60 protein-coding genes (2 of these 60 only partly in view) are annotated in these 115,343 nt (G+C 36.8%); 28 read left to right on the forward strand and 32 right to left on the reverse strand.

Features of this window, described 5'->3' with window-relative positions:
• The 10 genes from IPM56_13930 to IPM56_13975 form a co-directional block, all read right to left on the reverse strand.
• Nucleotides 1–7,582: the 5' portion of a hypothetical protein gene (locus tag IPM56_13930; GenBank protein QQS35336.1), read on the reverse strand. The gene continues 929 nt to the left of window position 1, outside the view; 7,582 of the gene's 8,511 nt are visible here — the first part of the coding sequence; its start codon is at nucleotides 7,580–7,582; the stop codon falls past the left edge of the window.
• A 1,137-nt stretch (nucleotides 7,583–8,719) separates the two neighbouring features.
• Nucleotides 8,720–13,549, reverse strand: coding sequence for a T9SS type A sorting domain-containing protein (locus IPM56_13935; GenBank protein QQS35337.1), 4,830 nt, complete (start codon nucleotides 13,547–13,549; stop codon nucleotides 8,720–8,722).
• A gap of 685 nt (nucleotides 13,550–14,234) precedes the next feature.
• Complete coding sequence (locus IPM56_13940) at nucleotides 14,235–15,734, reverse strand: glycosyltransferase family 39 protein (protein QQS35338.1); 1,500 nt, start codon at nucleotides 15,732–15,734, stop codon at nucleotides 14,235–14,237.
• 143 nt (nucleotides 15,735–15,877) lie between these two features.
• Entirely contained in the window at nucleotides 15,878–18,448 is a 2,571-nt protein-coding gene (locus IPM56_13945) for an amino acid adenylation domain-containing protein (GenBank protein ID QQS35339.1), read from the reverse strand.
• A gap of 20 nt (nucleotides 18,449–18,468) precedes the next feature.
• Nucleotides 18,469–29,313, reverse strand: coding sequence for an aminotransferase class III-fold pyridoxal phosphate-dependent enzyme (locus tag IPM56_13950; protein QQS35340.1), 10,845 nt, complete (start codon nucleotides 29,311–29,313; stop codon nucleotides 18,469–18,471).
• A gap of 29 nt (nucleotides 29,314–29,342) precedes the next feature.
• Nucleotides 29,343–30,971, reverse strand: coding sequence for an amino acid adenylation domain-containing protein (locus tag IPM56_13955; GenBank protein QQS35341.1), 1,629 nt, complete (start codon nucleotides 30,969–30,971; stop codon nucleotides 29,343–29,345).
• A 28-nt stretch (nucleotides 30,972–30,999) separates the two neighbouring features.
• Entirely contained in the window at nucleotides 31,000–32,163 is a 1,164-nt protein-coding gene (locus tag IPM56_13960) for an acyl-CoA dehydrogenase family protein (protein ID QQS35342.1), read from the reverse strand.
• A 16-nt stretch (nucleotides 32,164–32,179) separates the two neighbouring features.
• Nucleotides 32,180–32,434, reverse strand: coding sequence for an acyl carrier protein (locus IPM56_13965; protein ID QQS35343.1), 255 nt, complete (start codon nucleotides 32,432–32,434; stop codon nucleotides 32,180–32,182).
• A 34-nt stretch (nucleotides 32,435–32,468) separates the two neighbouring features.
• A complete protein-coding gene (locus tag IPM56_13970) occupies nucleotides 32,469–33,329 on the reverse strand; it encodes a 3-hydroxyacyl-CoA dehydrogenase family protein (protein ID QQS35344.1) in 861 nt (286 codons plus the stop codon).
• Between the two features lie 221 nt (nucleotides 33,330–33,550).
• Nucleotides 33,551–37,543, reverse strand: a complete 3,993-nt coding sequence (locus tag IPM56_13975; protein QQS35345.1) for an FkbM family methyltransferase — start codon at nucleotides 37,541–37,543, stop codon at nucleotides 33,551–33,553.
• Between the two features lie 614 nt (nucleotides 37,544–38,157).
• Here IPM56_13975 and IPM56_13980 point away from each other — a divergent pair.
• The 5 genes from IPM56_13980 (at nucleotide 38,158) to IPM56_14000 (ending at nucleotide 44,915) form a co-directional block, all read left to right on the forward strand.
• Nucleotides 38,158–41,418, forward strand: coding sequence for a glycosyl hydrolase (locus IPM56_13980; GenBank protein ID QQS35346.1), 3,261 nt, complete (start codon nucleotides 38,158–38,160; stop codon nucleotides 41,416–41,418).
• A 745-nt stretch (nucleotides 41,419–42,163) separates the two neighbouring features.
• Complete coding sequence (locus IPM56_13985) at nucleotides 42,164–43,444, forward strand: thermonuclease family protein (protein QQS38316.1); 1,281 nt, start codon at nucleotides 42,164–42,166, stop codon at nucleotides 43,442–43,444.
• Nucleotides 43,413–43,712, forward strand: coding sequence for a hypothetical protein (locus IPM56_13990; protein ID QQS35347.1), 300 nt, complete (start codon nucleotides 43,413–43,415; stop codon nucleotides 43,710–43,712). Before IPM56_13985 ends, IPM56_13990 begins: the two co-directional genes overlap by 32 nt.
• A gap of 1 nt (nucleotide 43,713) precedes the next feature.
• Nucleotides 43,714–44,349, forward strand: a complete 636-nt coding sequence (locus tag IPM56_13995; GenBank protein ID QQS38317.1) for an MjaI family restriction endonuclease — start codon at nucleotides 43,714–43,716, stop codon at nucleotides 44,347–44,349.
• 56 nt (nucleotides 44,350–44,405) lie between these two features.
• On the forward strand, nucleotides 44,406–44,915 hold the full coding sequence (locus IPM56_14000; protein QQS35348.1) for a hypothetical protein: 510 nt from the start codon (nucleotides 44,406–44,408) through the stop codon (nucleotides 44,913–44,915).
• Between the two features lie 188 nt (nucleotides 44,916–45,103).
• Here the strand turns inward: IPM56_14000 and IPM56_14005 are convergent, their stop codons facing one another.
• Both IPM56_14005 and IPM56_14010 read right to left on the reverse strand, forming a co-directional pair.
• Entirely contained in the window at nucleotides 45,104–45,358 is a 255-nt protein-coding gene (locus IPM56_14005) for a septation protein SpoVG family protein (protein QQS35349.1), read from the reverse strand.
• Between the two features lie 129 nt (nucleotides 45,359–45,487).
• On the reverse strand, nucleotides 45,488–46,402 hold the full coding sequence (locus IPM56_14010; GenBank protein ID QQS35350.1) for a metallophosphoesterase: 915 nt from the start codon (nucleotides 46,400–46,402) through the stop codon (nucleotides 45,488–45,490).
• A gap of 332 nt (nucleotides 46,403–46,734) precedes the next feature.
• Here IPM56_14010 and IPM56_14015 point away from each other — a divergent pair, with 332 nt between their 5' ends.
• From IPM56_14015 to IPM56_14025, 3 genes are all read left to right on the forward strand, one after another.
• The gene (locus IPM56_14015) at nucleotides 46,735–49,866 is read left to right on the forward strand and encodes a CotH kinase family protein (GenBank protein QQS35351.1); all 3,132 of its coding nucleotides are present in this window, start codon (nucleotides 46,735–46,737) and stop codon (nucleotides 49,864–49,866) included.
• 235 nt (nucleotides 49,867–50,101) lie between these two features.
• Nucleotides 50,102–52,915, forward strand: a complete 2,814-nt coding sequence (locus tag IPM56_14020) for a glycosyltransferase (GenBank protein QQS35352.1) — start codon at nucleotides 50,102–50,104, stop codon at nucleotides 52,913–52,915.
• 6 nt (nucleotides 52,916–52,921) lie between these two features.
• A complete protein-coding gene (locus tag IPM56_14025) occupies nucleotides 52,922–56,491 on the forward strand; it encodes a glycosyltransferase (GenBank protein ID QQS35353.1) in 3,570 nt (1,189 codons plus the stop codon).
• 8 nt (nucleotides 56,492–56,499) lie between these two features.
• Here IPM56_14025 and IPM56_14030 read toward each other — a convergent pair whose 3' ends face one another.
• Nucleotides 56,500–58,140 carry a hypothetical protein gene (locus IPM56_14030; protein ID QQS35354.1) on the reverse strand — a complete coding sequence of 547 codons (1,641 nt, stop codon included), beginning with the start codon at nucleotides 58,138–58,140 and terminating at the stop codon, nucleotides 56,500–56,502.
• Nucleotides 58,141–58,205: 65 nt separating this feature from the next.
• Complete coding sequence (locus tag IPM56_14035; protein QQS35355.1) at nucleotides 58,206–59,528, reverse strand: T9SS type A sorting domain-containing protein; 1,323 nt, start codon at nucleotides 59,526–59,528, stop codon at nucleotides 58,206–58,208.
• 205 nt (nucleotides 59,529–59,733) lie between these two features.
• Here IPM56_14035 and IPM56_14040 point away from each other — a divergent pair, with 205 nt between their 5' ends.
• The 15 genes from IPM56_14040 (at nucleotide 59,734) to IPM56_14110 (ending at nucleotide 83,821) form a co-directional block, all read left to right on the forward strand.
• Nucleotides 59,734–60,285 carry a hypothetical protein gene (locus IPM56_14040; GenBank protein ID QQS35356.1) on the forward strand — a complete coding sequence of 184 codons (552 nt, stop codon included), beginning with the start codon at nucleotides 59,734–59,736 and terminating at the stop codon, nucleotides 60,283–60,285.
• Between the two features lie 97 nt (nucleotides 60,286–60,382).
• Complete coding sequence (locus tag IPM56_14045) at nucleotides 60,383–62,521, forward strand: TonB-dependent receptor (protein QQS35357.1); 2,139 nt, start codon at nucleotides 60,383–60,385, stop codon at nucleotides 62,519–62,521.
• A gap of 127 nt (nucleotides 62,522–62,648) precedes the next feature.
• Entirely contained in the window at nucleotides 62,649–64,763 is a 2,115-nt protein-coding gene (locus IPM56_14050; GenBank protein QQS35358.1) for a TonB-dependent receptor, read from the forward strand.
• Between the two features lie 1,254 nt (nucleotides 64,764–66,017).
• Entirely contained in the window at nucleotides 66,018–66,395 is a 378-nt protein-coding gene (locus tag IPM56_14055) for a T9SS type A sorting domain-containing protein (protein ID QQS38318.1), read from the forward strand.
• A 149-nt stretch (nucleotides 66,396–66,544) separates the two neighbouring features.
• On the forward strand, nucleotides 66,545–67,114 hold the full coding sequence (locus tag IPM56_14060; GenBank protein QQS35359.1) for a hypothetical protein: 570 nt from the start codon (nucleotides 66,545–66,547) through the stop codon (nucleotides 67,112–67,114).
• Nucleotides 67,115–67,202: 88 nt separating this feature from the next.
• A complete protein-coding gene (locus tag IPM56_14065) occupies nucleotides 67,203–69,356 on the forward strand; it encodes a TonB-dependent receptor (GenBank protein ID QQS35360.1) in 2,154 nt (717 codons plus the stop codon).
• 1,225 nt (nucleotides 69,357–70,581) lie between these two features.
• Nucleotides 70,582–71,028 (forward strand): T9SS type A sorting domain-containing protein, encoded by a 447-nt coding sequence (locus tag IPM56_14070; GenBank protein ID QQS38319.1) that lies wholly within the window; start codon nucleotides 70,582–70,584, stop codon nucleotides 71,026–71,028.
• A gap of 453 nt (nucleotides 71,029–71,481) precedes the next feature.
• Nucleotides 71,482–74,292, forward strand: a complete 2,811-nt coding sequence (locus tag IPM56_14075) for an FAD-binding oxidoreductase (GenBank protein ID QQS35361.1) — start codon at nucleotides 71,482–71,484, stop codon at nucleotides 74,290–74,292.
• A gap of 164 nt (nucleotides 74,293–74,456) precedes the next feature.
• The gene (locus IPM56_14080; protein ID QQS35362.1) at nucleotides 74,457–75,503 is read left to right on the forward strand and encodes an AraC family transcriptional regulator; all 1,047 of its coding nucleotides are present in this window, start codon (nucleotides 74,457–74,459) and stop codon (nucleotides 75,501–75,503) included.
• Between the two features lie 178 nt (nucleotides 75,504–75,681).
• Complete coding sequence (locus IPM56_14085) at nucleotides 75,682–76,275, forward strand: hypothetical protein (GenBank protein QQS35363.1); 594 nt, start codon at nucleotides 75,682–75,684, stop codon at nucleotides 76,273–76,275.
• A 2-nt stretch (nucleotides 76,276–76,277) separates the two neighbouring features.
• Entirely contained in the window at nucleotides 76,278–77,156 is an 879-nt protein-coding gene (locus IPM56_14090) for an SDR family oxidoreductase (GenBank protein ID QQS35364.1), read from the forward strand.
• The gene (locus IPM56_14095; GenBank protein QQS35365.1) at nucleotides 77,156–78,598 is read left to right on the forward strand and encodes a TolC family protein; all 1,443 of its coding nucleotides are present in this window, start codon (nucleotides 77,156–77,158) and stop codon (nucleotides 78,596–78,598) included. The genes IPM56_14090 and IPM56_14095 overlap by 1 nt, the downstream gene beginning before the upstream one ends.
• The gene (locus IPM56_14100; protein QQS35366.1) at nucleotides 78,598–79,689 is read left to right on the forward strand and encodes an efflux RND transporter periplasmic adaptor subunit; all 1,092 of its coding nucleotides are present in this window, start codon (nucleotides 78,598–78,600) and stop codon (nucleotides 79,687–79,689) included. The genes IPM56_14095 and IPM56_14100 overlap by 1 nt, the downstream gene beginning before the upstream one ends.
• Before the next feature lie 14 nt (nucleotides 79,690–79,703).
• Entirely contained in the window at nucleotides 79,704–82,799 is a 3,096-nt protein-coding gene (locus IPM56_14105) for an efflux RND transporter permease subunit (GenBank protein QQS35367.1), read from the forward strand.
• A 317-nt stretch (nucleotides 82,800–83,116) separates the two neighbouring features.
• A complete protein-coding gene (locus IPM56_14110; protein QQS35368.1) occupies nucleotides 83,117–83,821 on the forward strand; it encodes a GNAT family N-acetyltransferase in 705 nt (234 codons plus the stop codon).
• A gap of 11 nt (nucleotides 83,822–83,832) precedes the next feature.
• Here the strand turns inward: IPM56_14110 and IPM56_14115 are convergent, their stop codons facing one another.
• The 5 genes from IPM56_14115 to IPM56_14135 are packed head-to-tail and all read right to left on the reverse strand — an operon-like array spanning nucleotide 83,833 to nucleotide 89,791.
• A complete protein-coding gene (locus IPM56_14115; protein ID QQS35369.1) occupies nucleotides 83,833–85,341 on the reverse strand; it encodes an ABC transporter permease subunit in 1,509 nt (502 codons plus the stop codon).
• A complete protein-coding gene (locus tag IPM56_14120) occupies nucleotides 85,331–86,743 on the reverse strand; it encodes an ABC transporter permease subunit (protein QQS35370.1) in 1,413 nt (470 codons plus the stop codon). Before IPM56_14120 ends, IPM56_14115 begins: the two co-directional genes overlap by 11 nt.
• A gap of 30 nt (nucleotides 86,744–86,773) precedes the next feature.
• A complete protein-coding gene (locus IPM56_14125) occupies nucleotides 86,774–87,526 on the reverse strand; it encodes an ABC transporter ATP-binding protein (GenBank protein QQS35371.1) in 753 nt (250 codons plus the stop codon).
• Nucleotides 87,527–87,549: 23 nt separating this feature from the next.
• On the reverse strand, nucleotides 87,550–89,055 hold the full coding sequence (locus IPM56_14130; GenBank protein QQS35372.1) for a hypothetical protein: 1,506 nt from the start codon (nucleotides 89,053–89,055) through the stop codon (nucleotides 87,550–87,552).
• Between the two features lie 4 nt (nucleotides 89,056–89,059).
• Nucleotides 89,060–89,791: a hypothetical protein gene (locus tag IPM56_14135; protein ID QQS35373.1), complete on the reverse strand. Its 732-nt coding sequence runs from the start codon at nucleotides 89,789–89,791 to the stop codon at nucleotides 89,060–89,062.
• Between the two features lie 141 nt (nucleotides 89,792–89,932).
• Here IPM56_14135 and IPM56_14140 point away from each other — a divergent pair, with 141 nt between their 5' ends.
• The 5 genes from IPM56_14140 to IPM56_14160 all read left to right on the forward strand — a co-directional run bounded on the left by IPM56_14140 (nucleotide 89,933) and on the right by IPM56_14160 (nucleotide 97,452).
• Entirely contained in the window at nucleotides 89,933–91,615 is a 1,683-nt protein-coding gene (locus IPM56_14140; protein ID QQS35374.1) for a HAMP domain-containing histidine kinase, read from the forward strand.
• Nucleotides 91,605–92,300 carry a response regulator transcription factor gene (locus IPM56_14145; GenBank protein QQS35375.1) on the forward strand — a complete coding sequence of 232 codons (696 nt, stop codon included), beginning with the start codon at nucleotides 91,605–91,607 and terminating at the stop codon, nucleotides 92,298–92,300. The genes IPM56_14140 and IPM56_14145 overlap by 11 nt, the downstream gene beginning before the upstream one ends.
• Nucleotides 92,301–92,384: 84 nt before the next feature.
• A complete protein-coding gene (locus IPM56_14150; protein ID QQS35376.1) occupies nucleotides 92,385–93,812 on the forward strand; it encodes a glycoside hydrolase family 125 protein in 1,428 nt (475 codons plus the stop codon).
• A gap of 12 nt (nucleotides 93,813–93,824) precedes the next feature.
• A complete protein-coding gene (locus IPM56_14155) occupies nucleotides 93,825–96,062 on the forward strand; it encodes a GH92 family glycosyl hydrolase (protein ID QQS35377.1) in 2,238 nt (745 codons plus the stop codon).
• 10 nt (nucleotides 96,063–96,072) lie between these two features.
• On the forward strand, nucleotides 96,073–97,452 hold the full coding sequence (locus IPM56_14160) for a glycoside hydrolase family 47 protein (GenBank protein ID QQS35378.1): 1,380 nt from the start codon (nucleotides 96,073–96,075) through the stop codon (nucleotides 97,450–97,452).
• Nucleotides 97,453–97,551: 99 nt separating this feature from the next.
• On the opposite strand, the gene IPM56_14165 is transcribed toward IPM56_14160, so the two are convergent.
• The 13 genes from IPM56_14165 to IPM56_14225 form a co-directional block, all read right to left on the reverse strand.
• Entirely contained in the window at nucleotides 97,552–99,468 is a 1,917-nt protein-coding gene (locus IPM56_14165; GenBank protein ID QQS35379.1) for a DUF2207 domain-containing protein, read from the reverse strand.
• A complete protein-coding gene (locus IPM56_14170) occupies nucleotides 99,465–100,013 on the reverse strand; it encodes a LemA family protein (protein ID QQS35380.1) in 549 nt (182 codons plus the stop codon). Before IPM56_14170 ends, IPM56_14165 begins: the two co-directional genes overlap by 4 nt.
• Nucleotides 100,014–100,049: 36 nt before the next feature.
• Nucleotides 100,050–101,456 carry a M28 family peptidase gene (locus tag IPM56_14175; protein QQS35381.1) on the reverse strand — a complete coding sequence of 469 codons (1,407 nt, stop codon included), beginning with the start codon at nucleotides 101,454–101,456 and terminating at the stop codon, nucleotides 100,050–100,052.
• Nucleotides 101,457–101,479: 23 nt separating this feature from the next.
• A complete protein-coding gene (locus tag IPM56_14180) occupies nucleotides 101,480–101,824 on the reverse strand; it encodes a diguanylate cyclase (protein ID QQS35382.1) in 345 nt (114 codons plus the stop codon).
• A gap of 45 nt (nucleotides 101,825–101,869) precedes the next feature.
• Nucleotides 101,870–103,609 (reverse strand): CotH kinase family protein, encoded by a 1,740-nt coding sequence (locus IPM56_14185; GenBank protein ID QQS35383.1) that lies wholly within the window; start codon nucleotides 103,607–103,609, stop codon nucleotides 101,870–101,872.
• A 30-nt stretch (nucleotides 103,610–103,639) separates the two neighbouring features.
• Nucleotides 103,640–107,191: a CotH kinase family protein gene (locus IPM56_14190; GenBank protein QQS35384.1), complete on the reverse strand. Its 3,552-nt coding sequence runs from the start codon at nucleotides 107,189–107,191 to the stop codon at nucleotides 103,640–103,642.
• A 12-nt stretch (nucleotides 107,192–107,203) separates the two neighbouring features.
• Nucleotides 107,204–107,881 (reverse strand): DUF4956 domain-containing protein, encoded by a 678-nt coding sequence (locus IPM56_14195; GenBank protein ID QQS35385.1) that lies wholly within the window; start codon nucleotides 107,879–107,881, stop codon nucleotides 107,204–107,206.
• The gene (locus IPM56_14200) at nucleotides 107,871–108,689 is read right to left on the reverse strand and encodes a polyphosphate polymerase domain-containing protein (protein ID QQS35386.1); all 819 of its coding nucleotides are present in this window, start codon (nucleotides 108,687–108,689) and stop codon (nucleotides 107,871–107,873) included. The genes IPM56_14195 and IPM56_14200 overlap by 11 nt, the downstream gene beginning before the upstream one ends.
• A gap of 1 nt (nucleotide 108,690) precedes the next feature.
• On the reverse strand, nucleotides 108,691–109,764 hold the full coding sequence (locus IPM56_14205) for a hypothetical protein (GenBank protein ID QQS35387.1): 1,074 nt from the start codon (nucleotides 109,762–109,764) through the stop codon (nucleotides 108,691–108,693).
• A gap of 264 nt (nucleotides 109,765–110,028) precedes the next feature.
• Complete coding sequence (locus IPM56_14210; protein QQS35388.1) at nucleotides 110,029–112,278, reverse strand: glycoside hydrolase family 3 C-terminal domain-containing protein; 2,250 nt, start codon at nucleotides 112,276–112,278, stop codon at nucleotides 110,029–110,031.
• 32 nt (nucleotides 112,279–112,310) lie between these two features.
• Nucleotides 112,311–114,116 (reverse strand): family 16 glycosylhydrolase, encoded by a 1,806-nt coding sequence (locus IPM56_14215; protein QQS35389.1) that lies wholly within the window; start codon nucleotides 114,114–114,116, stop codon nucleotides 112,311–112,313.
• Between the two features lie 111 nt (nucleotides 114,117–114,227).
• Entirely contained in the window at nucleotides 114,228–115,256 is a 1,029-nt protein-coding gene (locus IPM56_14220; GenBank protein QQS35390.1) for a PorV/PorQ family protein, read from the reverse strand.
• Between the two features lie 11 nt (nucleotides 115,257–115,267).
• Nucleotides 115,268–115,343 carry the 3' portion of a hypothetical protein gene (locus tag IPM56_14225; GenBank protein QQS35391.1) on the reverse strand. Its footprint extends 3,044 nt past the window's final position, so only the last 76 of its 3,120 coding nucleotides appear in the window; its start codon lies beyond the right edge, outside the window — the gene reads right to left on this strand; its stop codon occupies nucleotides 115,268–115,270.

Consider the following 115,343-nt stretch of genomic DNA (forward strand, 5'->3'; position numbering starts at 1 on the left):
CACCGGTATGAAGCATCCAGTAACCTTCGCCAGGATCGGTTGTGGCTACTGCAGAATAAGAGCCATTCCATTTATAAACATCTGCTAATGGATTTCTGTTCGGCCACCAGGTACTTACATTCTGATTTGTTGGATGTAAGCCAGGGGCTGAGGTCATGTTCCAACCATCCGTGACATTAACTGAAAGCTGGAATGTTTGAGGACCAGTTGGAAGATTAACTGAACGCATTATCCATGCAAATTCATCAGGTGTGATTACCAATGGACTCCACAATGTTGTATCTGTGCTTCCTTCAAAAAAGCTTCTTCCAGGTACAAAACCTGTGGCATGGGCACCACCTGGATATAATATTCCAATTGGCATCTTAATAGTGATCCAATAATCTGAACCAGCTGCAATAGTAGGTGCATCGTTACCGAACGGGAAGTGAATATAATCTCCACCCTCACCGGCAGCTAAGTATGCATCACCATTATATATTTGTGTATAAAGAACAGCACCGGGTGCAAGTGTATCTGTACCAGCTGCTCTAACCTGAATAATTATATCGCCTGATGTAACAGTTTCTGTTCTGCAAATGAAATCAACACCACCCAACTTAGATTCTGTTGCATTCGTAAAACGAACACCTGCTTTAAATTGTGTGGTTGCTGATCCCCATCCGATATACGTGTCAACTAAATTATCTCCACGATCATACAGAATCCTGCTGTATGTATCAGGATAAACTCGCATACGGAATTGTTTTGCATTATTTCCCGGGATTTCATCATTAACTACCGTAATAGTACCTGAAGTAACAAATGTACCACGATCTGATGGTACGAAAGTTAAATTGGCAGTATGATTACTTCCTGAGTTTACTGTAGGACCTGAATAAGGTGTCTGTGATACTCCACTAACATCCCAATTCAAGTTATATGATGCAGCATTTGCACCAAGGTTTGTTATCAATGCCTGCAGATCAACATTAGCAAGCAGATCTGTAAGTGATGGAGTTACACCCGGAACTATCACTGTATTATTTGCATTCGAAGAGCTAACTCCAACTGATGACGGATTTAATTCAAGATTATATTTTTTACCATTAACGAGTGTCTGCTTGTTCATGGAAACATTATAATCGCTGAAGTTCTGTCCGAATCGTGGTGTTGGTAAACCGGAAGTTTGTGTGAAGCTTGTAAAAGCAAGATCAACATCCGGCTGTTCGATGATCGTGATCTCATCAACATTCAAGTACCATTCATCTGCGTCAGAATAGCAGTTGAAGCCGAAATAATATGTTCCTGTAGCAGGAGCTATATACTCTGCAATTCTTAATTCATAAGCTGCGTTTGTAAGCGAGGTTCCGCCTGCATTATCCCAAATCGTTGTGGTTTGCCCAGCAACATTTGGTGCAGTACCTACCGTAACTTTTAATTTTTCAGGATATGAACCTGAAGTATTCTGGTAGAACGAAACGTAATACTTTTTACCACTTTCAAGTGCAAAGCCTGGAGTTATCATCCATGCATTAGCTGCATTTGTAGAGTTATAAGTATATCTCATATTACCCAACCCGGCATAAGGAGCCGATGTAGATCTTTGCCAATCATTTCCTGTCCCGGCATTTATTCTCGTCCAGCAAGTTGGCGGGAATAATGTACCGTCAAATGTTTCAGCAAATGGTAATGGAGAAAGACCACAAACTGTAGTAGCGTTTGCATCAAGTCCGGTTGAATAATCAGTACCGTTGTATGAGAACGCTCTGTAATAATATGTAGTTGAAGCTGTTAAGCCTGTATGGTTAACAGGAGAAGTAATACCGTTTGATAGAAGTGTACCACCTGCGAAAGGCTGACCAACTGCTGGCGGAGTTCCGCTAGGTCCGGTAAACGTACCGGTATTGTTCCATACTATAACTACATTGTTGTTGCTCGGGTTTGTTGTGAATGCAAGATCAATCTGTGTAGTACTGAAAGCACTTGCGCTGAATGAACCCGGATTAGCAACTGAAGGAGAACCAAGATAAACGTTATCGATATCAACATAATAATCACCATTAGCCCAAACACAATTAAACCTGATGTAAATTGCATTACCGCTGTAAGCACCAAGGTTAACTTGTTTATTTACAAAAGCCAATGAAGTAACATGATTTGTGCTGTTGATACTTTGAACTGTCGTCCAGTTAACGTTATCGGTTGATACCTGAACATTGATAGAATCGCCGACACCATAAACTGTTGGTGTGGTTGGATAACCTGACCAATCAACGATTCTGTAATCATATTCTAACTGAGTATTAGCTGCTGCTGGTCCAACAAATGGTGCTCGTCCAATCGCTGAAGTTACAGAACTGTAAAGATTTCTTGATAAACCATTTGACCCTGCTGTACCATGATTTGCAATTACTGACATTGTACCAGTCCAACCAGATGGTAATGTAGTGCCAGCATTGAAGTTCTGGAAGTAAGGCAGGCTGAATAGAGTTGTTGCATTAGTAGTAACACCTGATGAATAATAATTAGTGGCTACTTCTGCAGAGAACACTTTGTAATAATAAGTTGTACCAGAAGTTAACGATGTATGGTTGAATCCGCTGGCTGAACCATTGTAAACAACTGTTCCACCGCCGGTAACAGGATCGTTAACTGCATAAGCTGTTCCGTTAACAGGAACACCAAATGTGTTAACTGAATTTGTTACAACCATTACATTATCATTATTTGCATTTTTAATCCACGCAAGATTGATTTGGGTACCACTTACCGTTGTTGCGGTTACTCCTGATGGGTTAACAACTGATGTGGTTGCATTAGCGGTTACACCAGGAGAATAGTTTATACCTGAATTTGAAAATACCTTATAATAATATGTTGAGCCTAAAGTTAATCCTGTATGATTTGCAGGTGAGGTTAGTCCAACATATAATACTGTACCTCCAGCAAATGGCTGACCAACTGCCGGTGGTGTACCTGATGGAGCAGTAAATGTTCCTGTACTATTCCATACTATTACGACATTATTATTCGCTAAGTTTGGTGTAAACTGAACATTTATGTTCAATGCACCTGGAATTGCGGCAACATCTGTTGGATCATCAACTGATGGTGGAGTATAGGTGTATTCATCTGCACCCATATCAGGAGTTGTTAAGCTTCTGGTTTGTCCGTCAAAATCAGTTGTTACTGCTGCAAGCGGAGTTCCGTTATTGCTTACTATGTCAAATAAAGGATCTATATGTAAATCTGTATTGGCAACAAATTTAGGATCAGCAGAAATACTGTTAGCATCCTGTAAACTAGCTGCTTGCCAGGTTGCCAAATCCGCATATCCAACGGCTGCAATCTGACCAACTAACTTAACCCCAGTACCAGTTGGGTTAACATATAAATCATTGTAATTACTAGCTTCAAGCTGAGTATTTGCAGTCTGAAGATAAACGCCAACTGAACCGTAACCGGTTGCACCAAGCAATCCAAGGTTGTTTACAATAATATTATTCTTTAAATCAGCAGTGCTTCCTGTTCCAAGTGTTAAACCAAATGAAGCAGCACTTGATTGATTTAATGTATTACCATAAAGATGAATTGAATTATTGTAAACCTTCACACCTGTTTGGGTGCCGAAAATATATAAACCATGAGTGTTATCACCCAATACTGAAGTATAACTCCATCCGTCACCGGAAAGATTATAAATCATATTATTTTTGATTAATATATTTGCATTGGTAACACCTGTGGATATAGCTGCACCATAACAACCATAACCACCAGTACCTGTATATTTTAATGTGTGAATCAAATTCGCATCTATTGTACTGTTTGTTGTACCTGTAGCAAACCAGATTCCTCTGTCATCTTCACTAGTAGCACCATCAAAATTTGCAATCGTGTTATTTCTAACAACTGCGCCATCGGCACCCTGAACATAAATACCTACATAGCGTACTGAATTTGCACCGCTTGTAGAAAGGTCGTTACCTGCTATCAATAAACCACTGCCGTTACCTGCTGCAACAAATGCATTGCAGTAAATACCGATATATGCTTTTTGAACGCTGTTGTTCTGGATGGTAATATTGTTAAAATATCCTGCTGTACCTGCAAGATCAGTAATTACTAAAGCAGAACTTGTATTAACACCGTTGATCAATGTACAGTTTTTAATTCCGCCGCCAACTAATGGTGTTGTGCCGCTTGAATTAAAACTTACAACCTGTGGAGTTGTTGTACTTGTATTTTCAATGGTGAGGCTTCTGTCTGTACCGCCAGAATTTGAACCATCAATAGTTACATAACTGTTTCTGATTCTGAATACCTGTGCACTTGCTGATGCGCCGGAAATACTTGCAGTTACACTTGTGTTAGGTCTTATTGTAACTGTATTTACTGCTGTTGGTAAACTTGCACTGATGATATTAACAACGATTGGTAAAGTTTCCGTTGTATATGTAGCATCAGTGAGTAAGAAAGTTGTTGCACCGCCAACACCGCGTAAGTTAAGATCATTAACTGCGGCTGTTATGGTTGCGTAAACTCCTTCTGTACCTGCAGGGAAATTAATTTCAGGATTTGTTGCTTTCTTTACATACAAATCACCTGTGTAAGGTTTACCATTTTCCATTGGTATGAAACTTATTTCTTCAACTTCTCTCATTTCATATCTTCCGGCAGGTTTGTCTGAAGATTGAGTAAGAGAATTTTGTTTTTCTGTAACAGGTGTTTCAACCCAAACTTCTTTCATTACAGTTTGAACTCTTCTTTCAAATGTAATATTACGTCCGGTTAAACTGTTAAACAGAGCACTTCCAACTGTGTAGGGACCTGATAAAGGAGCGTCAACTATTAAATAGCTACTTGGCGTAGTTGGTGGAGTTGATGCAGCCGGCGGGTTAGCTGTAAAACCACCTGCGCCCGCTGATGGGAATGCACCAACATTAGGTATTGTAGCACCGTCTTGAGCGACAACGTAGTATTCTACTAAATCACCCACGACAACACCGGCACCGAAACTGAATGTATAATCACTGCCGGCAACACCTGTTGGAGTTGAAGCATTCCATGAACCTGCATTAATTCTCCAGTAAAGATATGGCCAACCAGGAGCTGTTGTAGGTACACCACTTGGATCCACAACATTCACAACCAATGTTCTGGCTGAAGTAGAGTTCGTGGGACCTAAAGCTGTATAACTGATTGATGGTGCGCTCAGATCCAACGGAGGGAAATTACCTTCATCTGCACCAACATCAGGTGTTGTTGCATTTCTTAAGTTACCGTCAAAGTCATCTGTAATACCGGCAACGGGAATTCCACCACTTTCAATCTGGGTTGCAACTCCGGTGCTAATGTGCAGGAAGTTTGCGTTTGAACCAGTTGTGCTTAAGAAAGTCGGATTCTCTGTAAATGAATTTACATCTCTTGGAGCGACTCTTGTTTTAAATTCAGCAATTGTCTGATCTGAATTTGTCGCATCATAAAATATCAGATTATTAACCCCTGGTGTTCCAGCATAGAACAAGTTATTATTTGATGTGTTAGCATATGTAGTCAATGTTGTTGTTGTTCTTCTGTATGCTGTACTAAAACCAGTTGCACCAACTGGAGTAGAATTATTAACGAATATATTATCGATCAAATTCACAGTTGGGGTTGAGGATGCATAAAGTGCTGAACTTCCGAATAAAGCTCCTGTACTTGATGCGTTCAAATAGACTGTATTATAATAAGCATTGGTTGTTGTACCACCTGATATATACAAACCAGCAAGTGGTATTGCTGCATTAGCAGCAGGTGTTCTCAAATCACCTACTAAATTATTATAAACCGTGTTTGTTGTACCGCCGCCGATTTGAATACCATATAAAGCCGGGTTGGTACTGTTAGTTGAAATATCATATACTTTGTTTTTATAAACATTGTTTGTTGTACCACCTGAGATATAAATACCAACCAAGGTTCCACCCGTACCACCAGTTGTTCCAGTGCTGTTTAAAGCATAAACAACATTATTGCTGATATCTATATTACCTGTAGAACAATAAATTCCATACATTGATTCCCCACCGGCACCACCAGTATATGTGGAGAAATTATAAACCTGGTTGTTCTGAATAATTTTTGTTCCGGAAACACCAAATTCCCTGATACCATAAAGTGCACCGGTAGTTGGTGTCGAAAAATTTCTGAAGATATTATTTGTAACAGTAACGTTTACTGCGCTCGATAATCCGTAAAATCCATATACAGTACCTGTCGAAGCAGTATTTGTATAATTAATACCATCAACAGTGTTGCCGTTTGCTGTAAGATTTGTCGGGCTGGTGATCTTCAATCCATACGTAGTCCCACTCGCGCCTGTTCGAGTAATAGTAGTAATGTTATTACCATTCATATTTCCTGTAACAGGTGAACCCATCTCGATCATGTATGTACTAGTACCAGTTCCGGCCATAGTAATATTATTAACTGTGTTGTTATTAATATTTACTGTTGCTGCGGTTCCACTATTCAAAATTGCATAGAAATTTCCGGTAGAGAATCCTGAGAAATCACAATTCTGAAAAATATTATTGTTAATATTTATGGTATTTGATGCAGCTGTACTTCCCATTGCATTGTTAATACCATAAATGGTACTTGTAAAAGTACCAGTAGTCAAAGATAACGAAATAGTATTTCCAGCAACATCAGCACTTGATGAAGTACCAGTTGATAAAAATATACCATAAACTGTAGTTGTAGATCCGTTTACAGTTGAGCTAATATTATTGTTATTAACTTTTAAGCCATTTTGATAAATACTATAAATAGCTCTGGCAGAAACTGTTCCTCCACCAAAATTTGTTATAGTATTTGCACCGCCAACACCAACTTCATTGTTTTGATCATATAACGTGTATGGTGATGAAGCTGCAAAACCGCTAATTGAAATTGCGGAATAACAATTTGTGATAGTGTTACTGAAAAATTTGTTGTTGCTGTTAGCATCCGCCGGATCAGTTATAGTTAAAGATGTTGTAGCAGTTGCTATATGATTACCAGTATAAATACCAACAGAATTTGTATTGGCTTTGTTCAGAGTAATCACACAATTCTTTATGGTAACAAACTGACAACCGTTGAATGGAGCTGTTGAACTTGCTTTAACTAGAGCATAACCCCAGTCAGTATAAATTGTAGTATTTGCAGCATTCTCCTGCAGATCAATGCCGTCAAATGTAATATAATCACCGCCGGCAATTTTAATCATACCGTCGTATGCAGAAGCAACTGTCCATGCATAAGCAGTAATCAATGGATTAGCACCCACACCAGATTTTTGAAATATAATCTGATCCGTGAGTGTACCTGTAGCTGTGATTGTACCAGCAGTTTCTGATGTAAGAGTCTCTGTATAACCGGCAGCAACATTAAATGTTACACCCCCGGTTCCTACACCTTGCGTATTCAGATCTGTGATTGCTGCAGCTATTGTTGCATAATCACCGGGAATTGTTTTAGTTCCTGTTAACTGAGCATAAGCTGTTTGCGGGAATAAAAACATCGCAAGGAGAAAGACAACAGAAAGTAGTCCTAGAAATTTTTGTCGCATAGCACTCTCCTTAAATGAAATAAAAGATTGCTTAATTAATTAAAAAAATAATGACACTCGAAAACAACATTGATCATAGATGCTTGTTAAGCAGCTAAGGATCAAAGTTAAAACAAGAACCCAAACTCATAACTTTCCCTCACTGTTGTTAATGAATGATTGATTATAATAGAGTGGTATTAAGGTGTGACCCGATACGTTATGATCTGATTTAGTAAACTGAGAATCCCAAAAAAGCATATGAGTGAATGCCTGAAAATGAATAGTGAATAAAAAGAATTACGAATTATTCAGATCCTTAACAGTACTATTAACCAACAAACTTAATCTTTAGAATGACAACACAAGCATAGCATTGCAAACGAACGCAAGGACAAGTGAGTAACACGAACGATTTAGAACAAACGAATTTGTTAATGAATGAACACAAGCATAGCATCGCAAACGGAACTAGAAACAAATGGGCTGAGGAACGATTTATAACGAATATGTTAACTTAAGCATGACAACACCAGTATAACATCGCAAACAACATAGGCACAAGTGAGCAACACGAACTTATCGAACACCCGGACAAAAAATATTTTTCCCCTCTAATTGTATTGAACGGGGCACAATTATAATTTTTTGACATTTTAAAGTCAAAAGAAAAATCACTTTTGAAGATTAATTTTTATTTTTTATTGAAAAAAATTTTATGCCAGTACACATATTTTCCCGAGAATTGGTTGAAGGGTTTTAGCCTAACTTTTTTAGATTAAATAAGTAAGCACTGATCATTGAAAATCTTTTGCTAATTATAAAATGATTATGGCTTTAAAATTGTACTGCCTTATTTATTTTCCTCGAATCGTAAAAGTTGTTTCCTGTGAGTGATTCACCATTCCCGCAAGATTCTCTGAAATAATTTTTACTTTCCCTTCATTGCCTATCATAAAGATGGACATCGTTTCAATATTTTAATGTGAAATAAAATACTAAGTGTTTTCTTTTTCTTCATGATCTTAACGCACACTCACTGTGCATATAGTTTTTTGAATTCTGGAATTGAGAGTTTAAATAATCAAAAATATTTTAGAGGGGTATTGAATAAATAAACCCCGGCTTAAACCGGGGTTTATAACTTACCGGATTCTATTATCTGAGCAGCAGCATTTTTTTAACTGATGAATAATTAGCTGTTCTCAGTTCATAAATGTACAGACCACTTGCTGCATTACCGGAATCCCATTTGTATTTATAGCTGCCTGCTTCGAGTTTTGAATTTACAAGTTCTATCACCTTCTGACCTAATGCATCGTAAATTGTAAGTTTAACATTCTCAACATCTTCAGGTAATGAAAATTCAATATTAGTACTCGGGTTGAACGGGTTTGGATAATTTTGTTCAAGCGAGTAACTGGCTGGTATTATATCAGCAGCAACAATCAGTTTATTAAGCAGATTATTTTCAACAAGAATTTCTTCTCCTGCACTGATTGTTGTATTAAGTATTTTACCAGTCTGATCTTTTATTTTAATACTTAGATTTTCAGTACGGACAGTTACAGGATAAACAACACCTGTCATCTCGATAGTCTGTTCTGAACCATTCAGATCTTCCGCAACTCTCTGACTGCTGAACCTTATATCAAATGAACCGGAAGGAGGTAAAGGAGGAAGTTGGTAGCTATTAAGGTCAATACCTGATCCGCTATTTCCTGATTTATCCGGAATGGTATATAACGTATAACTTCTCTGAGCAGCATCCGTGACTATAATTTTTCCCCAGCTGCTTCTGTCTTCCTGTTTTGCTACTGTTCCTCCGTCCAAAACTGTCGGAACATTTATAACTCCATTACCATTAACAAGTACCCAATACCCGTAACCGGGAACAAGGTTTGTAGGATTAAAATATGATCCGTTCCAACCATAGATCGTGTTAGGAACAATTAATCCGGAAGGAGTTGTTGTTAAACTTCCAACAGGAACCAGTTGATCGTAAGCACCAATCATATTCCAGCCTGTGCTTATAGCAATAGGATCGTGAGTAACAATCTGAATCCCTCCGGCCGGCCATTCATCACCGGTGTTATAAGTATTAGCCCCGGTGTGAAGCATCCAGTAACCTTGGGTCGGAGTTGTTAAAGTAACCGGAGAATATGAACCCGACCAGCGATAAACATCTGCGAGCAGATTTCTGTTTGGCCACCATGTATTCACGTTCTGATTAGTTGGATGCACCCCGGGAACGGAAACCATGTTCCATCCGTCTGTAACATTAACAGATAATTGGAAAGTTGTAGGAGCTGCACTCAAATTATCTGTCCATATTTGGGTTGCATTCTCATCCGTTCCTAAACCTGATGCAATGATAAGCTTCCATGTGTTACCGTCATTAACAGATCCTATTGATGAACCTAAAACAGGAGAAGGAACTTCACCTTGTTTTATCCATGTATCTGTAGCTGGTTTGTAAATGTAAGTTGGATTTGGATTCGCCGGTGACCACGCCGATGATGGACTTCCTCCTGTAACTATAACTCCATCAGTTCCCCATGTTGCACCGTCAAACCTGTACATCGATCCGGGAGGATATACAGCTTCTAAAATCCCTGCACTGAAATTTTTTCCTTTCGTATCACTCAGCATCTGAGCAAAGAGATTAAGCTGGTTTGATGACTCCGACTCTTTATTTAATCCGGGATAATCACTGGCTGTAATCCAGGTTATTGCCACTGGATTTCCAGCATCGATTGCACCGACATACACATCATCAGAAATCACGGTTTCATTTGCACCAGCTACATAAACAAGCTTATTTCCTGTTACAGAAAAAGCTCCACCGAATTTTGGTCCCGGCATTGAAGTACCTGCAGTCCAAGTATTTGCAGATACATCGTACACATAAACATCAGGGAGTATTGTGCTTGCAGAATTAACGCCTCCTGCGAAATAAATCCTGTTGTTATAACCTACAGCCTTTCCCCAACCAACTGCGATTGGCAATGGCGCAACTGTTGTCCACGAATCCAATGCAATATCATATCTATAAACTGTCGATTGATAAACACTTGACATATCAGAACCGCCGATTACATAAATGAAATCACCTACAAGTGCTGATGCGACAACTCTTCGACCAGATGGTAATAAAGCAATCGGAGTCCAGGTGTTAGTGGCTGCATTATATTTATAACATTCTGTACCGAGAGCTGAAGCCGTATTTCCACCGAATGAATACAGAAATCCTGTTGCTTCGGTAGTTGAAGTATAACCAACTCCTGTTCCGAGATAAGTAGTTGTTGGAAAGTCTGTTCCAGTAGTGAATGAACCGGTATAAACGCCGATTGATTTTGACATACAATCGTTAGTTACATCCTGATCAGTGCCTAATTGTGTACAGACATCAACACTATACTGACCAAGTGCGGCATTCCAGTTATCAAACGTAACAAGTTGTGTAGCATCGGCAGCTAAGTTTGAAACAGTTTTTGTGGAGGAATAACCGCCTGATATTGTCATCTGAACGTTGAATGAATTTGTTGATGTTCCATAATTTTTAACCGTTGCGGTTGGTACTACTGTTCCGGGATTCTGATTAGCTCCAACATCAACAGAAAGTAATCCAACATCATTTGCAAATACCTGGTAAACTTTAATGTTATCAATAAACAGATTATTACCAAAGGCACTGGTTGCTGTGAATTTTATCATATTCGTCCCTGGCGGCAAACTAAGATTTTGCGATGCCCACTGTGCAGCAGTTGGAACAAAGGAAGCGGTGGTGGCGCCGGCAGTGTTAAGTATACCCGATGTACCGCCTGGCATTGAAAGTAACAATGAATATGTAGATCCGTTATTGGTTGAATAGTAAATATCGAGTTGATCAACTTCATTTACATATGTTGCATAAGCATAATCGAATTTTAGCAGAGGCGCTGTAAATGCACTTATATCGAATTGAAGTGTAATCAGATCAAAAGTGGTAGCAGCCGGAATATCATAGAAGTTAGCAATGGCAGAAGCGAGTCCGTTACCATAACCGCTGGCTGCAGTGGTCCTGAACCATGTGTTTGCACCCGTTACTGACCAGCAGGCAGGAGGGAAAGTTGTTCCTTCAAATCCTTCTGTGAATGGCGCAGTTGTTACTTCACAAGGTGTACTTGCAACTGCTGTTAATCCCGGAGAATAATTTCCGAAACCATCATACGAAAATGCTCTGTAATAATATGTTGTTGAAGCTGTTAGTCCGGTATGGTTTCTTGGAGAAACTAAACCGTTGTATAACAAAGTGCCTCCCGCAAAGGGTTGACCAACCGCTGGCGGTACGCCGGCTGGTAAATCAAATACACCGGTATTGTTCCATACTATTACAACATTATGATTACTTGCGTTAGGTGCAAATGTTAAATCAATCTGAGTAGTACTGAATGGGGTTGCAGTAAAGGATGCCGGATTTGATACTCCTGCAAATGCAATTACTTGTGCTTCTATTCCATAACGCGCATCAATATCATCAATATCCGGTGTTCCTCCCGCTATACCAAAAGTATAAAAAGTATTTCCTCTCTGCGGAGTTTCATTAAACAAACCAAGAGGATAGTATTGAGCAGTACCTGCTGTTTGTGCTAATCCCACATAAAAAATTTCATTATTAAAATAAGCCGGAGTTGTGAAAACAAAATTTTTATTTGTTCCTAGATCGCCAGCCTGAATCACATAGTTTGCAGATTGAGCAACTATAGTTCCCGCACTGTTTAGTGCTACTGCATAAACAGTATTACCCGGGTTGGTTGCATAGTTATAAATAAATACGTTTGCCCCGGTTATTAATCCTTGTCCGTTCATATTATATTTGGCTGAAAAGATACCGGTGTTGGGATAAGTAAATCCATAGCCCCCGGGGCTTGTCAGACTATAACAATATGAGTATAAGTTATTGTTGACATTTGCCTGAATGGTTTTTGTGTTATTAACCGTCCAGTTTTCACCGGCAATGGCAGATGTCGTAACTACTATATTAACATCCTCTAATATCGTTGGAGAGTACCCTGTAAAATTAACTACGGTGCTTGTGTTGGCTGCTAAATTAGTGACAGACTGAGTCGAAGTAAAACGCACTACTGCAGTTTCAGCATCTCTGACTGTAACAGTTAAATTGAATGTTGTAACTACGGCAGATACGTTTGAAACTCTTACATCAATTGGTGTTGGAGTACCAAATGGAGTAGGCACTCTTTCCAAAGTATAAATGTTATCAACACTGACAATATCATTATAGTCATTAGTACCAAAACGGGTTGCTGGTCTCCAGTTTGAAGCAACAAGAGTAGTAGGTAATGCTGTTGTACTGCGCTGACCATAAAGTCCACCCGTTAAGGTTGTATTACAATAATGTACAACACCTGTTGAACCAATTGCAGAAGCAGAACTAAATTCCCAGGCTACATATACCCCACCACCAGAATAATTAAAAGTTGAACCGCCAGTGAATGGGATATCATAGTATCCAGCAGTAATTGGCACACTGAAACTGGCATTTGTACTTACCTGGGTAAATCCTGTTGTCGTCCAGGAAGTTCCGAGTGAATAAGTGACATCTGTAGTATTCATAAGATAGATATTTAAAGTTCCTGTCAGGTTTCCCACACCTGCGGTTGCAATCAAAAATCCTATGGAGTTTATTGCTGCACCATTAGGAAAACCACTTGCACTCATTTCAGTGGCTGTAATCAAATACTCGGTTCTTTGGTATCCCCAAAAATTGCTTGGAGCCCGGCTAAAACCGGAAGTTGACTGGTTTGTTGGTAACGCCCATACGGTTAATGCATCTGTTTCATTTAAAGAAACATATTCAGACGAAGTTGTTGATTCATATGTTCTGAATCCGTTGTTACCTTCAGTTTCAATAATTTGACCATAAGCAACAGCGGATAATATTAATATGAAAATTAAAAGTGAAAATAATTTTGAAGTTTTGTTCATCTCAATGACCTCTCAAGAATTGGTTATTAAATTAAGGCTTTGAACAAATCGTAAGGGAAAAGCTTTACAGAGTTCTACATAAAAATTTCTGTAAAGCTCTTAATTAAGAAAGACGGTTTGAGTAAAAATACTCATACTGAACCTCCTTTAGAGAGAATAGAATTAAGTTGATGAATAGAATTGTAAAGGAAAGCAAACTTTGAGACTGAGAATGAAAACTGTTTCAGAGACAGGATACAAAAACAGAAGACCACAATATCTCCACAGAAAAAAGGTATGCTAATTAAATAATTTTATTAACGTTAATTAAGTTTCCTTATTCACTCGGAATATTCACATCTCGGTCACGATCAAATTATAAAAACAATCCGATGCTTTTAACTAATTAAAAATTCTAAAAGGGAATGGATGACAACCCCAATGGAAAAACTAAGGGCGAGAATAATAATTTTTTACTGATGGAAAGTCAAATTAATAGTTGCGCAAAAAATTTATTTCCCAGATGAGATATTAAACTTTTTTTTATCAAACGATAGGCGGAAATGTATTTCAAAGAGATAGGTAGATTTTAAATTAAAGATAAAAATAAAAGTATCTTTTGGGCGGGAAAAAATCTAAAATACTTATAAAGCTATAACTTTCGAAATAAAATTAGTGTTACGATAAACTTAAGAATCTTTCTTAATTAAAAATTACTAAGCCTGAATATTCTTCCATAATCTGATTCAAAAATTAATTCAGCATTTTTATCAAGCCAGTCATACAACGTTTCATCATCATACCTGTTGAATGGCTCAGCGAAATAATCGGCTCCAAGCTCAATGTACTTTTTTATTCTTTCAAATCCTTTTGAATCATTGGGCAGCGACCAGCCTTTAACATTAGCAAGGTAAAAAATCCGCGGGTCTTCAAAATTATTAATACGATTTCCCCATTCACTTTGTTCTCTTTCATCAGCAACACTTCTGGCAATTATGAGATCTCCTGGTTTAACTATCTCTTTCAATTTGTTACCTATTTTAACTACTTCAGGTTCATAGTGAAATGATTGAGGATTTATTCTCAAATACATATGACCAAGATAAAAGACAAGAATCATTACTGCTGCAAATGATGGAAGAATTTTTTTAACCCGTCCCTCTTTCTCATTTAAAACCATATAAGCTTTACCTACAAGCCAGGCGCCAAAAAAAGCTGTAAACACATAGTAGTGAGAAGCCCCTCTATCAACAGTATATCTCATCGGAATAAAAATCGCTGCAAGGTTTCCGATAATTAATGCCCATTCAATCACACTTACTCTGCGTTTGATAACTAAATAAATGAATCCAAGTGTACCCAAAACTCCAAGCCCCCAGACAACTGATAAATAAATTATCTTTGCATATTGCACAGGCTGCATCAATCCTTTTAAAGTCGGGAATTTACTATCACCCGATAACACGCCGAAAGTATTTCCATACTGCTGATAAAGACTATTTGAAAATAATAAGTAAACTGTTGTAACTGCAACGATACTCAACCAGCTTAACCAAAGTTTTGGGGATTTTAATAACTGCCGGTAACCAAACAGAACAATGAAGAATTGAATTATTCCAAGATTAAGCGCCATAGGTTTTATTAAAGCTGATAGAATGCTGAACAAAACAAACAGTAACATACTTGAGTTTGATTTGTCATCTAAAAATTTTACAAAGAAATAAAATCCGATTACATAAAATAGTATACACATAGCATCAGGCATTACAGCAGTTGATAAGTGCATACCCAGATTGCTTGTAAGAAAAACTACTGATCCGGCTAAGGCTGCGCTTTCATTTTTTAATTTATATTTTACCAGTAAGAAGATTGTGATTGCGGTTAAAGCAATTACTAAAATGTTTAAAAGCTGACCCGGCAATTCTGTTTCACCTGTCACATACATTAATAAGGAAGCAGAATATGTATATAATTGAAATTCGCATTCAAGGTAACCGGGACCGTTACCGCCCCAATTAATCTGCGGATAAAAAATATTTTCTCCGGAATTGAAAAAGTTCCTTGCGATTGTTTGTGTATCTGCCTGACGCCAGCCAGCCCAATCCTCAACTACTGAATCAGGAATAGCAAAGATAATCTGAAGTGCTGACCAAAGTATTATAATTAAAAATAATACGTTTTTAATTTTGCCTGATGAATTAGTCATAGTTAGTGTTTAAAATTTATTGATGATTCATTTGTGAATATGAAGAATGAAAATAATTCTGCACATATTGAAGTATAATCTTATTCAGCAATAAAACGATTTCCGAATAGATTGACTTAGAACTGATTTAAACCAAATTTTTTTTATTTAGTCCCCGTTATTTCGCGGGAAATAATTGCAGCGGTTTGAGCAACGTATGGTTCAACAAGCATACCGCGTGGGGCAAGATCTAAATTATAAACCTTCAGCTCTCCTTTAACAACATCGCCCCAGCCGAATTTTGGATCGGGTTCATTGGAATAGCTAATAACAGGTCTTAACAGTATTGTTTTACCTTTATATTCGTTTGGAATATAATTCATCTGTGCTATATCATTGGCGTGTCTAACCCTGGAAGTCTTTGAAGAGTTTTCAGGAAGTACTTCAATATTTATTCCCACTTTACATGATATTGCATTTAATCTGGCTTTGGTTCTTCTTGTTGTTGTTTCAATCTTTTGTTTCAAAAAAACTTTTTTATCGGAACCTTTTAATGAAACCAAATTGTCAAAATGAAATTTTACATTTTCCAGTCTCTCCCTTGTTCTGTCAAGAAATGTATTTGTAATATTTCCGAATGCGGCATTATAAGTTTCGATCAGGAATAAATTATTTACCGCCTCTCCTTCACCAATCAAACGTTGAGCAACTTCAAATGCAATAGTACCGCCCATACAATATCCACCGATATTATAAGGTCCATGGGATTGAATACTTTTGATCGATTTAATGTAATCAACTGCCATCTCTTCAACTGATGCAGGAATACTTTCCGTACCGTTTAACCCTCTCGATTGCAAACCATATAAAGGTTGATCCTGGTCAAGGTGGTTTGCCAGTTCACGATATAATAAAACATTTCCTTCCGCACCGTGAATCACAAACAACGGAGTTTTATTATTTCCTTTTTTTATTAAAACGAGTGGTGACCATTTTTCAACGAAATTATCCTGTTTAACCAGCTTGGCTAATTCACTTATTGTCTGGTGTTCAAACAAAGTTACCAACGGCAATCTTATACCGGTCAATTTCTCGAGCTCATTAAACATTTGAGCAGCCAGAATTGAGTGCCCGCCTATTTCAAAAAAATTATCGTTTATACTGACCTGATTAATTTCCAGTACCTGTTTCCAAATTTCAGCAAGCTGCATTTCAAGTGTGTTGCGCGGTGAAACAAATTCATCCTCTTTATCAGCCTTCTCATTTTCGGGTAAAGGCAAAGCCTTCCTGTCAATCTTTGCGTTCGGTGTCAATGGGAACTTTTCCAATTGAACAAAGAACGACGGAATCATATAATCTGGAAGTTTTTCGCTTATAAAATTTCTTAAATCAGATTGATTTATTTCTACACCTGAACCGGAAATAAAATATGCTGCAAGTCTTTTATCAATCTTACCGTTCTGGTACGCGGTGACAACTGCTTCTTTTACGTGAGGATGTTGTGTGATAACATTTTCAATTTCACCGAGTTCAATTCTGAATCCGCGAATTTTAACCTGGTGATCTATTCGTCCTAAAAATTCAAGTTTTTTATCTACAGTGAGTTTGACAAGATCACCGGTTCTGTAAACCAATGAATTTTGATTTTTATCAAACGGATTGTTTATGAATTTTTCCTTTGTAAGATCATCTCGGTTTAAATACCCGATTGACAAACCATCCCCACCTATTAATAATTCCCCCGGCACTCCCGGTGCACAGAAGTGATTATTTTTATCAGCGATATAAAATTTTGTATTTGCAATAGGACGACCCAGATGCAAATTTTCTTTTCCCGGTTCAACTTTAGCACAGGATGACCATATAGTTGTTTCCGTAGGCCCGTACATATTCCATAGCGAATCAACTCTTTCGAGCAGTTTATCAGCCAGTTCTCGGGTTAAGGCTTCACCACCGCATAATGCTTTAAGATTTAATTTTTCATTCCACCCTGATTCAATTAATAATCTCCAGGTCGAGGGTGTTGCCTGCATTACAGTGATATTTTTTTTGAGCAGACTCAATAACATTCTGCCATCCAAAGCTTCAGCTTTTGATGCTATTACAAGTTGAGCTCCGGTAATAAGCGGCAGAAATAATTCTAAACCGGATATGTCAAATGATAGAGTGGTTATCGCAAGTAATGAATCATCTTTCGTAAGGCCGGGAACATTCTGCATTGACTGTAAAAAATTTACCAGGCTTTTATGAATGATTTGTACGCCTTTAGGATTACCTGTCGAACCGGATGTATAAAGTATGTAAACTACGCTGTCTTCAGATACAGGTTCATCTTTAAATTCAAACGCTTCTACTTTCTTATAATTTTCAAGATTTATAAGCGTACCATTGTAATAATCATATAGTGATCTTGTTGAGTTTTCAATAACAAGATGACTGCATTTTGAATCTTCAACTATAAATCTTAATCTATTCTGCGGGAAACCAGGATCGAGAGGAATATATGTAGCTCCCATTCTCATCAGACTTAAAAGTACAACAACCATCTCCGCCGAACGATTTACAGAGACGCCGACTCTATCGCCTTTTTTTATACCTTCATTTTTAAAGAGCGTACTCATTTTATCAATTTCAACTGACAATTGACTATAAGAAATTGCTGTGCTTCCGAAAATGATAGCGGCAGCTCCCGGAGATTTTTTTATTTGCTCTTTAACCAGATCGTAGGTTGTCATACAGAATCAGATTCCCATTATTAAAAATTCATTATGTCTGCAATTTCAGAAGGAGATAAAATTTTTATATCCTTCAAAGTAATATCAATATCTTCAGTTACCTGTTCCAAAATGTAATTATAATATCTGATATAATTTTCAACAGTCTTCTTAGAAAATAAGTCCGGATTATAATCACATTCAATAGAGCATTCGTCCTGAGAATTTACAAGATTGAAACCAAATTCAAACTGGTAGCCCGAAATCGGGTTTGCTAGAAATTCTGCTTCAAGTCCTGAAAATTTTAATCCCATTATCGCAGGATCAATATTAAACATTGTAGAAATCAGCGGAGCTTTGTTCGCACTTCGTTTTAATTTAAGCTTACCAATCAGATCTCCGTATGTAACCTGCTGATTGTCATAAGCGTCAAGCACTAATCCTTTTGAGTGTTTTAGATATTCACTGAATTTCATTTCAGGATTAATTTTAAATCTGATCGGAAGCAGGTTTGTACAATGCCCGACAAGATCATCGGCTCCAAGTACCTGTTGACCTGCTGCCGGTATTCCTGTGACAATATCTTCTTCCTGCGCGAGTTTATTTAATAGTAATGAGAATCCTGAAATTAAAGTGACAAACAAAGTGCTTCCTGATTTGGCACTTAGTTCTCTGACTTTCTTAAATAAATTTTTCTCTATTTCACCATTGATCCTTGCACCATTAAAAGTACGTACTTCAGGTCTGCTGAAATCTGTAGGCAGTTCACATTCAGCAATAGGTAAAGCAAGCTGTTTAAGCCAATAATTTTCCTGTTCTTTATACTCATTGGTTTTTTGAGATTCTTCGAGAAACGAAACAAATTCTCTCATCTGCATCGGTTGTGCCGGCGTGGTTGGTTTATGTTCCTCTTCTTCAGAATAAATTCTGCTTAAATCTTTTACCATAACATCATAGGACCACCCGTCACATATTATATGATGAGCAGTAATTATAAGCCTGTGATCAAGTTCGTTCAACCGGATAAGTTCTGCTCTTATCAAAGGACCATTTATAAGATCAAAAACTTTTGATGATTCTGAATTTATTTTTTCAGTGACTATACTGTCTCTTTGTTGATTATTTGTGAGATCAGTAAACACCAACTTAAATCGTGATTGTGAATTTACTATCTGATACTTTCCGTCCTGAGAGAAAGTTGTCCGAAGTGCCTCATGCCTTTCAATAATCTTTTCAAAAGCTTTTTCAAGATTTTCTTTATTTAATTTTCCTTTAAGTACAAGGTGCGATGATTCATTGAATGTACATGATGCTTTATCATTCATTAATGAGGCAACCCAAAGTTCTTTTTGAGCTTCTGTAAGAGGTATCTTATTTGTTCCTGATGAATGATCAACTAATGCAGACTGTTTGCTAATTTCCTGTGAACCAAGCGGTGCCGGAAAGAAACCATTATCCTGCAGTTCTATTATACTCTGCTTAATTACATCTATAATAAAATCAACATCAGCATCGGTATGTGCTTCTGAAAGAAATACCGGGAATCCTTCAAGTATATGCAATCCTTTATTTCTTAGAACATAGAATAGTAAACTAAAATATGTTAAGTCTTTTGGATATGAATAATAAAAGATAGAACTGAAGTTGATGATTTTAAGAGGCATATTCCTTGAGACTAAAAATTCATTCAGTTCTTTTGCAAGTCTTGCGGTTTTTTCACCTAACTGTTTTTGAACCTGACCGTTTTTTGCTTTAAGATAATTTAACGCTGTATATGCACCTGTGAGTGACAACGGGTGTCTTGCAAATGTTCCGGCAAAGAAGGTGACACCTGCTTCAGGGATTGAATCATCGCCATACTGCCACCAGCCGCCATCAAAAGCATCCATATATAATTTTTTGCCTGCGATAATTCCTATCGGAAATCCACCGCCGATTACCTTTCCATAAGTTGCAATGTCTGCTTTTATTCCATAATACTCCTGCGCTCCTCCGGGACCAACTCTGAATCCAGTTACTACTTCATCAAAAATAAGTGGAACGTTTGCTGCTTCAGTTATTTGACGAAGTTTGACCAGAAAATCTTTAGGTTGAAAATCAGGTCGTCTTGCCTGCACAGGCTCTACCATCACAGCAGCAATTTCAGGAAGTAATTTTTCAATTGTCTTGAGTGATTCTTCAGTACCAAATTCCAATACAATTGAGTTTTGAACATTCTCTCTCGGAATTCCGGGAGCTATCGGCATTGTTTTCAACTGATCATTAACAGCATTGGTCTTAACAAGAACTTCATCAATAATACCATGGTAATCTGCAGCAAAGAAAATAATTTTATCTCTTCCAGTTACAGTACGAGCCGCACGTATTGCACCAAGTACAGCTTCGGAGCCGGTGACACAAAATGCTGCTCTGTCCAGACCGGTAAATTCGCATATCAATTTTGCAACTTCACCCGCGATTGGAGACTGAGGTCCAATTTCGAAGCCACGGTTCATCTGTTCAACAATTGCGTCTTTAATAAACTTAGGATTATGACCGAACAAATACTGACCAAATCCCATTAACACATCGACATATTCATTGCCGTCTATATCCCATACTCTTGAACCTTGTGATCTTTCGGTCACAACCTGATATGTCATTTCCTTCCATATAGGTAAAAAGCCTGCAACTGTTCTTGGATCAGCGTAATGGCTTCTGTGCTGTTGTGTTAGGTTTTTTGATTTTATTGTTTTCCGGTTATAATCTTTAATAAGTTTATCAAGATACTTTTGCTGCTGATCTGTTAACGCCGCACCTTTTTTTGTTTCAATAGGTTTGTATGGTCCGAATCTTTCAAAGACTTTCTTTTCGGCTGTATCAGTTTTTTGCTGCGGCAGAACTTCAGGTTTGGCAATGGTTTTATCTACAGGTTTTTGTTCCGGATGTTTAGCAACTGGTTGAGGTATTGTCCGCATGACTTTGCCGCTGAGCATTTCGAGTTGTTTTTTCATTAGTTCAAGTTGTTCATAGACAAGTTTCTCAACTGAACCTTGTCCGACTATACTTCCAATTCCTGAAGATAAATCATCGTTCATAGCAGGGTCAATATATTCCTCAACTAATTCTTCAACGGGTTCTTCAATGACTACTTCCTGTTTGGGCGGTTCAAATTGTCCTGATGGTAATTTACCATCAATGAAATCAGCTATAGCTAAAATAGTTGGTGTGCTTTCCAGTAATTGTCTTAAAGTTATTTTAACATCAAACTTCTTTTGAAAAGCAAGGCTGACCTGCGTCATGAACAGACTATCAAAACCGAGTTCAAGAAAACTTTTGGATTCTACCAGATCAGTTTTTTTCATTCCTGAAAGATCAACGAGTATATCTTTCAGAATATCGATTATATATTCTTTTCTTTTCATACTGTTCGCCTGTATAACTTTTTTAATTGCAGGTCTTTTTACAACCTTTGTAACAGAATTCGAAATCTGTTTTGAATAATTATTTTTATCCTTTGCTTTTCCGTTTTTCGGAGGCTCAATCCAATAACTTTTCCTGTCGAACTGATAAGTTGGTAAATGTAATCTTCTCCTTTTCTGACCAGGATAAAAATTATTCCACGCAATTTTCATTCCAGCCAGCCATAATTTACCTATTGAGGATAAAATATTTGATTTATCATCATTAACTTCATCTGGCTGAGTCAGGGTTGTTATTGCAACTTGTTTCACATTATCATTTCGATGCTGACTTGCCATTGTTGACAACGCTCTGCCAGGGCCCAGCTCAAGTAGAACAAGATTATTTTTTTTCTGTAATTCTTTTATCCCATTAGAGAATCTTACAGGATTACTTAATTGTAAAACCCAGAATTGTTTATCAACAGCCTGTTCATTTGTTATCCAGGTTCCGGTCATACTTGATAGGAATGGCGCACTTGGATTGTTCAGCGTTATTTTATCAAACTCAATTGCAAAGGGCTTAAGTGCCGGTTCCATCATACTTGAGTGATATGCATGAGAAGTGAATAACAACCTGTTCTCGATTTTTGATTCAGTCAACTCTGATGAAAGTTGTTTTAACTTTTCTGTCTGTCCGGATACCACAACAAGATTTGGTGAATTTATAGCAGCAAGAGAAATATTTTCGTTTAAATATTTTTTGATTTGTTCTTCACCAAGCCTTACCGAAAGCATGCTTCCAGGTTTTTGCTTCTGCATTAAAGTGGCGCGTTTGGCAATGATATATAATGCATCGTCAAGACTAAAAACACTTGCAAGACACGCTGAAACATAATCACCCACACTGTGCCCAATCATTGCCTGCGGGTTTATTCCATAACTGATTATCAGTCGTGCGAGTGCGTATTCAATAATAAAAAGAGCCGGTTGTGTGTAAACTGTCTGTTCAAGTTTTTTAGCTGTTTCTTCGTGGTTTTCTTTCGGGAACAGCAGATCGCGTATATCCAGATCAAGTAATGGTATTAAATATTCAGCACAGTAATCAACTGTTTCTGCAAATATTTTTTCTGAACTATATAATCCCTTTCCCATATTAACGTACTGGGCACCCTGACCGGGAAACATAAACACAAGAAAAGGATTATCATTCAGGTTTACCTGACTTCTGTTCATTCCTGTTGAGAGAAGGTTCGTGAGTTCGCTTGCAGCATTATTTATTGATCCAGCCACAACAAATTGTCTCCATTCAAATTCCTTCCGTCCTGTCTGAAGTGTATAAGCTATATCGTTTATACCTTCTCCTGGTGAACTTTCAAAATATTTTTGTATTGAAAGAATATTATTCGTCAAAGCATTTTCAGTTTTAGCTGAAAACGGAATAATATATTTATCACTTCGCTCTTCGCAAGAAAAAGTTATTGAAGGGAACTCTTCAAGTATTGCATGTGCATTTGTTCCGCCAACACCAAAGGCGCTGACTGCTGCTCTCAGCGGTCTTTGTTCCTTACTAAGATCAGTAAGCTTATCCACCACATAGAATGGTGACTTTTCAAAATCAATTCGCGGGTTTGGTTTATTATAATGAAGCGTAGGAGGAATAACTTTATTATATAAAGAAAGTGCTGTTTTGATTAATCCTGTAACACCCGCGGCAGTATCCGTATGACCAAGATTACTTTTTACAGATCCGATTCCGCAGAACTGTTTTTCGACGGTTGTTTCGCGGAATGCTTTTTCAAGACTTGCGACTTCAATCGGATCGCCAACCGGTGTTCCGGTGCCGTGCGCTTCTATATATTTAATTGTAGAGGCATCAATGCCAGCCATCAACTGTGCTTTCCTTATTACTTCTGACTGACCTTCAACACTTGGAGTCATGTACCCGGCTTTATCTGCACCATCATTATTCGTTGCAACAGATTTAATAACTGCATAAACGGAATCTCCGTCTTTAATTGCATCTTTTAATCTTTTTAAAACAACAATTCCCGCTGCTGAACTGAATACCGTTCCTGTGGCTTCGGCATCAAAAGTTTTGCAATGACCATCAACAGATCCAATACTTCCCTCAACAAAAAAGTAACCTCGTTTCTGCGGGAAAGTTATCGAAACACCACCGGCAAGTGCCATGTCGCATTCACCTGACAGAAGATTTTGATACGCCTGACCAATCGCAACAAGAGAAGTTGAACAAGCTGTTTGTATATTGACTGCAGGTCCGCGCAAACCAAGTTTGTACGCAACTTTTGTGGTGAGGAATGAATTATCATTACCCGTAACTGTGGAATAATCTGATATCTGGTAGGAGTTAACAATTTCTTCCTGCTTCTCACGATCAGATAAAACATTATACATCAAGTAGGTACTTAAACTCGACCCGGCAAAAACTCCGACGGCACCTTTAATGTTGTCAGCGTTGTATCCGGCATCTTCAAGAGCTTCCCATGCAACTTCAAGAAATACTCTGTGCTGTGGATCCATTAAAGCGGCTTCTCTTGGATTGTATCCAAAAAATTCTGCATCAAATTTATCCGCATCCTCAAGCACCCCGCGTGCTTTCACAAATTTTAGTTCTGAACCGGTGCTACCTTTAGGAGTATATTCAAGCTCATCATCACTAAAGAAAGAAACTACTTCAACTCCATCAACAAGATTTTTCCAAAACTCCTTGAGGTTTAAAGATTTGGGATACCTTCCCGCCATTCCAATTATAGCGATATCGGTGTCACGATCTTTTTTGGTAATTAAAGTTTTGGAAATATTTTCTTCGTTACTACTTCCTTTTTTATTAGTAATAAACTTAGCAAGGGTTTTTATAGTAGGATATTGATACAGATCAACCAGAGAAAGATCTTCATTAAACACTTCATTAATTTTTATCTGAAGTCTTCCCATCAATAATGAGTGCCCGCCAAGATCAAAAAAGTTATCATCTTTTTGGACATTGTCATAACCAAGTATATTCTGCCATAGTATTACAAGTTTATTCTCTACTGCTTCTGTTGTTCCTGAATCCGAAGAATCAATCACTACCGCATCCTGGTATGTTCGGGTTTTGCTTCTGGGTTGAGTTACATTCACATCGAATTCAAAAAACTGTGAACTGTGTAATTCGTCCTCTGAATCAAAAAGTGGTTCTGGACTCACAATAACCTGATGCAAACCACTGCTTAGAGAATTTAAAAATGCCTTAAGTCCGTCTTCAGGAGCAATTGCACTTTCAAGCGCTTTCTCTTTCCATTTTTCAGTGCCCTTAAGCGGAACCAGATTTTTCAACTGACCAATATCCTTCCAGCCGGGCCAATTGATACAGAGTGTATGGAATTTGTGATTTGAAACTGAGTAATCGGTGTAAGAATCCAAAAATGCATTTGCGGAACTATAATCAACTTCTGCGAAAGGAGTAATTACCGATGTGACTGATGAAAACAATACAAGAAATTCAATCGGAATATTTTCCAGGATTTCATTCAGAATAATTGTTCCGCGTACTTTTGGATCGAGAACTTCATCAGCAGTTTCTTTTGTCTTCGCTAGCGCTATACCTGCTTTAACTATTCCTGCAGCATGGATTACTCCGTCTATTCTTCCATATCTTTTCAGCGTTTCATCAAAAACATTTTTCATTGCAGGTTTATCACAAACATCCGCAGTAAAAACTGAAACTTCAGCACCTGCTTTTTCCATTTCCAAAAGTCTGCTGATCTTCTGGTAAAGTAAACCAGATTCAGGGGAATTCTGCTCAAGCCAGTTTGTCCATTGTGATTTCAACGGCATCTCTGACTTTTGTGTGAAAATTATTTTTGCCTGATAATTTTCAGCAAGATATTTTGATATTGTTAAACCTATGCCGCCGGTTCCGCCAGTTATAACATAAACTCCATTTTTCCTGAGGAGATTTTTCTTATTTGAATCTGCATCAGTACCTGAAGTAATATTAATCGGTTTATATTCTTTTACGTATCTGATTTTATTTCGATAAGCAATAAATGGTTTTGAATGTGTAGTATTAAACTCATTCACAAATTGATTTAATAAATCCTGAGAATACGAGGATTGAATTTCTTCTAAGATAAAGTCGAGATTGAAGCTGGAAATGTTTGAAAATTCTTTCGGGAATACTCCGACCGGTCCCGTGATTAATGCATTGGCTGGGTATATTTCATCAGTGCTAACCACCTTATGTGTGTTTGTTGAATACACACCAATATTTATCCTTTGTGAAAAGTGATACTTAGTTAAAGATTGCGCTATATAGACAAGACTATAAAAACCAATATCATTAATTTGATCATCATCGGGATTCATCAAACCGGATTTATACTCCGAAATACACCAGCAATGAAGGATATTAATTTTAGAAAATTTTAATCCCGATAGTTCACTAAATAATTTTGAGTAATCTTCATTCTTGTGAGGATTGATTGTAAAACTTGAACCTGTTTTCTTATGGTAAACTTCACCTTTTTCAACCAGAACAATATTCTGTGAACGGTTTTGAATTTCATTTTTTAAACTTTCAGCAAATCCTGATTCGTCCATAAACAAAATCCAGAGAGCATCATCCGCTGCAATCTTATCTTCATTATTGCTGTCATTGCTCTCAACCCACTCAGGTACACTAAACCAATCGTTAAATTCTTTACGCTTTGATGGAGCGGGTTTATTAAAACTAATATTCTCTTTTATGGTATATAAATCATCTACCCAATAATTCTCCCTCTGAAACGGATATGTAGGAAGTGGTATCCTGCAGTGCTTTTCACCAACCTTGTATATATTTTCCCAATCAATGCTGACTCCTTTTAACCAGAGCTTACCGAGACAGCTTAATAAAAATCCATTATCAGATTGACTATCATAAGAGGCACGAAGTGTTGTAATAGTTACAGGGTTTTCAGCTTTCATCCTTTGGGGATGCTGCATAGCTAAAACGCTTAAAGTGTTTCCGGGCCCGATCTCAAGAAGAATACTATTTTTTATTTCCCATGCTTTTTCCAGCGCGTCACTAAATCTGGCGGTGCTATTGGCATGTTTACTCCAGTATCCTGGTTTTCGTATTTCATCTTCGGTTACCCAATCGCCAGTCAGGTTTGAAGTAAATGGAATGACGGGCTTATTTGCTTTTATATTTTTAAACTCCTTTTCAAAATCCTTCAGTATTGGATTTAAAGACTTTGAATGGAAAGCATGTGCGTTCTGGATATATCTGAATAGAACTTTTTTACTTTTTAATTCTTCCTCAAGAATTTTGATCTCATCTTCAGCTCCTGCAACGACACAAAGATTGGGCAGGTTGATTAATGAGATCGATAAGTTTTCAGATAGCAGCGGCAATATTTCTTTTTCTGGCAGATTAACCGCAAGCATCGAACTTTGAGGCAAAGAATTCACAAGTCTTGCTCTGGAAGCAATTAATTTTAATGAGTCCTCAAGACTAAAAACACCCGAAAGACAGGCGGCAACATATTCACCCATACTATGACCTATAATAGCATCTGGTGTAACACCGTAATGCATCAAGAGTTTAGCAAGCGAGTATTCAATTGTAAATAGTGCGGGCTGAGCAAAAAGGGTCTGATTTAATTTTTGCGTGTTAGTATCAGCTGATTTATCCACCCTGCTTGCAAGCATTTTTTTGAAATCTATCCCTTTGGAAGAATCAGAACTTTCGCGTTTAAAGTCTTTCGGATAGATGATCTCTCTTATGTCGATGTCAAGATATTTCTTTAGAATGTCAGCACATTTATCGACTTCGGATTTAAATATTTCAGAATTATGGTATAGGTCAAAACCCATACCTACATAGTGATCACCTATACCGGGGAACATGAATACTATAGGTCTCTTTGCTGAACTTTGAACTTTATCTGAAAAAACCTGCTTTGATTTTTCATCACTTAAAATATTGAGAAGTTCTTCTTTATTTTTTCCGATAAAAAATCTTCGATGATTAAAATTCTTCCTTCCGATCTGCAATGTATATGCAGTATCATCCAGATTAATTTCAGGGTGATTCAGATATGATTTGATGCTTGAAGTATAATCATTCAATGCAGCGTCAGACTTTGCTGATAGCAGAAATATTTTTGGAGACTCGGAGGAATCTTTCTTTATCTGTTGGGGCGCTTCTTCAATAATAACATGTGCATTTGTTCCTCCCATACCGGTTGACATTATTCCGGCTCTCAGAACGGATTCACTTTTCCACTCCGATAATTTTGTACTTACAAAAAACGGACTGTCTTCAAAATCTATTTCCGGATTTGGTTCTTCATAGTTAAGGCTTGGAGGAATTTTTTTATTCTTTAGAGCAAGTACAGTTTTGATAAGTCCTGCAATACCGGCGGCGACATCGAGATGTCCCACATTTGTTTTTACAGATCCGATAGCGCAGAAGTTTTTCTTATTCGTAAAATTTCTAAATGCTTTTGTCAGTGCAGCAACTTCTATCGGATCACCAATCGGTGTACCTGAACCATGAGCTTCAATATATGAGATCGATTCTGGATTAATATCGGCAACTGAAAGAGCTTCGGTGATGGCTTCTGCCTGGCTGGTTACACTTGGAGCTGTATATCCGGCCTTTTGAGAACCGTCATTATTAATAGCTGTCGACTTGATTACCGCATGAATTGTATCCCCGTCATTTATAGCATCAGATAATCTTTTTAACAGAACTAATCCAGCACCACTACCGAATACTGTTCCATTAGCTTTCGCATCAAACGCACGGACATGTGCATCCGGTGAAACAACTCCGCCGCCATCATAAATATATCCCGATACGTGAGGTACTTTGACTGAGACAGCACCTGCGAGAACTAAATCAGATTCCTGGTTGATAAGACTTTGACATGCCAGATGAACCGCAACTAGAGACGTTGAGCAGGCAGTCTGCACATTTACACTTGGTCCCTTTAAATTTAACTTATAGGATATTTGTGTACTGAGGAAATCTTTATCGTTGGCAATCAGAGTCGGTATATAATCTTCAATGAACATCGTTCTGAAAAAATCATTCATAAAGTATGTGTTCATTGCTGATCCGGTAAACACACCTATCCTTCCATTGTAACGTAAAGGATCATATCCGGCTTGCTCTAAAGTTTGCTGAGCGCATTCAAGAAGAATTCTATGCTGCGGATCCATCATCCTTGCTTCATTTGGAGTGAATCCAAAAAAGCGTGCATCGAATAAACCCGGATCTTTAAGAACCGGGGACGCTTTCACGTACTTCGGATTATTGATGAGTGATTCAGGTATGCCTGCATTCTTTAACTCGGCATCAGAAAAATGTCTTATCGACTCAACACCATTTGAAAGGTTATTCCAGAATTCATGTATATCACCTGCACCGGGAAATCTGCATGCCATTCCCACGATTGCTATGTCAAAAGGATTTTCAGAAAACCCGGCAGATGTATTTTCATTCTTTGTCATTTGTTCGGCATCAATGATTAAAAAAACTTTTACCTGTTTAGTGTGATTACAGGTTCAGGCAATGACTTACGATCCGCTTTTCCATTAGGAAGTACGGGTATATGATCGAGTTCAATAAAATTATTTGGGATCATATAGTCGGGAAGATATTTTTTTAAATAATTTTTCAATTCATCTGAATTAAAATCTTTTTTAGGAACAATGTAACCAACTATAAGAATAATATTTTCCGAATACTGTTTTACGATTACAACACAGTCTTTGATTTCAGGATATTCTCTAATGATTGATTCAATCTCTCCAAGTTCAATACGTAAGCCTCTAATTTTAACCTGATGATCTTCTCTTCCCAGATATTCAACATTCCCATCGGGGAGCCATCTGGCGATATCACCGGTACGATACATTTTTTCGCCAGGTAAAAATGGGTTAAGCACAAACCTTTCATTAGTTAGCATCTCATTATTAATATAACCTCTAGCCAGGCATACACCTGAAATGCAGAGTTCTCCGGATTCACCTGCAGGCATTAATTTATTTTCATTAATTATAAAGAACTGAGTATTATCAATCGGTTTTCCAATCGGTATTTTTTCAAATTTTTCATCAACCGGACAGTTATAATAACTCACATCAACTGTTGCTTCAGTAGGTCCATAAAGATTTATTAAAACTGCGCCCGTCTGTTTTCCCAATACACGATTAAATTTTTTTACATGACCCGGAGAAAGTGCTTCCCCGCTTGCGAAAACTTTTTTTAGTGACTTAAGTTTTTGCATATAAACTTCATCTTTACCATCAAGATATTCAAGAAAAACATTCAGCATAGAGGGGACAAAATGCATCGTGCTTATGTTATGCTTCTTTATTGTCTCTACAATAGCTAAAGGAATTTTTTCACCGCCCGGCATCAGAAAACAAAGTTTTGTTCCTGTTATCATCCACCAGAACAATTCCCACACAGAAACATCAAAATAAAAAGGGGTCTTTTGAAGTATTACATCATCACTATTAATAGTATATGTCTTCTGCATCCATGTTATTCTATTAATAAGTGATCTATGTTCAATCATCACTCCCTTTGGTCTTCCGGTTGATCCGGATGTATATATTACATATGCCAGGTCACCAGGCTTATTTATAACGGTTAACTTTTTTGAATCTTCATTATAAAAATTTGTGTTGCTAAGATTAATTAACGTTCCTGCAAAAGAAAATTTATTTTTTGTTTTATCCTGCACTAACAGTATTTGAGCATTACTGTCACTCAGCATATAGTTTATTCTTTCTTCAGGCAATTCAGGAGAAAGCGGCAGGTAGGCTGAGCCCGATTTCAATATGCCAAGTATTCCAACTATCATGTCGAAGGATCGCTCCACACAAATTCCGATTACTTTATCGCGACCGGCACCATTATTCCTAAGACTTCTTGCCAGTTGATTCGATAAAATATCAAGCTCTCCGAAACTCATTGTATTCTTTTCGAAAAGTGATTTTGAATGATCACAGATCACAGCGGTGTGATCATAATTAACCGCGGCATATTCTTCAAACAATTCATTGATAGTTATATCATCCCTGAACGGGCATATTGTATCATTGAATTTTTTCAAATTTTCCAATTCAGGATATTCAAGTATTAAATTTTGTTCGGACATATTCATTTTTTCAATAACAACATTTGGATCAGGTTCTTTTCTTTGCTTTTAAAATTTTTGCTGCTTTTTCAACGAATGTCTTTCCAAGCATGCGTTCGTGGATTTGTGTTGTGCCTTCAATGATTTCCATAATTTTTGAGTCACGATAGTACCGTGATACAGGTGAAGAAATATGACAACCATTCGCACCCTGAATTTGTACCGCGTCTGATGCAGCTTTTACTGCAGCGCGGGAAGTAAAATACTTTGCCATCTGAACTTTCTCATAAACATCAGGAGTTTTTTCGTCCTCCGCACGGCAGGCTGAATAACACAATAATGAAGCAGCCTGAAGATCAGTACCCATTCTTGCAATCAAAGTTCTTATCATTCCTTCATCGCCGACATTCTTACTCCCGATTTTTCTCTGGGATGCGTAAACAACACTTTCTTCAAAACAGGCTCTCAATAAACCCAGGGCAGAACATGAAGTACTTATTCTTCCATAATGTAATCCAATAGAAGCTACATGTGAAAGTGCAAAACCGGGTTTACCGACAATATCGGTCTCCGGTATTTCAACGTTGTTAAAATTAAGTTGAGCCATATGTGCAGCTCTGAAACCCATCATATTCTTAATCGGGTGTATGGTTAGTCCCGGTGTATCTTTAGTTAAAAGACAAGCAACGGATTTATCTTCGTCCTTTCCAAATACAAGGAAGAGATCAGCTTTCTCTCCATAGGATGTCCAGCGTTTAAATCCATTCAGTACGTATTTATCACCGCGTTTATTAATTGTTGTTTCGAGTGATTGAATCGCACTCCCTACATTGGGTTCCGTAAGTGAAAATGCCCCAATGATATTTCCCTTCGCGAGCGGTTCAAGCCATCTGGATTTTTGTGCTTGAGTTCCCCATTTAAGCAGCGTCATAGAAACCATCGCCTGAATTGTCAGTAAATCTGTGAGAGATGATATTCCTTTGCCGACTGCTTCGTTAAGAAGTCCGAATGTGACAAAGTCCCAGCCTTTACCGCCGTATTCAACCGGTATATTGCTGCCGAGGTAACCTGTGCTTGCAAGCAGTGAAATGAAATCATCAGGCATTTCTTCATCCTGATCCCATTTCGATGCTGATAATTCTACATTGATTTTTATGAATTCCTGAAATTCAATGTAGCGTAATCTCTGATCTTCTGTAAGTAAACTGATCATTACTCTTCTTTTAAGTTTAATTATTCTGTTTGCGTTCTACGAAAGCTGTAGTTGCGTTGATTGATTCAAAATTTTCCATCATAAGGTCATCCATTGTGACTTCAATGCTAAATGACTTTTCAAGAAATGTCATCAACTGTACAGCAAAGAGTGAATTAACTATTCCTGACTCAAATAAATTTACATCATCATTCAGATCTGAAACATTTATTGAATCAAAAATAAAATTACGGATCGTGTCTTTGATCGATTGTGTTGTTTCTATGTTCATAGTTCTTTTCGATTATTATAAAAAAAATACTTACTTATCCGTTGGGATAGTTATAAAAACCTTTTCCTGTTTTGCGCCCTAATTGTCCGGCATATACCATTTTCCTTAAAAGAGGACAGCATCTAAATTTGGGATCTTTGTAACTTTCATACAAAACATCGAGAGAATGCATTACAGTATCCAACCCGATAAGATCTGCTGTTTCAAGAGGTCCCATTGTATGTCCGAAACATTTTTTGAAAATATCATCTATGTCTTTTGCGGATGCAACCTGATCCTGGAATACGAAAGCGGCTTCATTCATAAACAGGTGAGATATCCTGTTGGAAACAAAACCGGGAAGATCATTTACTATGATTGAATTCTTTTTTAGTTGTACAAAAAGATCACTCAACTTTGAAAGAGTTTCTTCTGAAGTATGATATCCTTTTATAACCTCAACGGTTGGTTTTAAATGAACCGGATTCATTAAATGTATTCCGACAATTTTATCAGGGCGGTTTGTTACGCTTCCTACCCTGGTGATAGAAATGCAGGAAGTGTTACAACCAATACAAATATCTTGTGGTAAAAGCTTATCAAGTTCGCGATATACTTTTTCTTTAATACCCCAATCCTCGGTTACATTCTCAATGATAAATTCACAGCCATTCAGTGAGTTTATTTCAGTTGAAAATGTAATCTTTGCCAATGCTTCCTGCGGTGAGATTTTAGGAGAACCCTTTAACAGCAGCGGTGCAAATCTTATGTTCTTTAAAATTTCAGATTCAGCTTTTTTTAATTGTCCGGCTGAATTATCTACAACTACCGCATGTATATCGTGAATAACTAAATCAGTTACTGCGCCGATTCCGATATTCCCGGCACCAATAACCCCAACTTTATTAAACTTCATTGCTGTGACTTCTTATACTTTATGGATTTTTATTTAATCTTGTCAAGAATTGCGCCATATACGAGACGCGGGAGAATTTAATTTCAATTGAAAAAGGCTGCATCAAAATGCAAAGAATGTATGGTGGTTGCAAGTGGTTCTCATCTTTGGACAATATAATGTTACATCGTAACTATATGAAACAAAAATCCGATACAACTATTAATAAACTAATTCACCCGTTAACCTTTTCTTGGAATTCTTATATTCCTTCGCCTTGCCCCTCTGTCACTTCCATTTGTAATTGCATTATCTGTATGATTTTCTTCGTTAGTATTTTCATCCAATTTTTTTACAAGCAATTGAATCGTGGGGCATTCAAATATGGTGACGATTGATATATTCTTTTTAAGTTCTTTTTTAATCGATGCAACCAGTTGAACTGCTTTAAGTGATGTTCCGCCTAATTCAAAAAAGTTATCATCCATACTCAGATTTTTGCAGCTAAGCACTCGTTCCCATATTTCGATAACTTTTATTTCCAGTTCGGTTGAAGGTAGAAGTATTTTTGATTTCTTGTTTGAAAGATTTTCAGTTTTTAAGGTTTCAACTTTTTCAAAAATGTTTTTCGGATCAGTTAATTGGTCTGCAAGGAATTGAAATTTTCCTGAATAACCTTGCAACTTGTTGTTTGATTTTTCGATTCCAGCTTTAATCTTTGATGGTTCTTTCGTTTTTGATTCACTGAATTCTTTTTCAAGGTATTGCTGATACTGTAAATCAACCAGGTAACCCGTCGGGAAATTATACCTGGCTCCGTCCGGAATTTCGGTTCTAAACCGAGAAGCAATTTTGTTTATAAAGTCCAGGGCAGGTTTGTTCTTGGCTGTTGGATGGTAAGTAATTTCAATTTCTTCCAATCCTTTTTGCTGCGCTTTTCGTCCGAGTTCAGCAAGCATATTATATTCAACACCTCTGCCGAGTACTCTGCAGCTTAATAAAAATGTATCTGCAACAATTTTATTATGTTGATAGCTGTACAATAAAAGTCCGACCAATCCATAATCTCCAAAACGATCACTAACCTCAGCTTTTATAACTCCATTGTTTTCAGATTTCATGAATTCAGTGATCTCAGTTTCACTTCTTCTGATTGTTGTAAAGTTAAACTGATTTGTCCGATATGTAAGCTGAGAAACTCTCGGAATATGTTTCTCCTCCGGACTACTGATCTTAACATTTAATTCCAAGCCGTCAAGAAAATCTTTTAGTGTTAAAGAATTTGTTAAGTGCTTTTCTCTTGCGGAATTTTCCTTGTACATTTTAGTACGTTTTTTGTCTTCATCTGTAATTTTATGATGATCAAACGCCCATATATTATTTACAAATGGAATAATAAATTCCTCCTGTTGGGGTAATTGCAGTGTCAGCACTTCGGGATACGCTGACATTACTTCTGCACACTCAATTGGATTATCATCAATGAAGATAAAACTATCCAGGCCTAAACTGAGTTCATCAGCAAGTGATTTCAAGTTTGCGGATTTATTTTCCCAGTTAATTCTTGATGCAACAATATGTTCGCTCTTAAGTAACATATCTGTCCGGGAATTAAAAACATTCCATACATCATCTTCGATATTTTTACTGTTAATGCATAACAGCATCCCGCTCCGTACCTGCTCGACTAATTTCTTCTGCAGAAATTTGTGTGCTTCTGTTATTATAATTCCGTCGGCACCATCCTCTGCGCAAACACCTTTCCATAAAGTGTTATCGCAATCAACAACAATCACCTTATGAGCGGAGGAACGCTGCGTAAAAATATTTCTGAATAAAATAGTCCCGAGTGAAGTAAAATATTGCTGGGTGTAGGGAATATGACCGAGCTCATCACCGTGTGGGTCATAATAATTTTCCACTGGATATGCTGACTCAAGAAATTCCGAAGTTAGTATTTCCGCATCGGAAAATTCTTTTACTTTGCCTAAAAGTTTTTCTTCATGCTTTTTGTAGATACTGTTCAGCTTAATATCAGATTTGACATGATTAGAGAACGGAACTATCCCGATCAAAAGTGGTGTATTGTTTCTTAGAGAGAATGATTGAAGAGCCTTACAGAATTGGTCAATATTTTCGCTTAATTTTTTTTCAAATTCATATTCATACTTAGTATGAGATTGTTCACCGTTAATTGAACTTCTTTTTGCAAATACATTAAACAAACCTGAATTGTGAAGCAGTTGTTCTTCTTCCACTTCTATTGTATATCCGTTTGTCTTAAGAACTCTCTCAATTTCTTCAAGTATTTTTCTTGACTTATCGTGAATCTCAATTACAATTTGTTTTATTTTTTCCCAGTGTTCCGGTTTAATTCCATTTATAATATCCAGCTCACTTTTTTCAGCATCAATTTTAAGTAAATCAATTTTATCAATTTTGTTTTGCTCGATTATATCTGAAACGGACAGAAGGTTGCACTCATAATGCTTACTTTCGAGTCTGCTGCTTGTGATTTCTTCAACGTATTGATCAAGTTCATTTTTATCACTATCTGAAACTTCACGCAGCATATTTTTAACTACCGCCTGTATAGCTTCTTTGTCCTGATTTTCATCGGCATTGAAACTTGAGAACACAGATGAATTTTCATAAAACGTAAATGTTGCCGTTTTCTGTTTATCCGAAACCCCATAGTTAAATGGTTTTACATTCTTTCCATAGACTTTACTGTTCGCTTCCAACAATTGAAAGACTACGGGTGAAGGTTCAAATGAATATACAACAGGTTCTTTGCAATGTTGATTAACAAACAACGTGAACAAACCGATATTGGCACCGATATCAATTATAGTATCATAATCATTTATTGTAATCCCATGTTTTAAATAACATTTATCAAGAAATATTTCTTTATAGACATATTCCGTTTCATATTTATTTAAGTGAACTATTTCAACATGATTCGGGAGGGTAAATCTTTTTTTATCTTCGAAAAGTTTATCGACTTGTTCTTTTTCTAGATGTGATGTAAGTATATTTTCTTTCCGGCTCCAGTCTTCAAGACCAAGAAGGATTACGTTTTGACCGTTATCATTCGTCGACAACATGCTTTGAGGATGCAGCAATTCCTGGAACACCTGGTTATATGGAGCAAATTTTACTTTGTACTCTGTATTAAAGTATGAATTCCAGAATTTTATTGAATCTTCAACCGGGTCTGCAGTAAAGGTTGAGGATATTACAATATTATATTCATCACCCTTTATTTGTGAAGTTGAATCTGCTGACCGTTCAAGATATTTAAATTTTAAACCGGTTAATTTTATTAATGATTTGCCGGTCTCATCATAGACACTTAGCTCACCGCAGAATTCATTTTGATTAGCAGATTGATTAAGATCAAGCTTTGCCAAACAGTAAAATTCCGCAGGCAGTTCAAAATTGAAAACGTGAATCTCATCAACCGAGGTGAGAATAAATGTTCTTCCGCCAGAATCACTAAGTGATGAAAGCAGTTGTGCAACAGAATCAAGTTTGACCGGGTTGAGAATAAAATCATTTTCAGTCGGCGAGACTAGCCGGCTGAAATCAAGGTGTCCGAGAGCTATATTATCTTTAAACCAAATCTGACTAATATTGCGAAAGTCCTGCCCATATTGATTTCCGCTTTCATGGAGCTTTGAATAAAATTCTTTTGAGTCAATAACTTTATCAGCATTCTTTTTGAAAGCAGAGATATCAGGAACGGTTGCTTCGTGTAAAATATCTGAATCTATAATTTCTTCAAGCTCAACGGAAGTAGTTCGGCTATTTTCAATTTCTGAAGAAATACTTTTTTCATGAAACTCAACCCTGGCGGCTCCCTGCCCGGAAGATGATATATTAAAGTTTAATACTACATCCTCTTCTGACAGGATAATAAGATTTCCAAAGCTTATATTTTTCAGCCTGACTGGTCTCCACCCAAACCTTGTCTGATATATTACCAATGCGAGTTCTACAAAAACAGAGCCGGGAAGAACCACCATATCGCCAAAAATATGATCACGGCAATATTCGAGTGTGGAAAGGTTAAATGTGACTGAACCCGAATCACAATCTCTGGTTTTCAGAAAATTGCTGTCCAGAAGATTTGATGAAATAAACTGTTTAACCGAAAGGTCAGAAAACTTTGTTAATGCTTTAAGTTCTCCAATGGTATCATGGGGCAGAATTTTTTTATTGTTGTTCATTGATGGCGCAAGTATTTAGTACAGATATTATTCTTGTTTTAGCAATTGTCCTATTTCAAATATTGTTCCTGAAAATTTCAGAAGAACACAAGCGACTTGATTTAAAGATCATCGGTTTAGTAGTTAATTGTATTTTCAAGCTGACTCAGGAATTGAAAAATTCACTGTAAAACTTACGCACACCAGTAGGAGAAAATGTGCTTTTTCCCTTGATGTTATACCATGCGGTTTTGGTTATGAGTTGAATTCAACAGAAACTACTAAACTCAAGATCCAGTTACCGTTATAATTTACAATAAACATACCAGAATGTAAATTTTTGAGATTCTATTAAGAGCATCGATTCTTTAAGAATTTTATCCGCTTGAAAATCAATTTACGGTAATTCTTATTTTCGTTTTATCAGTTTGTATCTCTTTATGACACACTATTCCATTTTAGTGAGATTTAAATTCCGATTTGTCAAAACGTTTCTCAAAACTCTAAAAACCACCTATCATATTATATAATTGACTGATTGGAATTAAATATTCATTGGACTAATTTGAATTAACAATATTCGAAGTCCATTTTGATTTCTCAACTAAATATCACATCCATATCAGGGTTTATACATGATTAAAATACTACTGTCAATCGTTTTTATCCTTCTATTGAATAATGAGTCAATTCCTCAATCTTCGACTGAGCCCGATTCACTAAAAAATATTTCACTTTCAGGATTAAAATTCAGAAGCATTGGTCCCGCAATAACCGGGGGAAGAGTAATTGATATTGCTGTTAATCCTTCTAACCTTAGTGAATATTATGTCGCATCTGGGCACGGTTCATTGTGGAAAACTTCAAACAGGGGAATAACATTTTCTCCTGTGTTTGATGGAAACAAGTCATATTCAATCGGTTCAGTTGAGATCGATCCAACCAACACCAACATCGTTTGGGTTGGAACAGGTGAAAATAAAAATCAGAACAATGTTATTTACGGTGATGGTATTTATAAAAGTGAAGACGGCGGCAAAAGCTGGAAGAATATGGGAATCGAAAACAGTGAGCACGTAAGCGGAATTGCAATCGACCCAAACAACTCACAAATAGTTTATGCTGCAGCGATGGGTTCATTAAGAAATGCCGGCGGTGACAGGGGAATTTATAAAACCACTAATGGCGGAAAATCATGGGAACGCGTTTTATACATAAGCGAATACACAGGTTGTTATGAAGTTCATATGAATCCAAGATATTCAAACATACTTTACGCAACAACGCATCAACGGATGAGAAATTTATACACAGGTGTTTATGGCGGAAGTGAAAGTGGAATTTACAGAAGTATCGATTACGGAGTTACGTGGGAAAAACTTTCAAAAGGTTTACCATCAGAAGATGTTGGAAGAATAGGAATGTCGATCTCACCGGTTAATCCTGATGTTCTCTATGCTGTTGTACAAGCAACTGATAAAGATAAAGGCGTTTATAAAAGTATTGACCGCGGCGCAAGCTGGACCAAACAAAGCAGTTACATTTCATCTTATCCTTTTTATTTTCAGAAATTATATTGCGACCCGGTTGATGTTGACAGAGTTTATAGCGATGATGTCTTTATACAGGTTACAATTGATGGAGGAAAAACATGGAAAAATCTTGGAGATAATTTTAAACACGTTGACAATCATGCAATATGGATTGACCCGAATAATAACAAACACATTATCGCCGGGTGTGACGGAGGCGTTTATGAAACTTTTGATCAGGCAAAAAACTGGGACTTCAAATCAAACATTCCGATTGCAGAAATTTATAAAGTAACAACCGACAACGCTGAACCTTTTTATAATGTTTACATCGGAACGCAGGATAATAATAGTCTTGGCGGACCTTCACGTACAATCAGTTCAGCAGGAATATTAAACCAGGATTGGCTCTTCACAAATGCCGGTGATGGTTTTGAAACTCAGGTCGATTGGAAAAATCCGAATATCATTTACGCACAATCACAGAATGGCGGACTTGTTCGCTTTGATAAACTTAGCGGAGAAAATCTTTACATCAAACCACAGGACTTTGCCGATACTGCATATCGCTTTGATTGGGACGCCGCGCTTCTGATTTCAAGTCATGATAACAAACGACTATACTTCGGCGGCAACAAAGTTTTAAGAAGCGATGACCAGGGAAGTACGTGGATTGAAATAAGTCCCGATCTTACAAGAGGTGTTCCGCAGGAAATGCAAAAGCTGATGAACCAAAGCTGGAGTATGGATCAGTTAACGGCTAAATCATCAATGGCGCAAATAGTTACAATTGCTGAATCTGTTTTTGATGAAAACATTTTATTCGCCGGTTCAGGTGACGGACTTATTCATTATACAATTGATGGAGGTAAAACGTGGAATCGTTCTTCCGTTCCCGGATTACCTGAGTATGCTAGAGTTCATCACATCATTGCGTCACGGACAAATAAACTTGTTGCCTACGCTGCGTGTCATAATATGATCGGTGGGGATTACCAGCCGTACATTTATAAAACTACTGACGGCGGCAAGTCATGGTTTTTAATCAATAATAATCTTCCAAAGAAAGGAAGTACTTATTCAATTGCGGAAGATCACGTTGATGGAAATCTTCTTTTCATCGGGACGCAGTTTGGTGTTTACTTCTCCAATGACGGTGGCAGTGAGTGGATAAAGTTCAGCAATGGGATGCCTCCGGCAAGTGTAATGGATCTTGATATTCAACGAAGAGAAAATGACCTGGTAGTTTCAACTTTTGGAAGAGGCGTTTACATACTTGACGATTACACACCGCTTCGACATTTATCAAAAGAAACATTAAAGAAGGACGCGGAAATTTTTCCTGTGAAAGATGGATTGATGTTCGTTGAATCCAATCCTATGGGATTTAAAGGTGTTGGATTCCAGGGCGCAAGTTTTTATTCAGCACCGAATCCTGAAGTCGGGGTTGTGTTCACATATTATCTGAAAGATGAGTTCAAAACTTTAAAAGAAAAACGAAGGGAAGAAGAGAAAGAAAAAATTAAAAAAGGTGAAGACATAAAATATCCAAAGTACGATCAGCTTAAGGCTGAGCAGGAAGAACCTGAAGATTACCTTCTCTTTACAATTACCGATGAGCAGGGAACCACTGTCCGCAAAATAAAAACAGGCTCAAGCAAAGGTGTGAACAGGATCATTTGGGATTTCAGATACAATACATTCTCCCCTATTTCACTGGAAGCATTCGACAGTTCGGTCCCGTGGAATGAACCTGAAAAAGGTTATATGGTTGTTCCGGGAAAATATTTTGTATCGCTTTCAAAATTTGAAGACGGAAAATTTTCTGAGCTTGTTACGAAAAAGGAATTTATCTGTAAGACACTTAACAATAATTCAATTCCTGTTGAAGACAGAAAATCAATTGACGTGTTCAATAAAAAAGTTGCTGAATTAACACGAGCTATCTCAGGCACTGATGCATTCAGAAACGATCTTGTAAATAAAATTTCATACTTAAAGAAAGCTGTGTTTGAAACCGCGTCTGTTCCGGTTAGCTCCTATGAAAAAATTCTTTCAATTGAATCTGACCTGAGAGAATTAAACAAAAAACTTAATGGTGATAATCTCCGAAGTAAGTATGAAGGCGGAAGACCATCATCAGTCAAGGACAGAGTTGATCTTATCACTTACGCTTTGTGGAGTACAACAGCGGCACCGACAAATACTTTCATTAAATCGTATGATGCTGCGGTAGAAAGGTTTGATGAGATACATTCTTCGTTAAAGAGTATTGATGCAAGTATTAAACAAGTTGAAGCAGAGTTGGAAAAATCCGGCGCGCCATATACCCCAGGAAGATTACCGGAATGGAGGAGAAATTAATGCTGAGTGTTTAATGCTTAGTGTTAAATGGATGAAGTGAATATCGACTCCGCCACGGCGGACAAGTTATGAACAAGGAATAATGAATTGTGAATATGCGAGTTCTTTGTCACATTGAACTTGTCGAAATGTGACGGGAGAACTTAACCACTCCCACAGGGATGCCTTTGGCAAAAGGCACTAAGTACACTTAGAAGCACTAAGATATTTTAAAATGTCATATCGAATCCCTCAAAGCTATTTTGTTTTGGGGGTGAGATATCTCAGAATAGAAATAAAGGATACCTGTTTCCAGATAACGGATAATAAAAACAAATTGTTAAATCATTCTACCCATTCAGTCATTCAACCAATCATCCATTCGTACCTGCGTTACAACAAACCACTCACAGCAAACAACAAACAAAAGTATTGAGTTTGCATAAGTAATAACATAAGTTGCTATTGAATTTATGCAGCCCCAGTTAACAAATCAGAAAAATCCCGGGGCAGAGCTTTGAGGCAGTTGTACAGGTTAGGCTTGTATGTGGAAAGCGGTTCGGGAAAAAATTTAATCATTGTTGATAATATTTTTATGCTTTATGATTACTTGAATATGCTAAGATTTATCTCTACTGAATGTAATTTGTTGTTTGTAAAAATCTACGACTAAAAACTTATCAAATTTAAGTATCTTGGGTTAGAAAATTCAAATAGGTCGAAAGTGAATTCTAAGCACTTAATAATAAATGGTGATTCAAGAATGATGAAAGAACTAAATGATGATTCTGTTCATTTAGTAATCACATCTCCTCCATATTGGCAATTAAAGGATTATGGAACTGATGATCAAATCGGATTTAATGACAGTTATGAGAGCTATATAAACAATCTTAATCTTGTATGGAAAGAGTCTTATCGTGTTCTTCATAGTGGATGTCGTCTATGTATTAATATTGGCGACCAGTTTGCCCGTTCCGTTTATTATGGCAGATACAAAATAATTCCTATAAGAACTGAAATAATAAAATTCTGTGAGACAATAGGTTTTGATTATATGGGGGCAATTATTTGGCAAAAAGTTACAACTACTAATACAACAGGTGGAGCAACCATTATGGGCTCATTTCCTTATCCCCGTAATGGAATTTTAAAATTAGATTATGAGTTTATACTTGTCTTTAAAAAAATAGGTACTCCCCCAAAAGTATCTAAAGAAAACAAAGAACTCTCCAAATTAACTACTGAAGAATGGAATACATACTTTCAGGGGCATTGGAATTTTGGTGGTGTAAAACAAGATAGTCATATTGCAATGTTTCCTGAAGAACTTCCTAAACGACTTATCAAAATGTTTTCTTTTGTCGGAGATACAATTCTTGATCCATTTCTTGGAAGTGGAACTACATCTTTAGCAGCAAAAAATCTAAATAGAAATTCTGTTGGTTATGAAATAAACTCTGAGTTTATCTCTAATATCAAGGATAAACTATCAGTTAATGAGAACAAAATATTTGAAGAACATTCTTATGAGATTATCCGTCAAGAAAAACTTCAAATAGATTTTAAAAAAGAAATTGAAAATCAGTCATACATATTCAAAGACCCGCATAAACTTGATAAAAAAATTGATGTTAAGAAACTTCAGTTTGGTTCAAAGCTAGATAATAATGGAAGTAAAAGAGAAGAATACTTCTCCGTAAAAGAAATAATTAGTCCGGAATTACTAAAACTCAGTAATGATTTGATCGTAAGGTTAATAGGCGTAAAAGAAAATGTTGAAGTAAATGGAAAAGCAAAGGAATTTCTTATAGATAAAACAAGAGGACAAAAAGTATATTTAAAATATGATGAACAAAAATATGATGACAAAGGGTATTTATTTTGTTATCTCTATTTACAAAATAAAACTTTTCTCAACGCTCATCTTATTAAAAATGGGCTTACCAAAGTAGATCTATCATACCAATTTAAATTTAAATCGAAGTTCATATCACTTATAAAGGAGAACAAGGATGCCACTACCAACAATTCGCCAGTTAGTTAGATTCCTACCACGAGGCAGCAACAATCCAATTACAGCAAGAGAAATTGCTGAACATTTTAATGTTTCAGATGAAGGGGTTGAAGTTCCAATCCGAGCAGTAATTCGCACAGCAATTGAAGAAGGCGAATTGATAGGAAGCAATACTAATGGATTCTTTAGGATAACTACTCAAGATGAATATGATAGCTATTTAGAATCATTGCGTAGAAGACAAAGAGGAATCGGTGCACGTATTAGGAACCTACAAAACAACTGGGAAAATAGATAATATGGCTAAAGAATGGATTCTAAATAGTGTGCTGAATCGTTTCCAACTTAACTTTAAACGAAATGTTGGTCCTACTTCGGAATCTATTAGAAAATGCGCGCCTAAAACCGTTGAAGAATGGGAAGAATACTATTTTAAGAATGTCAAAAGTAAAGAGCATATAACAGAACTTGGTAAAAGGCTTTATGTAAAAATAACAGAAGTAGTTCAGGCAGAACTTGATGATATTACTGAACAAGATTGTATTGAATATATGATCAACCTTGTAATTAGTCGTACATTTGAGGGGTATATGACTGAAATAGAAACAATTTATGGGCAGCTTGAAAAGGAATTAGAAATTAAAATTGAACCAGCACCTGATGATTGGGATAGACTATTCAACGTTGATTTTTTTATTAAGATAAATGAAAAATATATTGGTCTCCAAATAAAACCTGTTAGTGAGGGTATCCAGCTTCCGGAGATTTTCAAAGAAAGAGCTATTCAAGAACAGACACATTTAAAATTTACTGAAGTATTTGGAGGAAAAGTTTTTTATGTCTTTTCAACAAAAATTAATGGTAAAAAGGATATTGTTAATAAAGAAATTATTGATGAAATCAAAAATGAGGTCGTAAGACTAAAAAAATCATAAAATGCATATAACCTCCTTCATAAGTAAAAAGTCAAGGTAGCAGAAAAGAACGAAATATGCTCTCCCCCCTCCAACAAAAACTGCTGACGAGTTACAAATCAGATATGATTTCATTTCTAAGATCTCACCCTGAATTATTTAATGAGGCGGTTGAGTTATCGGTTTCAGATAATCAGCCGTTTGCATGGCGTGCCGCGCAGTTGTTGTGGAGTTGTATGGATGAGGATGACAGCAGGATAAGGAAATATATTCCTGAAATAGTTTCCAGCATTAAATCAAAAAATGACGGGCATCAAATGCAATTACTAAAAATACTTTTTATGATGAAGCTTTCAGGAAAGGATGAAGTTAAAGTATTTGATGTATGTATAAATGTCTGGGAGGATATAAATAAAATTCCATCCGTAAGATTTAACGCGCTTAAGTTCATAATCAAAATTGCAAAAAAACATCCCGATCTTTTAAGAGAAGTATCTGCCTTGACACAGGATCATTATATAAACACACTTTCGCACGGCGCAAAAAACTCTGTGATGAAAATGATTAAGGGATTGAATCTCAATTAACTAGTTGCAAGCGTAATATAATTGAACTAAATCAGCCTAACCTGCTCCTTGTGCTAAACCGTTGAAACGGTCTGTCCTTACTATTCGTTATGGTTCTGTGCGGGATTAATCCCGCACAGAACATATTAAAATAAATTAAGCTCTAACCGTTTTAACGGTTTATAATTTTAGTGGTTAACCTGATTTTTTCACTTACTCTGTTTGTTATACTCTTCAAGCGCAAGTTTCTCTAATGACTTTTTCATTTCGGCAGGTATTACAACTGAGTCATAATACTTTCCGTCTTTCCCTTTATCGCTCGGTGCTGATACAAACAATCCGTTACTGCCAGAAACAATTCTGAAACCTTTGATCACAATACCGTCTGAAGTTTCAAAGTCAAAGAATGCTTTAAGGTTTCCGCCTGATGAATTATCAAGTGCATTCATTCGAACGATTTTCATAGAACCTCCATTTTGATGTTGATGTTAAAATTCCGGATTATCTGAATTTGAACTGATTAAAACCCGTGTGCTGAAAATAAAAAAAGGTTTGCTATTTGTCTATTGTGTTGAAGAAAAATTTTAATGGTTTTAATTAATGGTTTCGTCGGGTATAATAATTTCTTCAAGTTCAAAAAACTTTGATGAATCTTTCAGGAGTCCCATTACTTTTACTTCAATTCCACTTTCACTTCTGTTTACTACTAAAAAATTAAACGGACGCTTAGCGGTTGAATCCGGATCATCGACAAGTAAATCCCGGTGAATACTTTTTACTCCGGCTTTAAGATCGACACGAGGTCCGCCGCCGCCGCCAGATACGATATATGTTTTTCCGTTTTTTAAAAATCTTTCATACACGTGTGCATGACCTGTTATCATTGCGAGTGTTTTTGTGGATCGTTCAAACGCCTGCACAAAAGTTTTTTTAACGTGCTCTTCATCAGTAGTAACTTTACTATTCGTGTATGGCGGATGATGAAGAAAAACGATAATACCTATTATTGAGTTGTCCTCATCTAATTGTTTAAGTTTTGTTTCAAACCATTGCTTTTGATTTTGCCATTCGGCTGATGTAAGGTCATCTATGTTGGAATCAAGAAAAATGAGAGCAAGACTGTCGAAGCTCTTTTCGTACCAATATGTTTCTTTGAACTGTATAAACCTTTCGGAAAAATTTTCTAATGCAGAACTATTGGAACCCCAGTAATCATGATTCCCCAGCACAGGATAGATCGGAATATTTTTCTCAGTGACCGGTTTGATTAATTCATCAAACTCTTTCCAGTGAGATGAACTTGAACCATCGAATACAAGATCGCCGACAATAACCATAAATGCCGGATCAATGTTTGCGATCTCATTAATTATTAATTCTCTTTCATTATCGTTTGATTCCCTGCCGATAATTTTTTCCAAAAAAGAAGTCCTTTGTAAATCACCAACAACGACAAACTTTTTTGTGCTAACAGATGGGTTGCTAATACCGGAAATTACCTGGGTCACATCGTATTGCCGATGCTGTATTTTGTCACCTACCCCGCTTTCGGAATTGTTACACGATACAACACTGAAGATGAAAATAGGAATGACAAAAAGTATTTGTTTAAAGTTAAGCATGGATAAAAGTAAAAAAATAATATTCAAAGAAAAAAGTTATTTTATACTACATTCGAAACAGACATGGTGTAATGAGAGCAAGTTTTTTTGTAAAGGATCGTCTACCACTATATAATAGACTATTATGGTGAATTTGGAACCCCGATGCAACTGAGAATAATCAATGTCTTTAAAGTTATCGTACATCAAAAACGGATAAACATTTTCAAGGATAAATAATGATAAAAATTTATACTGTTTCATTTCTCCTTTTTATTTCAATTTTTTCCTCACAGTTATTTTCGCAGAATGCCGGTGACAATGTGTTTTCCGGAACACAGGTTCATTCTGTCAGATTTCAGTTTAACCAGCCGAACTACTGGGATTCATTGACTTATTATTATAACCAGGGTAATGAACAATATATAGTTGCTGCAGTTACAATTAACGGCGAGGTAATTGACAGCGTTGGTGTAAGGTTAAAAGGTAATTCTTCTTACAGTCATCCAAACAATAAAAAATCCATACGTGTTAGTTTTGATGAATACCGTGATGATCAGCGCTGGGATGGATTAAAAGGAATTCACCTCAACAATTGCTGGGGAGATCCGTCTTTCATAAGAGAAAAGATGCATCTTGATTTTTGCAGGGACGCAGGTATTCCGGCTCCACGCGCTAACTATGCAGAAGTTTATATCAATAACCAGTTATGGGCATTCTATTCTCTCGTAGAACATGTTGATAAAAAATTTCTTGATTCACGTTACGGTAATGATGAAGGTAATCAATTCAAAGCCGTTGATGCATTTGGTTCATCGATCATTTCTGATTTCAGGTGGTATGGAAGTACACCAGGTACTTATTACAACAGGTATGAATTAAAAACCGACGGGTCAACAACTGCATGGGATGATCTTATAAGAACGCTGGATACGCTGAATAACTCCGCCAACACACAAACCTCTTTGCCAACGCAGGTGAACTTAAGCAGACTTTATAAAGCAATAGCCGCTGATAACCTGTTTGCGAACCTGGATTCTTATATCGGTGGTGGAAGGAATTTTTATTTTTACTACCTGCCGCCTGAAAATAAAATGGAATGGATTGTATGGGATGTTGGTTTAAGTTTTGGCGCTTACAGCGGCGGCGTTTCAAGCCTTGAAACACTGAGTCTGACTTACGTAAGTTCTTCAACAAACCGTCCGCTATTCAGTAAAATATTGAATACCCCGGCATTAAGAACTGAATATCTTTCAACTCTGTGTTATCTTTTCAACGGCTATTTTTCACCTGCCCGTCTTCATCCTAAAGTTGATAGTATTGCAAATATTATCCGGCCCTACGTATATGCTGATCCGAAAAAAATGTATACGAATGCACAGTTTGAAACCAATCTTGTAAGTGATGTGAATGCCGGCGGTGGTGGCGGAACAAGAAAACCAGGGATCAAAAATTTTATAACAGCACGGACTAACAGCGTTCAATCGCAATTGACATCTCTTGGTATAAGCTGCAATCTTGCTGTTCTTCCCGGTGACGTTGTGATAAATGAATTTCTTGCTCAAAATACTTTGATACCAGATCCATCCGGTGAGTTTGATGACTGGATTGAATTATATAACAATACAAATGCTGAAATAAATCTTAGCGGAATGTATTTGTCAGATGACGCAACTCAACCTACCTTATGGCAATTTCCTGATAGCACGACCATAGCTCCTAATGGATATTTGATAGTCTGGGCTGATGAGGACAGCGGACAAACAGGACTTCACGCAAACTTTAAATTATCAGCAGATGGTGAGCATATTCGTTTTTCTAATATTGATGTAAGCGTTCTTGATACAATAACTTTTGGTGCCCAGTCAACAAATCTATCAATGATGCGAATTCCTAATGGAACCGGAAATTTTGTTCAGGGTGCGCCAACTTTTAATTCCGTTAACACACTTTCAACATTACCGTCAATTACTTCTGTAATACTTCCTCAATTCATACAGGGTTACAGCGGTACTAACAACAGCAGAATTCCTTTTGCGTTCAGAGCACGTTTGGATAATCTTCTTCCGAATACAACTTACAGATATATCAATCAGATAATAATTTCTACAGATGGACCTACAACCAACGGTGCGGCAAATGTTATTTATGTTAATTCAGACAATACATTTACCCGTTCATCCGGACCTTCATTTACAACTGCAGGTAATTATGGTGAGTTTACAACAAACGCAGCAGGTTCATTTACCGGATGGTTCATTAGTGAAGCAACAGGCAATGCCCGCTTTACACCCGGCAACTATGTGTTTATGAGATTAAGATTAAACGATGGTGCCGGCGGAACAACTGCGGCAACTTACCTTACAACCGCTGATTCAGTTAAGGTTATTGATTTTGAAATCCTTAATGAATCCAATTACGGAACCGGTATATACGGACGTTCTTTTGCAGATTCAAAAGACTTTGTATTTCTTTATGATAACATTGACGGCACAGGCAGACCAGTTTCAGGAACACTCATAGAGAATGATGGAGTCGATCTCAGTTCGGTTACAAGTTTTGTACAGTTCTACCGAGATAGTGTCGATAACATTAATGGATCATGGGGAACTATAATTCCAAATCAATTAACAAGTGGAATAAGACGAATTGAACGAAGATTACTATCTGATGGAAGCATTCATCCATCTATTGCAACAGATGCAGATGGTATTTGGCCAAGCGGCGCAAATACAGTTAATCCACTAGGCGGACTCAGTCCGATCAGAATAGAAAATTATGAAGCACCGCTACCGGTAGAATTAATATCGTTTACTGGTTCAGTTACAGGAAAGCAGGTTACACTTTTATGGTCAACCGCTTTGGAATCAAATAATATGGGTTTTGAAATAGAGAGGAAAATTCAAAACCAACATACCTCGTCAGGTAATTTTGAGTTTGAGAAAATTGGTTATGTCAACGGAAACGGTACAACTACATCTCAGCAGAATTATTCGTTTACAGATAATGAGACAGTAAACGGAAAATATATGTACAGGCTGAAACAATTGGACTTCAGCGGTACGTTCAATTATTCTGACATCATTGAAGTTGAAGTTAACGTACCGGGTGAATTTAGTTTGTCACAAAACTATCCTAATCCATTTAACCCATCGACTACAATACGGTTTTCAATTCCCGAATCGATGAATGTGAGTTTGAAAGTTTACAATGTACTCGGGCAGGAAATAAAAACCCTGATAAGCGGGTTCAAAGAAGCAGGTGAGCATACAATAATTTTTGATGCGGGTGATCTTATAAGCGGTTTATATTTCTATAAACTTGAAGCAGGAATATTAAGCCAGGTCAAGAAGATGATGCTGTTGAAATAAGAATAAATTGTTACTGATCTATTTTTAAGGCGATTCATTTTGAATCGCCTTTTTTTTGCCGATTTACAATCGCACTTACATTACCCACCACAATATTAATATCTGTTCATATTTAGCCAAATGAACGGAGTTGTTCAAATACAATCTGCCCATCTCAAATATTCGCATCTTTTTACTGGAACTGTATTTGCATAAAATTCTTCCAAAATCTATTAGTTAACAAATAAATATGTAGATGAAAGATATTCCCGATCAGAATCCATCACTTAATATTGCAATCATTGACAGCAGTGATACATGGTATGCACAACCCAGATTGATTCATGATGAACTTGTAAAACTTGGTCATAATGTATTATGGCTTGCAAGACCAAATAACCAGGGATATAAAAAGAATACCGTTCCGCCGGGTTTTATAAAAATATGTATAGCAAACAACCTCTCCCCTATTGATGTATTTTCTGATAAACCTATGGAGTTAAATCACCCTCCGCTTGATCGTGCTTATTACTCGGAAGCTGACCTTGTATTCGTTGGTGATAAAAATATTTTTCTAAAATTCTTTTCTTCAAGACCACACACATTTTATCTGCCTTATGCTGCAGACCCTGCAGTATTTAAAAACCTCAACTTAACAGAGACTTATGACGTGGGATTTATCGGCAACATCCGTTTCGACGAAAGAAAAAGACGTATAGAAAAACTTCAAAAGTATTTTAATGTTTTCATCGGCAATAAACTATTTATGGAAGAAGCAAACCTTGCAATGAACAGGTGTAAAATTATATTTAATACCTGCGACGGCAAAGAACTTAATATGCGTGTATTCGAAGGACTTGCAACGGGTAAATTGTTGGTAACGGAACAGATTGCATTCCTTGATGAACTTTTTAATGATAAAGAACACCTTGTAACATACTCAAATGATGATGAGCTTATTGAGGCAGTGCAAACCTATCTGTTGAACGATTCTGAACGAAAAAGAATTGCATCTAACGGGTTGAATGAGGTCGTAAAAAAACACACTTATACACACCGTGCTAAATTTATTGTTGATAAGATCCTTCAGCTATACACGAAGTATGATCATAAAAATTCTAACCACATTAATAGCGAAATCAAATACAGAACATTCTATGAAAACCAGGCTACAGTTAACCGAACAGCACAGGAAAGAATTTTTGATTTTAATCTTCCCGATCCTGATTCTGATGGTAAATATGATATAAGAAACCGCCTGAAAGAAGCACTTAAAGTCGCCAAAGGTAAAGTACTTGATATTGGCTGTCAGCGTGGTGGTTATTCATATAATCTTAAAAGTATTGGATGCGATGTTACGGCGATTGATATAAGTATGGGTTATGTAAAACAGGCGAAGGAAAAAGTATCTGATGTTCAGTTTGCTCAATCTGATGCCGGAGATCTCCCATTCAAAGAAAATACATTTGATACAATTATTCTTTCAGAAGTGCTTGAACATGTAACCGATGAAAATAAAGTCGCATCAGAAGTTAAAAGAGTTGTAAGGACCGGAGGAACAATTTTCGTAACAGTACCGGCGTACGAAGATGATTCGGAAGAACATATTCGGTTTATTAATAAAAAAACTCTGGCTGAACTTTTTTGTGATTGCAAAATTGAATTCAAGGATAACTATAATTTAAAATCGACAGTAATGACAGCACAAAAATTAAATCCCAAAGAAGCAGGCAGAAGAAAAACTGAACAGAAACTTAAAATACTGATTACCAATCACCACCTTCTTGATATGACCGGTTCTGAGATACTCACTTTTACATTAGCAGAACAATTATCAAAAAAGGGTCACGATGTTGTTGTTTATTCAAAATATGTGGATAAAACGAAAACTCTTTTTGATGAAAAAGGAATCCGGGTAGTTGATGATTTAAAACAGCTTTTCAATGAACATTTTGATGTTGCTCATGTTCATCACAATATAAATGCATTAGAAATAAGAGACACATTTCCTGAATTGCCAATTGTGTTTTTATCACAAGGAGTTATTCCATTTCTTGAACAACCTCCTCAAATTGACCTCTCAATATCTAAGTACTTTGCTTTAAGTGAAGAGGTTAAACAGAATCTTATCAGGTCTGGAGTAAAAGAAAATTCAATCAAGGTACTTGGAAATCCTGTAGACGAAATAAAATTCCTATCAAAAAAAGAGATTAATACTATTCCGCAAAATGCACTGGTGATAAGCGGAAGACTTGATAAAGAAAAAGAAGGAATAATTAATCAAGCGTGTAGCAACCTTAATATTAAGGTGCAGTTTGTTGGGGGACGATTCGGAGAAGTACCATACTCACAAATAAAAGAATTGATAGAGCAGGCTGATATTGTATTCTCACTTGGAAGGGGCGTTATCGAAGCCATGATGATGGAACGTGCAGTTATGATTTTTGATTACCTTGGCGGCGATGGTTTAATTAATGAAAATAATTTTGATGAAATAAAAGAAACAAACTTTTCCGGAAGAAGATATAAAAAGAATTTTACTGCACAGGATCTTATCGACGAACTAAAAAAATACGATACTAAATCAGTGAAAAAAGTACGGCGACTGGCTGTTGATAATTTTTCTGCATCAAAGTTAGTTGATGGATTGATTGATGAGTATTGTGAAATAAAATCTCAAAAAGTCCCTTCTTTAAATAGTGATAACAAAATCCTGTTAAAGTTTTTATCCAATGTGATTAATGAAACGAGGAATTATTCCAATGAGCTGGCTGCAAGGAGAATTAATTATCAACCTGGACCAAATCCTTGTCAGGATATTCTTTTTAAGGCAGAGCAATTAATTGAAGATGGAAAATTAAAAGATGCGAAAGATGTAATAGCCCAAATGCTTCAATCAAATCCTCTTGATCTTGATGCTTTAAATAATCTGGCAGTTGTTTCGATCCTTGAAAATAATTATTCCGATGCCGAAAGGATTATCAGTCTCATCCTTCAGATTGATCCTGCAAATGAAGTTGCTTCTGGTAACCTGAATTATATTCATGAAGCAATGTCTGTTTCCAATTAAAATATTATGACAAAAACCGATATATCAATAATCATCCCCATTTATAATAAGATTGAATTAACTGTTCAGTGTATTGAATCAGCAATAAAAGTACTGCCTGAAAAACTTAGTTGTGAATTTATCGTCATCGATAATGGTTCTTCAGATGCGACAGAGCAGGTACTCAATGAACTGGTCAAACAGAATAACCTTGTTAAGTACCACAGAAGTGAAGACAATCTTGGTTTTACAAAAGCATGTAACGCTGGGGCGACTTTTGCGAAAGGCGAAGTTCTTGTCTTTCTGAATAATGATACTATTTCTTTGCCCGGTTGGATTGAAGCAGGTTATAACCGCCTGATCAGTGATGAATCAACGGGCATAGTCGGCGCGAAGCTTTTATATCCGGATGATACCATTCAGCATGCAGGAATTGTATTTGAGAAAAGAGAAAATCAATACCTGCCATTGTGGCCATCACATATTTACAGGAATGAACGATCTGATTATCAGTCTGCAAATGAATTAGCAGAATATGAAGCAGTTACCGGGGCATGTCTTTTCATTCGCAAAGAGTTATTCCACAAAGTCGGTGGTTTTGAAGAATCATACGGAATGTACTTTGAGGATATTGATTTGTGCTTCAAAGTCTCAGAGCTCGGTAAAAAAATTATTTATGACCCACAGTGTTCATTAATTCATCTTGAAGGTAAATCTTCCTTGGATCAGCAAGAAGTTGATGAAAGGACAATAGCGGCATCTAAAATATTTTATAACAGATGGCGTAATAAAATTAATTCAAAGTGTGAAAAAGATGTTAGTAATACAGTATACTGGCTGGCACCTATTTTTAACCCGAGTGGTTATGCGAGTGAGGCAATTACTTTTTCATTGGCTCTTGAACCTCATCTCGATTTAATAATAAGTCATCAGAATAAATTTTTATCGAATGAATTTATCGACAACCTCCCGGAAAAAACCCGGCATACATTGTTAAAACTTCATGTAGTCCCTCCCGAAGACTGTGTAAATAAAATAGACTTTTTAAATAAACCAATAATTGTCCAGCATCAGCCGGGAAGCGCTTTTTACAAAATCCCAGAAGCATATTACAGTATCGGGCGAACGATGTTTGAAACCGACCGTATTCCGCAGGACTGGGTCCAAAAAATAAATCAGCTTGATGAAGTCTGGGTTCCAAGTAAATTCAATAAAGAAACTTTTATCAGAAGCGGTGTCAAGGAAAATAAGGTCGTCGTAATTCCGGGAGGGATTGACACTTCGGTGTTTGATCCTGATATGGTTGAACCAATGGAACTTCCTTATAAAGCAGCTTACAATTTTCTGTCAATGTTTGAATGGACAAACAGAAAAGGCTGGGATATACTCCTTCGCGCCTACTTTGAAACTTTCACAAATAAGGATGACGTTTGCCTGTATCTGAGAACTTATCTCCTCTCTCATTATGACGGTGATACTAAAACTGAATTGATGCAAAAAATAAACAAGCTGATTCAAAGATATGGTTATAAGAAAGAATCACTCCCCCGTTTTGAACTTCTGACTACACAACTTCCTTTTAACGAAATGCTGCGCCTGTACAAATCTGTTGATGCATTTGTGCTTCCTACACGTGGTGAAGGCTGGGGACGTCCATATATGGAAGCTATGGTATTCGGACTGCCTGTGATCGGAACTAACTGGAGTGCAAACACAGAGTTTATGAATCATGAGAACTCCTACCTCATTGATGTTCATAACTTAGTCGATATAAAGGAAAATGAGATTGCTTCCTATCTGGGACACAAATGGGCTGAGCCGTCAAAAAATCATCTTTGCAAATTGATGAAATTCGTGTTCGAAAATCCTGATGAAGCAAAAGACAGAGGTAAATTTGCACAGCAAGAAATTCGTGAAAAGTATAGTCTCGAAGCAATTGCAAAAATAATTACCGAAAGGCTGAAAATAATTGAAAGGGATTATACAAAACTTAAAAGTGTAAACCATGATAGTAAAATAATATGGGAAGGAGATCAGTTCGTCTGTAGTTCATTAGCATATGTGAACAGAGAAATTTGCAGCGAACTGCTTTCCCTCGGATACGAAGCAAAAGTAATATTCCCTCAACAGAACTATGAAGATGAATTGGTAAGATCAAATCCTGAACTTGTCAATTCATTTAACCGGAATATTAAAGCGGCAGATATACACATAACTCATCAATGGCCTCCCAAACTTGAAGCACCAAAATCAGGCAGATGGGTTGTAATACAGCCCTGGGAATTTGGTTCACTGCCAAAACAGTGGGTTGAAGTTTTTAATAATTATGCCGATGAAATGTGGGTTTATTCTGACTATATCAAAAATGTTTACATTGAAAGCGGTGTTGATGAAAAAAGAATATTCGTTGTACCTCTCGGTTTCTCATCTGAAAAGTTTAATCCAAAGATTAAACCATATAAACTAAAGACTAAAAAGAAATTTAAATTTTTATTCCTCGGCGGTACGATTTACAGAAAAGGCATCGATATACTTCTTGAAGTATTTAATTCCTCGTTTAACAGGAATGATGATGTTTGTCTTGTGATCAAAGATATTGGTTCAAAAACATTTTACAGGGGACAGACAATAAAAGACAAATTGAAAGAATATTCCGCTGATAAAAATTTTCCCGAGATAGAATATATTGATTCAACATTAAGCGAAAAACAGTTATCCGGACTTTATACTGCGTGTGATGTACTCGTTCATCCCTACCGCGGCGAAGGATTCGGATTGCCTGTACTCGAAGCAATGGCTTGCGGTATGCCGGTGATTGTAACCAAAGGAGGCTCAACTGATGATTTTTGTGATGATGAAAACAGCTTAAGAATTAACTCAACAAAAAAATACTTTAGTGAAAATAAAATTGATGAGTGGGAAACCACAGGCAGACCGTGGTTGCTTGAGCCTGATAAAAACGAACTTGCAGAAAAATTGAAATTTGCTGTTGAAAATAATTCACAATTAAAAGAAAGAGCAAAAGCTAATATTGAATATGTAAACCAGAGCTGGACCTGGCAAAGAACTATACAAAAAGTTGATGAACGAATTATTGAACTTTCCACAAAACCGATCTTCAGGTACCTTCCCCAAAATGCAGCAAGTATAATTACTGATGAAGGATCAATAGTTCAACGGCTTATTACCGAGGCTTATTCGTTGTACGATGCAAACGACTTCATTGGAAGTTTGAACAAACTTGAACAAATAATAAGTAGAATTAATTTGAACAGTGAGGAATCGCTGAAGAATAAATTAGTTGAACAAATTTTCAATCTGGCTGGTTTAGCAAACCTGGGATTAAAAAATTTCGATTCCGCCAAAAAATATTTTGAGAAAGAGTTACAATTAAATCCCGCTTCATCTTCCGCCTGTTTCGGATTAGGTGAAATATTTATTATCGCCGAGCAATACGAAGCCTCCAAGACAATGTTTGAATGGGCAGTGGCAAATGATTCAACTAATTCAAAGGCAATATTGAAACTTGAAGAAGTTAATCAGGTTATGGGATTTCATCCAACTCATAACTCATTGCTGATTGAGATACCTGAATAGAGATTATGCTAAAGTATTCTTGAATCAGTCAACTCTATATCAGAATACTTCCATGCTTCTTTAAATCTTTCTGCGACTTTTTTTGATTCTTCAGTTTTATTTTGGGCGTCAAGTGAGTTCTTCAACCCGATAAGTGACCAGCCGTTTTCAGGGTATTCATTCAAATCTTCAAGATAAATTTTTTCTGCTTCTGAATACTTTCCTGCCTGCATTAACACACTTCCAAGATTATTACGTACAGGATAAAACCAGTCAGGCGGTTCATTATAGTTCAGAGTAAACTCTATGCCTGAGGCTTTTTGCAATAAACTAATTGCTTTGTCAAAGTTTTTTTGTTTTGCTTCGAGTTCACCTTCCAATACAAGCGAAGCAATTTCTAAAAGTTCCGTTACACCATTAATTCCCCAGATATTAATATTTTCCAAATATTGATTCATAGAAATTTCTTTTAGTCTTATCAATTCTTTTTCCGCATCATCTAATTGATTTAATCCAAGAAAGGCCATCCCTCTCGCGTAATGCCAAACTCCGTTAGGGTACAACATATCGTCAGAAGGTTTCTGATGTTTTAAAATTTCCTCCCACATCCCGAATCTGACATATGCATACAATGGTATTACATAATAATGTTGAAGAGTTCCATAACCACAAACAGACATTAATGAGTCATTAGTTTTTTCGGTAACCTTTAGAGCCGCATCAACCGCAGTTTTTTTTCGTCCTTCAAGTGTGGCAGTCGCCCAAAGAAAATGATAGTTATGCGGATAGTACGTAACCGGGTAAAGCCCCTGTTGTCTGCATTGAGTCAGATACTCTTCATCGGATTTTACTGCAAGTTCATTTGCTAACGAACCATCGTGGTACCTGCCCACACGTATATAAATATGTGACGGCATATGAACCAGATGACCGGCTGCGGGAGCGAGATTTCTAAGTTTGTCTGCACTTTGTAAAGCAAGTCCCGCATTTTTTGATGCTTCTACAGCATGTATATAAAGATGGTTTGCGCCGTGATGATCAGGATTATTTTTTATGACATCTTCAAGCAATGAAAGAATTTCACCTGTCCAGGGTTTTATTGTTCCGTCTTTCTCCCAGTAGTCCCAGGGATGAAGATCCATCAATGCTTCGGCAAGTAAAGTTTTTCCGTGAAGATCATCCGGATATTTTTTTACCAGCATCCTCATTGCTTCCGCATAAGCAGAATCTAAATGAGAACGGTCGTCAAGTTCTTCTCTTGAGTATCTTTGAGCAAGAGCGAAGATATATGCTTTCTCCTGAATCGTTACAAGATTGCTTATGGAAATTGCTTTTTCAATCGCATCATAGGCAGTCGGAATATCACCCTTTTCCATTGCAGCATTTATGTTTGGACCAAGCACCAATGCCATTCCCCAATATGCCATTGCACAGTTTGAATCAAGTCTGGAAGCCTCTCTGAAAGAACGGAACGCCTCGGCATGATTAAACGCGAAAGATAATATCAATCCCTGGTCAAAATACTTTTGTGCGTCATCGGAGTTTGTTGTTACCGGGAAGTGTAATGTGCCAAGGTTTTCAAACAGCGGTGCTTCTTTTTTTATTTCCTTTGAACAGGATACAATTAAAAGCATAAACACCAGGATAAAACTGAAGTTTAAAAATTTCATGCAAACCTCTTTATTGAAGTCAAAAAATTTTTTACTCACCCCTGGTAATTATTGGAGCAATCCGCTCACTTTAGAAGAACCATTTTTTTTGTTTGTGAAAAAGACCCTGCCTGCAATCTATAAAAATAAATACCCGAAGAAATATTTTTCAAAACGGAAGAAGCAAATTCAACCTGGTATATGCCGGGAGATTTTTGTTCGTCAACCAGTTTGGCTATTTCATTTCCCAATACATCATAGACGCGTAAAAGTACGCGTGTAGGGGACGCATAATATGCGTCCCCTACAGTGAATTTTATTGTTGTTGTTGGGTTAAACGGATTTGGATAATTTTGTTCAAGTTTAAATTCATCAGGCAAGTTTGTTCCAGGATACTCGTCGACATCTACCGAGTTCTGAGGAATGTATTTTAATATATATCCGTTTTCACCTACAGCAATTCCATGTACTGAATCAGCAAATTCAATATCAAACATCCGCAAGCTATCCGGTATTGGAATGAACTGCCAAGTCTCAGCCGAATCACCACTGAATAAAAAATCCCTGCTTGTTTGAGCCAACGCTGCCCAAATTTCCTTCGTTGTCCTGTTGCTGATTCCATATACGATAGCGTAAATTGAATCACCATCACTGTAATCGATAGTGCTTGTCAGAATATCAAATTTTAATTCGCCCATCGGGTAAGCACCTTCAACTTCATTTGACAATGCAAGAACCTTTGATGAATCAAGAAAAATAAAATCCAAAAACCTGTCAGGACCTATACCATATGCTTTCCACAATTCACCTCCGTTAGTCGTGCGCCATACAACACCAACTGCATCATTTACACCGCCAGCAGCAAACCCAAGCTGGGGAGTTGAAAACTTTACTTCATGAATCGGGAAGTAAGCAAAGCTTCCAGTATCAAGATTTGCCGGATACCATTCTATCCCGCCGTCTGTAGTAAAAGAAAAATCAAACGGTTCCCCTCCCATCCATCCGTTTAATGAATCAATAAAAAATATTGTAGACAGCAAAATATTTGAATGTCTGTAGTCTTCTGAAGACCAGTCAGCACCGCCGTTTGTCGTTGTCAAAATCTGGCTTTGAAAATTTACCCCATCTGATGTCCAGGTAACAGCCCATCCCTTTGATTCATCAAGAAAAAAAATGTCTTCAATCCTTTTTTGTAATCCGCTTGACTGAATTACCCAGCTAACACCTTTATCACTTGAATGAATTATTGTTCCGCTGTCGCCGGCAGCCCACACATTCATACTGTCTAAATAAAAAACTCTTCTTAATTCAACTTCAACCGGAGTTTTAACAACTTCCCAGTTTGTTTGTGCAAATAGTTGAAGGGAACCAGCTAATACTAAATAGGCTAAAAAAATTCTTGTCATCATTAATTATTTTAGTAATGAATAAAATTAGTACTAATTCTCCGATTGTTTATTGAATCAAGCAGACAATAAAATCTCCGGATATTGATCAGGAAATTGTATCCATAAAATAATAAAGTTCTGATGATTTATGATTATTAGTAATTTGTTATGTATCTTTTATTAGTTTATTGATCAAAATTCCTGAAAATTCAGCAGCTCATTTTTAATGTTTCAACTGAACTACTATAAAAAAATCATATCGTATTTTGCAATTACCCTGCTGTTATATAATTCATGCGGGTATGTGCTGGTTTATCTTCCGTTGATTCACATAACAAAATATGAAGTTGAACAGCAAATTGAAGATGGTGAATTAAAAAAAGATTTAATTAAACTTTCATTCCAAAAATCTGATATAAAAAACGGTCTGGTAAATCTTCAGTGGAAACATTCGAAAGAGTTCAGGTATAATGATGAAATGTATGATATTGTTGAAGAATATGAATCGAGCGACAGTATCCATTACATCTGTCATCATGATAAAAAAGAAAAAGAACTTGAAAAAAATTTAAGCAAACATTACGAAAAGGATGATGCAAGAAAAAATTCAAGGTCAACAAGAAATATTATAATACAGCAAGTCACTGACTTGTTTTCATATCCTGAAATAAATAATTATCAACAAATATCGAAACAGACCTATCTTGTTTCTACAGAATACATCGCAGAATTAAACGATCCAGAAGTACCTACACCTCCTCCGAAATCTTTCATCTGAACACATAAACAATGTTCTAAATTAACAGAGTCACCGGGAGAGTATTCTCTTAGTGATCAATTTATTTTAATCTATTTCAGATGAAAGGAATACCTTTATGAAAAGGTTTTTTATTCTGTTTTTCATTCTCGGAGTTACATGTTTGAACTTTGCGCAGGATGGACAAAGTTCCGGGGATACTATTAAATACCAGATGGGACAAATAACGATATCAGCTACAAGGTATCCGGAAAATACACTGGAAATTCCATACGCAGTAAGTATTCTTACACGGGAACAACTGAACAATATAAAAGGCTATGGACTTGATGAAGCAATGATGAAAGTGCCGGGAGTACTTGCACAATCGCGTTCAGGCAACCAGGATGTACGATTAGTAATTCGTGGTTTTGGCGCGAGAGGATCAGGTGATCGTTCAAATTCGGGAACTTCACGCGGATTAAGAATTATGCTTGATGGAATTCCGGAAACCGAACCTGATGGAAGAACATCTTTTGACAACATTGATTTAAGTCTATCTAACTACGTTGATGTTATCAAATCAAACTCATCTGCTCTTTGGGGAAACGCAAGCGGCGGTATTATAAATATCTCAACAATTCCAGGTCTTGATGACGAAGCTATTTCATTCGGAGGTATGGGTGGAAGTTTTGGTTTCAAGAAATTTTTCCTGAGAACAAATGCTACACTTGGTGTAGGAAGACTTTCAGCTTCCGCATCTTATAATATTTTTGAAGGATGGAGAAATCATTCAGGAAGTAAACGTACTGTTATAAACCTTGGATTGATTTCAAAACTTGATGAAGCAACAAACTTAGGTATTTACCTTGTCGGCACAAGCAACATCTTTCATATACCCGGACCTTTAACCGATGAACAATTTGCTAATGACCCGACACAGGCTAACCCGACCTATCTTGCAAGAGATGAACGACGTTACAACAGGCTCGGCAGAATTGGAGTTACACTCGATCATCAGATTGATAAAATGCACGGTGTATCGGGAATGGCTTATATTAATCCTAAGTATCTTCAGAGATCTGAAAGAGGAACATTCAGAGATTTTACAAGATACCACACTGGCGGCAATGTAATGTACACCAATACGGCTAATTTCAATAAGGATATCAATAACAAATTTATTGTTGGATTAGATGAAGCATACCAGGATGGTGCTGTATTATTCTATAGTCTTTCGCCAACTAATTATCGTGGTGATGAGCTAAGAGATAACAAACGTGAAGGCGCAAATAATTTCGGAGCTTTCTTTCAGAATGAAGTAAGAATAAATGAGAACCTTAGTATCATTCTCGGCGGCAGATATGATAATGTAACTTATTACTCAGAAAGTTTTATTGAAACAGGATATGGATTACAAACAAAATCATTTGAAAGAGTAACTCCTAAAGCCGGCATTACTTATATGTTTTCGCCGACACATAGTATTTATGCAAACCTCGGCGGCGGTGTTGAAGTGCCAGCAGGAAATGAAACTGATCCAGCAGGAACCTATGGTCAGGACACCGTTTATCTTTTAAATCCTTTACTCGAGCCGATAAATTCAACAACAATAGAAGCCGGAACAAAACAACTTCTTTATCTGGGAAGTAGTTCTTTATTACAGTCAGTTACTTATGATTTAGCCGGTTATTATATAATTGTAAAGAATGACATCATTCCTTACAGAGGCGGAAGATTCTACTTTACAGCAGGTGAAACAAACCGTATGGGAATTGAAGCCGGAATTAATCTTCAATTTGATCATGGTATTTCACTCGCAACTTCATTCACCTATTCGCAGAATAAGTATAAAGATTATATGGTTGATTCTGTTCATTACGGTGTTGCAGGTGCTTCTGCTGATTATGAAGACAATAAAGTTGCCGGTGTTCCCGATTATTTTTATTACGCCGGTTTAACTTATGAACCTAAAGGTTTAGGTGGTTTATATCTTACATTTAATATCAATGGTCTTGGTGAATATTTTGTTGACGATGCAAACAAAATAACTGTTCCATCATATAATGTTTTCGGCGCAGTTTTAGGAATCAAAGACGGAATACAACTTACACCGCATATTTCTGTCCAGGGATTTGTAAGTATAAATAATCTTAGTGATGAAAAGTATATCGCTTCGGCATTTATTAATCCTGACTTTGTAAACGGAGTTCCGGTATATCTTGAACCAGGTTTACCAAGAACTATTACAGCATCAATTTCTCTGGGATTTAACTAAGTATAAGTTTTATATTTAAGTGATCCATTTATAACATTGACCGGGGATAAAGTTTATCCCCGGTTGATTGAAATTCACATTTACTGATAGATACTTTTTCTGTTATCTTATTTTAATGGGAGCTGACTTGAACTTCATAAAATCTCACCTTATAGTTTTAGCACTATTTTTCTCTCCCCTTTTATTTTCACAGGAAGAAGAAAAAGGCGATACTCTTAAATACGGACTTGAAGAAGTAACCGTTGTTGGAACAAGAACTAAAGAAAAAATTATTGATATACCCTACTCAGTCTTTAGTGTCGAAAAAAAAGAATTAGCTTACGGCAAAAAAGTTTCTGCCCGCAATGTACTTGCAGATGTTCCGGGTTTATTTCTGCAATCAAGATATGGCAACCAGGATCTCAGAGTCTCAATCCGCGGATTCGGCAACAGGTCGAATACAGGAATACGCGGAGTAAGAATATTACAGGATGGAATTCCCGAATCAGAACCGGATGGTGAAACAGTTATTGATGCAGTTGACTTCACATCTCTCGCAGGCGTTGAAGTTGTTAAAGGAAATTTATCATCTCTTTATGCAAACGCACCCGGCGGTGTAATTGATTTTAAAACAGATTATTACTTTGCTGATAACTTTGCCGCAACATTCAACCAGGTTGGTAAGTTTGGCTTCAGGCAAAATGGTTTTAAAGTTGGATTAAAAAACAGTGAGAACCGTTTCTTCCTTTCATACTATTATCGGAATCTTGATGGTTACAGAAAACACAGTGAAGAATATCAACACCTTGTAAATGCTATCTATGAAGGTTATCTCGGCAATAGATCAAGCATAACTCTTCTTGGAAATTTTGTTGATGGTTTTAACCGTTTACCCGGACCTCTTACAAAAACTGAATATGAAACTGATCCTTTTATGTCCAACCCATTAGCCACTGCATTGGACTTTAGAAGAATGACAAAGAAAGGACGACTCGCAGTTAAATACAGTACTGGTTTTGGCGATGTTGATGAAAACGAATTAGAAATAACAGCCTACGGTGGAATAAAAGAATTAACAAAAACTGACAATGAATTATTTGTACTTTCAACACGTTACTCGCTGGGAACACTTATCCGTTATGCAAACAGGGGACATATTGCTGATCTTAAAAATACATTTACTGCCGGAATGGATTATGCGTTTCAAAGCGGACCCATCAATGCTTTTGAAAACACTTCCGGTGTAAGAGGTGTATCTGTTCAAAATTCTTTTGATGCAAGTGTAAGCAATGTTGGATTTTATTTTTTAGATCATCTTGATCTTATAGAAAATAAACTTGGTTTGTTTCTATCAAGCAGGTACGATATCAGCAAATTCAAGAGAGATATCTATATACCTTTTGGTTCAACAGATTCAGCAAGAGTTTTTTCAGGGCTAACTCCTAAAATTGGTATCAATTATAAACTGTTAAGAGAAGTTGCTGTTTACAGTTCTTACGGTGTTAGTTACGACTTTCCGGCATTAAGTGAACTTGATAATAATTTGTTCACAACAAATTCAGCTTATACATTAAATCCTGATCTCGATCCGCAGCGTTCTAAAAATTTTGAAGTAGGTGTCAAAGGAAATATCATTAACCGTGAAGCAGAATTCATGCGAAAGGTAACATTTGATGTTACTTTTTTCCATTATATAATTTCAGATGCAATTGTTCCGTTCAACATAAATCAGCAGGTTTATTTAAAGAACGCAGCAAAAACAAAAAGAACGGGAATTGAAATTGGTTTAAAGACTCATCCATTTGAGGAAACCGAACTGCTTATAAATTACACTTATACAAAATTCAAATACGACACCTATTTAACAGAAAATTATACGCCAACCGGATCGACAGTTGTAAACTATTCCGGCAATTTTGAACCGTCTGTTCCACAGCAGATCGTTAACTTTATTTTTAATTATGAGTTTGAAATAAATGATGACATCTCCGGTTTGTTACAATGGGATTGCGACTACATCGAAAAAATTTATGTCGATGATGCAAACTCTGAAACCGCGCCATCATTCTTCTATGGAAATATTATGGCTGGCATAACATATCAAAGTGAATTGTTCAGCACAGTATTTTACACAGGTGTTTACAACATTTTTAATAAAAGATATGTTGGGTTTGTAAACATCAATGACTATTTCGGGAGATACTATGAAACCGGTGAACCAAGAAGTTTTTACGCCGGCTTAAATGTTAATTTTAAATTTTAGTGAACTGTGAAAAAAAAGATCCTGTTTTGTTTTATTTTTTTTATTAGAGTTTTGCAGGCTCAGACTGAACTTGATGTTGAGAAGGTTCAGATCTTTCCAAGTTTCATTACTCAAACGGAGCCTGTCGCCGCTGTGCATCCAAATGATCCGGATATTTTATTCGTCAGCGCTGTTACATTCAATACATCAAATGCTTTCAGAAGTGAAGGAGTTTATGTTTCAACTGACGGCGGACAAACCTGGTTTGGTTCTGATACCTGTAAAGGCGCATCAACTATAAATCACGGTGGCGATCCGGGTGTTGTAATCACTAACTCAGGTAGATTAATTCTTTCACACATCGGCAATATTTTCCCGGGAATGTATTCACACTATTCAACCAATCTTGGAACAACATGGTCTAACGCTTCAACAATCACGACCAATCAAACCGGGGATAAAGGAACAATCTTCTATGATAATTCTTCAACAAGCAACTACAACGGAAGAACTTATCTTTCATGGATTGATATAATAGATCCGTTTGCTGCTCTTTGTTCTTATTCATCAAATGACGGTGAAACATGGAGTACGCCTGTTATAGTAAATCCAAATCCTCCATTAAGATGTGTTGGTGGTTCAGTTGCTTCCTCAAGAACCGGAGATGTTTTCGTTACCTGGGCAGGCGTTACAAATGTCGCACCTTTCTATGAATCATTTGCAGGACTTGCCACTTCAACTGACGGTGGAGTAAACTGGTCATTTCAACAAAATATTTTTGATATGCGCGGCATAGCAGGAACGCTTCCATTAAAAGGCGGAATAAGAGTGAATGGTATTCCGCAAATATCAATTGATAAAAGCGGCGGCACACGTGACGGCTGGCTTTACATAGTAACAACCGAAATGAATAACTCCCCTGCCGGCAGCGATCCCGATGTTGTAATTCGTTATTCAAGTGATAACGGAATTAACTGGTCACCCGGAATAAGAGTAAACCAGGATGAATTAAACAACGGAAAAGTACAATACTTTCCTTCTCTCGAAGTAGATGATCTGGGAACACTGAACATTCTTTTTTATGACGACAGAAATACAACTCAGGATTCAACAGTTGTTTTTCTTGCCCGTTCTACTGACGGAGGAAACACATGGAATGAATACTCTATTAAAAACTCCAGGTTTAAACCTAAGCCAATACTCGGCGGGTCATCTGCGTACCAGGGTGATCGCATAACTCTTTTAACTGTTGACGATAAACACTATGCATTCTGGATGGCAGATTACAATGGTATTTACCAGGTATGGATGAGTATAATTGATGATGTACTTTTGCCTGTTGAAGAGATTGAAAATATTATTCCTGAGAATATTGTGCTGGAACAAAATTATCCAAACCCGTTTAATCCAACAACAACAATAAAATTCACTGTAGGGGACGCATATTATGCGTCCCCTACACACGTACTTTTAAGAATCTATGATGTATTGGGAAATGAATTAGCATTACTTGTTAATGAACAAAAATCACCGGGCATTTATGAAGTTGAATTTAATTCTTCAACTTTAAAAAATATCTCATCGGGAATTTATTTTTACAGATTGCAAGCGGGTGAATTCTCATATACAAAAAAAATGATTTTGTTAAAGTAGCTGCTTCTTTTCTTTGAAAGAATAAATACAAATCCAACCTGCATTGTTATGCATGACTGACTCACATACAATTTCTTTAATGTATGTTATTAAATAGTTGTGTATTTTTGAATTAATTCAAATAGATTATCCCTCACACCCGATAAGTGATGAAAAGAAGAACATCCGGTAAAATAAACTTTAAGAAAATTATAGCAGTCTTTGCATCACTTATGCTATTGTACAATACAGGCGGTTACATTGTTGTATATCAACAGCTTATCGCAGATACAAAACAGGAAAACCATCTTGCCATCAGTGAAAAAAAAGTAAAAGAAAAAATTATTTTACTCTCATTCAGAATAACTGATATCGAAAATAAAACAATTGATTTTATCTGGAAGCACAGCAAAGAATTTAAGTTCAATGGTGACATGTATGATATCGTTGAAAGAATAGATACAAAAGACTCTGTCCATTTTTATTGTTTCCTCGACAAAAAGGAAAACAAACTAAATGCTGCTTTCAATGACCAATATGAAAATGACCTGGAAGAAAAGAAGCGTAAAACATCAGGAAGATCTTTAGCGGCACAGCAGGTAACAGATTTATTTTTAGCTTTGATAATTCTAAGTACTCCTGACTGTGCCGGACAAAAATATTTATCTTTACTTGAAAAAGGATATCTCAATAATGAACCTGATATCCCTTCCCCACCACCAAAAATATTAATTACTTAATGACTTTTAATTCATCCTACCCTCCTCACGGATTTTTAAAAAACCGGGTTGAGGGTAAATACTGTATTTTAAAACCAATGAGGTGAATATGAAATTTTGTATAAAAGTCATTCTCCTTTTGATGACTTTATCTTTGTTTTCATTTTCTGTGATTTATTCGCAGGATGGAACAGCAAATAATGACAGCCCGGTAACTAAATTAGATACACTGCAATATGAAACTGATGCAGTCGTGGTTACCGGTACGCGTACAAATGAAAAGATAATTGATATTCCATACTCTGTAGTAAGGATAAGTCCGCTTCAATATAAGTATAGCAGAAAGGTTTCAATCAGTGATGTGTTAAGTGCTGTACCCGGTGTGTTTATGCAATCACGTTATGGAAATCACGATGTGAGGATTTCTATACGTGGATTCGGCAGCCGTTCAAACACGGGGATTCGTGGAGTAAGAATACTTCTCGACGGAATTCCTGAATCAGAGCCGGATGGACAAACACGTATTGAAGCAATCGATTTTAATTCCATCGGAAGTATTGAAGTGGTGAAAGGAAATTCTTCTTCACTCTATACTAATGCGCCCGGCGGAGTTATAAATTTTATTAATGATATAAATTTCTCACAGTCTTTCATTACACAGTTTAATGATTTTGGTGCAAACGGTCTTCGAAGAAACGGGATCAAAGCCGGAGTGCGGACTGAAAATTATGGTCTGCTCGCAACTTACACTTATCATAATTATAAAGGCTTTCGTCCGCACAGCGAAGACTACTGGCACATTATGAATGTGGTGCTTGAAACTACTCCCGGAGATGACACCAAATTACAATTCCTTGGTTACCTTGCCAGCGGGTTGATAAGACTTCCAGGCTCATTAACCAAAGAACAATTTGATGCCGATCCTTTTCAGGCTGGACCAAGGGAGCTGCTTTGGGACTTCAGAAGAATTTCTAAAAAAGGAAGAGTAGGCATCAGGTTTAACACAAGCTTTGGCGCACAAAAAAATAATGAAATAGAAGTTACAGGTTACGGAACAATAAAATATTTTGAGCGTGTAGCCGTTGAATCATTCAGGATCTTTGATCGGTATGGTTTAGGTGCTTCGGCAAAGTACCAGAACAAGTCCGTTTTCTTTGACAGAGAAAATACTTTCACAATTGGCGGAGATCTGTTCTATCAAACCGGACCTGTTTCCGACTTTGAAAATATAGGCGGTGCAAAGGGAGATAACCTTAATGCAAACGGCTATATCGATGAAACTGTCGGGAACACAGGTTTGTATGTTTTAGACAATTTTGAATTGTATAACAAGCAATTATATCTTATGGTCAGCGGAAGATATGACAATGTATATTTTCAGCAAGTCAACAGAAATTTTGGTGCGCAAAACGAACTGTTAAGATATGAAGACTTTACTCCGAAGTTTGCTTTAAATTATAAAGTCACTCCATCGATTGCAGTTTATACTTCTTATGGATATAGTTTTGATTCACCGGCTGGAAATGAATTGGATGATTATCCAAAACAAAATCAGCCGGCATTTTTACTTAACTCAGATCTGAGACCGCAAAAGTCAACAAACTTTGAGCTCGGAGTAAAAGGAAATCTTGTTGACATGGAAAAAACTTTTTTCAGAAATGTACTTTTTGATTTTACTTTCTTTAATACGATAGTAACAGATGAAATTGTACCTTTTGAAATAGATCAGGATATATTTTTCAGGAATTCAGCAAAGACAAAAAGAAGAGGTCTTGAAGTAGGCGTAACTGCTGAAGTCTATGAAGGACTTAAAGCAACAGTTTCATATACCTATTCAGATTTTGTTTATGATGAATATTCCGCGCTGACTCTTGATGATTTATTCGTACCATCATACAGAGATTTTTCAGGCAACCTCGTTCCAAGCGTACCCAAGAATAATTTATTTGCCTCGCTTGAATACCGACAACGAATAATTGCTAACATATATGGATACGTTAAAGGTTCATACCAGAACATAAGCGGTATGTTCGTTGATGACGCAAACACGGCTGAGACTGACGGTTATCAATTACTTAATTCATCATTAGGTTTTGAATTACTTGCAGGTAATTTCAGTTTGCTGGTTTCAGGCGGTGTAAATAACATGCTTGACAAACTCTATGTTTCATTCATTAATATTAATGCAGCAAGAGGTCGTTACTATGAAGCAGGTGAACCGCAATCAATTTTTGCAGTGTTTAAGTTAGGCTACTATTTCTAATCACTTTAAAAAGGAAATGATGAATAAAATTTTTCTCATAACATTATTATTAGTTGCTGCTAATACCGTCTCCCATTCACAGGGAGGCGGTATAAGTGTAGGAACGAATTACAGAATTTTTCCCGGCAGTAACTCTCAGTCGGAAGTGTTCATTGTTTCCCATCCGGGGGAACCGAATACTCTTTTTGTTTCAGCCAATACATTAAAATTTACCGGTGGGTTTTTTGTGAGTGAGGGAATTTATGTCACCACAAATGGCGGACAAAGCTGGTATGGCAGTGATACATGCAACGGTCCGAATGTTTTTTTTCACGGCGGCGATCCTGCAATTTCAATTTCCGCAGATGGAACATTTATTCTAACAAGGAAAGCATCAACATCAAGCAGCGGTGCATATTCGCACTACTCAACCGATAAAGGACTGAACTGGTCAGTTCAAAAAGAAATTTCTGATGATTTTCTTGAGCGTGTTGCAATCGTAACTGATAATAATCCATCCAGCAGCTACTTTGGCAGAACCTATGCAACGTGGGCAATGCTAACAACTCCATTCCCTGTTAAGTTCACTTATTCGGATGATATAACCGGTGATTGGAATAATGTCGTCCAACTGAACAATCCGACTGCAAGAGGTGTAGGCGGGGACATAGCTTTAGGTCCGAACAATGAAGTTTACATCTGCTGGGGAGGAACTATAACATCACCACCATTTACCGAAATACAGGTTGGGTTTGCTCCCTCAACAAACGGCGGAACAGATTGGAGTGTTCTTGAAAATGCTTTCAACATTAATGGAATACAGGGGCTACTGACAACCAAACAAAATATCAGAGTGAATGGTCAGCCGCGAATGGCTGTTGATGTATCACAGAGTCAGTACAGAGGTACAATTTATATTGTCACCTCACAAAAAAATTTATCACCGGCTGGAAGTGATCCTGATATCATACTTAACAAATCGACTGATGGTGGATTAACATGGTCTCAGGGAATTAGAGTTAACCAGGATCAAATCAATAATGGCAAATACCAGTTCTTTCCCGGAATTGCAATTGATGATGCCGGTGGAATAAACATCATCTTTTATGATGACAGAAATACAACAAGTGATTCTTCCGGAGTATTTCTTGCAAGATCTATTGATGGCGGAAATAGCTGGACTGAATATGAAATAAGCGATCATAACTTTAAACCGACCGCTATCGGTGGTTTGGGGCAAGGGTATATGGGTGACAATATTGACATCGTTGCTGTTGGTAATAAACTTTTTCCTGTGTGGATGGATAACTCAACCGGTGAATACCAGATTTGGACTGTGCCGATAGAATTAATCCCTGTAAGTGTTGATGAGCCGGAAGTAACTTTAAGTGAATTTAAACTTGAGCAGAACTATCCAAATCCTTTTAACCCGGTGACAAAAATTAAATTCAGTGTACCCTCAGTAGAGACGGGGCATGCCCCGTCTCTACATGTAACTTTGAAAATTTATGATTTATTGGGTAATGAACTTTATACATTAGTTAATGAGGCAAAAACCGCCGGACAATATGAAGTTGAATTTAACGCAGAGAACTTTTCCAGCGGTATTTATTTTTATCGCATAGCGATCCATTCGGATCGGAAGAAAGCCGGAAGTCATCTTCAGACAAAGAAAATGATTTACCTAAAATAAAATTTATTTGAAATGATGCGGGCTGCTTTCGATCAAATTAAGTCTGAACAGAAAAGGTGGAATCGTTTTACTTTTTTTGAAAACTATCCACCTTTAACTACAGTTATGGAAAGCGAATTTAGTCCCCTGCCCGCGGACTGAATTTGCTGTTCATAGATTATATATATAGAATGAAAGAACTGCCATTCGGATTATTCTGAATCGTTCTTTGTTTTTTCTAAAATAAGCTAAAAATGTTTTCTCTTCCTCGCTAACCTTTATTCTGCTTTGCTAGTATACCGTAAGAAAAGATTGTTTTCATTTTACAAAATCTCTCAGGCTATTTTAGTTCTATTCGTATTGAGACAATAACTCAGTTTAGACTAAAATCATTGACCAATAAAAACTAACTACGAATGCTAGTAAATGGATTAAACCCTTATTTTATTATGTTTGCAGAAACAATTTATAGTGATGAAACTTCAAGAAAAATATTTAGGACTACACAAAAAGTTATCAGGAATAATTCCCGAGCAAAACCTGCTAACTGATAATGTTTCAACCTTTGCCCTCGGCACCGATGCAAGTTTTTATAGACTGACACCAAAACTTGTTGTTAAAGCGAATGATGAAAATGAAATTATTCTTATTCTTAAAGTTTGCTCTGAACTTAATATCCCGGTGACATTCCGTGCAGCAGGAACAAGTCTTTCCGGTCAGGCTGTCACTGATTCTGTTTTAGTAATGATTGGTAATTCGTGGAAAAGTTATGCGATAAGCGATGATGCTTCAAAAATTTCTCTCCAGCCCGGAATAATCGGCGGACACGCAAACAACTACCTCGCTCAGTATAAAAAGAAAATTGGACCTGACCCGGCATCAATTAATGCGGCAATGATTGGCGGAATTGCAGCTAACAATGCAAGTGGTATGTGCTGCGGCACTTCACAGAATAGTTATAAAACTTTGGGCTCGATGCGTATTGTTTTTGCAAATGGTGATGTGCTTGATACAAATCATCAAAAAAATATCTCTGATTTTGTTGAGAGAAATCCTGCTCTTATAAAAAACATTATCACTTTAAGAAATAAAATAAACTCTGATGTTCTTCTTCGTGACAAAATTATCCGCAAATACAAAATCAAAAACACTACCGGATATAGTTTAAATGCTTTTGTTGATTTTGAAGATCCGGTTGAGATTATTCAACATTTAGTGATTGGTTCTGAGGGTACACTAGGATTCATTTCAGAAATAACACTTAATACAGTACCTGACTATGAATATAAAGCAACTTCATTGGTTTTGTTTAAAAACATTCAGGATGCATGCAAAGCAGCTTCTTTGTTAAAACAACTTCCTGTTGATGCGGCAGAGTTAATGGACAGAAATTCTATCAGGTCAGTTGAAAATAAAAACGGAATGCCTGAACTTCTAAAAGAACTTGATAATGAATCAGCAGCACTTTTAATCGAAACGAAAGCAGAGAATAAATTTCATTTAAACCAGAATATCGATTGCATCACCAACACTCTTAGTGACTTTGATCTTCTAAGTAAAGCCTCATTTACTAAAGACAAACTGGAATACACAAAATTGTGGAATATCCGTAAAGGTCTTTTTCCAAGTGTCGGAGCTTCAAGAAGAACAGGTACTTCCGTAATAATTGAAGACATTGCTTTTCCGCTTGATTCACTTTCATCTGCTGTTATTAAGCTTCGTAATATTCTTAACAAATATAATTTTGCGGACGCGATAATATTCGGGCATGCACTCGAAGGTAATCTTCATTTTGTTTTCAGCCAGGACTTCAGCATAAAATCAGAGATAGAACGATATGATTCAATGATGAATGAAATTTCACAAATGGTAGTTGGTGAGTTTGACGGTTCATTAAAAGCCGAACATGGAACCGGAAGGAACATGGCTCCGTTTGTAGAATATGAATGGGGACCTGAAGCATATTCAATCATGAAACAGATAAAGAATATTTTCGACCCTAAAAATATTTTGAATCCCGGGGTAATTTTAAATGATGATAAAGAAATCCACCTGAAAAATTTAAAAACTTTACCCGCTGTTGATGAACTAATTGATAAATGTACTGAATGTGGTTTCTGCGAATCGCGTTGTGTTTCTGAGGGATTAACTTTTTCGCCGCGGCAAAGAATTTCAGCTTTAAGGAGTTTTACAGGAGAAAATAGAAAAAAGGTTTTCGATACATTTAAATATCAAGTCGAAGAAACCTGCGTAGCAGATGGATTATGTTCTGTCAACTGTCCTGTTGGAATTGATACAGGCTCTGTTGTTAAAAAGTTAAGGGCAAAAGATAGAAACGGTTTCTCAAAAAAGATTGCTGAAATTGTTTCGTCTAATTTTTCGTTTGTGAGTCTATTAATAAAATTCTTTCTAAATGTTTTAAATTTTTCATCAAAGATCATTGGTAAAACAAATTTAGAAAACATTACCAATGTGATTTCAAAAATTTCTAAAAAGAAAATTCCAGGCTGGAATCAATTCACACCTCCGGGCAATTCATTTGTGGTTACTTCGCCTATGATAAATCTGAATAAGCCCAAAGTTGTTTACTTCCCTTCCTGCATAAACAGAACTTTTGGAAATTCAGAAGCGGAAAAAGCTGACCATGTTTTAATAGAAAAAACTATTTCTTTATTACACAAAGCCGGATATGAAATTCTGTTTCCCGATAATCTCAACAACTTGTGCTGCGGGTTATCATTCGTGAGCAAAGGTTTTGTTGAGGCTGGCGATTCTAAACTGAGCGAATTGATGAATGAGTTAAAGATCATAACAAACAATTTTGAATTGCCTGTATTATCAGATATGAGCCCTTGTTTTCACAGGATAAAGACTTCTGGCAATTCAATGTTAAAAATTTATGAACCCGCTGAGTTCACTCTGCTCTACCTGAAAGATAAGCTTGTGTTTGAAAAAACGGATGAAGCTGTTGCAATATATCCAACCTGCAGCACACAACTTTCCGGGTTAACAGAAAAATTAAAAGAAACTGCTGAGTTATGTTCGTCAAATGTTTTTATGCCAGATGTAAACTGCTGTGGATTTGCCGGCGATAAGGGTTTTACACACCCCGAATTAAATGATCATGGATTAAGAACTTTTAAAAAAAATCTGCCGGAAAATTGTTTGAAGGGATTTTCGACGAGCAGAACTTGTGAGATTGGATTGAATAAAAATACCGGTATTCCTTTCAAATCAATTTTTTACCTTGTTGATAAACATACAACAGTAAGTAAAAAAGGTTAATCATTATTTAATACAGTTCCTCTTTCTCTTTCTCATAAATCCTTTATTCGTACTCAATTTATACTTAATTTTACGACAGAATTAATCAGATCAGGATAAATTTGAGTCTTATTTCGATCATTATTTTTGTAGGCATACTTCAGGGGTTTTTAGTCGGATTTCTTTTGCTGACAATAAATCGCGGCAACAAAAAATCAAACCGTCTGCTGGCTCTACTTCTAATCAATTCTTCATTAAGCATTATTGGTTTTGAAATTGATCTGACTAACACCCGCGAACTATTCCCATTCCTTATCGGCGTACCGCAGCCTGCAGTATTTCTTTTCGGACCATTATTCTACTACTATGTTAATTCACTTACTCTTAAAGATTTTTCCGTTTCAAAGAAACAACTGCTTCATTTGCTTCCATTCATAGCTTTTGTGATTTACAGAATACCAATGTATCTGCTAAGCAATGAGGAAAAACTAAGTCTTGTAGGAACCAAAAAATTACAGGATGAAGAACTCGCAATACTAATTATTCAGTGCATTCATCTCTTTATCTACCTGCATTTGACTATAAAAAATCTAAAGAAGTATCATACGCTGATAAAGACGACGATGTCTTCAATGGAAAAAATCAATTTGAACTGGATCAAAGGCGGCATTTATGCTTTTACAATAATCTTTGTGATCATGTTCAATATGTCAGTGCTGTATTTTATGGGTATTCATCTTTATGATTACTACTCGGTTATCATCCCAATCCTTGTTTCAATTACAATTTTAACTTTAGGTTACATGGGTTTTAAGCAGCCGATAATTTTTCCCCCTGATGTTGTTGAAACTAAAATTAAGAAGTATGAAAAATCAACTTTGACAAACGATAAAGCTGATTTTCATTTACAGGATTTACTTAGCCTGATGAAGGAGAAAAAACCTTATCTTGATAATGAACTGACGCTTGCCAAACTGGCAGAAGAAATATCAATCCCGCAGCATCATTTGTCCCAAATTATTAATGAAAAATTAGGACAGAACTTTTTTGATTTTATAAATTCATACCGCATTGAGGAAGCAAAAAACCTGCTTGTTTCACCGGAAGGCGGAATGTTGACAATTTTAGCAATTGCTGAGGAAGTTGGTTTTAATTCAAAATCAGCTTTTAACAATGCATTCAAAAAAGTTACAAATACAACTCCTTCCGAGTACCGCAAACAGAACAGCTAACCGGTTCGAAAATCTTTTTTTGTCTTTCCTTTTATCAACAATTCTTTCCTTCCTTAACACAAATTGGTTCTGGTTTACTTAACGGTACAACAAAAACAGTACTGACTTATAATTCAAAGCGAATTCACTTTAATAATCTATTACGTTTGCGACCGGTTTTTTATTGAAAGGAAAAATGATGAAGAACATTTTTATTTTACTTTTAACAATTATTCTTTCGGCGCAAATATTCCCGCAGGAACAAACACTTCTTGGTGACGGTGAAGTATCTCACGGCGGATACGGCGGTCCTGTTATAAAGTTCTCACAGGTGAATGACAATTTTGCAGTCCTATTTGGCGGCAGAGGCGGCTGGATAATCAATCATACTTTTGTAATAGGCGGCGCAGGTTACGGACTTGTAAATTCAATTGATGGCAACGAGGTAATATTCGGAAGCACAAGACGTTTGGATTTTGGTTACGGAGGTTTAGAACTTGGATACATAAACAAATCCGATGATCTTATACACTTTTCTGTTTATACATTAATTGGTGCAGGCAGTGTCCGTTCGCGTGTTGATGATGATCTCTTTCCCGATTACGATGATAACCACGATACATTTTTTGTTCTTGAACCGAGTCTAAATGTTGTGCTAAACCTGACAACATTTATGCGCGTTGCTGTTGGCGGTTCATACAGGTATGTCAATGTTGATAAAGTTCAAAACTTGACATCATCTGATTTATCAGGACCATCAATCGGTTTAACTTTAAAATTCGGGAAGTTCTGATAATGCAGGGAACAAAAAAAATTTGTTTGATAACAGGTGCAAACAGCGGAATAGGCAAAGCTGCAGCGACAGAACTTGCAACAAAGTTTGACCGGATGATACTCGTTGTCAGAAACAGGGTTAGAGGTGAACGAGCTGTACAGGAAATATTTGAAAAAAGCGGAAACAATAATCTTGATCTTGTTGTCGCATCACTTTCCTCATTTGAATCTATACATAACATTGTGAATACACTAAATGAAAAGTATGATCATCTCGATGTGCTAATAAATAATGCAGGGGCTTTCTTTTCAAAACGTCATACAACTGTTGACGGGATTGAAGCAACATTCAACATTAATTATTTGTCGAGATTCTTATTTACGAATCTCCTGCTTCCTTTGTTAAAGAAAAGTTCATCAGGAAGAATTATTAATGTCGCGGGTGAGTCACACAGGTTCGGAAGAATTAATTTTGATGATCTGATGATGGATAAAAGTTATAACAACATGAAAGCACTTAAACAATCCAAACTTGCTGACGTTTTATTTACCTATGAACTTTCAAGAAGATTAAAAGATTCTCACACAACTATTAATTGTCTTCATCCCGGAGCTGTTGCTACAAACTCAATCGATAATAATCCTGACATATCGCAGGTAATAAAGTTCTTATATAAAACAATCAGACCATTTCTTAAATCACCTGAACAAGGTGCAAAAACAATTATTTATCTCGCAACTTCAACTGAGGTACAAAATATATCCGGAAAATATTTTATAAATAATGAAGTGACGGATTCTTCCACTACTTCTTATGACGAAAACCTTGCAAAGAGATTGTGGGAAGCAAGCGAACAACTTACCGGAATTAAAACTGAAAACTATCTAACGGAACAATAATGAACGATAAATTAATAATAAACCAGAAATCAGTCAGATTCTTTCTGCTGTTTTTATTTTTACTGGCAGCAGGCTCAACAGTTGCACAGAAAAAAGTTTTAACACTTGAAGAATCAATAAATACAGCTCTGAAAAATAACACTGAGATTCAGGTCGCTGTAATGAATGTAAAAAAATCTGATGCTGCAGTCAGTGAAGCATTTGGTTATGCGCTGCCGAGTGTAGATCTGTCAGCACAGTTTTCTCATTTTCTGAAGAAACCTAAAACAGCATTCCCTGATTTTGAGGCTATGCTTACGAATGCCACTTATTCTATTTTATTTGCGGATAGTGTGCTGCCGAGAGACGATTCTAAATTCAAGCCGATGAAAACTTCGCTACAGTCTTTTGCACAGACAAACAGTTATGAAACGAGTGTTCAAGTTACTCAGACACTTTTTAATTCAGCTGTGTTAAGAGGAATCGGTGCTTCTAAAATTTATTCTGACTTGTCGAAAGAGGAATTAAAAAGGACTATTCTCTCAACAGTTCTTGGTGTGAAGAAAGCTTTTTATGGTGTTCTTCTTACAAAGCAGATGAATGAAATAACAAAAGCAAGTTACCTTAACGCACAGGAAAATTTTAAAACTGTTAAAGCAGCTTATGAACAGGGATTTGTTTCAGAGTTCGATCTGCTTCAGGCTGAAGTACGTGTAGAAAATATTCGTCCGCAGGTTTTGCAGGTTGATAATGCACTTCAAACAGCACTGGATGGTTTTAAAATATTAATCGGGATGAATCAAACAGATGAAGTTGACGTAACAGGTGAACTATCTTATAAAAAATATAATCTGCCTGATGAAATTGCCTCAGTTGAAGAAGCACTTAAATCAAATTACGGATTAAAATCTTATTCACTAAAGATCGATGTTGATGAAGCATTTATTGATCTGGACAGGTCCGAATACTGGCCTTCCCTTTATGCGTTTGGAAATTATTCTTATGCAGGATCATCAGATGATTTTAAATTTCAGAATTATTCATCAGCAATAGTCGGACTTACATTCTCAATGAATTTATTCAACGGAATGAGAACAGTCAACAAAGTTCAGCAGTCTGAAATTGCATTAGATCAATCGACACAACAATTCAGGCAGATGAAAGAATATATTTCAATGCAGGTAAAAGCAAAATTACTTGAGATAAAAAAAGTTGAAAGTCTGCTTGAAGCACAGGAAAGAAATGTAACGCTGGCAGAAAAAGCATATAGTATATCTGTTACAAGATATAAAGAAGGAACCGGAAGCCAGATTGAAGTTCAGAACGCTGACATAGCATTACAGCAGGCGCGCGTTAACAGGCTTCAGTCAATTTATGAATATGTCGTCGCAACATCAGAACTTGATGAACTGCTTGGCAAATCTGACGGCGAATATTTTTCACTATTTGAGTTTGAAGATTAATGATCACAAAGATTTTTATTAATACAGGAGTATATAATTCAATGGCACAATTAAAAAATTTATCAAAGTTGTTCATCTTACTTTTATGTTTTGTTGCGATCACCTTCCTATCGGGATGCGGCGGTGACGAAACTGAATCAGTTAAGAGTATGGAACAAATCCGCAACGAAGAAGGTGTTCCGGTTAAAGTTCAAATAGTTGAATACAAACCATTTCAAAAAACTTTAAGCTTCTTTTCAAAACTTGCCGGAATACAGGAAGCAACTAAAACAACAAGTATGGGCGGAAAGATCGAAAAGATAAGAGTTAATGTCGGCGATCATGTTGCACAGGATCAAATCGTGATAGAGTTCGATACAAAGAATCCCGGTCTTCAATATGAACAATCGAAGAATGCTTATGATATCGCTGAGAAAACTTATCAACGCACAAAAGCATTATTCCAGGCTGGTGAAACATCCCAGGCAAACTATGATGCAGCCGAAACCCAGTATCTTGTTTCAAAAAGAAATTATGAATCGATCAAACAATTATTATTCAGCGAATCGCCTATCTCAGGAACAATCGTGGATATGAAAGTAAATCAGGGTGATAATGTTAAAGGTGATTCACATCTTTTCACGGTAGCACAATTATACAAGATGCGCACAAAAATATGGGCATCCGAATCAGAGATAAGTGAAATAAGAAAAGGAATGAAAGCCGAAATTTCTGTTAACGGTAAAACTTATAAAGGAAGAGTTACTGAAGTTTCTATGGCTGTTGATCCGTACCGACAGGCGTTTTATGCTGAAGTTGAATTTGATAATTCAAAGAATGAACTAAAAAGCGGCGTGACTGTAGATGTTAAAATTCTTGTTTACGAAAATCCTAAGGCGATAATAATTCCGCGCAACCTTGTTAACAAAGATCAAAAAGGGTTATTCGTTTATGTTGATAACAATAACAGCGCGGCTAAACGTTATATCACAAATGGAAACGACAGCGGGATTTTTTATGAAGTAAGCAACGGATTGAACATTGGTGATAAGCTTATTGTACAGGGTCAGGCGCATCTTGATGAAGGTAAAAAAATTAAAGTGATTCAATAATAAGGAATTAACAAATGTTTCTCGCAAAAGTATCAATTAACCGCCCGATAATGACAACGATGGGTTTAGCCGTCTTCCTCATATTTGGGGCGATAGCATATTTTACTCTTAACTTAAATCTTCAGCCGGATGTTGAGATTCCTTATATAACAGTCTCCACAGTGTATCCGGGTGCTGGTCCTAAAGAAATTGAAACTCTTATCAGTAAAAGAATGGAAGAAGTTATTTCAACCGTAAGCCAGCTTGAAAGAGTAGAGTCATATTCACTTGACGGATTATCAATTATCATTATCGAATTTAAACTTGGCAAAGATGTAAACGTAGCAAACCAGGAAATAAAAGATAAGATTGATGAAATAAAGAATGATCTTCCTGAAGATGCTGAAGACCCGATAATACAAAAAGTTGACCTTCAACAATTTCCTGTAATGGAAGTTATTCTCAGCGGCGACCGCGATCCAAGAGAATTATTTGAAATAGCTGACAAAACTTTGAAAGACAGATTTTCACAAATTGAAGGTGTCGCAAAAGTTGATATAACAGGCGGTCAAGAACGTGAAATAAGAGTCGTACTCAACAACCGTATTGTTTATGAAAATAATATTTCACTTCCGCAGTTATTGCAGATTCTTAAAGCTCATAATATGGATATTCCCGGCGGTTACTTTAAACTGAATGACCAGGAATATACCGTGCGTCTGGATGGAGAATTTCCTGATATCGAAACGATGAAGGAATTACAGGTGCCAACACCGTTTGGTCCGAAAAAATTAAGACAGTTTGCGAATGTGTATGATTCAGGAAAAGATATTCGTCAGCGCGCAGTTTATTTTGATAACAAAACAAAAGTCAGGGATGAAAACGTAGTACGCCTTGGTATAGTTAAAAGTTCAGAAGGTAACGTAGTTAAAGTTGCTGACGTAGTCAGAAGTTCACTTCCTGAAATTCAGGCTTCACTTCCCGAAGGATGTAAACTTGAAGTTGTAAATGATGAATCGGCATTTGTTAAAAGCAGTGTTGATGACACAATGAGCAACGTTTATCTCGGTGTTCTCTTTACAGCAATTGTACTTTTCTTTTTCCTTCATGAAATAAGATCGACTATTATTGTTGCGCTGTCAATGCCTACTTCAATCATATCGACATTCTTCCTGCTGAAAGCATGGGGATTAACACTGAACATGATGACGTTGATGGGACTTTCGGTTTCGGTGGGTGTGCTTGTGGCAAACTCCATTGTTGTAATAGAAAATATTTTCCGTTACAAGCAGATGGGAAAAGACAATAAAGAATCCGCTTATAAGGGAACATCCGAAGTAACTGTTGCGTTACTTGCATCAACACTTACAAATCTTGTTGTGTTTTTACCGATAGCAAATATGAGTTCACTGGTCGGTCAATGGCTTGTTGAACTTGCGCTTGCTGCAGTGTTTGCAACAATCTTCTCATTGATAATGTCATTCACACTAACACCGATGCTTGCTTCGATCATTCTTCCGAAAGAAACAAAGAAAGGAAAGTTTGCTTCTGCGATGGACAGGATGGAAGAAAAAATAACCAACCTGTACCAGAGTATTTTGAAAGTCACTCTTCGATCAAAACCAATTAGCTGGGGATTAATAGGCGGTACATTTGTCTTGTTTCTGCTTGTCATGATGTTGGTTGGTCCATATGTTGGTTTTGAATTTATGCCTCCGTTCGATGATGGAAAGATCAGAATTGCTGTGGAATTACCTGAAGGTTACAATCTTGATGAAACAGCAAGAGTTCTTAACGAGATTGAATCAAGAATAAAGCATCATCCTGAAGTAACGAACATGCTAACGAACTTAGGGCAAATGGGTAACCTTGACATCGGTACAAACATGGCTGCAATGAATGTTCAGCTTGTTGATGTTAAGGATCGTGAAATCGGTTTACAGGCAATGATTGCAGTATTCGTTAAGGAACTTGCTGATATACCGAATGCAAAAATCAAAATTGATCTTGCTTCAGAAACCGGCGGACCTGGTGCGCCTATTCAGTTCAATCTTCTTGGACAGGATTTAGAAAAACTTGAACAGATCAAAGATGAAATAATGTTTAAGTTAAAAGGTATTCCCGGTCTGTTAAACTTCGATCAGAGTTCACGCGCAGGTAAACCTGAAATTACTGTTTACCCCAAGCGGGAAAAGCTATCTGAAACGGGTTTGACCACGATGGATATTGCGCTGACACTACGTTCATCTGTAGAAGGAATAATTTCTTCTAAATATAGGGAGCTTGGAAATGAATATGACATAACCGTTACTTTAGATGACAAATCAGTTGACACCCCGGAAAAGATCGGGAACATTCCTGTTATCTCTCCTGTTGTTGGCGCTGTAAGATTATCTGAAGTTGCTGATATAAAATTCACGACAGGTTATACAAAAATTCTTCATCGTGATAAGTTTACTACAATCGCTTTCACAGGTTCAAATGCTGCGGATGTTCCGCTTGGAAATATTACAACAGAAATTGATAAACGACTCGCTGATATTAAGATGCCTGCAGGTTATCAAATTAAATGGGGCGGAAATGTAAAAATGATGAATGACATGATCCAGGATATGGTTATGGCATTTTTCCTTGCATTCCTTTTAACATATATGCTGCTTGCGGCAATACTTGAAAGTTTCTGGCAGCCTGTACTTATAATGCTTACTGTATTACTCGCAATGATCGGTGTTATTATCTCACTATTTATAACAAGCACTTCATTCAGTATTACATCTTTGATGGCAATAATAATGCTGATTGGTATCGTTGTAAACAATGCTATCCTGATGCTGGACTATGCAAACCAGTTAAGACGCGACCAGGGTTATACACCTCACGATGCACTTGTTGAGGCTTGTCCTACAAAATTAAAACCGCAGATCATGTCCAGTGTTGCTATCATACTTGGTATGCTTCCTCTCGCACTTGGTATTGGTGATGCGGGAAAAGAAATGCGAATACCGCTCGGAATAGTTGCTATCGGCGGATTGATAGCGTCGACTCTGCTTACACTTTTTGTTATACCCGCTTTGTACTATGTAACTTCAAAAGTTAAAATGAAAAGTAAAGATGAGCCGGTTATAGACTAACGCTGCTTTATCTTTTTATAAAGCCTGTTCATAAAAGAACAGGCTTTGTTTTTTGTGTTAGAGTAGTTGCTGTTTAGCAAGTGAATTTGGATATTTAAGAAATATTCATTTAAGTTATAATCAACTAATACTTCCGGTCTTTTATTTAATTTTTGAATACAAATATTTGCTGTACAAAAATCGGACACACATAAATCTGATTATCAATAAGGAACAAACAGCTAGGTTTAACTGCCGTTGGAGGTAAATATATCCAACTTATTATGGTATGCAGATTGAATTTGATTTTTAATGCCGGCAACAAAAGGAGAGTATAAATGACTGACTTTGAATTAGAAGTGATGAACAACCTGAACATTGAAACTGTATCTAAGTCAATAATCAGTGAAACATCTAAATGGGATTTTAAACAATCTGACTACATAAAGCTGATCAATGCTTTGATGGATTTGTCTCTAAACAAATCAGGAAATGAATTGCAGCCCGCAAAGAATAATATTCCCGGGACAAAATTAATTCTTCCGCTTTATACTGAGAATACGATCATCAGGTTATTCAACAAAGAAAAAGATTTTGAAATAGTTAATAGCTGGCTTGATGAAGAAATGGGTAAATGGTTTTTGCTTTCAAGATCACACTCAACAGATAAATCGTTCAAACAATTAATTGAGGATGACAGAAACATTTTCGGTCTTATCACACTTAAAGATTCCACACCAATCGGACTCATGGCATTTCTTGATTGGGATAAGAAGCAGAACAAAGCCGAAATGAGAAAGCTTATCGGTTCTGAAGAATACAGAAAAAAAGGTTATGCAAAAGAAGCAACACAAACATGGATACAATACGGCGTTAACAATCTTGGATTAAAGAAAATTTATCTTCACACAATTGAAAATAACATACGCAATGTTACACTAAACAAAGAACTTGGTTTCCAGGTTGAAGGAATACTCCGCAAAGAGTGTAACATCAATAATGAATATTATGACCTGTTACGCATGGCGTACATAGTTGATTGAAATTTTTGTTTTTATCTCACATCAAATCTTAAAAAGGAAAAGAATCCTGCTGCAAAAATCAGTATTGTAAAAAGAGAAATAACTGATGAATCAATCAATGCAGCTTGTGCAATTTCTGAGTTAGTTTTTTGCGGCGCATTAAATCTTGGCAGTTCCGATAAATCTATTGCACCTTTTTCCCTTCCTGTATCTATCTTAAAACCTGCTTCTGAATCGATCATAACTCTTATTCCGCCGTGCCCGCCTGATTCTTTCTGCTTTTTATCTTTGAATCTGTTAAATGCTTCCCTGTACCTGTTCATTGCATCTTCATACCTGTCTTTTACATATATATCCGTTCCTGCAATGTTCATTGCCGCAAGATTAAAAGACGAGACAGGTGATATTCGTGAAAGAGTAAAAGCAAGTTTTTCATGTTCATTTTTTTTGTTCCGGATACTTTCAGTAAGTAGTTTCTGATTATCATCAATATCTTTCTCAACTTGTTTTCTTTCCTTATCCTCTTCCTCCATCCAGCCCCACATATTTTCATCGCGTGCTGATTCACGTTCTTCTTTTGTCAGATTTTCCATTCCTTCATTACGATTTTTCCATCGCTCCTGTGAATCATCCATAAATTTTTGCCATCTCGCTTTGGAATAACTTTCCTGCTGCCCTTGTATTTCCGCGGCACCGGGAACATGAATTATTTGTCCTGCTATTATCACGCCGGCTCTTGGAATAATAAAAACAAAACATATCCACGAAATCAAAGCGATCAAAAATGAAACTGAAGTTCGCTTTGTTAATGTTGAACAGAAAATTCCCCATCCTATAAAAAATGTAAAGTAAAGCAGCGTAACACCGAAAAGAGAAATTAATTTTATCCAATGATCACCGTTGAACGGGACATTAAATACAAACACCAATAGAATCGATAGTAACAAAGGGATCAACAAAGGAATTACAAGACCAAGCCAAACGCCAATAAATTTACCGGCGATATAAGTTTTACGTGATACTGAATTTGAAAAGATTAATTGAAGAGTTCCCTTTTCTGCTTCTCCATTAATTGCATCATAAGTAAATAGAATAATAAACAATGACAGCACAATTGTAACAATAAAGGTAAAATCAATAAACTTAAAAACAGCATAATAGGGTTCATCTGAATAAACACTGTGTGAAAGCTTAATCCCCTTAAACGAATTAATTCCAGAATACCTTCCTATATCATCATTAACGCCGGAAACAAAAACCTGCATAGGATCAGGCACACGATGTACTTTGGAAGAGAGCGACATCCAGTTTGACTGCTCACGCATTTCCTGGTCAACTAATCTTTGAACAGTTTCATATTGTTTTACATTATCGTTGTAGTGTTTTATTCCAAGCAGAACACTCATTATCAACAGCAATGTTGTAATGATAAACGTTGCTGAAAATTTTGGACTGAATAGAATATTTTTTAATTCGTGATAGATGATATTTTTTAACATAATAGTCTCTTTAATTTCCTGTAAATGATATTTACCTGACATCGTACTTTCTGAAAGAAAAAAATGCGCCGGCAAAGAAGACAATGTTGAATAAAATTAATATTCCTGAATCGATCATCACTGATGGCAATACTGAAGAAAGTTTCGCCTGGGAAAATTCAAACTCAGGAATTTCATTAGTATTAATTGTTTCAGGTTTTTCCGCATCATCTTCAATTCTTTGGAATCGTATCATTCCGCTGTTTCTCATTCCCGTTTTCTCAAACATAAAATCACTGTACTTTGACTGGTAGTCTGTTAGTGATTTAAGGTAATTTTCCTCAAGTGAAAGTGATGTGCCGGCTAATGATGAAGCCGCAAACGTAAATGAAGATGCAGGTGATATCCTTGAAAGCCCGAACCCTAAATTATTTCTTACTGCGAGTTTGTTATTTCTCTCCTCATTTAAACGTGATGTTAGTTCTTTAATTTTGTTCTCACGTGCATCCGCTTTTTCCTGCATGAACTTGTTGAACTGTTCCATCATCTTTTGCATATCATTGGTTGGTTCAGGTTTAAAATTATTGATTGAATTTCTATCTTCACTCCATAGTTGAGAAGTTAACTTTGCTTTTTTTGAATTGATCTCATCTATTCCCGGAACATCAACGAAAGCTCCGGCAGTCGCTACAGAGAGCCTTGGAACGATCATCACTGCGAAAACCCAGATCACTAAAAGTGTAAGAAAGGATGTAGAAGATTTTTGTGTTGATGCGGAAATGAAAACCGACATTGAAAGAAAAACTCCTACATATAAAAATCCAGTAAGAATTATCAAACCAAGCTTTAACCATTCTTCACCATTCATATTTATTCCTAACATTGGAAGTAACAATCCGCCAATCAGAATTGGAATTAATAATGGAACCGATAGTGACAGGAATGCACCGATAAGTTTACCTGAGATATAAATATCCCGCGGAACCTGGTAAGCAAACGTAAGCCGCAATGTTCCTCTTTCTTTTTCACCGTTGATTGAATCATACGCAAACAGAATAGCGAACAATGAAAGTATTATCTGAAAGATAAATTCAAGATCAAGAAATCTGAACACAGCGTAAATCGGATCATCACCAAAGATTGTGTCTTCCGGTTTTAGTTCCCCTCTTCCGTTTACTTCTGTATTTCGCCCAATATCATTTGAAACACCTGAAACCAATGCGGCTAACGGCTGCGGAGGAAGAAATACCCGAAAGTTATTTACCTGCGCCCAGTCGGTTAATCCTTTTAGCTGATTAAGATTTTCTGACTTTGCAGAATCAAAACGTATCTGTGCAATGTTGTGGTTCTTAGCCCCGACATAAAATGAAAGCAGAATCAACAGTGAACATATCCCGAATGTCACAGCAAATTTTGTTGAAAGAATGTTATCACGTATTTCTTTTTCAATAATTGTTTTAAGCATTTTTTTTACCTATGAATTTCTTTTTCACTTTTAATTGGAATGATGACCAGCCATAAATTCCATATACAGTTTTTCAAGATTCTCACCTTCTAATTCTTTGCTCTGCCTTTGCATAACCAGTTTACCGCGATTCATTATACCAAAAGTATCGGCAATTTCTTTTGCGCGGAAGATGTCGTGCGTTGACATAAGTATAGCTTTACCTTCACTCTTTAACGAAAGAAGCAAGTTTATAAATTCATATCCGGCTTTAGGGTCCAAGCCAGAAGTCGGTTCATCAAGAATAATTGCATCAGCATCTTTTAGAATTGCAATTGCAATTCCGCATTTCTGTCTCATTCCTTTTGAATACTCTTTCAGTTTTTTGTGATGAGCTTCTTCCTGCAATCCAACTCTGTTAAGCACTTTTTTATAATCATCGTTTGTCAGATTTGTTTTACCTCCGAGTTTTGCAAAGTAATCAAGATTCTGTATAGCTGTGAAGTTGTTGTACAGCATCACATTCTCTGAAACAAACGCAACTTTAGATTTTGCCTTCAGTGGTTCTTTATGAGTTGATATTCCATTAATCTTTGCTTCGCCTGAAGTTGGTTCGATAAAATTCAGGAATAAATTTATTGTAGTTGTTTTACCGGCACCGTTACCGCCAAGCATTGTATATACTTCTCCTGGTTTAACTACAAATGAAACATTATCAAGTGCTGTTACTCCCTGTTCATATTGTTTTGTAAGGTTCACTGCCTCAAGTACCGGGTAATCTGTTTTAAATTTTATTTCTTCCATATTATTCCTTTTAAAAATTGATTTTACTTTCGTGAAAGTTTAATACCGAAAATGACAATTCCTGTTATAATCCCAAGAATTAGCAGCACTACAAGGATTGTCCCAAACACATTTGCTTCGGATTGAATTTCAATTGTAATTGTTTTATCGTCTGCTGTTACCGGTTGATTGTCAGATAGCGATGTTGTCCTGATCCTCATTTCATATCTGCCGACAGCAATATCATCAGGCGGAGTTACTTCAAGCTCAATTCTTTTTTCTTCACCGATCTCTAATGATTTTATAATTGCAGGCGAAACATTTTTTAACCAGTTAAGAGGCACATCAAGTTTTACTTCAACATTATCTAATCGGCGGGTTCCTTCATTAACCAGTTCAATTGAAGCAACTACTTTTTCATTCGATTTAACTGAGTAAAACAATTGCGGAGCTTTTACAAGCAGTCTTCCCTTTCCGCGCGGAACGAGTTCTAACTTAACGTAACCGACATTTAATTTTTCAATTTCTTCATGAGTCCATTGTTTTGAATGCAGACCTTTCAGTTCACCCGCTCTTTCATAGGGAATGACGAGTACATAGAATGAAATTGCTTTATCCATTTTTATTTCGTCTGAAGGTCTGTCGGGAAGAGAAATATCGAGAGCCGCAGAACGTGTGTTCACGTTCTCCATAAACTTGAACTGGCTTAATCTTGCTGAACTTGACGGATCACGGAAGTACCTGTTTATCTGTTGAGGCAGATTTACAACTTCAAGTGAGAATGTATTGCTTACACCGCTGAATAATTCAAGTGTCAGATCATACGTTGCTGTTTTTCCAAGCTCGCCCTCCTGTGAAAATTGCTGGGATTGAACGACAACGATATTTTGCGATTGGTCTTTCTGTAGATATATTTTCATGGAACGGGAAGCCCCATTGCCGTAAATAATATTCACCATAACAGCATCAAGGTCCTGAAGAAGTTTGAAGTCAATTGTCTGCGGCTGACCGTATTTTAATTCATTAATTTTTGCTTCATACGGTTGGCTGATTATTGAATTTTCATTATTGGATATTGAGACATAAACATTATGAATCACATCCGGCTGTAATGACCGGAAAAGTTCATCTTCAATATTTATAAGTTTCCTGAACTCTTCTGTATCTCCAGATGTGTTTGCCAGCTTCAGCCTGATATGTTTTACTCCATCTTTAGTCTGGTATTTCACTGCCTGTTCAACAGAGACAAACTGTGCTTCGAACAATACTGCAAGAAGCGATTGCTGATAATTAACTTCCGCATCGGAAAAAACACCTTTTGCTCTATCATACTCGGTTTCAGAAATTAATTTTTTGTTATATAGTTCCTTTGAACGGTCAAACTCTTTTCGCGCGACTTCAAATAACTCTTTTGCACGCTTTAAACCGAGCAGCCTGTATTTATCATCGCGCTGATTGTAATTTACCTGGGCAATGTTTAATTCACTTAAGCCAAAGAAAAAAAGTAAAACCACAACAGCGATGAAGAATGATTGACGATAAGTGTTCATCTGATTAGTTGTTTCCCTTTTTGATTATAACATTTCCTTTTGGTTCAGGCTTTTTCACCGATACTGATTTTATTTTTCCGCCACCCGAAAATTTTAAATCGACTTTTTCGCCAATCTTAATTTTTGCATAGCTATCTGAAAATTCTTTGAGTGAATTAAAACTGCTTCCATTAAGCGAAACAAGCTGATCACCTTCAGTAAGATCATGTTTCTTTAGAACCTCATCCGCGTTTTCCATCATATCCAGTATTTCAATTTTTTTATTTTTGAACCCGAGGATCATTCCGAGTTCAGGTAATGGTTTTATATCACCGCCGTCACCTTTAACTATCATCTGTTTTATTTGAGGAAGATCCTTTTCGTCAGCTTTTTTAAATGATCCGATAAGCATTTGTTCACCACGCATTATTCCAAACTTCACATCTTCACCTGCTTTTAAGCCATCATAAATAGCCTTTGCTTCGTCGGTTGTCTTGACACGTTTTCCATTCATCATAGAGATCATATCATCTTTTTTCATATCAACATCGGCATAACCTTTTGGTCTTTGATCAGGCGATAAAACCATTTCAATTTTCAGTTTATCTTTTTCCTGAACTAACACAGCACCTGTTTCACGCACCATGAATATTGGTTTATCTGATTTGAATTCGAATTTCTGTTGTGGTCGGATAGTTGTATTCAACAAAAAGAGAATGACTAACAACGAACTGACTTTGAGATATGATTTTTTCATTTTAACCTCTGATTGATTTTGTAAAATCTTTAAGTCAAAGATAAAATCACATCTGCGTTATAAATAGTTAATTACTGTTAGCAAGTGTTAAGAAATGTTAATGATGAGGAAAGTTTATTAATTCTGTATTATGTTTGCCCTATGAAACTTAAAGAACGTTCGCTCTGGATAATTACATCGCTTATTTCAGTCTCTGTTTTAGGACTCATTCTTATTCAACTGTATTTACTGAATATTGTCGTTGAACAGAAGGAAGAATCATTCAAACAGAACGTGATTAACACTTTAAAAAGTGTTTCTTCAAAGCTTGAAACAAAAGAAGCAAGAAATCTTGTTTTTAATTATGTATCAAACAACGAACATAACGTTGATACAATACACACCAGATATTTATCAAAAGATTTACCTAAAGACAGCGTTGCAATACTTTTGAACCCGGTACGACTTCCTTTGCAGGGAGAAAAGATGAAGATTAAAGACACTGCCGGTTATTTTGTCAGCGGAATTTTTGTGAATGAAGATTCGATAATTCACAGTAAGAAATTCAGTAAATCAGCTAAAAGCGATTCACAGTATTTTAACTTTTCATTTTCAACTAACGATACAGGAAAAACCTTTTACAGGTACAGGTATTCAAATGACAGTATAAAATTTTTTGTAGAATCAGAAGACGGGAAAGATCTAACAAAGGCATTACAGAATATCAATAAGCAGCACAGGAAAGTTTTCATTACTGAAATTGTTGACAAACTCACAATGATCGATCTTAAGCCTATTGACAAACGGGTAAGTTCTGAGGAGATTGATTCGCTGCTGTCAGATGGATTCAACAATGCAGGAATTGATATTGATTATGAGTTTGGTGTTTTGTCAGGTTTTGAAGATTCACTAAAATTATTTTTTAGTAAAAATAATTCAGATGAATTAAAAAATTCTCCGTTTCGGACGGAATTATTTCAAGCAGATGTTTTACCATTTAGAAATATTCTTGTTGTTGATTTTCCGGGAAGCAGGTTTTATGTATTACGACAATCTGCTCCATTGCTAATTCTTTCTTTATTATTTGTTGGACTTATTATCTGGTCATTTACTTTTACAATAAAAACAATTTACAAGCAAAAAAGATTTTCTGCATCTGTCGTAAGTTTTATAAACAATATGACCCACGAATTTAAAACACCTTTATCATCAATCTCACTTGCTTCCGAAGCTATCGGTAAACCGGAAGTTTCAAATAACATTGAGAAACTGAACAGGTACAACCAGATCATCAAAGATGAAAATACACGGATGAAAAAGCAGGTTGAAAAAATACTTGAGATGTCTGTGCTTGAAGAGGGTGATTATGAACTTAATCTTACAAATGTTGATGTACACGATATTCTTATCCAGGCTGTAAACAATGCTTCACTCCAGGTTGAGCCGCTGCATGGGAAAATCATTTCTATATTAGAAGCAGATAAACATTTTATACCTGGCGACGTTGTTCACATCTCAAACATTTTTCATAATGTGATTGACAATGCAATTAAGTATTCGAAAGATAAGCCTGAAATTAAAATCACTACTTCGTCTGATTCTGATTTTATACTTATAAGTATTTCTGACAACGGTATTGGAGTAAGTGAAGAAAATACAAAAAGAGTTTTTGAAAAATATTATCGTGTGCCGACCGGCAACATACACAATGTAAAAGGTTTCGGGCTTGGATTAAGTTATGTGAAACTTATGGTTGAAGCACATAATGGTGAAGTAAGGTTTTCCAGTAACGAAGGAACCGGTTCCACAGTTGAAATAAAATTCCCATTGATAAATGAACAGTAATAAAAAAATATTAGTACTTGAGGATGATACAAATCTCGGGTTTCTTTTGCGCGAACATCTTGAAATGAATTCATATTCAGTGAAGTTATGCAGAAATGGTGAAGAAGGATTGACAGAATACAAATTAAACGAGTATGATCTTTGTCTCGTTGATGTAATGATGCCAAGGAAAGATGGTTTCACTTTTGTGAAAGAGTTACGTGAAAAAGATTCTGATATTCCTGTTATTTTTTTGACTGCAAAATCTCTAAAGGAAGATCGAATTGAAGGATTTAAAATCGGGTGCGATGATTACATTACAAAACCATTCAGCATGGAAGAATTGATACTTAGGATACAAGCTGTCTTGAGAAGAACGAATCAATCGCATCAGGAGGAGATTACTCAAACACTTTTCTCGATTGGTAAGTTTTCATTTGACTTCAATCTTCGCTCATTAACAATCGGGCAGTATAAAAACGAACTGACATCCAAAGAAGCTGAACTTCTTCGATTGTTGTGTGTTTATCAGAATAAAGTTCTTGAACGCGAAACTGCTCTCAAGCTTGTCTGGGGTGATGACTCATATTTCAATTCAAGAAGTATGGATGTTTTCATTTCAAAAATTCGCAAATACCTGAAAGATGATTCTTCTATAAACCTCATGAATATCCACGGTAAGGGTTATAAGTTGATGGTGCAGTGATAATAAAAACTTTCCTTTAGTATATCCGCACTTCATTGATTAATTTTCCCTAGCATTTTCGTTCATTTTTTCAGGAAGTTACGGATGCAATCAAGAAGAGAATTCATCAAACTAAGCAGTGTTGTTGCTGGCGGTCTGTCACTCACCGGTTTTAATCCTTCATTTGCTTTTATCAGTAAAGATAACTTCAAATCAAATCGTCCTCCTTTAGCAGAAAGAAAATTTATAAGTGAAGCGGTTGAGTCAACAATTCAAAAAGTAAAAAAAGATATTGCTGACGAGGAACTTGCATGGCTGTTTGAAAATTGCTTTCCTAATACCCTCGACACAACAGTAAACTATAAAGAGATAGATGGAAAGCCCGATACATTTGTTATAACGGGTGATATACATGCAATGTGGCTGCGTGATTCAACTGCGCAGGTATGGCCTTATCTCCCCTTAATCAATGAAGATGAAAAGTTAAGAAAACTTATCGCGGGTGTAATCAACAGGCAGACCAAGTGTATTTTGATTGATCCTTATGCAAATGCTTTCAATGATGGTCCAACCGGAAGCGAATGGGAAAAAGACCACACAAAAATGAAACCTGAACTTCATGAAAGAAAGTGGGAGATTGATTCGCTTTGTTATCCTGTAAGACTCGCTTATAACTACTGGAAAACATCTAACGATACTTCCTGTTTTGATGAGAACTGGGTAAGTGCAATGAAGCTGGTGTATCAAACCTTTGTTGAACAGCAAAGAAAGAATGACAGAGGCACTTATTCTTTTATGCGCACAACTGCCTGGCAAACTGATACTGTTGCCGGAAGCGGTTATGGTAATCCAATTAAACCTGTCGGACTTATCTGCTCTGTATTCAGGCCATCAGATGATGCAACTACTTTTCTGTTTCTTGTTCCATCAAATCATTTTGCAGTTGTATCGCTCAGACAATTATCAGAAATATTTTTATCTGTAATTGGTGATAAAGATTTTGCTGATCAATGTTCTGTACTTGCTGATGAGGTTGAAAAAGCTTTAAACAATTACGCTGTTGCTGATCATAATGAATTCGGAAAGGTTATTCCTTACGAAGTTGATGGTTTCGGCAACAAACTTTTTATGGATGATGCAAATATTCCGAGTCTTCTTTCTCTTCCCTATCTCGGTTGTATGGAACAAAATGATTTGATTTACAGGAACACGCGGAGATTAATCTTGAGTGAAAGTAATCCATATTTCTTCAAAGGAAAATCAGGAGAAGGGATTGGCGGACCGCATGCAGGAGTAAATATGATCTGGCATCTCGCAATAATTATGAGAGCCTTAACGAGTAATGATGAAATGGAAATCACTTCTTGTTTAATGATGTTGAAAAATACTCATGCCGGAACAGGATTTATGCATGAATCCTTTCACAAAGATGACTCTTCAAAATTTACACGCAAATGGTTTGCATGGGCAAATACATTGTTCGGCGAACTGATATTAAAAATTCATAGAGAAAAACCGCATCTGCTTGGTTAAGAGGAAATCAGAATGAAAATTATTTTTTTTGTTTTGTTCATACCTATACTCACATTGTCACAGACTGATGATGTTCTAAAATATGTCGACCCGTTCATCGGAACCGCGGAACACGGGCACACATTTCCCGGAGCTTGTGTCCCTTTTGGAATGGTACAGTTAAGCCCTGATAACGGCACTCCGGGCTGGGATTGGTCTTCCGGTTATAACTATGCAGATAGTATGATTACGGGATTCAGTCACACACATTTAAGCGGAACAGGAATCGGCGATTTGTATGACATTCAATTTATGCCCGGCACTAAGAAAATTAATTCTGCTGAGGATATTTCCGGTTCAAAATTATTCAGACAAAAGTTCGATCACAAAAATGAATCTGCGTCGCCGGGTTATTATTCAGTAATTCTTGATGACAGCAAAGTTAAAGTTGAACTCACAACTACTACACGAACAGGTTTTCATCGTTACACATTTCCTGAAAGTGAATCATCATCAATACTTCTAGATTTAAGTTTTTCTCTCAACTGGGACAGGAATGTTGAATCGAATCTTCAAATTGAAAATGATTCAACAATTAGCGGATACCGTTATTCAACCGGATGGGCAAAAGACCAACGTGTTTATTTTGTCGCAAGATTTTCTAAACCGTTCGAAAAATATTTTGTCTATTCTGATTCATTAAGTGATGTTAAGAACAAAACATCGGTTGGTAAAAATGTTAAGGGATTTTTTTCTTATAACACGAAAGCAAATGAACAGATACTTTTGAAAGTTGGTATCTCATATACAAGTATAGAAGGAGCAAGACAAAATCTTGATGAAGAAAATCCCAATTGGAATTTTGATGAAATAAAAAGTCAGGCGGAAAACCTCTGGCGAAAAGAGTTAAATAAAATAAAAGTTACTTCTGACAACGAAGCTCAGAAGAAAATATTTTATACGGCTTTATATCATTCTTTTATCTCACCTTATGTTTACAGTGACGTTGATGGCGGATACAGAGGCGCCGATGGAAAGATTAGTAATACACGATCAATCTCTCGTTATACGGTATTTTCTTTGTGGGATACATTCAGAGCACTTCATCCTTTGTTTACATTGGTCCAACCCGGAAGAGTTAATGATTTGATTATCTCATTCCTTCGTCATTATAAAGAAACTGGTTTGCTTCCCGTTTGGGAGTTAACGGGCAACGAAACCAATACTATGATTGGTTATCATGCAATTCCTGTTATTGCTGACGCTATTCTAAAAGGCTTCAATGGTTTTGATATTGAACTCGCATACGATGCAATGAAAACAAGCGCAATGCAGGATAAATCAGATCTTAATTTTCTACGTGAGCTTGCTTACATTCCTGCTGATAAAGAAAATGAATCAGTTTCAAAAACACTTGAATATGCTTATGATGATTATTGTATTGCTATGGTTGCAAAACATCTGAATAAAAAAGATGATTATGAATATTTTATGAAGCGTGCAACCAACTATAAAAACCTTTTCAACTCAACGATTGGATTTATGCAAGGGAAGAATGAAGATGGAACATGGAAATTCCCTTTTGATCCTGCATTCTCCAAACATACAGGGCATGATTTTACAGAAGGAAATTCCTGGCAGTATTCCTGGTTCGTTCCTCATGACGTTTCAGGATTAATAAAATTAATGGGTGGTAAGGAAAAGTTTAATCAAAAACTTGATTCATTGTTTATCGATCCAAACGGAATTACAGGTGATGAAGCATCTCCAGACATATCAGGCTTAATCGGACAGTATGCACATGGGAACGAGCCAAGCCATCACATTGCTTACCTCTATAATTATTCAGGTGAACCATGGAAATCACAGAAGAAAGTAAATGAGATAATGAAAACTCTTTACAGTTCTGCGACAAACGGACTAAGCGGAAACGAAGACTGCGGACAAATGTCTGCGTGGTATGTTTTTTCAGCGTTAGGTTTTTATCCTGTAAATCCCGCAGAAGGAATTTATGTTTTTGGTTCCCCTCTTTTTGATAAAACTGAAATACATTTTGATAACGGAAATATTTTTAAGATCACAGCAAAGAATGTTTCGCCGAAAAATATTTATATCAGCAAAATCATTCTTAACAAAACTGAATTGAACAGGAATTATATTCATCACAATGAAATCACCAATGGCGGTGAACTGATATTTGAAATGAGTTCAACACCAAACTATAATCGTGGAATTTCTCCTGAATCTTTTCCACCATCAATGAGCAATTAAAGGAAAAACAATGAAATTATTTACAAAAACCCTCAGCCTTAGTCTTATCCTCAGCATCTTTGCTATAATCAGTGGTTATGCTCAGACGGAGAACAAAGAATTTTCCCGCGAGCAAAGAATAAAATTAGCTGAAGATGTTAAATCAGAATTTCTACATGCGTGGAATGGTTACAAACAATATGCATGGGGCAATGATGCATTAAAGCCATTGTCAAATACTTCTCACAACTGGTATGAAGAATCCTTGTTGATGACTCCCGTTGATGCTTTTGATACAATGGTACTTATGGGATTAACTGAAGAAGCAAACGAAACTAAAGAACTGATATTCAGTAAGCTTTCATTCGATAAAAATTTTTATGTGCAAAACTTTGAAATAACAATTCGTCTTCTCGGCGGATTACTTTCTGCTTACCAGTTAGATGGTGATGAAAGATTTTTAAAACTCGCTGAAGATCTTGGGAACAGACTGCTTCCTGTTTTTAATTCACCGACAGGAATGCCTTATGGAAGTGTTAATCTCACAACAGGCGAAACACGGTGGCAGGTTAGTAATCCTGCAGAGATTGGAACATTGATGATTGAATTCGGAACGCTGAGTAAGTTCACCGGCAATCAGGTATTTTATGACAAAGCCAAAAAGGGAATGGTGGAAATGTACAACCGCCGTTCAAAAATTGGTTTAGTCGGAACACAAATAGATGTTGAAAAAGGTGAATGGACAAATAAGGAAAGCCACATTAGCGGAATGATTGATTCATACTACGAATACCTTTACAAATGCTGGCTCCTTTTTGGCGACAAAGATTTTAAAGATATGTATGATGTAAGCATTGCAGCAGTTAATAAATATTTATCTGATACTACCGATACAGGATTGTGGTATGGAACAAGTGATATGGAAACAGGTGAAAGAAAATCCACCCGCTTCGGTTCACTTGATGCTTTTTTTCCTGCTGTGCTGGCAATAAGCGGAGATTTGAACAGAGCGGAGTGGCTCCAGGAGTCCTGTTTATCGATGTGGAAGCTGCACGACATAGAACCTGAAATGCTGAATTATAAAACTATGGAAGTTCTTCACCCGAATTATTATTTAAGACCTGAGATAACTGAATCAGCGTTTTATCTTTATCAATTAACAGGGAAAGAAAAATATCTGAGCATGGGAAAATATTTCTGGGAGAATCTAAAAAAACATTGTAGAACTGAAAGCGGTTATGCAGCACTGAAAAGTGTTATAACAAAGGAGAAGAACGATTCAATGGAAAGTTTTTTTCTTGCGGAGACTTTGAAATATTTCTACCTGCTATTTCACCCGGATAAAATTATTGATTTGAAGGAATATGTTTTTAATACTGAGGCGCACCCGATAAAGGTATTTTCAGAATAGGTTTTTAACGATAGCTGTAACTTTCTAGCTGGAGTGATTCGCAAGCTGAAGCTTGCGGCTACCTGGCATTCATTCTTTATCCTATTCTTACTGGCGGAATCACCATCCGCCGCCGCCTCCACCACCCCCGCCGCCGCCCGAGGAACCACCGCTTCCTGAGCTTGAACCAGGGGCTGATGAGGATGATGAAACCGCACTTGAAAATGATCCGCTGAATGATGAAGCAAATCCGCTTGCGCCGAATGTACTCCACGCGGTGCCTGAATAAAACGAAGGTGAATACTTTCTGCCATCTTCACGTACAGATGATAAAATAGATTCAAATTGTTCCGACCATTCCTGCTCAACACCGAGAGCAAAAGCAAATGGCAAAAATTTTTCAAACAACTCAGGTGTTTTATCAACAGGATGCATGAGATTTAACCTGTCTTTCTCAGCAACACCAAGATACATTTTGAATCCTTCAATCTTATCCATAAATGATCTGCCGAGAAGAGTTGGCGCTTTTAACAGCTGGTAAAAAACTACATTCAATGTTCCGATCAATGCAAGCAATAGAAGTGTGAACGGTGAGCCTTCCATACTTAACATTACCAGACCAAATATTTCGCCGCCGATGAACGGAAGAGAAAATAAAGTTATGAATATAGCACCGGCAATCGATGCGGCTTTTTTTCTTCCTCTGCGAAATACATCAACCCATGATTTGAAAACTGTAAAGACAAGTAGTATCACTCCGAAACTCCAGATGGAAAGCCAGATGAATAACCCGATTTCTGCTTCAGAAGAGAATGCAATTGTGGCGACATATACTATTACAGATATCAGAATCCCAATGAGGAAATATTTTCTGTTAGTAATGAAATATGTTTTTTCATAATCAGTCTTTAGTGCTGATTTCAGGGCATTAATCCCTTTCTTCACCTCACTATGATTTACATTTTTCAGCAGAAGTGATTTTCCTTTTTTCTGTAGTGACAAAGAGGTTAAAACTTTTTTTTCTTCTGATGAAAGAGATTCAGCGGGTATTCCGGTACCAATCAACTGGTATGTAGCATCATCTTCCTGGATTGTGAGATGTTTTTTTACAGCGAGATTCATTATCAACGCAGCGAAACATTTATTATCAAATCCCATCTTTAATAAATACCTGGCAGCAGCAGGAGTAATGTTTCCAGGTGCTTCATACAGCGGAATGATTGTCTGCTTTTCAGGATCTCTTCCATAACGGAACCAGAAAAATATATAGTATAGAAAAAGTATCACCAACCCTGCGAGCGCAATAATTATTGAACGATTATCTTTGATGAAATAATTTATCTTCTGTGAAGTATCAGCTTCTTTTACAAAACCTTTCGGGAACTCAACCACAACTGTTAAACCTTCGTAGCCATTAAGAGAATATTTAGTAATGAATTCAACCGAAGCGTCCGGGTTTATTTTATAAGTATAGTTCCTTCCTTTTGAACCGAACTGTCCTGTAAAAGCGTACGCTTTCAGATCATCTTTTGAAATACCTTCCGGCAGTGTGATTCTTGCAGTTGCTTTTTGAATTTCAAACGCCCAGCCGTTGCCTGTAACATTCCAGTAAAGTTCATCATGATCCTTAAAGAAACCAAGCTGCCGAGATGTTTTATACCTTATCGTGTAAGTATAAAATTTACGTGGAGTAAGAAATATGTTTTCACTTCCTAGATAAATCCTTATTCCGTTCGAAACATTTTCATAATGGTTTGGTTCCGTTTTCCCGTCACGAAGGGTTTCAAGCAATTCAAAATCAACAATAACTTTGTTACCGTAGTCATCTTTATATCTTGTGGGAAAATCCCTGAATATTCCTCTTTTAATTTGCTGACCAAGAGAATACACCTTTATAGTTTCTTCAACATTCATTGAACCGTCGGTATTTATTTTTATTTCACTGTGATATGATTCAATTCTTTCATAATCCTGAGAGAATATTTTTACAGAGAAAACAAAAATGAGAAAGCACAAAACGGGTATTATGTTCTTCATATCTTCACCTGCGGCGACATTCTTTCAGAAGCTAATTCAATTTCAAAATAGTCATCAGTCTTATACCTGAATACATTTGCGATAATATTGCTGGGGAATGACTCAACCCTTATGTTGTAATCCCTTACAACACCATTATAATATCTTCGTGCGTATTGAAGCTGGTCTTCAGTATCAGCAAGTTCTTTTTGAAGATCTAAAAAATTAGTACTGGCTTTAAGATCAGGATATGCTTCGGCGATAATTAATAAATTAACTATCGATTTGGTCAGATCATTCTCGGTGTGCGCTTTTTCTTTTATCTGTTCCTGAGAAGCAGCTTTATTTCGTAGTTCAGTTATTTTTTCGAATAAAGATTTTTCATACCCTGAATAACTTTTTACAGCATCAACAAGATTGGGTATCAGGTCATTTCTTCTTTTAAGCTGAACATCTATCCCGCTCCATGCTTCACGGATAAGATTTTTATCTTTAACAAATTTGTTATAAACAATTACGAACCAGAAAACAACTAATATGACTATTGCGGATATGACAAATGACAATTTATCCTCCGTTTATTTTATAGTTCTTATTCTTCCTTAATCTTTTTCGTAAATCCACTCTTTTTGTTTCTTTAATCTTTTATCAAGGTTATACTTTTTAAAGAGTGTTATCATTTCATCATCTGTACGTTTATTTATTTCCAGCTTACTGTTATTTGCCAGTTCAGACGTAAGTAAAGTGATAACAGCCGCAGCTTCTGACAAATATTTTTTATTCACTTTATCAAAAGTATCACCTGCTTCATGATAATATTTGTGCATCTCTTCATCAAGATGTGCCTGGAGTGTTATGGTGGGAACACCTGCGAACATAAACGGCATGTGGTCGCTGTTCGTCCATGGAGAATTGACAACACCGGATTTTAAATTAAAGCCGATTAATTTTTCATTAAGTTCAGTGAGAAATGGAATAAGTTCATCAATACCCATCGCGTTAAAACCTGTGGGAGAACCGGTCATATCCATATTGATCATTGCTTTGATCTTATCATCTTTGTGCATCTCAACATATTTTTTTGAACCCCACAGACCAAGTTCTTCGCCGTTGAACCATACTAATTCGATTGTGTAATAATTTTCTTTGCTGAAATTTTGAATGAGTCTTGCAACATCAAAAAGAATTGCCGTACCAATGCCGTTATCAATTCCTCCCTGACCCAAGTCCCACGAATCAAAGTGCGCACCGACAACAATTTTTTCATCTGACTTACCGGGAAACGTAACAACTGTATTTGCAGATTCCATCTCAACACAATATGATCTTGATGTCACTTCTATTTCGACCTGAATATTTTTTTCAAGTAATCTTTGTAGCCACTTCCCTTCTTCATAAGTAAGACTGAATGCAGGTATTGGTGTCGGGTCTCCCTGAAAATTTCCTGTACCAGCAAGATTTTGCGCACCTGTTTTTGTGTTGATGAATAATATCGCTATAGCCCCATGTTTAGCGGCTATATCTATTGCTTCATACCTTAACAGTGCTTCTTTTCCTTTTGGATTTTCCTGTGTCACTAACACAATTTTCCCATTAACACTAATTCCCGAGTAGTCCTCATCAAAACCATATTGAGCATATACAACATTTGATTTTGCTGCTGCCAGCGGATTAACATATCCAAGCGCAATTGCTTTCAGTTTTTTTTCAACCGGTGATTTAAGTATTACTTCATCATCACCACGAACCCAGCCGGGCACTTTTATTTTTTCCCGTTTATAATTTATATCATGCTTCTGAAGTTCTTCTGCCAAAATATCCATCGCTTTTAGATTACCAGGTGTACCCATTAATCTTCCGCCGGTTTCATCGCATAATCTTCCAAGAACTCTGTAAGAATCATTATCAACAAAAGCAGAACCTATTATGTTGTACCAGGTTTGTTTTTGCTGGGCATTTAATACTGCGACAAAGAAAATTAAAATTGCTATTGAAAAAGTTTGTTTCATATTTATTCCCTGTTATTTCTTTATCATCCCCTGATGAAGTGAGGCATATCAAATGGAATTTCTAATGACAGCTCCACATAACCATTAAATTGACCACCGTCAAAAACGGGTGATTGGTAAATGAGTTTTTTAATCCCGTTCTTTTCTATTGTGTAAATGTTTGTGATTTTCTTCTCATACAAATCTTTTAGTTTGCTTTTGGAAGGTTCGGGGTGACAGTCAAAAATATTTGAACCAATTAGTGAATAACCTCCGTCATCTTTAAAAACAATGGATGCTTTTTCATTCATAAATTTGATAATGCCGTTTTTGTCAGTTACAGTAATTGCGCCGGGAAAATTTTTCTGCCAGTTAGTTGTTTCATCCATAAAATTTCCTTTAAACGAAATGTTACGGTTGAAATATATGAAATATCATTTAATGAGAATCATTTTCTTTGTTTCAGTAAATGAGCCGGCTTGCAATCTATAGTAATAGATGCCTGATGCCAGATTATTGATACCGGATAATCCGCCCGGGGCGGAGGAATGGTCTTGTGTATTAAATTCAACTTCATAAGTGCCGGGAGATTTTTCTTCATTAACTAAAGTCGTGATTTGATTTCCTAGAATATCATATACACGTAATGTTACGTGCACAGGGGACGCATAATATGCGTCCCCTACAATAAATTTTATTTTAGTGGTCGGGTTGAACGGGTTTGGATAATTCTGTTCTAAACTGAAATCTGTCACAATCGTATTTACGTCAACAACATCTGTAGGATTCCCTATCATATTTTGATTCAGCCAGATGAATCGGCTGGTTAACCATTGTTTCAGGTAATTAACTTCATCATTATAAGTCTGACCTACGTACGCATTTGGCCAGACGTATACACCAAGTATAGGCCAGCGCTGATAGTTTCTTATTTGTGATTCATTAAGGTATGTAACAAGAGAATCAATGTAATGAAAAACATGATTTGTGTTGAAGACAGTGTTTTTTAATTCATTCCATCTTGCATGTACCTTATCAGCGAACGACTGATGATAAATTAATTTCTTCCACCAGAAAGGCATTACCCATATTTCTTCATTCAGGAATTCATAATCAGTTTCAAATGTTTGAAACATATAACCGGAAGTAACAGCAACATCATAGTAATCACCGTTGCCCATTGAAATATTATAATCCCAAACCGGGCCCATAAACATTTTGGGATTCCTGCTGTCGCGATCCTTGTACATAAAAGCACTCAGACGGTACGTGTCAACATTCTTAACTGTTTCATTCAGAATGAAATAATCGATATAAGAATTAACATCGAGAAAATGAGGATACCCAAGCAGTGAATCAGCAAAATGTATGCTGTACATTGCAGCTTCAAAATCGAAGATAAAATCTTTTATATAATTTTTTTGAACAGTAGTCATATCATCAGGTTTGGGATAATGGTACTGATATTCAATTCTTTGCCAGGCATTATTATGAGGGGGTATAACTGATGTCCATCCTTCATTGCCCTCACCATCGGGTTTATCAATTTTAATTATATAACCGCCTGTAAGTTCATCACCCGTTGAATCGGCGGGTTCAAGTTTTTTAATATCAACCCGATTTGCATCACGTTTAATTTTTTCGAGCAGAACATAAATCCCACGGTAATCACCGTTTAATACAAGTTCACAAAACTTTGTCCGGCTTGCATACCATCCCATTTCATTAACGAGTTTGTAGGCAATCACATCACGAACTAACGACTTATCGTTGTAAGGCGCATATAAAACCCAGTCGCTTTCTTCAGGAAAACCCAGAACAGAAACTTTTAAATCTTCTCCAAGTGAATCCCTTGTTTCAACTGCGTACTGCTTTTTAGGGAACATCTGTGAACTTGAACCGCGGATTTCGATTCCGATCTTTCCGTTATAATTGTTGAATGGATCAGTAATATTATTCCTTACTCCCTCACCGTTGTAAATAATCCCCATGTCAGCGGTGATTTTATGATCATCAGGTATAGTTTGCCCTCCGGTATTGATAACAATTATTGGAAGGTTGGATGAAGTGAAATCAAGTGTTGAATTGTCGGGAAAATTATTTTTATCCTGGGCTACGGATAAATAATTCAGACAAAAAAAGATTGCTGCTAACTGAAAATATTTTGAGAACATCTTAACCTCAAATTCAAAAGTCAGGAAAACTTATTTCAGCAGAAGAAGTTTTTTAGTCGCTGAAAAGTTTCCTGCTTTAAACTGATAAAAATAAACTCCACTCGAAAGACCAAATTCCGCTGTGTCAAAAACTACTTCATAAACTCCGGGTGATTGTTCTTCGTTAACTAACACCGCGATTTCATTACCCAGAATATCATACACACGTAAGGTCACAGGCACGGGGGACGCATAATATGCGTCCGCTACAGCATAGCGGATTCGTGTCGCTGGGTTAAATGGATTCGGGTAATTCTGCTCAAGTGAAAACTCCGGAGGTATAATTTCATTTTCATCTTCAACTGAAGTGAAATTATCATTAACAGCACCGGGCGTGCCGTGACCGACAGATGCATCCCAGCTTCCGGGTAATGAATTATCGAGAGAAGGATTTCTTAGAGAGAGTGTAGGACCGTCACCGTCTGCCTGTGCAGGCCACGGTTCCTGATCATCATAAGTTAGAGAATCAATAAGGTTTAAATTATTATCCAACAGTCTTAATTTTTCTCCGCCTCCGCTTAATCCGAATCCAATATTGCCGATGTAGTTTGTTACATTCGGGAAAAGCGGTTTGAATAAAGCAGTGTCATAAACCAACACAAAATATTCACCGGCATTTAACACCGTCCCCGATGGTATAACAAAGTTGTGTATGTCTTCTTCATCTTTAAATATCCAGTTGGAAAGATTAACTGTTGAATCTGTATTGTTATAAAGTTCTATCCAGTCTTCGGTATTGAAAGCAACAGATGAATTATAGTTTATTTCATTAATCACGATATCAGGTAACGATGCAGTATTCAATTCAAATACCGGTGTCAGCGAGACCCATTCAGTAACAGAAATACTAAGTGTATCGCTTATTGAACTCACACTTCCTTCCCATCGAACAAAACGGAATCCCGGTTTCGGTTTGGCGATTACTTTAACTGGTACATTTGCAAAGTAATATCCGGTCCAGACTGGCGAATTAGTTTCAATTGAATTAATTCTTACCTTGCCCATAGAAGTATCAACTCCCGACAGGCTTAACAGATTAACAGAACCCGCATTGAAATTTTGAGTAAAGTGTAACCTTGAATATGAAAGCCGGTTGTTTGCAAATGTGATCATACGTTGAACTTCAGAAGACCAATCTCCCATCTCATTCCAGCGGCTGTGATGTCTTGGTATTTCAGATTCTATAGCAGACTTCATTGTATTTATTTTATCAACAACTACAGTTGCTTTGAATACCGTATTTGATAAATCGCTGAAGCAATTAATAAAATCATTTTTGAAACCGGTATTCTCAAGTAATTTTCTAAAAAGAAATGTAGACCATGGAGGATTGGGCCAGCTAGGTCCGTTTGTCGCCGTAGCAAAGGTCAACATATTGAAACTATACGCTGTCTGATCATACAGCCCGAAACCAAAATCTGTATCGAACATTATCCATCGCCATTTTCCATTTGCAGTTCTAGGTCGCCAGAATTTAATGTTGCTGCCGGGCCAGTCTTTATTCGCGGCGTAAATCTGTGTCGCCATATATTTGATATAGTTCTCTACATCCATCTGAGTTTTTACATACTCATAGTTCTGTTGTATTGAAGGACTGTTGCTTTCAAGATATTCCAGTAATGCGATATAATGTTCATTGTCACCTTCGACAATATCACCGCCGTACTCTAGTATATCAACGCTGTCGGGATCAACACCATGATGTGATGCAAGAAAATCTTCATTTACTTTTTCGCGGATATTATGAATGCCCCAGTATTGACCATTGATAAAAACTATAGCAGGACGGAATGCCTGTTTGTCTATACCTAAATTGTCAACGAGACCTGTTATTAATCCATCTCTGAACATTGTGGATTGCCAGTCATTCCCCGAGTTGCGAAGAACAAATGATTCAAACTCAGTTATCGGTAGTTCAGGAAAAAACTGATAGTCAATAGAGCCCGGACCGTATTCATTTCGTGCAAAAATTGCTAACGATTTTTGAGCATGTCCCCTGCTCCATCCGCCAAAGATTTTAACTCCGGCATCAATGCTGAACGCAAGGCTTCCGTTAGTTTCAAACAACTCAACATGAATTGGTTTTTCCCAATCCTTCCAGAAATTAGCTCCGAAGTAAGGGAAATCAGGTTCAGCGCTGTCACCCAAAGTGTAGATTCCAAACTCTTCATCAAAAAAATGTTCCGGGTTAGTTGAAAGTGAAACTACAGTTAGATCGGACGGAACATTAATAAAGTATGTGTTTGTAATCGTGTTACCGGGCAGTAAACCGCTGCCTATTTCTGTGGCTCTTAAAACTTTTGTTGAAGTGATCTGAATCGGATTTAAATATAGAGTGGAATTTTCATCCGGCATACTTCCGTCGAGTGTGTAATAAATAGATTCACCCTGAACTCCCGGAGTAAGTGTTACGGAAACAGGCGAAGCATAAAATCCTGCAGCCTGGGAAAATACCGGGGATGAAGAAACTCCGTTGTATCCGGCTGTTGTATTGCTGTCACCAGGTGTTGGATCTGCAAACATAACAAACGTTGAACTGCCGTCAGGTTTTCTTCCTAAAGAAATATCTGTCGGTATAACACCGAACTGAAGTGTATCTGCAGTTATTCCAGATGAATTTGTAAGAACCAGAAAATCTCCATCAGCGTTCAATTTAAAATTTGTGTGGAGATGCTTTTCAGGTAAAATAAGTAACGGATGAGTACCATTTGGGTTTGGCGGAGTAGTATTCATTCCTAAAGTAAAAAATGGAATACAGGATAAGTCGGATGATGAGGTTCCATAATTATGTACTTGTATAGCAAGCACATTTTCACCTTGCTGCAGGAATGACAGAACATTCTGTACAGAAAATGCCGGAGGATTTCCGCCCTGATAAATTACTGCTTCCGTCGCAGAGTCTGCTGACGCGCTATATGCTGGAGGAATACCTGTTTCACCAATATTAGCTCTGGCAATTTCAATTCCGTTCAGGTAAGCGACGAATGCATCATCATAATCAACATGCAAAACTGCTGCAACGATTGTTGAAATATCCTGAACATTAAAAATCTTTCTTAAGTAGAAACTGTTTACCGCAGGAAGCACTGTTGAGTCGTCACCATCTGAATAACCGAAACCACTTGGACCGGAAGACCACGACTGATCATTGTAACCGGGATTTTTCCATTCAACCGGAGGTTCACTTACGCCGAGCCTGTATTTCCATACATCTCCCCAGTTGACTACAGTTTCCCAGTGTCTTACCTGTTCAGTTCTGTCCTTATCGCTGGCGAATATCATCAGGTGCTCGTATGGAGGAATAACAACCTGAGGCATTATCCATTTAAACGGAACGCCTGCATCATCCGAAATTCCGTAACCATTTAAATCAACCGGAGTACTCTGATTATTATAAATTTCAAACCAGTCAGGATAGTCACCGTCTTCATCAGCAATTGTGGAAGCATTGGATGACATTACTTCATTAATAAAAACGGATTGAGGAAACAGATCAAAAGTTAAAATGAATAAAGCAGACAGCAGTACAAATATTTTTTTCATTTTTCCCCTGTACTAAAAATATTCTTCATCAAAGAAAAGATTAACATGATTTACACCGTTTACGTTTTTCAGTTCTTTAATGAATTCGGTAGTTCGTTTAACATCTTTAAGCTTAACATGATATGACAACTCAAGCAGATCCCCGGAGCCCATCGTTTTTGTATTAATCAGTTTTGTTGATTTACAGAATTTTTCAAACACGGGCAGAAATTCAGCCTCATCAGAACCTCCGTTCACCGAGTAACTGAATTGAAGAAGAAAATCTTTCTTAGCCGGGCTGGCTGCATTGGATTTATTTAAAATGTAAAGTATGCCTCCGACTGCAATTGTACCTGTAAATGCCAGAGCATGCAGTCCCACACCCGCAGCCATACCTATTGCCAGCGAAAAGAAAATAAAAATTATATCCTGTGTTTCTTTTATTGCAGTACGAAAGCGAATGATTGACATTGCGCCAACAAGTCCAAAAGCACGAGCCAGGTTATTCCCTATAACCATAATAACAAGGGAAGTAATCATCGACAGAATTATCAGTGAATTGATAAATGAAAAAGAATAACCGGGACCGCGATATGTTATCCTGTAAAAGAATGAAATGAGTAATCCGCAGATAAAGGCAACAACAAGATTCTGCAGTACCTCGCCAATAGTGATAGAAACATTTAAAATATTTTGAAAGTCATCCAGCATTTTTTACAAAGTCTTTCCTGTAATTCGAACCGATCCTGATGTTAGGATCAGAAAGCAGTAATTTTTTATTTTCGATAAACATTTTTATTTCATCATGATTTTCAGAGCAAATAGTATACTTTGAAACAGCCTTCCTTTGGAAACCAAAATTTCCGACAATTTTCCTTAACCAGGTCGGGTAGCCGTGATAGAATTTTATTTCAAGAACAAAATAACCGTGCATTGCCGATTTAAGACTTGCATCATTATATATATCGTCAACAGTAGGGAATGGTAATGATCTAAGATTTTTGTCAAAGGTTATTCGAAGAGTGCTATCAAACTTTGAAAAGTATGCTTCGCGGTCATAAACAACCAGCACTACAGGAATTGAAAACTTATTTCTGTAGTGAAAGAAAAATTTTGCGGCATCATCTTCAGTAGTAAGATACCCGCGTTTCTTCAAAAGCAAATCTGTGTAATCAATCCTGGTTAAAACTTCTTCAAGATTTACATAAAGAAGCGGCGCCCTGTTTTTTGAAATGTGGTTTTCATATTTACGTTTTACTTCAAGAAAAACCAGGTTATCCGGTTTAGCTTCATTGTATGCTCTTACTCTTAACTTTTTCCTGATCTTTAATCCTTCAATCTTATCACGGTAGTCATCAAGATTAGGCGAATCATAATAAATACTTCTGACTGTATATTCCTGTTTAGTTCTTCCTTCCGCATATTCATCAACCCTGAAGAACGGAGATATTGCGTTGCGAAATTCCTCGAGTTTATCACTTGCCACAAGGTACTTATATTCATATCTCATCGGCTTCATATCAGTTCACCAATCTTTCCCACACTATCTTTACATACTCATAAGCAGAGAAACTTCCAAGATTCACATAACAATCAACCATCAATCCCGGTAAAAGCTGATTAAGATCACCTTCAATTTTTGAAGTGCCGATAACAATCTGCGCACCATTCAGCAATCTTACTTTATTATCTATCGAGAGCAACTCACCTGACAGTTCCAGTTTATTGCTGTTAAGATAAACATCAAACGGAAGCGGCAGGTTTAAATATTTTTTTTCAAGTATGTTAACCGGGATAATTATTGTGAATGAAGAGATATCGTTCAATACCAACAGCGTATCATTATTTGTATGCCTGCCTATTGTTCCGTTTATCGGTGAAAGAAGTGTAAAGCCTTTAAATCTTTTTTCAAGAACAGATAATTCTTTTTCCAGAGCGCTTACCTGTGCATTGAAATAATTTATCAGTTCAGGTTTTGAACCGGTTTCAACTGACTCAAGAGTAGCTCTGCTTATCTTAATATTTATTTCATTTAGTTCCGCCGTACCTTGGGCTATCTCGTATTCTTCCTGGGAAACTAATCCTCGTTCGTATAAAGATTTTAACCTGCTAAGAATTTTTTTATGCTCTTCAGCCTGTCTTATTGCAAAGTTTAATCTTTCGGTTTCCTGTTCAATGAGCGCCTGTTTTTCTCCTGAAAGATTTATTGACAAAGATGCACGTGTTGATGCTACCTGACCTTTGAGATTGACTATTTGCCTGTCAATTTCATTTGAATAAACCGAAGCGACAGTATCCCCGGCATTTAAATACGCACCAGCTTTAATACCGGGAGTAAAATTAAATTGAACTGCATCTCCTCTGTCAAACTGTGTAACGGAGTATGATTCGTTAATGCCTGTAAGATTATCTGTCAGCACAGTTGTAACCCGGGCATCGGTACCTTTGTATATCGTCCACTCTTTAACGGGAAGTACTTTGCCCTGAAGATGTATCTTGTAACTAAATTTAAATGGCAGAATAAAAATCAATAAAATTAGTATGATAATTACACTCGAAATTATCAGAGTTTTGTTAGATCTAAGTGTTAACATTTTCTAACGCTGCGGTTCCTTGATTAGATTTCCCCGAACTGTTTGTGTTCGTGTGAAGTAAAAAATTAGTTTGTCCGAATATCCTTAGCATATTTTAACCATTAGACGTCTGTGTTATCTGTTTCCTTCGACATTCATCGTCTGAAAGACAGTAAAATTTATTATCATTTTACTCTCAATATTCGTGCAACAAAAAGGGAAGAAAACAATTTGTGTTTTCTTCCCTCCATATATTCCCAGCCCAAAATTCGCTTAAATTATCGACTATTTCAATACAAATTGCGCAGTTAACTGTTCTACTGTCACTTTAAATTCTCCCAGTTCAGTAATGCGCTTATTATCTCTCCCGATAAAAGACAACTGTTCCGGTTTGATAGTAAATTCAACTACCTTGCTTTCACCCGGTTCAAGATAGATTTTTTCAAATCCTTTCAACTGTTTTACCGGCCTTGATACTGATCCAACTATGTCGGTAAGATAAAGCTGCACAACTTCTTTACCGGAACGTTTTCCTGTATTGGTTACTTTAACTTTTACTTTTACGTCTTCGCCTTTTTTGTTTGAACTTTTATCAAGTGAAAGATCAGAATATGAAAAAGTTGTATAACTTAAACCGTAACCGAAACTCCACTGAGGATTAAAAACATTCGCATCAAAAACTTCAAGAGGTTTGTAATCATAAGGTGTATAAGCGTTAGGGTAGCGAGGATAAGTAACAGGCAATTTGGCACTTGGATTTTCATCACCAAAAATTAAATCTGCAATCGCGTAACCGCCTTCCATTCCGGGAAGGAATCCAACAAGTACTGCTTTTGTTCCGTCAACAATTGAATTGATCAGTCTTGGTCTTCCCTGAAGCATAACCAACACAACAGGTTTACCGGTTTTGATCAATGCTTCAGCAAGATTTAATTGTGCTTTATCAAGTGTAAGATCATTTATGTTACCGGGAGTTTCACAATATGCAGGTTCACCAAGGCATAAAATAATCGCATCAATATTTTTTGCAGCATCAACAGCGGCTTTAATATTTTTTTCTTCTGTGAATGTTGAACCCTCAACATAAACAACTTTATCATTGCCGATTTCTTCTCTTACAGCTTCAACAACTGTAAACTTTTCCTGCGGATAAAGTGATTCTTCATTACCCTGCCAGGTAATTGTCCATCCTCCGTTCATAACAGAAAGCATATTTGCTGCAGGTCCGGTTACAAGCACTTTTTTATTCTTCTGAAGCGGGAGAAAATCATTTTCATTTTTTACAAGCGTAATGGATTCAGTTGCAGCCCGGAGATTTATCTTTGTGAATTCTTCAACGGGTAATTTATCTTTCATCGTTTTATCAGGATATGGATTTTCGAACAATCCAAGCTGCATCTTTACTTTTAGAATCCTGCTTACCGCTTCATCAATTCGTTTCATCGGTACGGCACCTTCTTTAACAAGTTCAAGAAGATGTTCATAGAAACTGAAATTATACGGAACCATGCTCATATCAACACCAGCCATAACAGACATACGTACAGCATCCTTCGGCGAGTAAGCAACTTTATCTCTTGTGTATAATCGAACAATATCTTCCCAGTCTGAAACTACAAAACCATCGAACTTAAGTTCACCTCTTAAAACTTCTGTTAAAAGGTGATAATCGGAGTGAACAGGAATTCCATCAACTTCACCGGAATTAACCATCACAGTGGGAGCGCCTGCTTTTATTCCTTCTTCAAATGTCGGAAGAAAATATTCCCTTAACATTCTTTCAGAAATCCATGCTGGAGTTCTGTCTTTTCCGTTTATCGGGAATCCATAGCCGACAAAATGTTTTAAACAAGTTGCGACTTTATCAGGTGCGCCATAGTTATTTCCTTGTGCACCTTCGATATAACTTCTGCCAATCTCTGAAGCGAGATAAACATCTTCGCCAAAAGTTTCCCATAACCTTGGCCACAAAGGCTGTCTTCCGATATCCATAACAGGATAAAAGTTCCATGGAATTCCCGATGCTCTTACTTCGAGTGATGTTATCTCACCTGACTTTTTCATCAACTCCCTGTTGAATGATGCAGCCATATTTATTGCCTGCGGAAAGAGTGTTGAGTTCTTTGTATATGTTGCACCGTGAATTGCATCTATACCATACATCACCGGAATTTTTAAATGTGTGTTTTTTGTTGCAACATCCTGAATCTTAGTTATTACTTCGTGCCAGTATTCGTAAGAGTGAGCTTTATCATAAACATTAAGAATTGAACCTACGTGATATTTTGTAATTGCTTCTTCAAGTTTTGCAAGATCAAGTTCATGCTCGGTAGTTTTTGTGCCCTGTGTCTTTGAGACAGTCTGAATAGTAACCTGAGTCATCTGACCGACTTTTTCTTCGAGTGTCATTTTTGATAAAAGGTCATTTACTTTTTTATCAATCATTTGTTTATCACTTTGTTGAGGATCGATTTTCCATCCCACAGAAAAAGTAAAGATAAAAATAACTGCTGTAATCAAACGGAATAACTTCATGATTTTCCTGCGATGATTTTTTGAATTAATATTTAGTTAAGCAGAACCAGTTTTTTTGTCTGAGATATTTCTCTTCCGGTGAAATAATAAAAATAAACGCCGGAACTGACCGGCTGATTTGTATCCGTTAATCCATTCCATACAAAATGATTTTCACCGGAATCTATCGAACCGATATTTTCAGAATAGATCTTATTACCCAGCACATCGAAAATATTGAATGTCAGTTCGTCTGTGTAAGGCAGGTAATATTTAATTATGGTTGTCCCGTTAAACGGGTTAGGATAGTTTTGTTCAACACGGAATTCTTTAGGCTGAAATATCTCTTCATCATTAATTCCTGTTGATATATTTTCTATCACAATTCCATTTATCAAAGCGTTATCAATTTCATTACCGAAAAATATTTCGAGTTCTTCATCAGTTACGGTCACTGAATTTACAACCAGTTCATAGGCAGCATTCTTTCCGACCAACTGGTAAAGGTCGACATTATCCGCAACCTGGTTTCCTTCGATATAAATATCAAAAACTCTCTTGCCTGCTTCATTAAAGTATGTCTCAGCCATCATTAATTTTACACGATGTTCACCGTTGGGTACTCTGATTTTATAAGTGACCAACCCGTACCTGTCGGTATTGTAAATCACATCTTCATCGGTTCCGCTTATCGGAGCTGAGTTCTGTGCGCCTGTTCCATCCAGATAACCATACTCTTTATCAATTCCATATTCCTGGTCAGCAAGGTAGCCAAGTGAAGCAGTACCTCCGACATTTATTTTAACCGGAAATGACAGCGCTGAAGGATGTATAAGTATTTTTGCCATTGGCTGCATTGTATTAGGCTGCGGTGCTCTGTCTTTAACACCCATTACAATACAATTATACTGCGTTGAAGGATCTATCCCTGAAGTAACCAGTTCTACAGTTTTAAGATTTTCAAGGAGAGTTGCAGATTGTACTGTAACATTGGGAATGATGTAGTTCCCTGTATTCTCGGCTGTTGTTTCATCTACTTCTTCTGTGAAAAGGATTTTTACTTTATTGCCGGAAGCTCGTGCCCATAAAAATTTAGGCGGAGTTATATCAACAAATCCCGTGTTGGTATTATTTGTAAGGCACAGGATCATTTTACCATCCTGAAAAACTATGTTTGCAGGTAGAAAGTCACATTGATTCCCGTTAAAAGTATGCGTGGCTTTATCCCAGCGAACCTGGTCCCATGAATCAAGATTATCAGTCCATGAATGTGTAAAATTATTTCCTGTACCATAGTTGCCTGAACCCGGTGTGTACGAATAATAACTTACCCAGTCGTAGTACGCAAAAGCGGGAAGTACATCCGGATTCCATGTTCCAACCCAGCTTGAGTATATCGGGTTCCAGACATTCATCATGATTTTTTGAGGAAGGTTTAATCCTTCAATATGAGGTCCTGTTTGCCTGTGGACTTCAACCCCGTCTATAAACCATGCAACATAAGTGGGAGTCCATTCAAATGCGTAAGTGTGGTAATCAAGGTGCGGATTAAAATTTACAAGCTGATGACGGACATGATTTACCTGTCCGCGTGTGATTGGATTAAGTTGCACATCATTTTCATACCGTCCGAGGATTTCAAAATCTATTTCATTCCAGTCATTAACATTTGTCTGTTCGTGATAAGTAAAAAATGTTGCGAGCACACCTTCTTTATTTATCGATTTATAGTTAGCCTCAAACCTTCCGTATGTGTATGCGGCTTTTGTTCTGTACTCAGCACCTTTATAATCTTTACTAATTGTTTGTGAGATGAGACAGGTGATGAGAATTAACAAGAGCGGTAATTTTCTATTCATTCCAACCCTCTCTTAATAAATTCAAAAAATCAACCGACCAAAACCTGTCTGCCGTACGGTCAGGATTTTTGTACAGCAAGACAGATTTCAATCGTCATTCATTAACAGTATTTAGAAGGAAATTCCTACAGTGAATTTCTGTATATCACTCAGTCTTCCGAAATCCTGGTAAGCGTAATCAAGCTTTAAAGCAATGTTACCAAGGAAAAATTGTTTTAATCCGAAACCAAGTGAAAATGATTCTTCAGAATCTTCAAGGAACATGGACTTGTAACCGCCTCTGAACGCTATGAAGTCCTTAAACACATACTCGGCACCTATATTTACACTTTCATAATCATCATTCGGATGCGCGGCATCAACTGCAACTGTAATTTTATGCTCATCTGTAAATACAGGATTGTATGCCACACCAACACGGAAGTTTAATGGAAGCGCCCACTGACCTGTTTCCAGGTAAGCAGGAATGCGTCCGTTATTTCCAGTGCTTTGAAGATTCAGATCATGAAGAACAAGATTTGAGTTACCAAGTAACTGCATCTTTGTTCCGAAATTTGAAATTGACATTGCGAGTATCATCCCGTCAAAAGGAGTTTTATACTGAATGCCGAGATCAAGTGCAAACGCTGTAGCACTCATTCTCCAGATACTTTGATGTATGAACTTCGGGTTAAAGCCTATTGAAAAATTATCAGTAAGATTAATTGCGTAAGCTATACTGAAAGCCGCATCTGTCGCAGTAAATGTTTCGCCTGTTCCATTCGGTTCATCGACAGTAGTTACTTTCATCTCACCTATATCGGAAGTAGTAAAACTAACTCCAACCGTACCCATATCACCAAGATTGTAAGTCGCGGCTATAAAGTTATACTTGATATCCGCAATCCAGTTTGTGTGATCGAACATAACATTTATACCCGGCAGTTTGGCTATACCTGATGGGTTCCAGTACATAGCGCTTGCATCATCAGAAACACCGACAAATGCACTTCCCATTGAAATTGCTCTTGCGCTTTGTCCAATATTAAGGAATGGAGCCGCAGTTGTTCCTTTCTTTGAAACGTTTGTTACAAACTGTGCAAGTATAACCGGGCTCACGAGGAGTAAAGCGACGATAGTAAATAATAATTTTCTTTTCATTGTTTTCTCCTCTATTTGATTACCGCAAATTTGCCAATGTGTTCACCAACTCCCGGTGCATCAACGTGATATATGTACACACCGTAA

It is taken from the genome of Ignavibacteriales bacterium (genome assembly GCA_016700155.1).
Taxonomy (GTDB): Bacteria; Bacteroidota; Ignavibacteria; order Ignavibacteriales; family Ignavibacteriaceae.

Coding starts and splice junctions, on each gene's coding strand:
- IPM56_14190 (QQS35384.1), bottom strand. CDS start 107,191: ATGAAAAAAATATTTGTACTGCTGTCTGCTTTATTCATTTTAACTTTT.
- IPM56_14120 (QQS35370.1), bottom strand. CDS start 86,743: ATGCTTAAAACAATTATTGAAAAAGAAATACGTGATAACATTCTTTCA.
- IPM56_14055 (QQS38318.1), top strand. CDS start 66,018: ATGGCAGATTACAATGGTATTTACCAGGTATGGATGAGTATAATTGAT.
- IPM56_14090 (QQS35364.1), top strand. CDS start 76,278: ATGCAGGGAACAAAAAAAATTTGTTTGATAACAGGTGCAAACAGCGGA.
- IPM56_14125 (QQS35371.1), bottom strand. CDS start 87,526: ATGGAAGAAATAAAATTTAAAACAGATTACCCGGTACTTGAGGCAGTG.
- IPM56_14005 (QQS35349.1), bottom strand. CDS start 45,358: ATGAAAATCGTTCGAATGAATGCACTTGATAATTCATCAGGCGGAAAC.
- IPM56_13985 (QQS38316.1), top strand. CDS start 42,164: ATGAAAGAACTAAATGATGATTCTGTTCATTTAGTAATCACATCTCCT.
- IPM56_13955 (QQS35341.1), bottom strand. CDS start 30,971: ATGTCCGAACAAAATTTAATACTTGAATATCCTGAATTGGAAAATTTG.
- IPM56_13945 (QQS35339.1), bottom strand. CDS start 18,448: ATGACAACCTACGATCTGGTTAAAGAGCAAATAAAAAAATCTCCGGGA.
- IPM56_13965 (QQS35343.1), bottom strand. CDS start 32,434: ATGAACATAGAAACAACACAATCGATCAAAGACACGATCCGTAATTTT.
- IPM56_14200 (QQS35386.1), bottom strand. CDS start 108,689: ATGAAGCCGATGAGATATGAATATAAGTACCTTGTGGCAAGTGATAAA.
- IPM56_14030 (QQS35354.1), bottom strand. CDS start 58,140: ATGAAATTTTTAAACTTCAGTTTTATCCTGGTGTTTATGCTTTTAATT.
- IPM56_14015 (QQS35351.1), top strand. CDS start 46,735: ATGATAAAAATTTATACTGTTTCATTTCTCCTTTTTATTTCAATTTTT.
- IPM56_14215 (QQS35389.1), bottom strand. CDS start 114,116: ATGAATAGAAAATTACCGCTCTTGTTAATTCTCATCACCTGTCTCATC.
- IPM56_14095 (QQS35365.1), top strand. CDS start 77,156: ATGAACGATAAATTAATAATAAACCAGAAATCAGTCAGATTCTTTCTG.
- IPM56_14185 (QQS35383.1), bottom strand. CDS start 103,609: ATGTTCTCAAAATATTTTCAGTTAGCAGCAATCTTTTTTTGTCTGAAT.
- IPM56_13970 (QQS35344.1), bottom strand. CDS start 33,329: ATGAAGTTTAATAAAGTTGGGGTTATTGGTGCCGGGAATATCGGAATC.
- IPM56_13990 (QQS35347.1), top strand. CDS start 43,413: ATGCCACTACCAACAATTCGCCAGTTAGTTAGATTCCTACCACGAGGC.
- IPM56_14165 (QQS35379.1), bottom strand. CDS start 99,468: ATGAAGAACATAATACCCGTTTTGTGCTTTCTCATTTTTGTTTTCTCT.
- IPM56_14045 (QQS35357.1), top strand. CDS start 60,383: ATGAAAAGGTTTTTTATTCTGTTTTTCATTCTCGGAGTTACATGTTTG.
- IPM56_13960 (QQS35342.1), bottom strand. CDS start 32,163: ATGATCAGTTTACTTACAGAAGATCAGAGATTACGCTACATTGAATTT.
- IPM56_13950 (QQS35340.1), bottom strand. CDS start 29,313: ATGACAAAGAATGAAAATACATCTGCCGGGTTTTCTGAAAATCCTTTT.
- IPM56_14110 (QQS35368.1), top strand. CDS start 83,117: ATGACTGACTTTGAATTAGAAGTGATGAACAACCTGAACATTGAAACT.
- IPM56_14205 (QQS35387.1), bottom strand. CDS start 109,764: ATGTTAACACTTAGATCTAACAAAACTCTGATAATTTCGAGTGTAATT.
- IPM56_14140 (QQS35374.1), top strand. CDS start 89,933: ATGAAACTTAAAGAACGTTCGCTCTGGATAATTACATCGCTTATTTCA.
- IPM56_14175 (QQS35381.1), bottom strand. CDS start 101,456: ATGAAACAAACTTTTTCAATAGCAATTTTAATTTTCTTTGTCGCAGTA.
- IPM56_14020 (QQS35352.1), top strand. CDS start 50,102: ATGAAAGATATTCCCGATCAGAATCCATCACTTAATATTGCAATCATT.
- IPM56_14100 (QQS35366.1), top strand. CDS start 78,598: ATGATCACAAAGATTTTTATTAATACAGGAGTATATAATTCAATGGCA.
- IPM56_14220 (QQS35390.1), bottom strand. CDS start 115,256: ATGAAAAGAAAATTATTATTTACTATCGTCGCTTTACTCCTCGTGAGC.
- IPM56_14135 (QQS35373.1), bottom strand. CDS start 89,791: ATGAAAAAATCATATCTCAAAGTCAGTTCGTTGTTAGTCATTCTCTTT.
- IPM56_14075 (QQS35361.1), top strand. CDS start 71,482: ATGAAACTTCAAGAAAAATATTTAGGACTACACAAAAAGTTATCAGGA.
- IPM56_14150 (QQS35376.1), top strand. CDS start 92,385: ATGCAATCAAGAAGAGAATTCATCAAACTAAGCAGTGTTGTTGCTGGC.
- IPM56_14040 (QQS35356.1), top strand. CDS start 59,734: ATGTTTCAACTGAACTACTATAAAAAAATCATATCGTATTTTGCAATT.
- IPM56_14065 (QQS35360.1), top strand. CDS start 67,203: ATGAAATTTTGTATAAAAGTCATTCTCCTTTTGATGACTTTATCTTTG.
- IPM56_14025 (QQS35353.1), top strand. CDS start 52,922: ATGACAAAAACCGATATATCAATAATCATCCCCATTTATAATAAGATT.
- IPM56_14070 (QQS38319.1), top strand. CDS start 70,582: ATGGGTGACAATATTGACATCGTTGCTGTTGGTAATAAACTTTTTCCT.
- IPM56_14035 (QQS35355.1), bottom strand. CDS start 59,528: ATGATGACAAGAATTTTTTTAGCCTATTTAGTATTAGCTGGTTCCCTT.
- IPM56_14130 (QQS35372.1), bottom strand. CDS start 89,055: ATGAACACTTATCGTCAATCATTCTTCATCGCTGTTGTGGTTTTACTT.
- IPM56_14105 (QQS35367.1), top strand. CDS start 79,704: ATGTTTCTCGCAAAAGTATCAATTAACCGCCCGATAATGACAACGATG.
- IPM56_14160 (QQS35378.1), top strand. CDS start 96,073: ATGAAATTATTTACAAAAACCCTCAGCCTTAGTCTTATCCTCAGCATC.
- IPM56_13935 (QQS35337.1), bottom strand. CDS start 13,549: ATGAACAAAACTTCAAAATTATTTTCACTTTTAATTTTCATATTAATA.
- IPM56_14060 (QQS35359.1), top strand. CDS start 66,545: ATGAAAAGAAGAACATCCGGTAAAATAAACTTTAAGAAAATTATAGCA.
- IPM56_13980 (QQS35346.1), top strand. CDS start 38,158: ATGATTAAAATACTACTGTCAATCGTTTTTATCCTTCTATTGAATAAT.
- IPM56_14180 (QQS35382.1), bottom strand. CDS start 101,824: ATGGATGAAACAACTAACTGGCAGAAAAATTTTCCCGGCGCAATTACT.
- IPM56_14085 (QQS35363.1), top strand. CDS start 75,682: ATGAAGAACATTTTTATTTTACTTTTAACAATTATTCTTTCGGCGCAA.
- IPM56_14195 (QQS35385.1), bottom strand. CDS start 107,881: ATGCTGGATGACTTTCAAAATATTTTAAATGTTTCTATCACTATTGGC.
- IPM56_14000 (QQS35348.1), top strand. CDS start 44,406: ATGCTCTCCCCCCTCCAACAAAAACTGCTGACGAGTTACAAATCAGAT.
- IPM56_14210 (QQS35388.1), bottom strand. CDS start 112,278: ATGAAGTTATTCCGTTTGATTACAGCAGTTATTTTTATCTTTACTTTT.
- IPM56_14145 (QQS35375.1), top strand. CDS start 91,605: ATGAACAGTAATAAAAAAATATTAGTACTTGAGGATGATACAAATCTC.
- IPM56_14115 (QQS35369.1), bottom strand. CDS start 85,341: ATGTCAGGTAAATATCATTTACAGGAAATTAAAGAGACTATTATGTTA.
- IPM56_13995 (QQS38317.1), top strand. CDS start 43,714: ATGGCTAAAGAATGGATTCTAAATAGTGTGCTGAATCGTTTCCAACTT.
- IPM56_13975 (QQS35345.1), bottom strand. CDS start 37,543: ATGAACAACAATAAAAAAATTCTGCCCCATGATACCATTGGAGAACTT.
- IPM56_13940 (QQS35338.1), bottom strand. CDS start 15,734: ATGACTAATTCATCAGGCAAAATTAAAAACGTATTATTTTTAATTATA.
- IPM56_14155 (QQS35377.1), top strand. CDS start 93,825: ATGAAAATTATTTTTTTTGTTTTGTTCATACCTATACTCACATTGTCA.